This is a genomic window from Cyclobacterium sp. L-R (assembly GCF_056859355.1).
Map to the genome: position 1 here is coordinate 115,343 of NZ_JBSXOH010000097.1, position 115,343 is coordinate 230,685.

Annotated in this window: 88 protein-coding genes, 2 tRNA genes and 1 pseudogene (2 of these 91 running past the window's edge); 53 read left to right on the plus strand and 38 right to left on the minus strand. The window is 37.0% G+C overall.

Going from position 1 to position 115,343, the window contains the following annotated elements; translation table 11 throughout:
• On the plus strand, positions 1-45 hold the 3' portion of the coding sequence (locus tag AC13EX_RS22140) for a type 2 periplasmic-binding domain-containing protein (RefSeq protein WP_482894384.1). Its footprint begins 813 nt before the window's first position; only the last 45 of its 858 coding nucleotides appear in the window; the start codon falls outside the window, past its left edge; it ends in the stop codon at positions 43-45.
• Positions 46-129: 84 nt separating this feature from the next.
• Here AC13EX_RS22140 and AC13EX_RS22145 read toward each other — a convergent pair whose 3' ends face one another.
• Positions 130-921 carry an NIPSNAP family protein gene (locus tag AC13EX_RS22145; RefSeq protein ID WP_482894385.1) on the minus strand — a complete coding sequence of 264 codons (792 nt, stop codon included), beginning with the start codon at positions 919-921 and terminating at the stop codon, positions 130-132.
• Between the two features lie 176 nt (positions 922-1,097).
• Between AC13EX_RS22145 and AC13EX_RS22150 the strand changes: the two genes are divergently transcribed.
• The 3 genes from AC13EX_RS22150 (at position 1,098) to AC13EX_RS22160 (ending at position 3,903) form a co-directional block, all read left to right on the plus strand.
• A complete protein-coding gene (locus AC13EX_RS22150) occupies positions 1,098-2,045 on the plus strand; it encodes a UDP-glucuronic acid decarboxylase family protein (RefSeq protein ID WP_048644221.1) in 948 nt (315 codons plus the stop codon).
• A gap of 261 nt (positions 2,046-2,306) precedes the next feature.
• Complete coding sequence (locus AC13EX_RS22155) at positions 2,307-2,714, plus strand: response regulator transcription factor (protein WP_048644220.1); 408 nt, start codon at positions 2,307-2,309, stop codon at positions 2,712-2,714.
• Positions 2,707-3,903: a sugar transferase gene (locus tag AC13EX_RS22160; protein ID WP_339711606.1), complete on the plus strand. Its 1,197-nt coding sequence runs from the start codon at positions 2,707-2,709 to the stop codon at positions 3,901-3,903. Before AC13EX_RS22155 ends, AC13EX_RS22160 begins: the two co-directional genes overlap by 8 nt.
• On the opposite strand, the gene AC13EX_RS22165 is transcribed toward AC13EX_RS22160, so the two are convergent.
• Positions 3,900-5,126, minus strand: coding sequence for a glycosyltransferase (locus tag AC13EX_RS22165; RefSeq protein WP_482894386.1), 1,227 nt, complete (start codon positions 5,124-5,126; stop codon positions 3,900-3,902). The genes AC13EX_RS22160 and AC13EX_RS22165 overlap by 4 nt on opposite strands.
• A 200-nt stretch (positions 5,127-5,326) precedes the next feature.
• Here AC13EX_RS22165 and AC13EX_RS22170 point away from each other — a divergent pair, with 200 nt between their 5' ends.
• Positions 5,327-6,442 (plus strand): glycosyltransferase, encoded by a 1,116-nt coding sequence (locus AC13EX_RS22170; protein ID WP_482894387.1) that lies wholly within the window; start codon positions 5,327-5,329, stop codon positions 6,440-6,442.
• 23 nt (positions 6,443-6,465) lie between these two features.
• On the opposite strand, the gene AC13EX_RS22175 is transcribed toward AC13EX_RS22170, so the two are convergent.
• The 6 genes from AC13EX_RS22175 to AC13EX_RS22200 are packed head-to-tail and all read right to left on the minus strand — an operon-like array spanning position 6,466 to position 14,184.
• Positions 6,466-7,794 carry an oligosaccharide flippase family protein gene (locus AC13EX_RS22175; protein ID WP_482894388.1) on the minus strand — a complete coding sequence of 443 codons (1,329 nt, stop codon included), beginning with the start codon at positions 7,792-7,794 and terminating at the stop codon, positions 6,466-6,468.
• Positions 7,791-8,924 (minus strand): glycosyltransferase family 4 protein, encoded by a 1,134-nt coding sequence (locus AC13EX_RS22180; RefSeq protein ID WP_048644216.1) that lies wholly within the window; start codon positions 8,922-8,924, stop codon positions 7,791-7,793. Before AC13EX_RS22180 ends, AC13EX_RS22175 begins: the two co-directional genes overlap by 4 nt.
• A gap of 11 nt (positions 8,925-8,935) precedes the next feature.
• Positions 8,936-9,844, minus strand: a complete 909-nt coding sequence (locus AC13EX_RS22185; RefSeq protein ID WP_048644215.1) for a glycosyltransferase family 2 protein — start codon at positions 9,842-9,844, stop codon at positions 8,936-8,938.
• Positions 9,837-11,264, minus strand: a complete 1,428-nt coding sequence (locus tag AC13EX_RS22190; RefSeq protein WP_482894389.1) for an O-antigen ligase family protein — start codon at positions 11,262-11,264, stop codon at positions 9,837-9,839. The genes AC13EX_RS22185 and AC13EX_RS22190 overlap by 8 nt, the downstream gene beginning before the upstream one ends.
• Positions 11,265-11,282: 18 nt before the next feature.
• Positions 11,283-13,424: a GumC family protein gene (locus tag AC13EX_RS22195; protein ID WP_482894390.1), complete on the minus strand. Its 2,142-nt coding sequence runs from the start codon at positions 13,422-13,424 to the stop codon at positions 11,283-11,285.
• A gap of 1 nt (position 13,425) precedes the next feature.
• Entirely contained in the window at positions 13,426-14,184 is a 759-nt protein-coding gene (locus AC13EX_RS22200; RefSeq protein WP_048644212.1) for a TolC family protein, read from the minus strand.
• A gap of 152 nt (positions 14,185-14,336) precedes the next feature.
• On the opposite strand from AC13EX_RS22200, the gene AC13EX_RS22205 reads away from it, so the two are divergent.
• Together AC13EX_RS22205 and AC13EX_RS22210 are read left to right on the plus strand one after the other, a co-directional pair.
• The gene (locus AC13EX_RS22205; RefSeq protein ID WP_048644211.1) at positions 14,337-14,975 is read left to right on the plus strand and encodes an acyltransferase; all 639 of its coding nucleotides are present in this window, start codon (positions 14,337-14,339) and stop codon (positions 14,973-14,975) included.
• A 73-nt stretch (positions 14,976-15,048) separates the two neighbouring features.
• On the plus strand, positions 15,049-15,747 hold the full coding sequence (locus AC13EX_RS22210; protein WP_048644210.1) for a LytR/AlgR family response regulator transcription factor: 699 nt from the start codon (positions 15,049-15,051) through the stop codon (positions 15,745-15,747).
• Positions 15,748-16,050: 303 nt separating this feature from the next.
• Here AC13EX_RS22210 and AC13EX_RS22215 read toward each other — a convergent pair whose 3' ends face one another.
• Positions 16,051-20,172 carry a response regulator gene (locus AC13EX_RS22215; protein ID WP_482894391.1) on the minus strand — a complete coding sequence of 1,374 codons (4,122 nt, stop codon included), beginning with the start codon at positions 20,170-20,172 and terminating at the stop codon, positions 16,051-16,053.
• A 212-nt stretch (positions 20,173-20,384) separates the two neighbouring features.
• Between AC13EX_RS22215 and AC13EX_RS22220 the strand changes: the two genes are divergently transcribed.
• The 14 genes from AC13EX_RS22220 (at position 20,385) to AC13EX_RS22285 (ending at position 42,990) form a co-directional block, all read left to right on the plus strand.
• A complete protein-coding gene (locus tag AC13EX_RS22220) occupies positions 20,385-21,551 on the plus strand; it encodes a glycosyltransferase family 2 protein (protein ID WP_482894392.1) in 1,167 nt (388 codons plus the stop codon).
• A 217-nt stretch (positions 21,552-21,768) separates the two neighbouring features.
• A complete protein-coding gene (locus tag AC13EX_RS22225) occupies positions 21,769-22,545 on the plus strand; it encodes a cupin domain-containing protein (RefSeq protein WP_482894393.1) in 777 nt (258 codons plus the stop codon).
• A gap of 159 nt (positions 22,546-22,704) precedes the next feature.
• On the plus strand, positions 22,705-23,286 hold the full coding sequence (locus AC13EX_RS22230) for an RNA polymerase sigma factor (RefSeq protein ID WP_482894394.1): 582 nt from the start codon (positions 22,705-22,707) through the stop codon (positions 23,284-23,286).
• Positions 23,287-23,425: 139 nt separating this feature from the next.
• Positions 23,426-24,421 carry a FecR family protein gene (locus AC13EX_RS22235; RefSeq protein WP_482894395.1) on the plus strand — a complete coding sequence of 332 codons (996 nt, stop codon included), beginning with the start codon at positions 23,426-23,428 and terminating at the stop codon, positions 24,419-24,421.
• Between the two features lie 93 nt (positions 24,422-24,514).
• Positions 24,515-27,841: a SusC/RagA family TonB-linked outer membrane protein gene (locus tag AC13EX_RS22240; protein WP_482894396.1), complete on the plus strand. Its 3,327-nt coding sequence runs from the start codon at positions 24,515-24,517 to the stop codon at positions 27,839-27,841.
• A gap of 13 nt (positions 27,842-27,854) precedes the next feature.
• The gene (locus AC13EX_RS22245) at positions 27,855-29,534 is read left to right on the plus strand and encodes a RagB/SusD family nutrient uptake outer membrane protein (RefSeq protein WP_482894397.1); all 1,680 of its coding nucleotides are present in this window, start codon (positions 27,855-27,857) and stop codon (positions 29,532-29,534) included.
• A gap of 381 nt (positions 29,535-29,915) precedes the next feature.
• Complete coding sequence (locus AC13EX_RS22250; RefSeq protein WP_482894398.1) at positions 29,916-31,421, plus strand: sulfatase family protein; 1,506 nt, start codon at positions 29,916-29,918, stop codon at positions 31,419-31,421.
• Between the two features lie 125 nt (positions 31,422-31,546).
• The gene (locus AC13EX_RS22255) at positions 31,547-33,259 is read left to right on the plus strand and encodes an FAD-dependent oxidoreductase (protein ID WP_482894399.1); all 1,713 of its coding nucleotides are present in this window, start codon (positions 31,547-31,549) and stop codon (positions 33,257-33,259) included.
• A gap of 118 nt (positions 33,260-33,377) precedes the next feature.
• Positions 33,378-34,775 (plus strand): Gfo/Idh/MocA family protein, encoded by a 1,398-nt coding sequence (locus AC13EX_RS22260; RefSeq protein WP_482894400.1) that lies wholly within the window; start codon positions 33,378-33,380, stop codon positions 34,773-34,775.
• A 148-nt stretch (positions 34,776-34,923) separates the two neighbouring features.
• Positions 34,924-36,606, plus strand: coding sequence for an FAD-dependent oxidoreductase (locus AC13EX_RS22265; RefSeq protein ID WP_482894401.1), 1,683 nt, complete (start codon positions 34,924-34,926; stop codon positions 36,604-36,606).
• A gap of 164 nt (positions 36,607-36,770) precedes the next feature.
• The gene (locus tag AC13EX_RS22270; protein ID WP_482894402.1) at positions 36,771-38,531 is read left to right on the plus strand and encodes an arylsulfatase; all 1,761 of its coding nucleotides are present in this window, start codon (positions 36,771-36,773) and stop codon (positions 38,529-38,531) included.
• A 9-nt stretch (positions 38,532-38,540) separates the two neighbouring features.
• Positions 38,541-40,565 (plus strand): FAD-dependent oxidoreductase, encoded by a 2,025-nt coding sequence (locus AC13EX_RS22275; RefSeq protein WP_482894403.1) that lies wholly within the window; start codon positions 38,541-38,543, stop codon positions 40,563-40,565.
• Between the two features lie 491 nt (positions 40,566-41,056).
• Entirely contained in the window at positions 41,057-41,863 is an 807-nt protein-coding gene (locus tag AC13EX_RS22280; RefSeq protein ID WP_482894404.1) for an alpha/beta fold hydrolase, read from the plus strand.
• On the plus strand, positions 41,860-42,990 hold the full coding sequence (locus AC13EX_RS22285) for a sensor histidine kinase (protein WP_482894405.1): 1,131 nt from the start codon (positions 41,860-41,862) through the stop codon (positions 42,988-42,990). Before AC13EX_RS22280 ends, AC13EX_RS22285 begins: the two co-directional genes overlap by 4 nt.
• 92 nt (positions 42,991-43,082) lie before the next feature.
• Here the strand turns inward: AC13EX_RS22285 and AC13EX_RS22290 are convergent, their stop codons facing one another.
• The 8 genes from AC13EX_RS22290 to AC13EX_RS22325 all read right to left on the minus strand — a co-directional run bounded on the left by AC13EX_RS22290 (position 43,083) and on the right by AC13EX_RS22325 (position 49,212).
• A complete protein-coding gene (locus AC13EX_RS22290) occupies positions 43,083-43,409 on the minus strand; it encodes a DMT family transporter (RefSeq protein ID WP_048644196.1) in 327 nt (108 codons plus the stop codon).
• 27 nt (positions 43,410-43,436) lie between these two features.
• Entirely contained in the window at positions 43,437-43,850 is a 414-nt protein-coding gene (locus AC13EX_RS22295) for a PH domain-containing protein (RefSeq protein WP_482894406.1), read from the minus strand.
• Positions 43,851-43,879: 29 nt separating this feature from the next.
• Positions 43,880-44,488 carry an alpha-ketoglutarate-dependent dioxygenase AlkB family protein gene (locus tag AC13EX_RS22300; protein ID WP_482894407.1) on the minus strand — a complete coding sequence of 203 codons (609 nt, stop codon included), beginning with the start codon at positions 44,486-44,488 and terminating at the stop codon, positions 43,880-43,882.
• 176 nt (positions 44,489-44,664) lie between these two features.
• On the minus strand, positions 44,665-45,609 hold the full coding sequence (locus AC13EX_RS22305) for an NAD-dependent epimerase/dehydratase family protein (protein ID WP_482894408.1): 945 nt from the start codon (positions 45,607-45,609) through the stop codon (positions 44,665-44,667).
• A gap of 154 nt (positions 45,610-45,763) precedes the next feature.
• Positions 45,764-47,329, minus strand: coding sequence for an FMN-binding glutamate synthase family protein (locus AC13EX_RS22310; RefSeq protein WP_482894409.1), 1,566 nt, complete (start codon positions 47,327-47,329; stop codon positions 45,764-45,766).
• Between the two features lie 411 nt (positions 47,330-47,740).
• Positions 47,741-48,247: a TonB-dependent receptor gene (locus tag AC13EX_RS22315; protein WP_482894410.1), complete on the minus strand. Its 507-nt coding sequence runs from the start codon at positions 48,245-48,247 to the stop codon at positions 47,741-47,743.
• Between the two features lie 34 nt (positions 48,248-48,281).
• Positions 48,282-48,716, minus strand: a complete 435-nt coding sequence (locus AC13EX_RS22320) for a hypothetical protein (protein WP_339711663.1) — start codon at positions 48,714-48,716, stop codon at positions 48,282-48,284.
• Positions 48,697-49,212, minus strand: coding sequence for an RNA polymerase sigma factor (locus AC13EX_RS22325; protein WP_482894411.1), 516 nt, complete (start codon positions 49,210-49,212; stop codon positions 48,697-48,699). The genes AC13EX_RS22320 and AC13EX_RS22325 overlap by 20 nt, the downstream gene beginning before the upstream one ends.
• A 617-nt stretch (positions 49,213-49,829) precedes the next feature.
• Here AC13EX_RS22325 and AC13EX_RS22330 point away from each other — a divergent pair.
• The 4 genes from AC13EX_RS22330 to AC13EX_RS22345 all read left to right on the plus strand — a co-directional run bounded on the left by AC13EX_RS22330 (position 49,830) and on the right by AC13EX_RS22345 (position 56,998).
• Positions 49,830-50,483, plus strand: coding sequence for a sigma-70 family RNA polymerase sigma factor (locus tag AC13EX_RS22330; protein WP_482894412.1), 654 nt, complete (start codon positions 49,830-49,832; stop codon positions 50,481-50,483).
• Between the two features lie 61 nt (positions 50,484-50,544).
• Positions 50,545-51,540, plus strand: coding sequence for a FecR family protein (locus AC13EX_RS22335; RefSeq protein ID WP_048644187.1), 996 nt, complete (start codon positions 50,545-50,547; stop codon positions 51,538-51,540).
• Between the two features lie 96 nt (positions 51,541-51,636).
• Positions 51,637-55,308, plus strand: coding sequence for a SusC/RagA family TonB-linked outer membrane protein (locus AC13EX_RS22340; protein ID WP_482894413.1), 3,672 nt, complete (start codon positions 51,637-51,639; stop codon positions 55,306-55,308).
• Positions 55,309-55,321: 13 nt separating this feature from the next.
• The gene (locus tag AC13EX_RS22345) at positions 55,322-56,998 is read left to right on the plus strand and encodes a SusD/RagB family nutrient-binding outer membrane lipoprotein (RefSeq protein WP_482894414.1); all 1,677 of its coding nucleotides are present in this window, start codon (positions 55,322-55,324) and stop codon (positions 56,996-56,998) included.
• Positions 56,999-57,425: 427 nt separating this feature from the next.
• Here AC13EX_RS22345 and AC13EX_RS22350 read toward each other — a convergent pair whose 3' ends face one another.
• From AC13EX_RS22350 to AC13EX_RS22385, 8 genes are all read right to left on the minus strand, one after another.
• Positions 57,426-58,856: a TolC family protein gene (locus AC13EX_RS22350; protein ID WP_482894415.1), complete on the minus strand. Its 1,431-nt coding sequence runs from the start codon at positions 58,854-58,856 to the stop codon at positions 57,426-57,428.
• Positions 58,846-62,073 (minus strand): efflux RND transporter permease subunit, encoded by a 3,228-nt coding sequence (locus AC13EX_RS22355; protein WP_482894416.1) that lies wholly within the window; start codon positions 62,071-62,073, stop codon positions 58,846-58,848. Before AC13EX_RS22355 ends, AC13EX_RS22350 begins: the two co-directional genes overlap by 11 nt.
• A 25-nt stretch (positions 62,074-62,098) precedes the next feature.
• The gene (locus tag AC13EX_RS22360) at positions 62,099-63,184 is read right to left on the minus strand and encodes an efflux RND transporter periplasmic adaptor subunit (RefSeq protein WP_048644182.1); all 1,086 of its coding nucleotides are present in this window, start codon (positions 63,182-63,184) and stop codon (positions 62,099-62,101) included.
• Between the two features lie 133 nt (positions 63,185-63,317).
• Entirely contained in the window at positions 63,318-63,755 is a 438-nt protein-coding gene (locus AC13EX_RS22365) for a hypothetical protein (RefSeq protein WP_482894417.1), read from the minus strand.
• Positions 63,756-64,403: 648 nt separating this feature from the next.
• Positions 64,404-65,300 carry a diacylglycerol/lipid kinase family protein gene (locus AC13EX_RS22370; RefSeq protein ID WP_482894418.1) on the minus strand — a complete coding sequence of 299 codons (897 nt, stop codon included), beginning with the start codon at positions 65,298-65,300 and terminating at the stop codon, positions 64,404-64,406.
• 642 nt (positions 65,301-65,942) lie between these two features.
• Positions 65,943-66,209, minus strand: coding sequence for a hypothetical protein (locus AC13EX_RS22375; protein WP_482894419.1), 267 nt, complete (start codon positions 66,207-66,209; stop codon positions 65,943-65,945).
• A 160-nt stretch (positions 66,210-66,369) separates the two neighbouring features.
• On the minus strand, positions 66,370-68,346 hold the full coding sequence (locus AC13EX_RS22380) for an SGNH/GDSL hydrolase family protein (RefSeq protein WP_482894420.1): 1,977 nt from the start codon (positions 68,344-68,346) through the stop codon (positions 66,370-66,372).
• 101 nt (positions 68,347-68,447) lie between these two features.
• Positions 68,448-70,289, minus strand: coding sequence for an FAD-dependent oxidoreductase (locus tag AC13EX_RS22385; protein WP_482894421.1), 1,842 nt, complete (start codon positions 70,287-70,289; stop codon positions 68,448-68,450).
• A 723-nt stretch (positions 70,290-71,012) separates the two neighbouring features.
• On the opposite strand from AC13EX_RS22385, the gene AC13EX_RS22390 reads away from it, so the two are divergent.
• The 6 genes from AC13EX_RS22390 to AC13EX_RS22415 all read left to right on the plus strand — a co-directional run bounded on the left by AC13EX_RS22390 (position 71,013) and on the right by AC13EX_RS22415 (position 75,403).
• Positions 71,013-71,174: a DUF1328 domain-containing protein gene (locus tag AC13EX_RS22390; RefSeq protein WP_048644176.1), complete on the plus strand. Its 162-nt coding sequence runs from the start codon at positions 71,013-71,015 to the stop codon at positions 71,172-71,174.
• A gap of 50 nt (positions 71,175-71,224) precedes the next feature.
• Positions 71,225-71,416 carry a hypothetical protein gene (locus AC13EX_RS22395; protein WP_048644175.1) on the plus strand — a complete coding sequence of 64 codons (192 nt, stop codon included), beginning with the start codon at positions 71,225-71,227 and terminating at the stop codon, positions 71,414-71,416.
• Between the two features lie 338 nt (positions 71,417-71,754).
• A complete protein-coding gene (locus AC13EX_RS22400) occupies positions 71,755-72,273 on the plus strand; it encodes a helix-turn-helix domain-containing protein (RefSeq protein WP_240477885.1) in 519 nt (172 codons plus the stop codon).
• A 9-nt stretch (positions 72,274-72,282) separates the two neighbouring features.
• Positions 72,283-72,729, plus strand: coding sequence for a response regulator (locus AC13EX_RS22405; protein WP_048644173.1), 447 nt, complete (start codon positions 72,283-72,285; stop codon positions 72,727-72,729).
• 869 nt (positions 72,730-73,598) lie between these two features.
• A complete protein-coding gene (locus tag AC13EX_RS22410) occupies positions 73,599-74,627 on the plus strand; it encodes a helix-turn-helix domain-containing protein (RefSeq protein ID WP_482894422.1) in 1,029 nt (342 codons plus the stop codon).
• A 284-nt stretch (positions 74,628-74,911) separates the two neighbouring features.
• Positions 74,912-75,403, plus strand: coding sequence for a hypothetical protein (locus tag AC13EX_RS22415; RefSeq protein ID WP_482894423.1), 492 nt, complete (start codon positions 74,912-74,914; stop codon positions 75,401-75,403).
• A gap of 39 nt (positions 75,404-75,442) precedes the next feature.
• Here AC13EX_RS22415 and AC13EX_RS22420 read toward each other — a convergent pair.
• Positions 75,443-76,129, minus strand: a pseudogene (locus tag AC13EX_RS22420) (DUF3891 family protein); the annotation flags it as partial.
• A 306-nt stretch (positions 76,130-76,435) separates the two neighbouring features.
• Here AC13EX_RS22420 and AC13EX_RS22425 point away from each other — a divergent pair.
• On the plus strand, positions 76,436-76,885 hold the full coding sequence (locus AC13EX_RS22425) for a response regulator (RefSeq protein ID WP_048644170.1): 450 nt from the start codon (positions 76,436-76,438) through the stop codon (positions 76,883-76,885).
• A 186-nt stretch (positions 76,886-77,071) separates the two neighbouring features.
• Here the strand turns inward: AC13EX_RS22425 and AC13EX_RS22430 are convergent, their stop codons facing one another.
• Positions 77,072-78,904: an alpha-amylase family glycosyl hydrolase gene (locus AC13EX_RS22430; protein WP_482894424.1), complete on the minus strand. Its 1,833-nt coding sequence runs from the start codon at positions 78,902-78,904 to the stop codon at positions 77,072-77,074.
• Between the two features lie 630 nt (positions 78,905-79,534).
• Between AC13EX_RS22430 and AC13EX_RS22435 the strand changes: the two genes are divergently transcribed.
• The 5 genes from AC13EX_RS22435 (at position 79,535) to AC13EX_RS22455 (ending at position 84,365) form a co-directional block, all read left to right on the plus strand.
• Positions 79,535-80,050, plus strand: a complete 516-nt coding sequence (locus AC13EX_RS22435) for a pyridoxamine 5'-phosphate oxidase family protein (RefSeq protein ID WP_482894425.1) — start codon at positions 79,535-79,537, stop codon at positions 80,048-80,050.
• A gap of 24 nt (positions 80,051-80,074) precedes the next feature.
• Complete coding sequence (locus AC13EX_RS22440) at positions 80,075-80,512, plus strand: response regulator (RefSeq protein ID WP_048644167.1); 438 nt, start codon at positions 80,075-80,077, stop codon at positions 80,510-80,512.
• A 264-nt stretch (positions 80,513-80,776) separates the two neighbouring features.
• Positions 80,777-83,311 (plus strand): ATP-binding protein, encoded by a 2,535-nt coding sequence (locus AC13EX_RS22445; protein ID WP_482894426.1) that lies wholly within the window; start codon positions 80,777-80,779, stop codon positions 83,309-83,311.
• 282 nt (positions 83,312-83,593) lie between these two features.
• Positions 83,594-84,046 (plus strand): ferritin-like domain-containing protein, encoded by a 453-nt coding sequence (locus tag AC13EX_RS22450; protein WP_048644165.1) that lies wholly within the window; start codon positions 83,594-83,596, stop codon positions 84,044-84,046.
• Between the two features lie 175 nt (positions 84,047-84,221).
• Positions 84,222-84,365: a hypothetical protein gene (locus AC13EX_RS22455; RefSeq protein WP_157470585.1), complete on the plus strand. Its 144-nt coding sequence runs from the start codon at positions 84,222-84,224 to the stop codon at positions 84,363-84,365.
• A 12-nt stretch (positions 84,366-84,377) separates the two neighbouring features.
• On the opposite strand, the gene AC13EX_RS22460 is transcribed toward AC13EX_RS22455, so the two are convergent.
• Together AC13EX_RS22460 and AC13EX_RS22465 are read right to left on the minus strand one after the other, a co-directional pair.
• The gene (locus AC13EX_RS22460; RefSeq protein WP_339717188.1) at positions 84,378-84,899 is read right to left on the minus strand and encodes a DUF421 domain-containing protein; all 522 of its coding nucleotides are present in this window, start codon (positions 84,897-84,899) and stop codon (positions 84,378-84,380) included.
• 489 nt (positions 84,900-85,388) lie between these two features.
• A complete protein-coding gene (locus tag AC13EX_RS22465; protein ID WP_048644163.1) occupies positions 85,389-85,550 on the minus strand; it encodes a DUF1328 domain-containing protein in 162 nt (53 codons plus the stop codon).
• Between the two features lie 226 nt (positions 85,551-85,776).
• Here AC13EX_RS22465 and AC13EX_RS22470 point away from each other — a divergent pair, with 226 nt between their 5' ends.
• Positions 85,777-86,652 carry a DUF808 domain-containing protein gene (locus AC13EX_RS22470; RefSeq protein ID WP_482894427.1) on the plus strand — a complete coding sequence of 292 codons (876 nt, stop codon included), beginning with the start codon at positions 85,777-85,779 and terminating at the stop codon, positions 86,650-86,652.
• A 71-nt stretch (positions 86,653-86,723) separates the two neighbouring features.
• Here the strand turns inward: AC13EX_RS22470 and AC13EX_RS22475 are convergent, their stop codons facing one another.
• On the minus strand, positions 86,724-87,734 hold the full coding sequence (locus AC13EX_RS22475) for a DNA topoisomerase IB (RefSeq protein ID WP_482894428.1): 1,011 nt from the start codon (positions 87,732-87,734) through the stop codon (positions 86,724-86,726).
• 573 nt (positions 87,735-88,307) lie between these two features.
• Here AC13EX_RS22475 and AC13EX_RS22480 point away from each other — a divergent pair.
• From AC13EX_RS22480 to AC13EX_RS22500, 5 genes are all read left to right on the plus strand, one after another.
• Positions 88,308-90,437, plus strand: a complete 2,130-nt coding sequence (locus AC13EX_RS22480; protein WP_482894429.1) for a catalase — start codon at positions 88,308-88,310, stop codon at positions 90,435-90,437.
• Between the two features lie 299 nt (positions 90,438-90,736).
• Positions 90,737-90,925 carry a hypervirulence associated TUDOR domain-containing protein gene (locus tag AC13EX_RS22485; protein ID WP_482894430.1) on the plus strand — a complete coding sequence of 63 codons (189 nt, stop codon included), beginning with the start codon at positions 90,737-90,739 and terminating at the stop codon, positions 90,923-90,925.
• Positions 90,876-90,992 carry an HVA1 family protein gene (locus AC13EX_RS22490; RefSeq protein WP_482894431.1) on the plus strand — a complete coding sequence of 39 codons (117 nt, stop codon included), beginning with the start codon at positions 90,876-90,878 and terminating at the stop codon, positions 90,990-90,992. Before AC13EX_RS22485 ends, AC13EX_RS22490 begins: the two co-directional genes overlap by 50 nt.
• Before the next feature lie 174 nt (positions 90,993-91,166).
• Entirely contained in the window at positions 91,167-92,528 is a 1,362-nt protein-coding gene (locus tag AC13EX_RS22495; protein ID WP_482894432.1) for a hypothetical protein, read from the plus strand.
• Between the two features lie 135 nt (positions 92,529-92,663).
• Positions 92,664-93,908 (plus strand): dipeptidase, encoded by a 1,245-nt coding sequence (locus AC13EX_RS22500; protein ID WP_482894433.1) that lies wholly within the window; start codon positions 92,664-92,666, stop codon positions 93,906-93,908.
• A 178-nt stretch (positions 93,909-94,086) separates the two neighbouring features.
• On the opposite strand, the gene AC13EX_RS22505 is transcribed toward AC13EX_RS22500, so the two are convergent.
• Both AC13EX_RS22505 and AC13EX_RS22510 read right to left on the minus strand, forming a co-directional pair.
• Positions 94,087-94,160 (minus strand) — tRNA-Asp (locus tag AC13EX_RS22505).
• A gap of 417 nt (positions 94,161-94,577) precedes the next feature.
• Positions 94,578-94,651: transfer RNA gene (locus tag AC13EX_RS22510), tRNA-Asp, on the minus strand.
• A 676-nt stretch (positions 94,652-95,327) separates the two neighbouring features.
• On the opposite strand from AC13EX_RS22510, the gene AC13EX_RS22515 reads away from it, so the two are divergent.
• On the plus strand, positions 95,328-96,053 hold the full coding sequence (locus tag AC13EX_RS22515; protein ID WP_048644157.1) for a VIT1/CCC1 transporter family protein: 726 nt from the start codon (positions 95,328-95,330) through the stop codon (positions 96,051-96,053).
• 677 nt (positions 96,054-96,730) lie between these two features.
• Here AC13EX_RS22515 and AC13EX_RS22520 read toward each other — a convergent pair.
• From AC13EX_RS22520 to AC13EX_RS22535, 4 genes are all read right to left on the minus strand, one after another.
• Positions 96,731-97,576 (minus strand): alpha/beta hydrolase, encoded by an 846-nt coding sequence (locus tag AC13EX_RS22520; RefSeq protein ID WP_482894434.1) that lies wholly within the window; start codon positions 97,574-97,576, stop codon positions 96,731-96,733.
• A 161-nt stretch (positions 97,577-97,737) separates the two neighbouring features.
• Positions 97,738-98,913: a 6-bladed beta-propeller gene (locus AC13EX_RS22525; protein ID WP_482894435.1), complete on the minus strand. Its 1,176-nt coding sequence runs from the start codon at positions 98,911-98,913 to the stop codon at positions 97,738-97,740.
• Between the two features lie 7 nt (positions 98,914-98,920).
• A complete protein-coding gene (pckA, locus tag AC13EX_RS22530; RefSeq protein WP_482894436.1) occupies positions 98,921-100,498 on the minus strand; it encodes a phosphoenolpyruvate carboxykinase (ATP) in 1,578 nt (525 codons plus the stop codon).
• Positions 100,499-100,852: 354 nt separating this feature from the next.
• Positions 100,853-101,689, minus strand: coding sequence for a 1,4-dihydroxy-2-naphthoyl-CoA synthase (locus AC13EX_RS22535; RefSeq protein WP_205749790.1), 837 nt, complete (start codon positions 101,687-101,689; stop codon positions 100,853-100,855).
• Positions 101,690-101,802: 113 nt separating this feature from the next.
• On the opposite strand from AC13EX_RS22535, the gene AC13EX_RS22540 reads away from it, so the two are divergent.
• Complete coding sequence (locus AC13EX_RS22540; protein WP_339716161.1) at positions 101,803-102,864, plus strand: AMP-binding protein; 1,062 nt, start codon at positions 101,803-101,805, stop codon at positions 102,862-102,864.
• The gene (locus tag AC13EX_RS22545) at positions 102,861-103,289 is read left to right on the plus strand and encodes a DUF2141 domain-containing protein (RefSeq protein WP_482894437.1); all 429 of its coding nucleotides are present in this window, start codon (positions 102,861-102,863) and stop codon (positions 103,287-103,289) included. The genes AC13EX_RS22540 and AC13EX_RS22545 overlap by 4 nt, the downstream gene beginning before the upstream one ends.
• Before the next feature lie 320 nt (positions 103,290-103,609).
• Here the strand turns inward: AC13EX_RS22545 and AC13EX_RS22550 are convergent, their stop codons facing one another.
• Complete coding sequence (locus AC13EX_RS22550; protein ID WP_482894438.1) at positions 103,610-105,337, minus strand: phospho-sugar mutase; 1,728 nt, start codon at positions 105,335-105,337, stop codon at positions 103,610-103,612.
• Between the two features lie 199 nt (positions 105,338-105,536).
• Here AC13EX_RS22550 and AC13EX_RS22555 point away from each other — a divergent pair, with 199 nt between their 5' ends.
• Entirely contained in the window at positions 105,537-105,959 is a 423-nt protein-coding gene (locus AC13EX_RS22555; RefSeq protein WP_482894439.1) for a hypothetical protein, read from the plus strand.
• A gap of 194 nt (positions 105,960-106,153) precedes the next feature.
• Here the strand turns inward: AC13EX_RS22555 and trpS are convergent, their stop codons facing one another.
• Positions 106,154-107,128 carry a tryptophan--tRNA ligase gene (trpS, locus tag AC13EX_RS22560; RefSeq protein WP_482894440.1) on the minus strand — a complete coding sequence of 325 codons (975 nt, stop codon included), beginning with the start codon at positions 107,126-107,128 and terminating at the stop codon, positions 106,154-106,156.
• 71 nt (positions 107,129-107,199) lie between these two features.
• On the opposite strand from trpS, the gene AC13EX_RS22565 reads away from it, so the two are divergent.
• The 6 genes from AC13EX_RS22565 to ppk1 all read left to right on the plus strand — a co-directional run.
• Positions 107,200-108,297 (plus strand): DUF1573 domain-containing protein, encoded by a 1,098-nt coding sequence (locus AC13EX_RS22565; RefSeq protein WP_482894441.1) that lies wholly within the window; start codon positions 107,200-107,202, stop codon positions 108,295-108,297.
• Positions 108,298-108,474: 177 nt separating this feature from the next.
• Positions 108,475-109,446, plus strand: coding sequence for a tryptophan 2,3-dioxygenase family protein (locus AC13EX_RS22570; protein WP_482894442.1), 972 nt, complete (start codon positions 108,475-108,477; stop codon positions 109,444-109,446).
• 3 nt (positions 109,447-109,449) lie between these two features.
• Positions 109,450-111,042 carry an NAD(P)/FAD-dependent oxidoreductase gene (locus AC13EX_RS22575; RefSeq protein WP_482894443.1) on the plus strand — a complete coding sequence of 531 codons (1,593 nt, stop codon included), beginning with the start codon at positions 109,450-109,452 and terminating at the stop codon, positions 111,040-111,042.
• 20 nt (positions 111,043-111,062) lie between these two features.
• Positions 111,063-111,437, plus strand: a complete 375-nt coding sequence (locus tag AC13EX_RS22580) for a CoA-binding protein (protein ID WP_482894444.1) — start codon at positions 111,063-111,065, stop codon at positions 111,435-111,437.
• Between the two features lie 314 nt (positions 111,438-111,751).
• Positions 111,752-113,713 (plus strand): DNA topoisomerase (ATP-hydrolyzing) subunit B, encoded by a 1,962-nt coding sequence (gyrB, locus tag AC13EX_RS22585; protein WP_048644144.1) that lies wholly within the window; start codon positions 111,752-111,754, stop codon positions 113,711-113,713.
• Between the two features lie 113 nt (positions 113,714-113,826).
• Positions 113,827-115,343: the 5' portion of a polyphosphate kinase 1 gene (ppk1, locus tag AC13EX_RS22590; RefSeq protein ID WP_048644143.1), read on the plus strand. It continues 607 nt past the right edge of the window; 1,517 of the gene's 2,124 nt are visible here — the first part of the coding sequence; it begins with the start codon at positions 113,827-113,829; its stop codon lies off the right edge, out of view.

Below are 115,343 nucleotides of genomic sequence, written 5' to 3' on the forward strand. Positions count from 1 at the left end.
ATTTATAATAAGTTGGCTACCGAAGAAATAGTTGAAAAATTGTAAACCGTAAGTAGGGTTACTTGGTAATACCTATAAAAAAAACCGATCATTTTTATTAATGATCGGTTTCTTTATGAATGGTTAAATTCAAAAATCTGAGTAAGAAGTAGGTCTTAAAAGTCTTTTGTCATTTTTCGACACTGTATTGTCATATTCGCTATTGGCTTTTAAGGCTAACCAAGCTGGATAATCACTAAATGCAGCCCAATGTGCATCTCTATCTTCCATGTTTTCAAAGGCAGTCATGTAAACCAAGTTAGGCATGTTTGCTCCTGCAAGAGGCTCACCATAAAATACCCCATTGAAATTCATCTCATCAAAAATATCAATTTCACCTTCATTAAACATTTTTACCTTTTGGTGGTAAAGACGTTCAGTGGCTGATTCATAACTCCTTAGCTCATATACTCTTTCGCTTTTAGGAGAACTTAGCTTAGGTAAAGCCATTCTGGATCTTGTTTCAAATGCTTGCATTAAAGATGTTTCTATTCTATTGAAAGAAGGATTGTCAAATGCTGCTTGAATATAAGCTTTGCCATCCTCTTGGTGCTTGGCATCTGTTTTTAATTTTCTTTGGAACCTGAAATAATCCTTTGAATTAGTAAATGGAAGGAAAACGTAGATTTTTTTTCCTGCATCTGGTTCAGAAGCTAAAGGTTTGAAAACACCAACATGCTTTACACCTGCACGGTGGGCTGCTGGAATAAATGCCTTTTCTAGGTAGTTCTCGACTACTTCTATTTGTTTTAAATTGTCGATGTGATATACTCTCAGTTCATATAAATCTTTTTTTCCATCTTGTGCTTTGAGAGGAGCGTAGGAAGCGATTAAGATTAAAACTAAGGTGAATACTTTTAATAATCGTAAGTAGTTGTTCATTGGTAATTTAGGTTTTTATTGATTTTTTTGTTCAAATATTTAAAATGACCACTAAAATTAAGTAAATTATACATAACATTATAAAAAAGTTATTTCGGTGGAGAATATATTATTATTTTTGAAAAATACACTGCAGCAATAGTTGATTTTAAGTTTTTAACTAATTATTTAATAAAATGAAGAGGATTTTAGTAACCGGTGGAGCCGGATTTTTAGGTAGCCATCTTTGTGATAAACTTTTGGGAGAGGGCCATGAAGTAATATGCGCCGACAATCTTTTTACTGGTAGAAGGAGAAATATTCATCACCTATTAGAAAACAAAAATTTTGAATTTCTTAGACATGATGTTACGCTTCCCTTGTATGTAGAAGTAGATGAAATTTACAATTTGGCCTGTCCAGCTAGTCCAGTACATTACCAATTTGACCCGGTTCAAACGACCAAGACAAGTGTTATAGGAGCGATTAATATGTTGGGTCTTGCTAAGAGGTTAAAAATTAAAATCTTACAAGCAAGTACCAGTGAGGTATATGGTGATCCGGAAATTCATCCCCAACCAGAATCATATAAGGGTAGTGTAAGCACAATCGGACCACGTGCATGTTACGATGAGGGGAAAAGATGTGCAGAAACCTTGTTTTTTGATTATCATAGACAACATGGGCTTGATATTAAGGTCATGCGTATTTTCAATACTTATGGGCCAAGGATGCATCCCAATGATGGTCGTGTAGTTAGTAATTTTATTGTCCAGGCATTGAAAGGGGATGATATCACGATTTTTGGGGATGGAATGCAAACACGTAGTTTCGGTTATGTGAGCGACCTGATTTCAGGAATGCATAAATTGATGAACAGTCCCAATGGAGTGATTGGACCCATCAATATCGGTAATCCAGTTGAATTTACTATGCTGGAATTGGCAGAGAATGTTTTGGAGCTTACTGGATCAAAAAGCAAACTAAAATACATGCCTTTGCCACAGGATGATCCAATGCAAAGGAAACCTACCATTGATTTGGCACGAAAGGAGTTAGATTGGGAACCAAAAGTTCAGTTAAAAGAAGGTTTAGTAGAAACCATAAAATATTTCGACATGGTATTAAAAGAAGATAATATCTAGCATTTAAAATTTTTATATAAGCATTGTTCTTTTTTTAAGAGCAATGCTTACTCATTTTGCCACGTTTATTTTTTAAAATACATATTTTAGTTATTTGTATAGTATATTTTGTATTTTAATATCTTTTTAATAAAAATGCATGCTATTTGAATTAAATCGGTTAATTTAATAAGGAAATTAAATATTAAAACCTTTTTTTATATGCAGGTTCATTTTTACCTTTATTAGCAATTTAATTGGTGAAATTTCTATTTTGTGAATATGAAAAACAAGTATAAAATTTTTGGTATAGATGATGAGCCTTCAGTTTTACTGATTATACAACATTACTTTAAAAGTAAATTTGATGTTAAGGTGTTTAATAAGCCTGCAGATGCTCTGGCGAATATGCAAGATGGAGATTTGCCTGATATAATTATATGCGATTTGAATATGCCTGAAATTAGCGGGGCCGAATTTGTAGGTCTAGTGCGGTCAAGTGGATTTTTCTCATCTATTCCTTTAATCGTTCTCTCGGCTACAGACTCTTCTGAAAAGAAAATTGATATTTTGAACTTGGGGGCAGATGATTTTATGGTTAAACCTTTTAACCCCAAAGAACTTGAAGCCCGAATTAATTCAATTTTAAGAAGAACTGGGAAATTTGCAATCGAATCTATAAATGAATAAAGAAAACAAAAAAATCGCATTGATTTCTAAAGACCCTAAAGTCATTGATGCTATTGAAAAGGCTGTAGGAGACACATTTGAGATTAATGCTTTTACAAACGGAATTATTTTTTACAATCAACTTTCTACTTCATCTGATGAGTTTTGCATGATTCTTAGTGACTCGTCCTTACTAGATGTGCATGGAGTTGCCTTAAAGAATACCATTGAGAAATTAGGATTTGGGCATCTTCCATTTTTTATGGTTGTAGATAAAGCTACTCCAACAGATATTATTAATGCGATTTCTTCTGGGGTCACTGATTTTATCCTTAAACCGATCAATGGGAAACAATTAAAAACGAGACTGGACTTCCAAATGAAGCATCCATCTCCAAAAAAGAAAAACCTTGAATACACTGCCTTAAAAGAATCTAAAACCCCGTTTATTAAAAGGTTATTTGATATAGTGGTGTGTAGTTTTATCCTTTTGGCTTTGCTTCCACTATTCTTGATTGTAGCAATTTTAATTAAATTAGAGTCAAGAGGACCTGTCTTTTATTATTCCTACAGGGTAGGAACGGGATACAATATTTTTAAATTTTATAAGTTCAGGTCCATGGATCCTGATGCCGATGCCAAATTGCAACAATTGAAGCATTTGAATCAATACAATGATCCTGAAGAAGAGGAAGAAGAAAAACAATCTGAAGTAGTCAATGAAGTTAAAGAACTCTGCGAATTTTGTGAACAAGCAGGGGGAGGGTGTCTACAGCCATTATACGACGATAATAAAATGGTTTGTGAGAAAATCCTTATGGCTAAAAAAGACAGTAATAAGGATGCCGCTTTTATTAAGATCAAAGACGACCCCAGAGTAACTCGTATAGGTAAGTTTATTAGAAATACCAGTATTGATGAACTGCCTCAGCTTTGGAACGTACTTAGAGGAGATATGTCACTTGTGGGCAATCGACCTTTACCACTCTATGAGGCAGAGAAAATCACTACTGATAAATACTCCCTTAGATTTCTTGGTCCAGCTGGGATAACCGGTCTATGGCAAGTAGAAAAACGAGGAAGAGGAGCAATGTCTGAAGAAGAACGATTAAGCCTTGACAATGACTATGTCAAAAATTTCAGCATTTGGTTTGATATCAAAATTCTTCTAAGAACTATCCCCGCTTTGTTTCAAAGTGAAAATGTTTAGTCCATTAATAATTCCCAAAATAACTTAACCCTTCCTTTCCACGTATTTTTAGAGGCTTCAGTATACCTGGATTTGGCTTTCTCCTCCGTGTTTGTAGTTAATTCCATTTCTATTGCTTTATTGAAGTCCTGAGGTGATTTCTCTAAGCTTATTAGCGGATGGAACAATTGAATGTCTTCCGAGAATGGAGTCGCTACTATGGGTTTCCCAGAAGCAAGGTATTCATTGATTTTAAGAGGATAGATACTTTTTGTCACTTCATTACATAGAAATGGAAGTATCAAAAGTTGGAAATGTGCCAGGTATTGTGGCAGTTGCTCTATTTTTTTTGGGCCTGTAAAATATAAATTGGGAATTTCATCCAAATTGATGTCGGTATGCCCTTGATGGTTTCGAGGGCCCACCATTACCATGCTTTTGTCTGGGTTTGCTTCACATACAGTCTTTATCAAATCATAATCCAATCGATGACAAATATTTCCTGTATAACCGATTATTGGTTTGGGAATGTTTTTTAGATCCTTAGGTACATTCAATTCTAATTCATAAGCTGACTTAAACAATTCGAAATCGGCTGCATTTGGAAAATAAGCCACTTTTTTTCCTGAAAGAGCTTCAAGATCCTTCTGAAGCATACGTGATGTGACTAGGCTTAGGTCTGCACTTTGTACGGCTTCTATTTCTTTCCTTGCACCATGTTTTCTCAAATAGGGTTCTAAAGCCCTAATATTGTCTCTCGATTGATAAACAAATGCATTAGGTTTAAAACTATTCGGTAGTTTGGTGAGGTATAAAGGGTTGAAGGAGTTAAAGTAAATAAATGCTTCTTCATGCAATTCTTTTAATGCTTTGCATATGGACTTGGCCAATCGCCGATCATTCCAGTTTGAAAAGAAATTGTACAGTGAGCCCTGAGGAAGCCAATTTATTGGAAGCATTAGCGGTGGGCTGAGGGCATATAGTTTAGGGCTAAATTGAGACAGTTGTTTAATACTATTATTTCCCCAGATTAAAGCTGATTTTCGGGCTTTTACAGATGGTTTTTTCCGTTCTTTCAAATAGTCCAAGAAAGTAAATGGGTAGTCTACATAAATAACTTTTTGGGTTTGAGCAAAAGTTTTCGCCAATGACCAAGAAGCTGATGAAAATTCCCCGTCCCATCTGGACATGCTGGTCATTACTATGGTAACCTTATCAAAAGTTAGGTTAGAAAAATCCTTCATAAAAAGCTGTTTTTTTTCTAAAATAATGAATGTTTTCCGCATTGGAAAGCTTAAATTTAGGTTTATGTTAACCATTAATTTTTAAAGCTTTGATCCTATTTATTATTATTTCGGGTATATGCTGTTTTTATCTCTTGTTTCCACTCACAAGTGCTTTTTTCTCACTTTTTAGTCGAAAGATCAAACTTAAAAAATCTGAAATGATTGCAGATTTTGCTTGTGTGATCACAGTTTATAAAGAAAAAGACATAGCGTGGCCCCTAGTAAGTGCGCTTTTGGCTCAGGATTATCCCCATTTTCATATTTATTTGGTGGCTGATGGAATTACCGAAAAATTGGACGTGAAGGAGAATGAAAAACTGACGGTTTACCAGCCTAGTACTTTTTTAAACAGTAAGGTCGCCTCTTTAGGGCTTGTTCTTGATAATATGAAGGAAAGTCATAGTCATGTGGTGGTGTTTGATCCTGATAATCTAGTACCCTCGCATTTTTTAAGGACAATTAGTAAGTTTCATGACCAAGGATATATGGCAGTTCAAGGTAAAAGAATTGCGAAAAATATTGCTGGTACCTACGCGGCATTGGATGCTTTAGGAGAGTACTATTATGACTTTGCTGTAAGAAATGTTCCTTTTCGTTTGGGATCATCTTCCACCATTGCAGGTTCGGGAATGTCAATAGAAAAAAACTTATATAGCAAAAATATTGCGAAGGAATTATTGGTGTTAGCAGAACAAGGGGTGGTTGTGGCAGAGGACAAATCTTTGCAGTCCGAACTGGTAGATCAAGGACATACCATTGCCTATGCGGCTGCAGCGATTATCTTTGATGAAAAGATTACCGCATCCGAACAAATAGGGAGACAAAGAGGAAGGTGGCTGAATAGTTATTTTGGTCAGTTGCCGGAAAACGTAAAGTTATTTGGAAAAGGAATTTTAAAATTTGATTGGAACCGTATTTATTTTTCTTTAATGACAGCAATGCCACCAATGGTGATTTTGGTCGGTTTGAGCGGGCTTTTAGCATTTGTTGCATTGTTTATCCACTTGGCTTATTTTTTCCTTATAGCTGGGAGTATGGTGCTCTTTGCGTTAGGATTCCTATTGTTACTATTGCTGAATAAAACACCTCAAAAAGTCTTAAATGCCATCCCCAAAATACCTTTGTTTGTGTTAGGTCAAATTTCTGGGATTTTGAATATAAGAAAGGCCAATAAAGATTTTATGGCGACAACTCATAATGAAATTTCGGAAATAAGTAAGCTATGGAAGGAGAGGAAGCATGAATTTAAACACCTAAAAAAAGATTGGGAATAAACTCATAGAAGTTTATTTCAAGTTTATTTTTTGATTTTATTTCTAAGCGTTTTCAGCATAATGGGGTAATTTTGGATGGCTTTGATCCAGCATTTCCCAAGGCTGACGTCAATAAACTTGTTTAAAATTACATGTTTGACGATTGCGGTAATTAAAAGGGCTAGTACCAGCCCGTAAGCAGCCCCTAAAAGACCAAACCATTTGATAAAAAACCAGCTAAAAGCAGCACCGTATACGAAAGTGCCAAATACCATGATCATATTAATGAATGGTTTACCTATGGCATCTAGAAAAACCCCAGACTGCCTGTCAAAAGGCTTAATCAGAGCTAAAAATGCCATGATTCTCAAAAAAGGAACCGCTTCTAAATAGGCTTCCCCTGCGATTAATAAGACAATATAATGTGCGAATATTATACAAAATAGCCAAAATGGTGCCGTAAGACTAAGCATCATTCCCAAGGTTTTCTCATATATCTCACCCACAAGTACAGGTTGTTTTTTGTCGTGGGCCTCCGCGGCCTTTGGATAACTGATCGAAGCGATAGAATTGACTGGTATTTCCACCATATTCATTACTCTTCCAGCCGTATTGGCCATGGCAACTTGAACTGGGGACAATAAAGCTCCGAGTAAAAATTTGTCTAAACTATTGGTCAGCATTGATACAAGGTTGGTACCAAAAACAAATTTCCCAAAATGAAAAATTATTCCCAGCCAATATTTCTCCACTTTTATACGGAGTTTAAAGTAATTCCTAACCTGATACATTGACATAAATGTGGCCAGAAGAAAAGCCAAATTTTGGTACCAGACCAATTCTATGAGGCTTAGTTTTGAGTCAATTAGGTATGCAAATAAAATAACCAGAAAGAAAGGAAGGCTTTTACTGATTCCTGCAAGAAAATAGGCTTGAAAATCATACTTAGCCTGCATAAGCACCATATTATGGGTATGAAAAATAAGTACAGGTAGGATTAAAGAGTGGATTTTGACCAAATCAGCCAAACCTTCAGCATTAAGTAATTGCTCTAGTGGTCGGGCCAGTATCCATAGTAATAGCACCATCAATAAAGTTAAAGCGGTATTTAACCAAATGGAAGCGGTTTGAATTTTCGCTTGAATAGCATCTTCCTTACCTACAAGAAATTTAATCATGCCATTTTGAATAAAGCCATTTCTAGCCATGTCGATGATAGAGACAATGGTGATAAGCAATACCCAAATACCAAATTCTTCAGGACTAAAGACCCTTACCAACAACATGAACCCAATAAAACCCAGAAGAAAATCCACTCCACGGTGCATCATGGTAAAAAAACCTCCGGTAAGCCAATATTTCTTATCTGTCATTTCTTCGCATAGGTTTTCTGATAGGCCGAAAGTGTATCCAATGCTCCTTTTTTATAATCAAATAGTGGGGGCCTTTTGAAACCCTTGTTTATAAGTTTATTTCTAGTGTCTTCTTCAGACAATAACTTTTCAATGGCCCCGCTGATCGCTGAGGGGTCAAATGGGTCAATGATGATTGCTGCATCTCCTGCAACTTCGGGCATGGAGGAGGTGTCAGAAGTGATTACAGGGCATCCACAAGCCATGGCCTCTAAGATGGGTAGACCGAAACTTTCTCTTAGGGATGGGTATAGAAATATTTTTGCTTGGCTGTAAATAGCTGGTAAATCTTCGTTTGGTATATACCCCGTTAAGTGGATTTTTGAAATTAATTGTGGCGCCATAATCTCATTTAGCATTGTTTCTAGCACTTCTTTGCCAAAGTCCGGCATAACAATGTCTGGGTATTCAACCTTGTTCTTTTCTAATATTGCAAGACTTTTCAGAACACCTTTAAGGTTTTTCTTTGGATCAGTATTACCGAGGAAAAGTATAAATGATTGGGGTAAGTTGTATTTCAAACGAATTGCCTCTTGTTTATTTGGCTCCTCTACTTTGAAATGACCTGCTACACCATTGTAGATTACCTGAACATCATTATCGTTCATGCCAAAATGTTGGACAATTCTTTTTTGCTCATAATTGGAAACAGTGAAAATCATGGCCGCCTTATTCACTACCTTAGGTACATTCCACCTTCTGTAAATATTACCTAATCGTTGGTACCAGGTACCTTCTTTTAGGTTTATCTTTTCAAGATAAATAATATCATGTAAGGTGATGAGCAGGGGGATAGAGCACGAAACGGGAGCGGTATTGCTAGTGCAATGAAGTAAATCCAATTGATAGGTTTTTACTGCTTTTGCAAGGTTACGCTGTTCCCATATAGGGTAGAGAGCAGGGGCCAACGGGATGATTTTGAAATTGTCAGTTTCCTGAATTGCGGAGGTGTCCTCAGTATCATTCACAAAAATAAAATACTCATTTTCCGTATCCAATTGCTGCAGGTTTCTGATCAGGGCAAGGGCTACCATGTCCATGCCATGTTTTTTTTTCCTAAAAATCCGCTGTGCTTCTATTCCTATCCTCATCTTCTTTTCGTTTAATTAATTAAGGTAGGGTTCTCCTTAATGTCTTTTAAAAAAAGTCCGTCAATAAATCCTTTAAAATATTTTCTAGCATGGTCCATTTCTCCTTGAAAAAGATGGACCAACAGGTTTTTGGGTAGTGCTATAAAAAGATAGTAGCCCGCAGTGAAGATAAATAATGGATAGTCAACATTTCTCCTAAGGTATAACCACCTGTTACGGCTCATATAATAGGTCTTCAGTAAAGAATTTTTACCTACACTCATGGATTCCTTGTGTAGAATAAAGCTTTTTGGCTCGTACCAAATTTCATATCCAGCTTGTTTGATACGCTCGCAATAATCCATCTCTTCATAATATAGGAAATATAGCTCAGCCATTAAACCTATTTCATCTACTACTTTTTTTGGAATAAACATGGCTGCCCCATGGGCCAACTGAGTGATTTCTGCCACCTGATGCTGGCCTTGATCTTTTTCTAAATAACCTTTCCCTTTCCCTCTCCCTGTTATAGGGTTTATCGCTGAAAATCCGGCATACTGAATAATGTCTGGTTTTTCATGATACAAGATTTTAGGGCAAACAAGACCTACTTTTTCCGAATTTTCCGCACGTTCCAATAGGGCTTCCAATATATCAGGGGCCACCTCCGTATCGTTATTGATTAGAAAGAAATAGTCGCCTTTGGCAATTTCCATTCCTCTATTGTTTCCGCCGGCAAAACCTTCATTTACAGGGTTTTTGACTAAAATAGTGTCTGGATACTTTTCTAGGAGATTATCCGGAGACTCTTTTGAGGCATTGTCCACCACGATCACTTCCACGTTAGGGTAGGTGATTTTTTGAAAAGAAGCTAAAAAATCCATTGTATGGATTAGGCCATTATAATTAATAGTAATGACGGAGATTAATGGTTTATTCATTTTCAGAAGGTTTATTTAAACTTTTATCCATGTCTTCGGCAAGGAAAAAATAGGCCCAAGACATATAAAGAATGATTCCTGTTGGCATTTGGCCTAATAGAGGATTACCATAAGAGGCAGCAGCTATACCTACATATCCGCCAAATAGAGCGAAGAGTTTTTGCCGTAACCTCGGGTCCTTAACTTTCCATATTTTTAGTAGCCCCATTCCAGCAATAAATGCCAAAATGCCTATATGCAGGTATAAACCTACAATGCCCATCTCTGCCCATATTTTCACAAACCAACTGTCATTAGGGGTTTCAGCTAAAAAGGTGCCCGGACTAAACCTTTGACCCCATGATCCCGAAGTGCCAATACCTCCCCCGAAAGGTCTGCTTTTTAAGTATTCTGCAAACTTCCTTTGGTTTAAATACCTAACATTTAATGATGGGTCTGAAGGATCTAATGCAGACCTCATTCTCCGGACTTGGTAATTGTTGTTAGCAATGGTCGTAAATTTCAAAAACGAAAACACCAGCAACAACCCTAGTAGTCCCATTACCATTAATTTAAAATTTTTGGAGGCAAAAAGATAAGCCATTGTGCCTGCTACAGGTACCATCAATGCTCCCCTTGTGCCACTCATTATCATAAGGTAAAAGAACAACAAAGCCATAACTGCAAAAATTATCCTTTTCTTGAGTGAAAAAGGACCTAAGGCCAAGACCATTGCCATTACCCCTGAATGGGCTATTCCAGCACCAAATTGACCTGCGTCTGAGAAAAAACTAAAAACACGAAGGTTTCCAAACAAAACATGAGTTGATCTGGAACCAGCATCTAACCATCGGTTTTCTGCTGCATCCAAGCCTATATAAAATTGTCTTAAACCCCAAAAAGAAGCGAGTACACTTAAAGCAAAAACAATTATAAATAGTCTATTTATATCAGATGGTTTATTGGCATACAAAAGTGTAAGTGGAACCGTAAGAAACATATACAAAGCCGTGCCTCTTACTGCATAAAACCAAGCCGTAACGCTTCTCGCTTCAGGATTAAAGATTTCTGCTACATTATATCCCATCCAAATTAGGGTTACTAAAATGAGACTATTATGTAGTTTTGAAAAATCAGTCTCCACTTTATTATGAAAAAGAGCACTGACAATTAGCATGGCCAATGCAAAATCTACAGTAAGCCCTAAGGGTAAATTGGGGACGTATCTGATGGCACCTATGGATAAAAATGCAAAAATTAGTCCGGCTGCAAGTGACTTGTTGGGATGACTCATCATAAATATCCCACCTGCCAATACAAAAGGAAGAACAAGCATTAAACCTACGCCCATCACCCCTGTTTTGACCACAAATAAACTCAATAGCCCTGCCACGAGCAGGGCAAATATTTTATTTGAGATATCAGCTTTGGTGATTTGCATATTAGTTAGAATTATCCCTTAGGAAAGTAACTGCTTTAATTTGGTTCGAATCTTTGACCTTTTTCTCGGTATTTCACCATTAATGTCCTCCAATTCATCCCCCTCCATTTTATTAAGCCAGATTAAATGCGGAATTTTTATCATTTCATTTAGACTATCGTTGAAATAGGCATCTGAAGATTTCCATTTTCGGCCAGCATCTGTAACCTTCACCAATGCATTTGCTTTGTTAATCAGTGGATAATTGACTGGCTTCACATTGGTATTTGGTAATTCAATAAGGATGAACTCATGTGGTAAGTTGGTCAATCGATCCTCCCAGAATTGGGTTTCTTTTTCAGGATTTGATATAGAATTTATATCCATTACTAAAGTTTCACAAGGCATTTTTTCTACGTCTTCTTTATTGCCACAGTAGATTACACTTCTGTTTTGTTGTAAAAGTTCTTTTGCAAAAAATTGCAATAAAAATGTTTTCCCCTCACCATTTTGATGGCTATAGAAAAGCAGGGTTTTTTGTCCTGAATTGGAGAAGTGCTTGCTTAAATTATTATAAAACTGTTTGATTAGGTTGTTTTGTAATATATCCAAATAAACGTTCTTTGGAATATCTTTTTCCATTATCCATCCGCCTGCTACCGGAAGAGATGTAAGTTCGGTTGCACGTTTGCCAGATTTGATTGATGAATCGAGAAAGAAGGAAAGTAGCACCACAGTTAACACCAATCCCCCTGTACCAAGCATTCCTCCTATCACCATTAACATTCTCTTTGAAGCCTGAGGTGTTTTAGGATAAAAAGGTTCGTCAATTAGTTTTTGGGTAGCAGACATTTCAAGATCATATTTCTGAAGGTAAGCCATATTAAGACCATGTAGAATAGAAAGGTATTGTTCTTCATTTACACTTACCTCTCTTTCAAGCTTCTTTAGCTCTGCACCTAAAGGAGCAAACTCATCTATTTTATCTAATAGATATGATTTTCTGGTTTTCATTACATCCAAAGCTTGTTTTTGCTCTTCGTAGGATATTTTTAATGTTAACCACTGATCTAAAATGGTTTCCCTTTGAACACCTTGTATGGAATTGCTATTCTTGAACAATAGGTCCGAAAGTTCTTTTATTTCTTTCTCCAATCCGTCAATCTCTTTTTGTATATTTTCAATTTGTAGATTTTGGTTCTCCAAGACTGATAGGCCTTGAATTTTTAAATTTCTGGTAACAATTTGATCCTGAAGTTTTGAAATGTTTTCAATGATTACCTGTCTTTCGTCAAAATTTTCAAACATTTCTTCGATCTGCTCTAGATTATAGCCGGTACCTGAAAGCAGTCTTCTGGAACGTTCTTCATCTTGGTCATGTTCAAGCTTGGCGATGTCCAGGTATTTACCCTGTTCGTAGTAATTTAGAATACGGTTGTCCGTCATAAACCCTTTGAGGTTTTCTTCAGCTTTTCTTAACTTATTTTGGGCAATGTTGAGTTGATTTTGAAAATAGGCAATGGTATTGGTGTTTTCCAATTCTTTCATATTGGAATACCCACTCATAAATGACTCTGCTAAGATTTTAAGTGTGTAATAGCAAATTCCGGCATCATTTGTACTGTATTTTATTTCCATCATATCACTGGAGAATTTCCTAGAAACTGATAGGCGTTCTATTATTTTGTTTACTGAATAATATTCGTGTTCTCTAAGTAAATATTCTATGGGAGAGTTATCGTTCTCTTCGATATTTTGTAAAATATTTTGCAGGGTTTTCTCCTCATCATTTGTAACTGCCAATTTTTCCCAGATTGGGGAAGGGATGTGTGATTTAAGATCTTGGTAGGCTTCAATACACAAAACTTCGTCTTTTTGTTCAGGTAGAGCTAAGTGTTTTGCCAGAAGTTTCAATGAAGCTTCGGTTACGGTTTTCCTGGATTTTACTATAAGGGTTAGGTTGTCAAAAAGGTTGTTGGAGGTATAAAAATCCATTCTTACAACCCCGCCGTCAGTGGCACCTCTATCAGAGGTAGGATTTGTAAATACCAACGTTGAGGATTCGTATACTCTAGGAAGATCTTGAGTTAGGAAAAAGACGCCTATAGCTACAAAAATTGGGGTTAAAAAAATCCAAAATTTGTTTTTCCAAAGGAGCCGTATTATTTGTTTTATCGTCATTTTACTTAATAATATTGACAAGGGGTTCCCCTAATAGTATTTCTAATTTCTGAATAGCCACAAAAAAGTTTTTTCTCGCATTTTCATATTCTGAACGCGCAATGGTATAAATTTCCTGATTACGTAAAAAGGAAGTTGGGTCAAGATTACCTAAGTTAAACTCCATCTCCATTTGTTGTAAATTGGTTCGGGCTTTCTCTTGCATTTCTAACCTTATGAGCATTAGCTTCTGCCCAAGTAAGGCACTATTGTACTCTTCAATCACCTGATTGGAAATGGTTAATTCCATTTCCTTTGTTTTATAAAATGTCGCCTCAAGTTCTTGTTTTTGGAGCTTGACCCTGTCTTTTTTCAAAAAGACTTCAGATAGCGGAATACTTAAATTTGCCCCTGTCCTATAACCGTTCGCGATATTAGATAAGTCGGACCCAGACGCATATAAAATGGCTTGGTTACCGTAAGAGTAATCAACATAAACCCGTACTAAATTTGACCATGATTTTTTGGCTAAATTAATTCTAGCCTCTGCTGATCCTACTAGAGCTTGATTGACTTTTACCGTTGGGTGATTACCTATTGCGATTTCAATCAGGCTGTCCAATTTTGGAAGTTGATCTGCAAGGGGCATATTTAGGTTAATGTACTTTTCAATATCTCCCTGCTCTTGCGCACTGAGTTTTTTACCGGAAATAAAAAAAATAAAAAACGAAATCGTATAAACAATATATTTGAGCAGCTGCTTTTTAAATATGAATTTCATTTATTTATATATCAAAGACATTAAATGTTTTACGTAAAATTGATTATTGTTTATTTCTTATTTTTAAAATAAATGTACTAAAAATTTTAGTTTATCCTTTTTTTTGAATTTAAAATTTTCACTTCTATATTCATTAAATATTTAATAATCGAATGGTTCAGGGTAAGATTTCTGCTAAAATAACACAACTAAGTAAGGAGATTTACGGAAGGGAAACAAGGAGTTTTGCTGAGAGATTAAAAATATATGTTTGCCTTTTTAATGACATCTCGAAAGGAATTCTGCGTGTACTTAATGGGAAATTTCGCTTAAGGAATTGTAAAAGTACTGGCAAATTGATAACTGTTCGAGGGCCTTTGCGTGTAGAAGGTTCAGGAGATATAAAGATAGGTGATCATTGTAAAATTTGGTCCCATATGGGAGTCACTCAGCTGTTTGCTGATAGAGGAGCTGAACTAATTATAGGGGAAGGTACTTTTATCAATACAGCATGTATTGTTTCAGCAAGTAACCGAATTGTCATAGGGAAAAATTGCCAAATAGCAAACCAAGTGATCATTATGGATGGTGATTTTCATGGGGTAGATGACCGAGCTGAGCCGGGGAAATCAGATGCCATCATCATAGGTGACAATGCATGGTTGGCTACGCGGTCAATGGTCTTAAAAGGAGTGAAAATAGGAGAGGGGGCAACTGTCGCAGCTGGAGCTGTAGTGACCAAAGATGTCGCTCCTTACACTTTAGTAGGAGGAGTTCCTGCCAAGCTTATCCGTAAGCTTCAAGCGCCATAATTTAAAAATAATATAGCTGGTTAAGCAATCTCAGCTGTATTTTAACTTTAACTGAATACTATATTTTTAAGTGATGGATAATTGCGTGATTTTAGATGATGATACTTCAAGTATAAAAGTACTGTCACATTATATTGAAAAGACTAAATCGCTTAAGTTAGTAGCGAGTTTTTCTGACGCAATTGATGGGTTGAATTATTTAGTGGACAATAGAGGAAAGATTGACCTTTTATTTCTTGACATAGAAATGCCGGAAATGAATGGCTTTGAAATTCTTAAGCATAGCCAATATGATGGAGCATTGATCATTATATCTACGAATAATGAAAATGCAATTGCAGCGTTTGAAACCAATGCTTGTTTTTATTTACCTAAACCATTTAGTTATACTCAATTTTTAAAAGGTATAGAAAAACGAAAAGATAAAGAAACAAATATTGACCCCAACTCTTATTCAAAAGATTTTATTTTCGTGAAGGACGATAGATTGTATAAAAAAATTCTATTTTCAGACATAAGCTATTGCGAAGGTAAAGGGGATTATATTAGTCTAAAGTGCAAAAATAAAACCTACACTATAAAATCAACTATTTCCAATTTTATTGATAAACTATCTGGAAATCCAGAATTTGTTCAGGTTCACAGGTCTTATGTTATAAACCTTCATTACCTCACTGATTTTGATAGTGATACTTCTGTAGTTGATGGGAAGATCATACCTATTGGAGCCAAATACAAGGAACAATTAAAAAGTAGTGTGAATTTTTTGTAAAAGGGTTTCAATATTTTCTTTTCAGCTTTCATTCTATATATTCGAGAGCTTGCTTAAAAAACTTTTCAAAAATAGCTGTATGGATTTCTCATTTCCATAGGCCCTATTATTATCAAATATTTCAGGCTAAGTTTAGTAAGAAATACAAAGCTTCAAAGAAGTAGCTGAAATTAGGCAATAGGCTTTTCCCTAATCAAATAAAAAGGGCTACAATCCCAATAAAATCAAATTATCTTGAGGCCAAAGCAAGCCCATATAGTTCATAATAATCCTGTTTATTAGAACTAGAGGACAATCGGTTGTTCAATTGCCATTAGCAATGTAATCGTCAATTAGGGTTCTGACTATTTCATTTTCATCAATGAACATGTCAATTAGCTTTTTTGATTTCACTAAATCCAGTGTAGTCATTTCCTCCAAAGTTATCGCGATTTCATAAACTTTCCCTAGTCCAGCTGTAAGGGCTGAACCTTTTAGCTTATGGCCCTCAGAACTCAATCCTTCCAAGTTTTTGTCATTATAATGATTTGAAAGCACTCTTTTTGATTGTTCTAATTCATGAATGGTGAGTTTTAATACTTCCTTAATGATCTCAGGTTCATTCCCCAAATACTCCTTTACTTTATTAACATCAAAATGTGATTTTTCCTCAATTTTCTCTTGAACTGTTGAGGTATCGTTTGCCTCTGAAGATTCTTTTTTATCAGTATCGTCTTTTTCAGGGGCTTTTAGCCATTTGTCAAAAATATAAGTTATGTTTTTTTCAACAATAGGTTTTGGTACAAAATCAGACATGCCTGATTCCATGCATTTTTCTTTTTCGCCTTTAATATTCCCTGCAGTGATAGCAACAATTGGAATGTTTCTGGTGCTTTGGTTTTCTTTTATTTTTCGTGTGGCTTCATGTCCACTCATTATGGGCATCTGAATGTCCATAAGTATAATATCTGGTAAATGTTCTATAGCCAATTCATAAGCATCTAGCCCATTGGTTGCTTCAATGATTTTAACATTTGGGGAAACTTTCAAAACAATTGTCTTAGCAAGGAACATATTAATGGAATTGTCCTCAGCGATAAGTACCTTTATTTCAGATAGATTCTTATTCTCATTAATTTCTTCAGGAGCAATTGTTTTACTCGTAGCTGAAGGAGCTAGTTTTGATAAAGCCTCAAATAATTCATTGTTTTTGATCGGTTTTGGCAATCTTTTATTTATTAAAAGCTCTTTACATTGCTTCAAAATATATTCATCCTCAGCGGAACTATGTAACAGTAAAACGGGTATTTGGGCTCTCTCTCCAGTAAAGTTCTCTCTTATTTTTTTAGTGGTTTCTAGACCATCCATATAAGGCATATTCAGGTCCATTAATACCACATCATATTCATTGTTTTCGATTTGCTGCAAGGCATCAAATCCATTCTGGGCTTCATCCATTTTAATATTATTCATGGAAAAGATTTCTTTAAGGATAAGGCGATTGTTTGCATTGTCGTCTACTACAAGAACATTTTTTATAGTGAGATTATCAGGTGCTTTAATGATATCTCCAATTTCAGTAGAAAGGACTAGATCGAAATAAAAGGTGCTACCTACATTAAGCTCACTATTTAATTGTAATTTAGAGCCCATCATAGACAGTAATTTGTTGGAAATGGTAAGTCCCAAACCTGTTCCTCCATACTTTTTGGTCGTAGAACCATCCTCCTGCATAAAAGCATCAAAAATTCGCGACTGAAACTCTTTTGTTATCCCAACACCTGTATCCCGAACCTCGAATCTTATTATTCTTTTGTTTTCTTCAATTTTCTCTATTGTATGGATCTTAAGTTCGATTTCACCCTTGTCAGTGAACTTAACAGCGTTGCCTAAAAGGTTGATTAATATCTGTTTTAACCGGATATCATCAACTAAAATAAACCTAGGTAGGTCTTTTTCTATGTTTAGCAACATTTCTATCCCTTTTTTTTGGGCTTGGTAGGATACCACATCAGTTGCTTGACCTGTCAGTTCAAAAATATCTGCTTTAGAAATATCCAATTCAAGTTTTCCTGCTTCAATTTTTGAGAAATCTAGGATGTCATTTATAATATTTAACAGGGCAACTGCAGATTGATTGACAATTCCTATGTACTGATTTTGGGTTTCATTGAGTTCTGTTTTCACGAGAAGGTCCGTAAAACCAATTATGCCATTTAGTGGTGTTCGAATTTCGTGACTCATGTTGGCCAAAAATTCAGACTTTGCTAAACTTGCTTTCTCAGCAATTTCCTTCGATTCGATAAGATTACTTTCTAAAGTATTTCTATCAATGGCGTTCGATATGCTATTGGCAAAGCTTTTTAATAATGAAAGTTCAGCTTTGGACCATTCCCTTTCATTGGTGCAGTCGTCATAACCAATAAAACCCCAGAACCCATTGTCGGTACAAATAGGTGTTGTCAATATTGATTTTATATTTTGTGCATCTAGCAATTTCCTAAGATCAGATTCTTCGGGTAGGTTTGAAATGATTGCCTGAAAAATTTCATTGTTCTCCATAGGGAGCATAAAGTCCCCAAATGCTTCAAAAGGTACATTTTGAAGATCAGGGTTGTTGATCTGAGGCTCTACATTGGCTGCACTCCATTCAAATCTTTGGGAAGAAATTTTCTCATCGTTTTCATCTAAACTATTTTCAAAGTAATATATTCTGTCTACTCCTACAGATTTACCAATTATTTCAAGGCTATTTTGAATGGCCTCATACACTTTGTTGTTCGAAAGGAGCTCATCTGTAGCTTTAGAAATTGCCAAAAGCATTTGCTCTTTTTGAATAAGCAGATTTTCTCTTCTAACTTCTTCGTCTATGTCTTGTATGGTTCCTGACAAGTAAAGGCATTTTCCATCTTCTATAAAGGCTTCACCTAATGTCCTTACCCAGATTTCCTTTCCTGATTCAGTGATTATTCTAAGCTTTTCATCCCAAGATTTACCGTAATTAATGGCTAAATCAATAACCTCTTTCACCTTATCTCTATCGTATCCCTGCTTATAAAAGTTTATTCCATTGGTTAAGTCTGGAATAAAGTCATCAGAAACCTCAAAAATAGACCTAGTGATATCAGTCCAATTTACACTGTTCTTTTCTAAATCTACCTTCCATCCGCCTATTTTAGCCATGGTATTGGTTTGGTTTAAAAATTCTTTGGCATTTTGAACTCTTTTCTCTAATCGTAATCTTTCAGTAATGTCAATGGAGTTGCCAATTACATAACTTTTTCCAAAATGGTCTTTTTCCATTTTATTACTGTATAACCAAACCTTCAGTTGCCCATTCGCTTGGGAAGTAGTCATCAAGCCTTGGGCCTTGCCAGTTTCCTTAATTTCCTTGAGGTAATCATCTACCTCAAATCGAAATTTCAATGGTATGATGTCCCAAAGGGTTTTGTTAAGCATCTCTTCGACCGTATAGCCCAAGAGTCTTGCCCCGTAGTTATTAAAGCTTAAAAAATTTCCATCTAGGTCATGGGTTAACATTAAGCCTTGACTATTCTCAAAAAAGGAGCGAAATTTTTCTTCACTTGCTAGCAGTCTTTCTTCATTTTCCTTTTCTTCACTGATATCTCTACCAATTGCAAAAATCCATTTGTTTGCTAGATCACCAGTAGCTCGCCAAGCAAAAGTTTTATACTCTCCACTACTGCATTTTAACCGATGGGAAAAACTAGAGGTAGACTCTCCATCCATTAGTAAATTAATTTGCTTAATTGTGTTTTTTACATCGTTAGGATGGATATAATCCACAATTGGTTTATTTGAAAGCTCACCTTCATTATAACCTAATAAAGTTTTAAATGCTTTATTTACTTTAATAAATTGCCCATCAAATTTTAATACTGTAATTAAATCTTGCGACAAAGCCATGGCTTGACTGAGTACTTGATCTTCCAAATCCCCACAAGATGAATGCAATAATTGTAAAGCCTGTGGTAATAATAGCTCTAAGTTTTCGGCTATAGGTGATGTTTCAACAGGTGTCTCCTGATTTAAAATGATTAAAAAACCATTGTACGTCTCCGATGGGTCTTTGAAGGGGAGTATTGAAAGGTGTTTTACCCCATTTAAATGATTGATAAACTCGCTGTCATTAAGTTCTTTATGTTCTGATAAGTCTTTTATTTCTGTAAAACCTTTTGCATTTTTTAATATATCAAATAAGGAGTCTGTGTTTTTTATTTCTTTTGAAGATATCTGATCAGAGGAGGTCAGGACATTTATTGTATCATTCTTTAATGCACCTAAAAAAAAGTGATCACAAGAAGTTAATTTTTGAGCTAAAACTACCATTTTTGTAGATATTTCAAGCTTGTAATTACTTTCTTGATTCATTCTTTTAATTTGTCCGGGATTCTCCGTATTATTATCTGAAATATTTTTTTTCATGCTCTGAATTATACTTTCTTGAGATGGATGCATTATCTCAAATTAATTATTAAAACTAGTTTAATCCTTTGTTATAAGTTGTTTGAGTAGTTCTTTTTTTACAAAAAATAAAGTGTCCGTAAAAAATCAAATTTCGTTTCAAACGGACTTTAAATTTTTACAAAATCGAAATTTTAAAGTTAAAATCAAATTCATTATTTAAATTAATTCTTATGATGCAAATAGTTTTTTGGATAGCGATAGGAATAGTTGCCTATACTTTTTTAGGTTATGGCATTGTGATAGCCATACTAGTAAGATTGAAAGGATTTTTTGTCAAAAAATTAAATCCCAATGACAATGAATTTTGGCCTAATGTTACCCTTGTAGTTCCTTGTTATAATGAGGCAGATATAATAAAAGACAAGGTGCTTAATTCTTTGGGACTGGAATACCCAAAGGAGCGGTTAGAAATTGTTTTTATTACTGACGGTTCCAATGATCATTTTAGAGAAGTATTGCAGGAATTTCCGCAAGTCAAATTGCTTCATGATGATAGGAGAGCAGGTAAAACAGCCGCTGAAAACAGGGCTATGAAGTTTATTAATAGTCCAATCGTGGTTTTTACTGATGCGAATACAATACTTAATAAATCTGCCATTAAAAACATTGTCAGACACTTTAGCAATGAAAAAGTAGGTTGTGTTTCCGGTGAAAAAAGAGTGTTGGTAGAACAAGAAGATTCTGCCAGTTCCGCCGGAGAAGGTATGTATTGGAAATATGAATCCTTTCTAAAGAAAATGGATTCAAATCTTTATTCAGCAGTGGGGGCAGCAGGAGAGTTGGTTGCTTTCAAAACATCCCTTTACCAGGACTTGCCAGAGGATACTATTTTGGATGACTTTATGCAATCTCTTTTGATTGCTTCAAAGGGTTATAGGATTGTTTATGAACCTGATGCTTATGCTATGGAAACTGGTTCAGACTCTACTGGAGAAGAGCTTAAACGTAAGGTTAGAATCAGCGCTGGAGGTTGGCAGTCCATGAAAAGATTGTTTTTTAAAATTACTCCTTTTAATCATCCAGTATTGTTTTTTCAATACCTCTCTCATAGGGTTCTTAGGTGGACAATAACCCCTTTCTTGTTGGTGTTTATATTTGTAGCCAATTTTTTTCTATTAAACCATGGTCTTATTTATCAACTGCTAATGGTCAGTCAACTGTTCTTTTACGCAGCAGCACTGCTTGGATATTTTTTGGAAAGTCGAAAACTTAGGATTAAGGTATTATTTGTTCCCTTTTACTTTTGCATGATGAACTATGCGGTGGTTGCAGGTTTGCTCCGCTTTTTAAAAGGAAGTCAAAAAAGCACTTGGGAAAAAGCCAAACGGAAAAGTTGAGTTTAACCTTTTGACATTGAGTTAGATAGGTGGGGTAGGGGGTTTTTAAGTGCTTCGATGAGCGATTTTATAAACTAAGGAATTAACCCTGCCTATTCCATTTAAACCCAGAGGTAAATTAAGTCTTCTGGGGAGCGTATTTTTCTGGATTTATTTGGAGCCCAAAAAAAAATGTTGTTTTATTGTTTGATTAAGCAAACATACAATACCCAAAACCATGAAAAAACTGCTCTTTCTTTTGTTAATAACCTTACCCTCCTTTTTAAATGCTCAACAATTGCCAATTCCATCCGCTGTTTTTGAGTGGAAAATGTTACCAGCTTATGCAGAAGCAGGGAGGGAAATAAGACCAATCGTCGATGGGCCCACTGAAACTTTGGATAATTTCCGAGTCAATCACTATAAACTTAGCCAAGGGAAAAGTATTTCCATTAAGAAAGGGGATGAAAAATTGATTTTAATAGGTTCTGGCAAACTTCAGATCAATCAGGGTGGAAACATTAATCAACTAGAAAGTAGGAGTGTGGCTTGGGTACCAAATGACAAGACGGTTAAAATCCAGCATTTGGGAGATGAAACCACTTCATTTTTTGTAATAGAATTGGAGGCCGATAAGGTAGGAGAGGATTTTAAGCCCGATGTGAATTCCCTGACAAGCTATGATTATCAAAAGTTACCAATTAAGAAAAGTGCTAAAGGAGGAAGAAGAGATGTTGCTAGAGGACCTACACCTACTTTGCAAGAGTTGGAAATGCACATTACCACTTTAAACGAAGGAGAAAAAAGTCACGACCCTCATCAACATGCTGATGAAGAAATAATTGTGGTGCTCCAAGGAGAAGTAGAAGAGATGGTTAATGGCGTTCCGTATCTGCTTGGTCCGGGCTCTCTTATCTATTTGCATGCCATGGATTCGCACGGCATACGAAATGCAGGAAAAGGAGCTTGTGAATATTATGCTATTCGTTGGATTACAAAAAATACTGGAAAGTAACTATCTGTGTAGTAGGATTAAGGAATAGCACATTTTTTTATTTAAATCTTATTAGACTATATTGTCTTTCTAAATCTATATTAAATATAATAAATTACTCCCTTCACTTTTCATTACTAATGGAGGATACTAGTACCAACAAGCAATAATCCCATGGGTATGCTGAGGAATCATACAGACTTTAATTTGCTAATTTCCCTTAAACAAGGGGACATGGCTGCATTTAATGAATTGTATTTTCGGTATTCCAAGAGGTTAATGGCTTTTTCATTCACTTTTTTTGCAGATCAACAATTGGCTGAGGAGGCGGTACAGGAGATTTTTGTAAGGGTTTGGGAACGCAGGAAAAAACTAGATGAAACAAAATCATTTAAAAGCTATCTTTTTCAAGCTGTAAAATTCTATATGTATAATTATATACGAGATAGAAAAAAGGATTGTAGCCTGGATGTTTTATCTGATGATAATGTGATAGGTGCAAGAAATCAAGAAGATGACTTTACCTATAATGAAATGGAAGGTATGGTGATGGAGCTAATAGAAAAGCTTCCTAAAGTGCAGAAAGAAGTATTTAAGTTGAATAAATTGAAAGGGATGAACAGTGAGCAAATCGCTCACCATATGAAGTTGTCAAAAAGGACCATTGAGCATCATATTTATCTGGCTTCAAAATCATTGAAAAAAAACCTTCTCGAGAACCCCACCCTAAGTTTATTGATTTTCGCCAATATTTCCTTTTGATAGGCTTGTTTCTTTTTGTAGGATTCAAGTGTGTTTTTCACAAGCTTATAGCTGTATCGTTTTTTTTTAAGTTTTTTTTGGTTCCGGTTAAGTAAATGCCAGGGTTGATGGTTTATATATCAAATTACAATAAACCCAATTGGAACGAGATATTATTATAAAATTTTTAAATCGAAAAGCCAACGCTGAGGAAAAGAGACAAGTGTTGGAATGGTTAGAACAACCTGGTGCCAAAAAGGCCTTTGATGAGCTATTAAAATCAGAGTGGGAGATAAGCCTTACCCGAGAGAAGGATGAAACAGACTACAAAAAACTCCTTCATCAAATACATATTAGAACATTAGGAACCAAAGAGAAAAAACAAGCAAACACAATTTTTCCTTGGTCAAAGATTTTTAGAATAGCGGCAAGCTTTGCCCTATTGGTAGGGTGTATTTTTTTTATTAAGAACGGGTTCGAGTATGGAAAGGAAACCAACGGTTTAGCGGAAAATAGAATTCAAAGAAGCACCGGTGTTGGAGAAAAACTGACACTTAAACTTCCTGATGGTTCCACAATCGTATTGAACGGTAATTCCAGCATAAGTTTTTCATCCACATTTGGGAGAGTAAATCGCCATGTTCAATTGGATGGAGAAGCCTACTTTCAGATAGCCAAAGATAGTTTAAAGCCTTTTCAAGTCCTGACCGAAGGCATGGTTACAACAGCTTTAGGCACAGCGTTTAATGCCTTTGCCAGAGATGGATTGTATTCAGTGGCACTTACTGAAGGACGAGTGGCAATAGAAGCCACCGACAAAACAGTTGAGTTGAGCCCAGGCCAAATTGTCATTTTAGACAAGCGAGAAAATTTGCCAGCATTCAATATAAGCACCTTCAATTATATAGAAATAATGGGATGGAAGGAAGGGATTTTAGACTTTGATAGAGTTCCATTAGGTTCCATTCTAGATGACCTGGCCAACTGGTATGATGTTAAAATTAAAATTGAAGATGGAATCGACGTGAATAGGAGAGTCATTGGAACTTTTCGCAATAAAAACCTTAGCGATGTACTTACTGGGCTTGGGTTTTCTATGGGATTTGAATTTACTATAGACAAAAATCAAGTTGGGATAAAAAAAAATAGCCTATGAAATAAAATAAAATGCAGGGCAAATCTCGCATCGCCAAATGAAAAGATTTACCCTGCTGATCTTAAATCTTAAACTTTAAAATCATTTAAAATTATGAAAAGAAAACTACTGTACCTAATAAAAATGGTATCTAAAAACCTATTGTATGGCCTGCTGATGCAGTGTTTGTTTATGACAACATTAGCTGCTCATGAGATCAATGCACAGATCAGGCCCATAGATAAATCCTATGTAAGACTAAACAAAGTCCAATGGGATTTGGCGGAGATATTCCAAAAAGTGGAAAATTCTACCGATTATCAATTTGTGCTTCCTGAAGAAATTCTAGACAAAAACCCAAAATTAGACTTAAAAAATAAGAGACAATCGGTCAATGATCTTTTGATGGACATTGCAGTCTCTGCAAAGCTCAAATTTAAGCAGGTTGATAATTCCATATATGTGGCAAGTGTTACAGATGATGTTAGCGCTAGGAAAATTGAAATTTCGATTGAAGAAAGGCCTATTAAAGGAAAGGTGGTTGACAGTAAAGGAATAGGAATCCCAGGAGCCACTGTATTGATACAAGGAACCAATATGGGGACAGCCACTGACATTGATGGTAACTTTTCTTTAGAAGTTCCGGACAATGCGGTGTTGATTTTTTCTTTTATTGGCTATGAGCAACAAATTGTTTCTGTAGGAAACCAAAGCGAGGTCAATATTACGATGACCGAAGACCTATCTTCCTTAGATGAAATAGTCGTTGTCGGTTACGGAACGCAGAAAAAAGTGAACCTAACAGGAGCGGTTAGCTCTATTACCTCCAAAGAGATTGTCAATCAACCCGTTGGACAAACTTCAATGGCTTTGCAAGGGATTGCTCCTGGAGTTACAGTGACACAGCGAAGTGGTCAGCCAGGTAGTGATGGAGGTTCCATCCGGATTAGAGGTATAGGTACATTGGGTGACTCCAACCCACTAGTGATGGTAGATGGGATAGAGACAAGCCTTAATAATGTAGACCCAAATGAAATTGAAAGCATTTCTATATTAAAGGATGCTTCTTCGGCTGCCATTTACGGTGCCCGTGCGGCCAATGGTGTAGTCTTAATTACAACCAAAAGAGGTGTAGAAGGAGTGAGGGTAAACTACAATATGTATGCTGGTTTCCAGGTGCCTACCCAGCTCCCAAATATCGTAGGGGCAATAGATCATATGGAAATGGCCAATGAGGCTTTTACCAATATAGGCAATGATCCACAATATACAGATGAGTTTATTGCGGCTTACAAAGCAGGAATGCCTTCTGATCAGTATCCTAACACAGATTGGCAAAGCATCACCATGAGTAATTCTGCCTTTATGCAAAATCACAACATGAGCATTAATGCCGGAAGTGAAAAGGCCAAACTATTTGCCTCTGTTAGTTACCTGGATCAGCAAGGAATAATCCCAAACACGAGCTTTAACAGGTTCAATTTGAGGCTAAATTCAGATATCAAAGTGTCTGATCGTTTAACACTTTCTACAGATATATTTCTACGACGAGCTTACCAAACAGAACCATCCAGTGGCACAGGTTATGTTTTTCACTGGATGAGAAGAATTCCTTCAAACGAAGTAGGTATATTGTCCAATGGGAGATATGGTGAAGGATGGAATGGGGATCATCCACTGGCAAGAGCTAAAGATGGTGGACTAAAAACAGTGGAAAGCTTAGATGCCATTCTAAACTTCCGCTTGAATTATAAAATTACAGACTGGCTCAATGCAGAAGTAATGTATGCACCAAAGTTCTGGAACCCTCATACCAAATCTTTCTCCAATATCACGCAAACCTATGCCAGAGATGGTGAAACGCCAACTCATTTTGTTCCCCAAAGAAATTCTTTGTCGGAGAGTTATACTAGAGAATGGTACAATAATATTCGTGCAATTGTAACTTTTGACCGTACTTTCAATGAATTGCATACCCTTGGGGTGACAGCAGGGTATCAGCAGGAAGACCAAACCAATAAGTGGATTTCTGCTTATAGGGAAGTTTTTCCTTTGCCTCAATATGAGCAAATCAACGCTGGAAACAGGGCCAATGAAAGAACCGGAGGAGCAGCCTCCCATTGGGCTTTACAGTCTGTATTTGGTAGGGTAACTTATAATTTTGACGAAAGGTATTTGTTAGAAGGAAATGTCAGAAGAGACGCCTCCTCGAGATTCGCTGAAGGAAACAGGTCAGGTATTTTCCCTTCCTTTTCTGCTGGTTGGAGAATTTCTGAAGAAAGTTTCATGCAGGATTATTCAGGTACTATTGATCAATTGAAACTTCGTGCTTCATGGGGTCAACTTGGAAACCAAAATATAGGTCTTTATCCTTTTGCTGCTTTTATGTCATTGGGTGGAAGTGCTCAGGATTATGTCTTTGGCGGGGCAAATGCACCTGGTGCAGCGCTGAACAGTATGGCCAATTCCACAATTAAATGGGAGACCACAGAAACAACAGATTTAGGACTTGAGTTTAACCTCTGGGGTAAATTAGATGTGTCTGCTGATTACTATGTAAGAAGAACGAAGGACATACTTTTGGCTTTAAATATACCTCAGACCATAGGTCTCAGTGCACCTTTCCAAAATGCTGGTGAAGTTGTAAATAAAGGCTTTGAATTGATGGTTAATTATCGTAATAAGATAGGCGACCTTAACTACAGTGTTATGCTAAATTATTCTGATGTTCGCAATGAAATTGTGGACATGAGAGGAATCGAAAACACAGGACTGACAGTAAATAGAGAAGGTTATCCTATTGGTTCTTTCTTCGGTTATATAGATGAAGGCTTGTTTCAGTCTCAGGAAGAAGTAGACAATCATGCGGATCAGTTTGGCAATATTGCCCCAGGTGATATCAAGTATAAAGATGTTGATGGTGATGGAATGATCAATGACCGTGACCTTGCTGTGATAGGAAGTCCTATTCCCAGACATACCTTTGGAGCACGTTTCAATGCTGATTATAAAGGATTTGATCTATCCATCTTTTTACAAGGAGTAGGCAAAGCCGATGGGTATTTGTTTGGTCAGGGTATAATGCCTTTTTACGAAGGGGGTACTGTACAGGAACAGCACAAGGACCATTGGTCGCCTACTAATACAGACGCGGCCTATCCTAGGTTGGCCTGGAATCAAACCAATAATGAGCAAAATTCAAGTTTTTGGATGAGAAATGCAGCTTATTTAAGAGGTCAAAACATTCAGTTAGGATATTCATTTTCTGAAGCTGCTTTAGCACCACTCAATATTCAGGGAATAAGGATCTACCTAAGTGGTAGAAATCTTTTTACCATTCATAATTTTTATGAAGGTTACGATCCTGAAGCACCTGTGAGCAATGGTGGTTGGTATCCGCAAATGGCTACTTACACTATGGGTTTGAATGTTAATTTCTAAACACTGAGAACTGATGAAAAAGATAATTATATATACAATATTGATACCCGCTTTACTATTTTCTTCAGCATGTAATGAAGAATTTCTAGAGCGCTTGCCACTGGATTCTCCTTCTAGTGAGACTTATTTTGCCAACGAAACTGAATTGGAGATGGCAGTTACCGGAGTTTATAACAGACTATGGTATTTCCCTGTAGGTATAGCCTGGTTTTTATCCTTCGATTTTGCCTCAGATGATGGCTGGGATCGAAATGGAAGTGATTTGCAAGCCCTTGGTAGAGGTGAACAAAATGCGGACAACGGATTTACCAATGGGTTTTGGTCACACTTTTACAGAGGAATTAACAGAGTGAATTTCATAACCTCAAAAGGAGACCATTTGAGGCAAGAAATGGATCCGGCAAAATACGACAGACTAGTAGGAGAAGCGAGGTTTCTCAGGGCGTATTTTTATGCTTACCTGACAGAGCTCTATGGGGATGTGCCTTTGGTGACAACTAATCTATCACTAGAGGAATCGCAGACCCCAAGGTCTTCGAAAGAAGTAGTGATTGATTTTGTTCTTTCAGAGTTAAATGAAATTAAGGATCAACTTCCAATGAATGCTACTGAGAAAGGAAGGGTCACCAAAGGTGTGGCACTTGCTCTGATATCCAGAGTGGCCTTGTGGAATGAAAGATGGCAAGAATCAGCAGCAGCGGCTAAAGAACTGATGGATGCTAATGCCTATCAAATTGATCCTGACTATGAGGGGATGTTTACCTTTGCAGGAGACAATTCTAGTGAAGTAATCATGCGAATTCAATACTTAAGAGGAGTTGCAACGCACAATATGCCAAGAAATTTTTGGTCTAGAATGGCCCTTGGGCATTCCAATAAAAAACCTCCTCAGGACATGGTAGATACCTATGATTGTATAGATGGATTGCCCATTGATGAATCTCCACTATTCAATCCTCAAAGTCCTTTTGAAAATAGAGACCCTAGATTGAACTATACCTTAGTAGTACCGGGCTCGCGATTGGTAAACTGGATTTATGAAACCCATAGGGACAGCACCATGACTTGGGAATTCAGAGGAGATGAGAAGATTAGAGTGCCTAATATAGAAGCTGCACACGCTTATGCATCCTTTACAGGCTATTTATACAGAAAACACATAGACGTAGCCAATTATCCTACAGATGTGGGGTCGACGGATCAAAACCTTACCATTTTCAGGCTTGGAGAGGTGTTGCTGAATTATGCAGAGGCAAAAGTAGAGTTAAATCAACTTGATGAAACTGTTTATAATGCTCTAAATGCAATCCGTGGAAGAGAATCTGTACAAATGCCAGCTATTGAAGGTGGTAAAACTCAGGAAGAATTGAGAAACATTGTACGTAAAGAAAGGAGGCATGAACTGGGAATGGAAGGTTTTAGGTATTTTGATATAAGAAGGTGGAGAATTGCAGAAGACATCATGCCTGGTCCATATAGAGGAAGAGTCAATAGATACGGTGAAGGCGGATGGTTAAGTGAAGCCCCTATGATCGACGAAATGGGTACTCCTAACTATGACAATATCAGCAATGCTGATGAAATGGTTGTTGTGGAAACCAGAGCATTTAATCCTGAAAGAGATTATTTGTGGCCTATTCCTAGAATAGAACTAGAAACCAATACTGCACTGACTCAAAATCCAAATTACTAATTAGGATTTGAAAGGGTAAATTGGTGATAATCCATACATTATGAATTGCCTGCTCCATTTATAATTAAGGTGGAGCAGGACAATTTACTTTTTTATAACTTGCTAAGGGTATACGAATGCCAAAATCCTAGTAATTATTGAAATTCAAACCTATTGTATTTTATTCCATTTCATATTGGAGTTAATATCACCAATGGAATGGAAGTTCTATGTAAGTAAAATCTTAAAAAAATAATTATTCACTATTTTAGGCTTGAGGGTAAGTTTTTTTTCAATTGCAAGGAAGGATTTCGAAGAGATTGACATTGAGAAGGAATTGTAGCAATATCAATTAATGGTAAGTAAAATTATTTTAAAAAGTAATAATAATTGATTGGCAGAATGAGAATTATACAGATTGTTACGTTGGTTTTTGCCTACATGCTTATGTCCTGCAGTGCTGGGGAGAAAGAGGAATTAACAGAACCTTTACCTAATATACTGTTTATTTTTGCGGACGATCTGGGCTATGGTGATCTGGGCGTATACAATCCGAACTCAAAAACGCTAAGTCCTAACCTCGATCAATTGGCAATGGATGGGATTCGGTTTTCTGAAGCTTACTGTCCTGTATCAGTTTGTTCTCCTAGTCGCTATGCGCTGATGACAGGAGAGTACCCTTGGAGAAGTTGGAAAAAGTCTGGAGTAATGGCAAATTATGAACCTTCTATGATTGAAGAAGGGATGCTAACCTTACCTCAGATGCTTCAGAATGCGGGCTATCAAACAGCCGGATTTGGAAAATGGCATTTAGGCACTACTTTCCCCACAAATGATGGAGAGCCTCCAGTTGGATATGGGAAATTTCAAGATGACCACAATGGTGCTAATATTGATTTTACCAAGCCATTGAGTGATGGGCCTTTGGATAGAGGGTTTCAGCATTGGTTAGGTTTCAGTTGTGCCAGTGAATGTTGGATATTTGAAGACAAACAGATAGTAGGGGCACTTTTACACGATTTGTACACGATTGAAGCTGCGACAGGAATCGAAAACCTCAATAAAATTCCCTTGCAGGGATTTTTGCCTTATATCACAAAAGAAAGCATTAATTACCTAAAAGAATTCAAAAAAAGCGGTAGCGAAGAACCATTTTTTCTTTACTATTCGCCTTATGTTCCACATATTCCTTTGGCCGTGGATCAGGAGTTTATAGGTAAAACAGATGCTGGACTTTATGGGGATTATGTGTTTGAGTTGGATTACTATGTTGGTCAAATATTAAATGAACTAGACCTTCTCGGATTAAGGGAGAATACACTTATAATTTTCGCCAGTGACAATGGATCGCAGTTTATTGCCACAAGTCCGGAAGGTGACAAAGAGCAAGTAACAAATAGTCCAAAGGATGTGAAGAAGGAAATAAATCCAGATTCACACCGACCCAACTTCCCTTTCAGGGGAACCAAATGGTCTGTTTATGAAGGAGGAGTACGTACGCCTTTGATAGCAAGTTGGGCAGGTAAAATCCCAAAAGGACAGGTGAGCAATGAACTTATTGGGCTTAATGATATTTTGCCAACTTTAGCGGCCCTGGTGGGGGAGACATTGTCTGAAGATTCGGCTATAGATGGGCATAACCTATTGTCAGCTTTTTATGGCAGTAAGGTGACTTCAGGAAATAGGGAATCAATAGTGGTCCGGGGCAGTGGGAATGCATATGGTTTGCGTGAAGGGAAATGGAAAGTGCTTGGGAAATATCCGTTTGTTTCACCCGTGGAATTGTACAACCTAGAAAAAGATCCTGGTGAATCCAATGATCTTGCTATGGAAAATCCTGAAATAGCGGAAAAATTATTAAATCAATTGAACGACCATTTAAACTCAGCCATTATTGCAGATAATTAACAGGTCTAATTTTGCTTTTGTCCTTTGGGTCTTCCCATTTTACAACTTTAAAAAAAGAATTAATAACTTATAACCAAAGACTGGAATAGTAACCAAAAAGGATACATTCCTTAAATCTAAACATTATGAAGCAACTGTTTACAGCATTACTACTGCTTTTTAACTCCTGGATTGCTTATCCATCGCAGGCGCAAAATACCTCTTATGATCTGGTCGTTTATGGAGGTACTTCTGGAGGTGTCGCTGCAGCCATTCAAATGGCTAGAATGGGGAAATCTGTAATTCTTATTGAACCTTCAAATCATTTAGGGGGCTTAACCACTGGAGGTTTAGGGGCTACAGATATTGGGAATAAAGATGTAATAGGTGGTATTTCCTTGGAATTCTACCAAAATATTAAGGCTTACTATGACAATCCGGAGGCTTGGAAATATGAGGATAGGCTAGATTATTTAAGGAGGCCGGATCAAACAAGATCCAACGAAGGAGAAGAGGCCATGTGGACTTTTGAACCTTCAGTAGCAATGAAAGTCTATAAAAAGATGTTGGCGGAGGAAAATATAGTGGTCCTTATGAATAAACGCCTCAATAGAGCAACTGGAGTCAAGACCAACAACAATAGAATTACCTCCATTACAATGGAAAGTGGAGAGACTTATTCAGGTAAAATGTTTATGGATGCTACTTATGAGGGAGATTTGATGGCAGCTTCAGGTGTGAGCTATACTACCGGTAGAGAAGCCAATAGTCAGTATGGAGAAACCCTTAATGGTGTGCAAGCCAATTTTTATAACCTTACCCTTAAAGGGAATGTTTCCAGAAATGCCATCCACCATAATTTCGTGCCAGGTGTTGACCCTTATGTGGTAAAAGGTGACCCATCTAGTGGGTTATTACCATTTATAATTGAAGGAGGACCTGGATTAGATGGCACTGCAGACAAAGGGATTCAGGCTTACTGTTATCGTATGACCTTAACCAACCATCCTGAGAACAGGATTCCATTCGAGAAACCTGCAAATTACAATGAACTTGAATATGAGTTATTGTTTAGGAATTATGAAGCAGCCAATGGACCAATAGAAAAAATGTACCATTATGGGGATCCATTGGTGCCTTGGATCAATACACCTATGCCCAACAAAAAGACGGATACAAACAATCAAAAGGGGTTTTCAACGGACTTCATAGGTCAAAATTTCGATTATCCTGAAGCAAGTTATGCGGATAGGGAAGCGTATAGTCAAAGGCAATTGGAGTACCAACAAGGGCTAATGTGGTCATTGGCTTACCATCCAAGAATTCCCAAAAAAGTGAGAGATGTAGTGGCAAAATGGGGGACGACAAAGGATGAGTTTAAAGATAGAAATGGATGGACACCTCAACTGTATGTAAGAGAAGCAAGGAGAATGGTAAGTGATTATGTCGTTACCCAGGCTGATTGTGAAGGGTTGGTTCCGCAGGTAAAAGATGGAGTAGGTATGGGCTCTTATGGGATGGATTCTCATATGGTACAACGTTATGTAGACCATAATGGCTATGTACAAAACGAGGGTAACTTTGAAGCCAGAGGTTTGACGGCCTACCCAATTTCTTACAGGTCAATTGTACCTAAAAAAGGAGAAAAAGAAAACCTGTTGGTGCCGGTTTGTATTAGTGCCACGCATGTTGCTTTTGGATCGGCTAGAATGGAACCTGTATTTATGGTTTTGGGCCAATCAGCAGCCACTGCTGCTGCCTTAGCCATCGATCATCAGGTTGCAGTTCAGGACCTTGATTATAATTTATTGGTAGAAATTCTACGTAAAGACAAGCAGATTTTAGAATATCAGAAATAAGTATAAGTAGAATTCCCTTTGTTGAAGCAAGCCTTAGCTTGACTTAATTGTATTCTGCATTACTGTAAATTGTATTGTTATATTGCATTTAAACTAATAAAAGCAAATAGTTATGCCAATGGAACCCAAAAACCACAGAAGATCTTTTTTGAAAAAGTTATCTACATCCACTGCCTTGGCAGTGGGTGCACCGATAGCCATTGCGAATGCCTCTAAGGGATTTGAATCATCAACCTACCTTGACTTAGTAAAGAGAAAAGCGGTGTCTGCCAATGACAAAATCCGAGTAGCTGTCATAGGTACTGGAGGCATGGGTATAGGTGATGCCAATACAGCTTTGATGGTGGATGGAGTTGAAATTGTGGCAGCTTGTGACTTGTACGATGGAAGACTTGTTCGCGCTAAAGAACTTTGGGGGGCTGATTTATTTACCACCAAAGACTATAGAGAGATTTTAGAAAGAAGTGATGTGGATGCTGTCATCAATGCGACCACTGATCATTGGCACCAAAAAATAGGTTTGGATGCCATGCAAAAAGGCAAACATGTCTATTGTGAAAAACCAATGGTACAACGATCCGAAGATGGTCATAGCATCATCGACATGCAGAAAAAAACCGGAATGGTATTTCAAGTAGGTAGCCAATATGTGAGTTCCATCATTCATGCAAAGGCAAAGGAACTTATAGCGGCAGGAGAAATTGGAGAAATAAACTTTGCTGAAGCACAAATTGACCGACACAGTGCAAGAGGAGCTTGGCAGTATACAGTGCCATTGGATGCTTCAGAGGAAACAGTGGATTGGGATACTTATTTAGCTAATGCACCGAAAAGAGATTGGGACCCGCTTCGCTTTTTTAGGTGGAGAAACTACCAGGATTATGGAACAGGAGTAGCGGGTGATTTATATGTGCACATGCTTTCCATGCTGCATTTTGTCACAGGATCTAAGGGGCCTGAAAGGGTTCAGGCTACTGGAGGTTTGAGGTACTGGAAAGATGGAAGAGATGTGCCTGATATACATTTGGGATTATTTGATTATCCTAAGTCAGATGCCCATCCTGCATTTAACTTATCATTGAGAACCAATCTTGTAAGTGGTGGAGGGAATAATTTTCTGTTTAGAATAGTGGGTTCGGAAGGAGACATTACGATTGATTTTAATGGCTTAAAATTACGCAAAACACCTTTCCCTAAAGATCCTGGAATGTCCTTAAACAGCTTTCCGGAAGCCATGCAAGAGGCACTCAAAGCTGCTCACAGTAAAAAATATCGGCAAAAAGCTGAAATGGTAGGACCTTCTGAATTTGAATTTAAGGTGCCTTCTAACTATAAGGGAGACAGGTATGAGCATTTTGTCAATTTCTTTGAATCCATCCGTCATGGGAAGCCTGTTGTGGAGGATGCTGTTTTTGGACTTCGGGCTTCAGGCCCGACTGAAGCAGGAAATATCAGTTATTTCCAAAAGAAAATAGTCAGATGGGACCCTGAAAAAATGAAGTTAAAAGACACTTAAAGGAAATTGAGAATAACCCTAGGGCTTAAGTAGGAATCCATGCTTCAACTGAAAGTAAGATGGTTCTATAGATTATTAAACAAGCTCAAGATTTTAGAAAAAATAATACGTAAAAATTTAATAATTAAGCATTTAACTAAATCAAACAATGAAAAAAACAGGGATTTTAAAGACTGTGTTGTTAAACCTTTCTTTGCTTTTCGTTTTTATGGCCTGTGGCCCAGCAACTGAGCAGGAAGAAACAACAGATGTAATTGTATATGGCGGTACATCTGGAGCCGTAACAGCTGCTATCCAAGCAAAGAAAATGGGTAAATCTGTAATAATGGTTTCCCCGGACAAGCACTTAGGAGGTTTGACATCCGGAGGTTTAGGTTGGACAGATACAGGAAAAAAAGAAGTAATTGGTGGCCTATCCCGGGAATTTTACCAACGCGTATATGAAAAATATACGGAAGATGATGCCTGGAAATGGGAAGCCCAATCTGATTTTGGAAACAAAGGTCAGGGTACTCCTGCCATAGATGGCGAATTCAGAACCATGTGGATTTTTGAACCTCATGTGGCTGAAGAAGTTTATGATGAATGGGTTGAGGAATTAGGCATTGAAGTCCTTCGAGATGAATGGTTGGATAGAGAAAGTGGTGTTACCGTAGAAAACGGTAAAATTACAGCTATTCGTACATTGAGTGGCAAGGAGTTTAAGGGTAAAATGTTTGTAGATGCCACTTACGAAGGTGATTTGATGGCAGCTGCCGGGGTGAGTTACCATGTAGGAAGAGAAGGAAAAGATGTGTATGGAGAAGACTGGAATGGAGTTCAAACGGGAGTTTTCCACCACCGTCATCATTTCAAGGTTTTAGATCAGCCAATAGATCCATATATAATCCCAGGAGATCCTTCTTCGGGATTACTTCCTAGAATCAGTGGTGAAGACCCAGGTGTAAAAGGCGAAGGGGACAGTAAGGTACAAGCCTATTGCTTTAGAACTTGTATGTCAGTGAATCCTGATAACCAAGTTCCTTTTCCAAAACCTGACAATTATGATCCGAAGGAATATGAACTGCTAGGTCGAATTTTTGATGCAGGATGGGATGAGTGGTTTGGTAAATTTGATATGATACCCAATAAGAAAACCGATACCAATAACCATGGACCATTTAGTTCCGACAATATAGGTATGAATTATGATTACCCGGAAGCCAGTTATGAAAGAAGGAGAGAAATCATAAAGGAACATGAGGACTACCAAAAAGGACTTTTATACTATGTAGCCAACGACCCAAGGGTACCGAAAAAAACGCAGGATGAATTTAAAAAATGGGGATTGGCAAAGGATGAATTTACGGACAATGGAAACTGGCCCCATCAGATTTATGTAAGAGAAGCCAGAAGAATGGTTGGTAAATATGTGATGACGGAAAATGAGTTGCTGCAGAAAAGACCAACTCCTGAGTCAGTAGGGATGGGTTCCTATACCATCGATTCTCACAATATCCAACGATATGTTGACGAGAATGGACATGTACACAATGAGGGTGATGTAGGTGTTCCATTGCCACAACCTTATGAAATTTCTTATGGTTCTTTGGTACCTAAAGCCGACGAAATTCAAAATCTAGTGGTTCCTGTAGCAGTTTCTGCAAGTCATATTGCTTTTGGATCCATTCGTATGGAACCGGTATTTATGATTTTAGGACAATCTGCGGCCACAGCAGCTGTTATGGCTATGGAAGAAGGCATCAGTGTGCAAGATCTTCCTTATTCTTCTTTAAGAACGAAACTTCTTGAAGATGGTCAAGTATTGACTTTAGCTGATAAAATTAATTAAGCATATAGTTTTGTGTTAGGTCAAGTATTGACTTAATGAATTTGAGTGTTTCAAAAGTAGGCAATAAGGTACCGATAACTTTATAATGTTTGCAGTACCTATTGCTTACTTTTGTCTACTTTAGACTGCTATGTAATTGTTGAAGTTAAATAAATTCTACGGTTATGAAACTTTCTAAAACCTTATTGTTCCTGTGTATATATATTTTTATGGCTTGCAAGTCAGAAGAAAAAGAACTAGCCAGGCCTAATATTCTGATCATTTTATCTGATGACCAGGGATGGGGTGATTTAAGTTTCACTGGGAATCCAAATTTACAGACACCAAATATTGATAGGTTGGGTGTTGAGGGGGTCAGTTTTAATCGTTTTTATGTGTCCCCGGTCTGTTCTCCTACCAGGGCAGAAATGCTTACTGGAAGGTACCATTTGCGTGGAGGAGTTAGTGGGACTTCGGCCGGGCAAGAACGATTGGACCTAGATGAAGTAACCTTTGCCGAAGTGCTTAAAAAATCAGGCTACGTAACAGGTGCTTTTGGTAAGTGGCACAACGGCATGCAACACCCTTACCATCCCAATGCCAGGGGGTTTGATGAGTTTTATGGCTTTTGTTCCGGACATTGGGGGGATTATTTTAGTCCACCGCTGGAACACAATGGTAAACCTGTTCAAGGTGAAGGCTATCTTGCCAATGACCTGACAGCAAAAGCCATGCAGTTTATTGAGGAAAATCAAGCGCATCCTTTTCTAGTTTACCTGCCCTTAAACACACCACATTCACCCATGCAAGTTCCCGATCGTTGGTACGATTCATTTGCTAAGAAGGAGCTTGATAACCTAGTGCAGAACGAAGACCAGGAGTTTACCAAGGCAGCACTTGCCATGTGTGAAAACATCGATTGGAATGTGGGAAGAATAATGGACAAGTTGAAATCCCTTGATTTGGAGGAAAATACCATTGTAATTTATTTTAGTGACAATGGTCCGAATAGTTTTAGGTGGAATGGTGGAATGAAAGGCAGAAAGGGTTCTACAGATGAAGGAGGAGTTAGAAGTCCATTATTCATGCAATGGAAAGGCACCATTCCAGGAGGTGGAGTGGTCGAAGAAATATCAAGTGCGATTGACCTATTCCCAACTTTTATGGAGCTGCTAGGAATAGAACACAAGGCGGTTAAACCCTTCGACGGTAAAAGTTTAAAGCCACTTATATTCAATGAAGCTAGCGAGTGGGAGGATAGAATAATCTACCGCCACTGGAAGAACAGAACGAGTTTAAGAACCCAGAATTTTCTTCTGGATCATGAAGGAGCCTTGTTTGACATGGGAAAAGACCCATTTCAACAAAATCCCATTCAAGATCAAATGCAGGAATTAACTGTGGAATTAACAGCAGCAAAAGCATCTTGGGAAAGAGAAATGGCTGAAGAAATGGACAAAAGTCCTAAGATCAGATCATTTACCCTGGGAGCACCTGGAGCAAAGTACACCCAAATGCCCGCCCGTGATGGTGAGGCTCACGGACAGATTCAACGATCCAACCGTTTCCCCAATGACTCTTTTTTTACAAATTGGGTAAGTTTGGAAGACAGTATCACTTGGGATGTGGAGGTATTGGAATCAGGAAAATACCAAGTAGATTTATATTATACATGCCCTAAAATAGACATTGGCGCCACCTTTAGACTTCAGCTAGGAGAGAATTACCTAGATGGAAAAGTGGATATAGCCCATGATCCACCTCTCAAGGGAATGGAAAATGACAGGGTAGAGCGCATGGAATCCTATGTTAAAGATTTCAAACCCATGTCATTGGGTGAAATAAACCTAGAAAGTGGAGAAGCCACTTTATCCATGAAAGCGCTTGAGATTCCTGGTAATCAGGTAATGGATTTAAGATTGATTGTATTCACCAAAACCAATTGAAAATAAGTAATGATAAGACAATTAAGTTATTTAGTAATAGGCTGTTTGATTTTATCAAGCCTGATGTTTTCTTGCTCAGGGCCTGAAGAAGCCAAAGAAAAAACCTATGATGTAGTCGTATATGGAGCTACATCTTCGGGGGTAATAGCAGCTTATACAGCGAAGAGTATGGGGAAATCAGCACTTCTGATTGAGCCTAGCATGCACCTTGGTGGTTTGACCACCGGAGGATTAGGGTACACAGATATAGGAAATAAATTTGCCGTAACTGGCTTATCAAGAGATTTCTATCGAAAACTAGGAGATCATTATGGGAAATTTGAACAATGGATATTCGAACCAAGTGTGGCCAAAGCTACCTTTCAAGAGTATTTGGACCGGGCAGGAATCACTGTTCAGTATGGATTTAGAATCCAAAGTGCTGAGAATAAAGATGGATGGATAACCAAGATTTCTATTGAGAATGCCAATAACCCTTCAGAACCGTTGAGGGAAGTGTCAGGTAAAATGTTTATCGACGCTACCTATGAAGGTGACCTGATGGCAAAGTCTGGGGTAAGTTATGATATCGGTAGGGAATCCAATGAAAAATATGAGGAAACCTATAATGGCGTTCAATTAATGAATGGGCATCAGTTTCCTGATGGTGTTGATCCGTATAAAACCCCTGGTGACCCTTCAAGTGGACTTCTTTGGGGAATTAGTGATGGAAGCTTAGCTGAAGATGGTACAGAGGATGATAAAATTCAAGCTTATAATTATCGTATTTGCTTGACCAATGATCCTGACAATCGGATTGAAATAACGAAGCCGGAAGGTTACGACCCAGCCATGTTTGATTTATTGGTCAGACTTTTTGAAGCACAACCAGAAAAAAGAAGCCTTGGGCAATATTTTATCTGGAGTAAAATGCCAAATAACAAAACAGACATAAACAATAGGGGAGGTTTCTCTACAGATATGATTGGAATGAACCATGAATATCCAGAGGGAAGTTATGAAAAGCGGAAAGAAATCATAGATGCACACACGCTTTACACTAAATCTCTGCTTTACTTTTACAAAACTGACCCAAGGGTGCCAAAAGAACTTCAAGAGGCGATTCAGGAATGGGGTTATCCAAAAGATGAATATGTAGAAAATGGAAATTGGACTCCGCAATTGTATGTGAGAGAAGTACGGAGAATGATAGGAGAATATGTAATGACTCAAGCCAATTGTGTAGGAGAGGAAGTAGTAGAGGATGGTGTTGGAATGGCTGCCTACACCATGGATTCTCACAATATTCAGCGTGTGGTTGTAGAGAAGGATGGTAAGAAAATGGTGAAGAATGAAGGGAATGTTGAAATAGGTGGTTTTGGCCCATATCCTATTGCTTACAGGTCAATTATACCTAAGGCAAATGAAGCAAAGAACCTATTGGTACCGGTGGCACTTTCTGCAAGTCATATTGCTTATGGCTCTATACGAATGGAGCCGGTATTTATGGTTTTAGGACAATCTGCTGCAGTGGCTGCAAGTCTGGCCTTGGATGAGGGGCAAGCTGTTCAGGAGGTATCCATTAAGAAGCTACAAGGAGAGCTTCGCTCAAATCCATTGGCAGATGGAAGCACTGCTGAGTTACTGGTGGACAATGATGATGAAGGTGTAGTTGTTACCGGAGATTGGGAGGTTCAAAATAGGCATGGATATGGTCCAACACTTTTGAAAAACGCAGGCAAAGACAATTCAATTAATACTGTACGTTTTAGTCCAAAGGTGGTAGAAAGCGGAAAATATAACATTTATGTTTATTTCTCACGAACTGAGGATGCAACTAGTCAGACGAAAATTATTGTTTCTGACGGGAAAGCAGAAAATGAAGTTCTTGTAAAAGAATCGGACATTAGAGTTGAAGGCCAAACAAGAGGAGAGTGGGTAAATGTAGGTGCTTATACCTTAGAAGCAGGTACGAATCCCTTTGTTACTGTTAGTACAGAAGGTGCAGATGGCACAGTTGTAGCTGATGCGGTACTATGGGTGCCTGAAAAATAGTATTTTCACCCCTTCTTTAAAATCAAATTTAGTCAACCAGTTTCACAAAGGTAAAACTTTATGAAACTGGTTTTTTTTTGGATTCTATTTGCAGTGTAGAGATCAGAGCTGTACATATGACCAGTATAGTTGATTTTGAGGTGTTTCCCATTAGGTAATATTAGTTTGTGAATTATTTAGGACTAAATGGGTCTCCAACTTGAATGGAGTTTGGTTTCAAAAGCTGGCAAGGAAATGGAAAAATGGTTTGATTTTTGCTATCAAACTTCTTAATTTATCACCTTAAATTTTTGTGAAGTTTCAGAATTGTAAGCTGAAAGGATATTTGAGTAAATGCTTCAGGTAAGAATCTTTCAAAACAATACTAATGAGAAACTTAAATTGTGACTTATTACCCGAACAAAAAGTAGATCTGTTTTAACAAAAATCACCTAATAAAATTCATCTATAATCAGGTGCCAAATGAAATGATTTCATTGATGCTATATACTATGAATGAAGATAAGATAGTAAAAAACAACGTAAAAATTATTGGTAACGGTAAGCAGCCTATTGTTTTTGGTCATGGATATGGTTGTGATCAGAATATGTGGCGCTTTATAACACCTGCTTTCGAAAAGGATTATCAGGTTATTTTATTTGACCTTGTAGGTTCAGGCAATTCAGATCAAAGCGCCTATGATTTTGAGAAATACAGTTCTCTAAAGGGGTATGCTCAGGATCTAATTGAAATGATCGTTGAACTTAATCTTTCAAGGGTTATTTTTGTAGGTCATTCTGTAAATTGTATTATCGGAATACTGGCTGCCACTGCAAGGCCTGATTTATTTGATGATTTGGTTTTGATTGGTCCTTCACCCTGCTACACCAATGATGATGATTATTTTGGAGGCTTTACCAAAGCGGATATTGATGAATTAATTGAAACTTTGGATAGTAATTATTTAGGTTGGTCTAGTTTTATTACGCCAATAATTATAGGCAATCCTGAATTGCCTGAATATGCCGAAGAATTAAAGAATAGTTTCTGCTCGATGAATCCTAATATAGCCAAGCATTTTGCCAAGGTAACTTTTATGGGGGACAATAGAGCGGATTTAGAAAATGTGTCTATACCCACTTTAATTCTTCAAAGCCATCCCGATGTAATTGCCCCAGTTAGAGTAGGGGAGTTTGTAAATCAACAGATTAAAGAAAGTCATTATGTGCTATTGAACGCTTCAGGGCATTGTCCTCACCTGACTGCCCCTGATCAAGTTGTTTCAAGTATTGAATCCTATTTAGCCAACAGAAATTGATAGAACAAGCATTTACAGAAGATTCTGAAGACCTTTACCAAAATGCTCCTTTTGGTTATATGACCACTGGTGCTGACGGAAAAATTGTCAACATAAATGGTACATTGCTAAAGTGGCTGGGTTATGAAAGAAATGAAATTGTACTTCAAAAATCTTTTCAGGATTTGTTGGGTATGGGAGAGAAAATTTACTTCGAAACGCACATATTGCCCATGCTACATATTCAGAGAGAAATTTCTGAAATCAACATTGAACTTAAGGGAAAGAACTCAAGGAAATTGCCCGTTTTGCTAAACGGGATGCAAATTTTGAATAGCTCAGGCGTAGCGACTTTTTTCAGGTTCTCAGTGCTGGATATTACCCAAAGAAAACAGTATGAGGTGGAGTTATTAAAAGCGAGAAAACTGGCGGAACAAAATGTCGAACGGCTCAGACAGGTCAATGAAGGGCTGGAACATTTCGCCTATACAGCTTCCCATGATTTGCAAGCTCCTTTAAATACGATTTCCAGTTTGGTGGGATTATTAGAAAAAGAAGGTCATCTGCCCCCTGATACCGACGGCAAGATGTATTACTCCCTTATTTTAGAAAATACCCAAAGGATGAAACTTATGATCAAAGATTTGCTCGATTATTCCAAAATAGATAGAAACGAGAATGAATTTGAAGAGGTTTCGTTAAATGAGGTTTGTGGTTTAGCTCTGGAAATGATTAAAGCTGAGGTGAAAGAAAACAATGTAACCTTCAATATACCAGCATTACCCGTAATAGTGGCTGACAATATTCAGATGACACGATTATTTCAAAACCTGTTTAGTAATGCTATAAAATACCGTTCTGAAGCAGACCCGGTAATCTCGGTAGATTATGAAGAAAAAGGAGATGAAATAACGGTTTATGTCAAAGACAATGGGATGGGATTCAAGCAATCAGCAACGGATGAAATATTTGCTTTTATGAAAAGGTTGAACCCACATGGTAGTATTCCCGGAACAGGAATAGGACTTGCATCCTGCAAGAGGATTCTAGAAATTCATTGCGGAACGATCAGTGCAAAATCAACTCCTGGAAAAGGAAGTACTTTCTTTTTCACCCTTCCTAAAAGGGGGAAAAAACCAGAATATTGAAGCCAGTTTAGTTTTAACTTATTGGATGGCCCTTACTTATAAAGTCGGAAGCTTATCCCAGTTGGCAAAGAGCTTAAATCTTCAATTAATGTTTAATGCGAAACAGCCTTTAAACCAATTATGGAGCCTATCAGCATGAAAATGAAAAACAATCGCCAGAAATGAGCCGGTTCTTTAAAGAAAAATATCCCAACCAAAACCGTCCCTACAGCCCCAATACCTGTCCAAACTGCATAAGCTGTTCCGATCGGTAAACTTTGTGTAGCGCGGATCAGTAAGGCCATACTTATGGTCAGGCAAATAAGAAAGGCTCCGTACCAGCCGTACATTTCCTTACCGGTTGAAGCTTTTGCCATACTCAAACAAGAAGCGAAAGCAACCTCAAAAAGACCTGCAATGATTAAAAGGATCCAATTCATTCGATTTTTATAATGAGTATTTGTTAATTATTTTTTCTTGTAAATAATATTAATTTTAGCATTTTGCTTTAGCAACCTGGTAAGAAATCCTTTTTTGTCTTTAGGAGAGACAAGTACACTATCGTACTTGTTATAATATATTTCCAATCGATCCATGGATGCCGCTGCTGAACTTATGGGATTATAGGATTCAGAAACTTTTTTAATGTCTTTGATAGGGATTTTTTTATGGGTACCAAAACATCCATAAACATGTAGGTCGCTTGTATCAATACCATATTTCATGGAAGTAAATAGATAACCTAAGAAGATGCTGGTCAAAAACATGACAACTAAACCCAACCAAATTTCGTCAAGATACATTTTATAAGAAATCCCGAGGAATAAAAGACCAATGGGGATGACCAATTCAAGACCTATTTTTGAGGGGAAAATCTTCATGGTGGCTTATTGATTTTGATTACCGGGTTTTATTTTACTATTGTTCTAAAAGTCAGGTTAATTCTTGGATTTATTATTCTTTTTGATGGGGGTAAGCGATGAAGCCAGTTGCTTTGTGTTTTTCCCTTCATTAATAGCAAGCTTCCATTTTCTAAAATCAACTCTTTTTTAATTTTAGTCTCCTTGTGTTTAAAAGAAAACTTTCTTTCTTCTCCAAAGCTCAGAGAAGCAATTGTCCCATTTTTTTTCAAGTCTTTTTCTCCATCACTGTGCCAGGCCATTCCTTCACTTCCATTGTGGTAGAGGTTTAGAAGACATGAATTGAAGGTTTCTCCTGCAATTTTTTCTATATTACTTTTTAATTCAAGTAATGCTGGTGTCCAAAGCAAGGCGGATTTTGTGGTTTTGGAATAGGTGTAATTAAAGGCTTCTTCCGCATACCAGGCCACTTTTCTTTTAGTGATGATCTTTTTGCCAAATATAATCGCTTCATCGTTTTTCCATTCAATGGATTGCATCAAAATAGACATAAAATTATTGGCCTGTTCTTGTCCGAAAATTTTCCCATAATAATTTACTATTCCATCGAACGGAAGTAGGTTTTTTTCAGGTTCAATTTCTCTTTCAAATAATTCCATTGCATAGTTTACGGTAGGAATTATTTGTAGGTTTTGATTATGTTGTAACTGGAAAATACTAGACAGTTAATAAAGCTATGTTGTAATGGCAAAAAGCTAAAACTCCTATTTGGAAGTCATTACTTAATAAGTCCATTTTATATATTAGGGACGTTGATTGTAAGGCTTGTAACTGGTTATTTGTCTTTAATTTGCTTGTAATCAGTTTCGATTATTTTTTTTATGCCCAATTCATAGGGTGTAGGCGTATAATCAAATGCTTTTTCAAACTTACTACTGTCAAATACGTAATCCCTGTCATATTGATAAAGCATTTCTACAGATTCACGCATTATGGGGTTAAATATCCCCATAATCTTGATGAGGAATTTTGGTGCCAGTTGGATTTTTGGTATTGCGCCTAATCCTTTTGAAATATGTTCTATCCACTGTTTGCCTGTATAAGGAGCTGAAGCAGTTGGCAAATGCCAAACCTGACCATACGCTGTATCTGTATTACCCAATAAAGCAGTAGCAACCGCTGCGTCTATAGTATAGGTGAAAGAGTGTACATATCGATCACTTACCAGCCAATTTGCTTTTTTACCTTGGCTCAATGGTTTGAATACCATTTCGGTAAGAAGGCTATTGTTTGAAATGGAGGGACCATAGAAATCAGCAGATCTGGCTATAAGGGCCTGAATCTTATTTGAAGCAATGGCATCTAGAATCATTCGAGCAACCTTGGCTCTAACGGCTCCTTTTTTACTTGGTGGATTTACAGGGGTTTCTTCGGTCATACCATTGAGGAAACTGGGATCGTACATATAAATATTGTCAAAAAACACCAATTTACAGTTCTCCTCTGAACAAAAAGTAATGACGTTTTCAATAAAAGGCACCCATTTTTCGGCCCATTCTTTATGACTATAGGTAAAACCCACCGTAACGTATACAATAGAAGAACCATGTATGGCTTTTTTTAAAGCTTTGGTGTCTAAAATGTCTGCGGCAAATAATGCATCAGAATCGTTGACTTTTTTAGGGCTTCTACTTACTAACCTGATATCCGAGGTATATGCTTTTAGGGCCTTTGCCAATTCGGTACCTATGGCACCGCCTGAACCTAATATTGTCTGCATAGTATAAAAATTTATTTTAGCCTCTAAAATCCCACTATAATGCTACCTAATTTTCAATAGTAATGTTTTAAATGAAATTAATACTTTATTTCTACTTCCCAAGCTTGGGACCAATAATATATGGTAGGAGAAATGTTTGATAGGTGTAAGTTTTTTACCCGACTCCGTTCTCTTCAGTTACCTTTTCCACTTGTTTTAAATACACCCCTTCTGGTACCTCAGGATAAATTTCACTGTATTTTAAAACCTGATTCATTCCAATTCTCCGATTAATATGATGCCTGGTTAATTTTTCAGTTTTTCGAATACCTGATGCTGCTACCAATTCAATAAAACTTTTTACCGTTTCCTCATGAAAATTGGCAACCCTTTGGGCTTTGTCTTTTACAACCAGTCCTTCCATTAAGCTTTTGTTTTGGGTAGCCACACCTGTTGGACAAGTGTTGACATTGCATTGTAAGGCTTGAATACAACCTGTGGCAATCATCATGGCCCTAGCACTATTGACCATGTCGGCTCCCATGGCTATAACTCTGGCAATATCAAAACCACTTAAAACCTTACCTGAGGCAATTACTTTGATGTCTTTTTTTAGGTCGTATCCTCTTAAGGTGTCGATAGCAAAAGAAAGTCCATCTTTTAAAGGCATTCCTAGTGAATTGGAAAACTCAATCGGTGCAGCTCCAGTGCCACCTTCACCTCCATCGATAGAGATAAAGTCAGGTTTGATTCCCAGTTTAACCATTGCTTCACATAAGTCTTTAAATTCGTCTTTTTTACCAATACAAATCTTAAAACCTACTGGTTTTCCTCCTGACAAATCTCTCAATTTTTGAATAAAGTGCATCAATCCTTCTGCATCTTCAAAAGCAGTGTGTTTTGGTGGAGAATGAACGTCAGTATGCGACTTTACATGGCGAATGGCTGCTATTTCTTTGGTGTTTTTGGAAGCGGGAAGAATTCCACCATGTCCAGGTTTGGCGCCTTGAGAGATTTTAATCTCAATCATTTTCACATTGTCCAAGGTAGCATTCTTTTGAAAATTCTCTTCACAAAAATTACCTGCCTCTGTTCTACATCCGAAGTATCCTGTGCCAATTTGCCAAATTAAATCCCCACCAGGTTCCAAGTGATATGGGCTTATTCCTCCTTCTCCAGTATTATGTGCAAAGCCACCAATTTTGGCACCTGTATTCATAGCTAAAACAGCATTTTTACTAAGTGCCCCAAAGCTCATTGCTGAAATATTCAAAATACTTGCGGAGTAGGGTTGTAAACATGCATCACCACCCACCAATATTCTTGACTCATGTTGGATATCTGCATGGTTATTGGCATAAATCGAGTGGTCCATCCATTCATACCCCGTTTCATAAACATCCATTTGAGTTCCAAATGGTGTTGTTGCATTTACTTTTTTAGCTCTCTGGTAAATCAGTGAGCGGTATATTCTATTAATGGGCCTACCTTCTGTATCCGTTTCCACAAAATACTGCATGATTTCGGGTCTGATCTCTTCAAGTAGGTACCTGAAATTACCTATTACGGGAAAATTTCTCCTAATGGTATGTTTGGTCTGGATGATGTCCACCAAGCCTATAACAATAATGGGTACGACCAACCACAAAATCCAGACAATGGATGGCATATAGAGATAGATAGCGGGAATACAAATAATGGCGACTAATGAGGAGGCGATAAAAATGTGCTTTGGCTTCATTTAATGATATTATTAGAATTCAGTCAATTATAATTGCTAATACAATTATGGAGTATAAGGAGACAACGAATCACCTATTAAAGGAGTTCAAATGACTAATAAAGTAATCGGGATTGATAAGGTTCTCGGCTTTTCCACATGTATTAATTTCTAATTTACTCTTTTTTTTCAATTCAATGACTTTTTAGAGTAGGGATACGCTTGGACATTTTTTGCTTATCAGGTAATCCCAGAATCTTTTGGGACAAAAAATACCTAAACACAAAAACCAAAATTCATTCTTGTTAATATAAGTTGGATGAAGTCCTTATTAGAAAAAAAAGCAGGCCATTGCTGACCTGCTTTGAATTGTTCAATAAATCATGGATAAAAAAGGGAGCCCAAATAATCAACTCATCCAAAGGCCTTGATTTACTCTTTTTTCTTTGATTTTACAGCTCCTTTTGTGATGATTAAAACCACCCCATTTGGGGCATTGTGCTTTTTCATTGCATTTTCTCCTTTCAATACTTCTACAGACTCTATGTCTATAGGATCAAGCTTTTCAAGATCCCCTTTTTCCGCAGTAACGCCATCAATGATGATTAAAGGTTGGTCCTCATCTAAATTCCCGTTACTGTTTCTGATTCTTACTTGGTTGGCTTTTGCTTTTGTTTTTATTATTATAACTCCATTTGGAGCATTGTATTCACTTATTGCTCGCTCACCTTTTATTACATCTACGGATGCAATTTTGTCTGTGTCCAATAAGTCTATGATGGAATGGTCGTATTTTTTACCATCAATGTACACATCTGGATTGTCACTTTCTTTAATTGTGATTTCAAGCTTTTCTTTTGCACCTTTACTTGTTTCTTGTGCTAAAATGCTAGAAAATGGTACAAGTGCTAGGCCGACTACTAAAAGGAAGGATTTCATTGTGATTAATTTTTTAAGTTAAAGTTTGTCTTAATTATTCTGAAGTCGCATAAATGATGATAATTTCATCTTCATAAAGCACTTTTTTATTCTTTTTATTTATGCTGTTATTATCAAACATAGCCAAAGCCTCTTTTAGTAAGGCCTGTTTTTCTGCAAGGCTTTTAGTTTCTGGAATAGGTTCAGGTCTAAAATAAATCAACAAGAGTAGAAGGGATGCAGCGATGGTCATAAACCCAACTACAAGCTTTCGGTTTTGGCTCTTTTTTTCTTTTTTATTAATGGCTTCCAAAACTTTAGCATTTAGATCTGCTGCTGGAATTTTCTTTTTCCCATTTACATACCTTAGCCATTGTGTTTCTAATGACTTTTTATCAGTTGAATTTTTGATTAAAAACGCTTCTTCTTCAAGTGTACTGTGTCCAGCAGCAAACTTTTTCATCAAATCTTTAAATATCCCCTTTTCCATAGCTGTATGTTTTTTGGAGTCCTATCGCCACTTGTTGCCTCGCCCTGGACAAAAGAACCCTAATATGGTCCACTCTTAATTTTGTCAATTCCGCAATTTCAATAAATTCCATGCCATCTAAATCTCTCATGATCATGACTTCCTTTTGTTGTTCAGGAAGTCCTTCCAATACCACCTCTATATTGCGCTTAAGTTCCTGCCATTCATAGGTGTCATGTTCAGGTTCAGAAGCCAGTAACTGGGTTTTAGTATCATATTGATCTTCTGGAGGTTTTTTCTTTTTGATCAAGTCCAAGCAATAATTCCTTGCCGTCAAGAAAATAAATGCTGAAAGATTGGGATGGTTTTTAATTTGACCTCGACGCTCCCATAACTTGATCATTATCTCTTGTATAGCATCCTCTGCATTGGTAGTATTACCTAACATTCGTGAGACCATCGGGTACAAACGCTCAGACATTGAAATTACCCTTTCTTGAAATTCTTTTGTTTTCATCTTGTACTTTAATGACGATAAACTAGGCGATGTATAACAACTAAGTGAGTGATTTTTTGAATTATTATATTGAGAGATGGCTTAGTGAAGAAAGGATGGGATATCTTTTAAAGGATTTTATTATTAGATAATACAGCTTTAAATTTTTATAAGATGTTATTAAATAGTGAGTTGTCTGTTTTTTTCGATAGATACAATCTATATTCGCTGTCTTTACCTCAAAGTCTTTATTTAGCTTGCTTATTTTGTAAATAAAGTAATTCCTCATCAAGTGCAATAGGTGAAATTTTATGGACCAAGATTTCCAAATCTTGGAATAATTTAAAGGATCACTAAATAATGTCGAATATCCTGCGAAAATATAGTGGCAATCGTGACAGAATCTAAGATGTTAAGGTTTTTGGTTTTGTGATCAAAGAAAATTAGTTCACTACATAAAGGTATAATATTACGATAATTTTTAATTGATCAAATGTTAATAATAGCATAGACGGAATGTTAATATTTATCTGAGGGTAAAATTTCTAAATAAACGAATAATCTTTTTTGAATTTTGTAAGTAGTACAAGGGTATTTAATTGTCTTAATATAGTCCGGCAATAAAAACCCAAATACCAATGCCACAATCGAAATCTAAAGAGTCCCCTATTTTATCGCCATTAAGGCAAAGTGAGGAGCAAAAGCCTACTCAAGAGGCACAAACTGACGAACAGTTAATATGGCATGCATTAAAAAAGGACCCTCCCAAAGGTATGGATTTGGTGTTTAGAAAGTATTATCAGCCGCTATGTTCACATGCAGTGCGTTTTGTGGGTTCTAAAGAAGTAGCACAGGATATTGTATCAGACTTACTTGCCCAATTCTATGATCAAAAATTATTCCTAACCATTACTACCTCTATTCGATCTTATTTGTTTAAGGCTGTGAGAAACAGGGGTTTCAATTACCTTAAATTGGATTTGGCAAGAAAAGGAAATATGACATGTTCTCCCGAACCTAGAATTGCTGAAATCTATCAACCTGATAGCATTACTCAATATGAAGAGTTGTATCAGGATTTTGAAAAAGCCATAGAAACACTACCTAGCCAAAGGAGAAAAATTTATCTCCTGTTCCAGTTCGAAGGTAAATCTATGAAATCAATCGCACTGGACTTGGGGCTTTCAATCCGGACGGTAGAAACCCAGCTATACAGGTCGAAAATTGCCATTCGCCATTTATTAAAAGACAAATGGTTGATTTTAACACTAATATTTTCTCACCTGATTTAGTAGCTTTTCATTTTAATGGGGGGCAACAGCTCTTAGCAGCAAACAATAAACAAGCTAAAGAATGCAAGATAAAGATACTATAAAGGAATTATTGCTCAATTATTTTAAGGGTTCCGTCTCTGTGATCCAAAAGAAATGGATAGACGATTGGGTGAATGAATCCCCAGAAAATGAGGAGCTGTTTTATGTTTACTTAGAAGAATGGGAAAGAAAAAACCCACAATACCTTACCGATACAGAACAGGCCATTTTAAATTTTAAGAATAAAAGTGAAAGCTCTTTTGTATTAAATGATAAAATTATTTCCAAGCAGAAAAGCTCCGGACGGTCTAATTTGAAATTGTTTTTAGTGGCCTCAGTGACGCTGTTTGGCTTACTCTTTTTGGGCACCTTTGAAAGAATTACAGTTAAAACCTACCGAACTGGATATGGGGAATTGGCCACAGTTATCCTTAATGATGGGACTGAAGTCTTTTTAAATGCCAATAGCCAACTGAAAACCCCTCGATTTGCTTTTTTGGGGAATCCCAGAGAGGTGCAGTTGTCAGGTGAAGCTTCTTTTAATGTGACGCACGATGCGGTTAACAAATTTATTGTCCAAACCATGAATGGCTTGGACGTGGTGGTTCACGGAACTGAATTCACCGTCTATAATCGTCGACACAATACGGAGGTACATTTAAAATCGGGAAAGGTTGAATTGATCAAACACAGTCCCTCAGGATCAGAATCAGTGCTGATGCAACCCGGTGAAAAAATGCGCATGGAGAATGATGGCCAACTAAAAAAGGAAATGGTTCAAAAACCTGAAGAGTTTGCCTCTTGGAAGGAACATCGGTATGTTTTTGATAAAACCAGTCTTAGTGAAATCGCCAGTTTAATGAATGATAATTATGGGGTGGAGGTAGAAATATTAGGTGATTCAATTAATGACCTCACCCTATCAGGTTCCTTTCGCTCAGAGGATGCCAAAGAATTTGCTAATGCTGTAGCCCAGGTATTGGGTATTTCCATGGAAATTAATGACAAACGCTTTCGCTTTTTTGAAAATGAATAGAAAAATTCAAACGCCATAGTATGCTACTTAATTCTAAATATTGCCTATTTCCGGTTAAATAAAACAATAAGTCAATCAATTAAACCCTAAATCTATATGAAAAAGATTTTACCCTTTTCACTAATGGTTTGGACAATATGCGTCTTTTTGCATACTGGACCACTCACACAGGCTGAAGCAATTGGCTTAAAGCCCAAGCAATTGACTCATCTTCCTATGGCTAATCATCAGTACGATATAGCTTTGGCTGACGCACTTGATAAGCTTAAGGCTTATTATAAAGCGGATATTTTATTCGCCGATGGAATGATTCAAAACCTTAGGGTTGACAGTGCGCTCATCGATTGGGAGAAAGGGCTGGAGAAGAATCTACTGAAACTTCTAAGTCCCTATCAACTTTCATTTATCAAACAAAAAGGAGGGTCCTATGTGATCGTTCCTAAAAATAAACAATCAGGCAATAATATGGCTGAATTGGCCAGGCTTGTTGCCGAAAACAGTGAGCACATTCAAATTCGAAACTTTGATGATTATGATGTTCAGCAAAACTTAAATCAAGCACTTGCTATTCAAAAGGTAGAAGGAACGGTTGTCTCTGAAATTGATGGCTTGGGACTTCCTGGAGTGACAGTCCTTTTAAAAGGTACTTCTACGGGAACTATTACGGATCAAGATGGAAAGTATAACCTGGAATTTGACCGAGAAAATGCAGTTTTGGTGTTTTCTTTTATTGGGTTTGAGACGCAGGAAATTGCTGTAGGAAACCGTGAGATAATTGATGTTACTTTACTTGAAGACATGAAATCCCTTCAAGAAGCAGTGGTGACCGCCTTGGGCGTGAAAAGAGAAAAACAATCCCTAGGCTATTCTGTAGGAAATGTAGATGGAAGAGACCTTACTGAAACTCCTCAGAACAATGTCTTGAATGCCATGGCTGGAAAAGTGGCAGGAGTCCAGATTTCTCAAATGGATGGAGCAGCAGGATCTTCTGTTAATATCATTATTCGTGGAGCCAATTCCCTCAACAATGACAACCAGCCATTGTTTGTTATTGACGGTGTACCGGTTGCTAATAAATTGAACAATGAATTTGGAGGTGCTGATATGGGTAATCCTATTTCTGACATCAATCCAAACGATATCGAAAATGTTTCAATTCTTAAAGGCCCTAGTGCAGCTGCTTTATATGGTTCTAGGGCTGGTAATGGTGTGGTACTCATTACAACCAAGTCTGGGTCTGGAAGGAAAGGAATTGGAGTAGCTGTTAATTCCTCAGTGGTAATGGATTTTCCATTTCGGTACTTACCTATACAAAATGAATTTGCCTCTGGCAAAAGTGGTGCTCATGTGTTTGAAGAAAGTGAAAATGAGAGTTGGGGCCCAGAGCTCGATGTAGGGGAGGAGTGGGTTCAGTGGAATTCAGACGGAGAGCCTGCACCACTTGTATCTTATCCTGATCGGTTTAAGGACTTTTTTCAGTCAGGATATACCAATACCAACAATATTGCGGTCAATGGAGATTATGATGAAGGAAGTTTTAGGCTTTCCGTAGGGAATATGGAAAATAAAGGTATTATCCCAAATACTGATTTTTCCAGACTGACTATTGGCCTCAACACCAATTATAATATTACAAATAAATTAAGGGCTACAGCTACTTTTAATATCACAGAATCCGGATCAGATAACCGGCCTATTATTGACGGTGGTAGAACCTCACCTGTAAGGAGTCTCTTTGAAACTGGACCTCAAGTGAATATTTTGGACTTGGAACAATATTGGGTGCCAGGGTCTGAAGGAATACTACAGCGAAAATACAAACAAAAGCAAAACAATCCTTATTTCGTTGTAAATGAAAATCCTACTGGTTTTAAAAGAAACAGAACGGTAAGTAAGCTACAACTTGATTATGATGTGACCAATAATTTAAGCATGATGCTTCGCTATGCGAGGGATTCATATGATGAGCAGCAAGAAGCCATAATTGCCTATAATAATTATGATCAGATCAATGGGGGGTATCATATAAGGAATAATTTCAGTAAAGAAAACAACTTGGATTTCATGCTGAATTACCAGAAAGTCTTTAATAATAACTGGAACATAACAGCATTGGCTGGGGCCAATAGGATGGAACAAAAGTACAGCCATGTCGACAATAATGCAGGTCAATTGGTTATCCCTATGCTTTATACCATAGCGAATGGGGCACCAGGCACAGTGGCTTATGATAGTCAGCAATTCTGGAAAGTGATTTATGGTATTTATGGTTCTGTATCTACTGGATACCAAAATAAATTATACCTCGATATCACTGCTAGAAACGATTGGTCAAGTACGCTACCGGTTGAAAATAGATCCTACTTTTATCCATCGGTTTCTTTGAGTGCAATTGTATCAGAAATGGTTGACATGCCGTCATTTGTTGATCTTTTTAAATTCCGAGCAGGCATAGCTCAGGTGGGTAATGACGTTGCTCCTTATAGCCTAATCCCTACTTTCGGTACAGCCTTAGATTGGGGAACGGCCAAAAGCATGTACATGGGAGGTCTTTTAAGAAATGCTTCTTTGAAACCAGAAATATCTACTTCATCTGAAGCAGGTGTTGATATCTCTCTTTTTAACAACCGAATAGGTATAGACGCGACCTATTATGTTAGAGGAAATAAAAACCAAGTGCTGCCCATTGATTTACCTATAGAGTCAGGAGCAAGTAGTAAGTTGATCAATGCTGGTTTGGTAGAAAGTCGCGGTTTCGAACTTGGACTTAGCACTACGCCAGTTATCTCTGGAGATTTCAGATGGGACATGAATATCAATCTTTCTAGAAATCGAACAAGCATCAAAGAATTGGCAGATGGTATTACCTATTATAATTTTACCTCTTATAGTGGAGCTGAGTTAAGGACCTATGTTGGTGGAGATATCGGCGATATCTATATGAGACCAGTTCTTACGGTGAAAGATCCAGAATCAGCTTATTTTGGGTATCCGGTACTAACTGGAAGTGGATTGTATCAGGCCGATCAGGATGTGAATAATTTGAAGAAGATTGGGAACTTTAACCACGACCTCATGCTGTCCTTTCAACCAACCTTTAGGTACAAAAAATTTAGTTTATATGCAAATATTGATTGGAGGCAAGGAGGGCAGTTTTATTCCAATACAATGATGTTCCTAGGCAATAATGGGATGCTAGCCGAAACCCTTTCAGGCGTACCTTATGATGCCGGAAGACCAATTGAGGATCAGGTAAAGGAAAATCCGGAAGCGTATTTCGGTAAATGGATAGGAGGTAGAAATGCAGCCTATGGAGGACTTCCATGGTCCGGGGATGAAGCCAATTTCAGAGAACAAGATGCGAGCTTTAATGTGGGGGTAAGAGAAAGCAGAGATGCAGAAGGTAATATTGTCTATATAGAAAATCTGGGTGGAGAAACAACCCAATGGTTGAACCCATTTCAGGCTTATAGGTATGCACACAGGCCTTTTCCAGACAGAAACCTTTATAGTGCTACTTATGTCAAGCTAAGAGAAGTAGCCGTCACTTACCAACTTCCATCCAGATGGCTAGATAAAATTAGCCTACGAAATGCATCACTTTCAGTTGTTGGAAACAATCTCTTCGTATGGACTGAAGCAGGTAATGGAGTTGATCCTGAAAGAGCTTTTAGACAAACGGGCAATGGATGGATCCAAGGTGTTGAATATTACAATGTAATGCCGTGGACAGGTTCTCTGGGACTGAAATTAAATGCTGAATTTTAACTGAAGAATAGCCATGAAAAAATTAATAAAAAATATACTTTGTATTGGATTGATTGCCTCCTTTTGGGCTTGTGAAGACCTTTCTGAGGTCAACATCAACCCAAATAGTCCTGAGCAGGTGTCCTCCAATTATATCCTTACCTATGTATTGACCAATACAGCCAAAACCTACCACAATCTAGGGTATGAAAATTCCAAAATAGCAGGAGCAATGCAATATGTACAAAGAGGTACCAATGAGGGGGCGGTAGTTGTCAATTTTTACGGCTGGGGTCACGAATCCTGGAACAGCTATTTCGACATACTTAGGAATAACCAGGTTATTTATGAAAATGCAATAGAGGAAAACAATGATTTCTTTAAGGGAATAGCATTAATTGTTCGGTCCTTCCACTTTGGACTAATGAGCGATCTTTATGGAGATATACCTTATTCAGCTTCTTTACAAGCCAATAATGATGTCTTTTTTCCAAAATATGATCGTCAAATAAATGTTTATAATGGCGTTTTGGTTGACTTAAAGGAGGCTGATGCACTGCTTCAAAACCTGGATCCTTCTAAAGATGTGGTAAATGCCACTTCCGATATAATGTATGGAGGTGATGCTCAAAAGTGGAGGAGGTTTGCCAATGCCTTGCGTATGCGATACAGCATGCGGTTGATAAACAAGAAATCAGATATGGGCGCATTAGGAATTGATGTGGAGCAAGAGTTCAACTTGGCCTCTCAATTTACATTTAGGGACAATGCAGATGACGCAATAGTAGATTTTCTTGGTACCGATGAAAATAATGCAGCCCCAGGAGGACCATTAAACAGCCCTAACCCTAATTTATTGTTAAAGCCAGGGCAACCCTTGGTAGATAAGCTTTTAGGACTCAACGATCCTCGACTTTACCGTTGGGTATTGCCGGTTCAATACAAATGGGATGATCAGGTGACCATAGAGAAGGATTCAGTGATTACCAATGTTCTCGGTGAAACGGCTACGGTTAAATTCAAACCAGCTCCTGAAGGAGTAGATGTGAATACCAATTTGTATGTAGGCTTACCAGTAGGCTTGCCTATTGTAGAGGCCATGTCTTACAATAAGGGAAATGATGAGGAAGGTTATCATCCGGAGCGGAGTCCTTATATTTCCTATCTGCATGATAGGTATAGAAAAAATCATGACGATTACGTTGGAATGAATTTGATGACTTATAGTGAAGTCAAGTTTCTTATGGCTGAAGCGGCGCTTATAGGTGGACTTGGTGCCAGTGATCCTGAAGGACACTATAGAGAAGCGATAAGGGCTTCTATGGAGAAATATGGCATCCTTTCCAATCCTGGGAACTTCAATTTTGAAAATTACTATGTTCAGGAAACTGTGTCCTATGCTTTAAGCACCAATAAAGAAGAACGAATCATGGAACAAAAATGGATAGCCAACTGGCAAAACCCTCAAGCATGGTTTGATTGGAGGAGAACTGGCTACCCTATTCTTGAAGCAGGTCCTGTCACCCAGTTTGGTGCAGCTATTCCTGTGCGTTATATGTATCCATCTCCTAATTTGGATCCTAATTATCTGGTTAATTATGAGGAGGCAATTTCTTCACTAGAGGGTACCCAATACATCCCTGCAGGTCAAAGCAAGGATCATCCTTATGCCAAAATGTGGTTGTTGCAGAACTCAGGGAAACCTTGGTAAAATGAATTTGATATCAACAATGCAGTGGCTGATTTAAAAGCCATTTCATTGCTTAATAGATTGCCTATGTCGGGTTTAAAAATTACCTGAGATAATTAAATAGGAAAGCTAATGGATTAAAATCTGATTTTGAAAAACAAAAAGGCCACTTGAGCATTCAAGTGGCCTTTTTGCAAAAAACATTTAACCCGGATTATGTAATAGGATTTCTCCGTCCTGACAATAGTCAGGGGTGAAGCCTGTCCCGTGTTTACGGGAAGTGTTGCAATCGCAAGAAAATCAGGCTGTTTGGAGATTTTAGCATAGCATCGCTATAGTGAAATTGAAAACAGCAACGAAGTGGCTGATTTTAAAGCGATTTCAGCACGAAATAGATTGTCTATTGCATATTTCGGGTTGAATTATAATTAGGAAATAATGATTTTATTTAATTCCAACCACCACCTAATGCTTTGTAAATGTTCACTTTGGCATTCATCTGGCTCATTTTTATTTCTATAAGCTCCATTCTGGATTCTAGAGCTTCCCTTTGGGTAAGCAAAACTTCCATATAATCGGCTCTAGCTGATCGGAACAAACTATTTGAAATTGTAATGGATTGATTGAGCAAATCCACTTCTTTGGCTTTGGTTTCATAGCTTTTACTTGTGTTGGCTATTTGAGAAAGCTGGTTTGCTACTTCTATATAAGCCTGTAATATGGTTTGCTCATAACCATATACAGCCTGTAACTGCTTCGCATTGGCACTATTATAAGTGGCTTTGATGGCGTTTTTATTTACTAATGGCGCCATTAACTCTCCCCCTAAATTGTATAATATGGATTGAGGGTTGACGAGGTATTTGGGGTTGAATGACCCAAACCCTACACCAGCTTCAATACTGAATGAAGGATAAAAATTGGCACGAGCAATAGCCACATCAAGTTTGGCTGCAGCTAAAGTAAGCTCAGCTTGTTTTATATCCGGTCTGTTTTTCAACAATTGAGATGGAATTCCAGAATGAATTTCATTGACTGTAATTTCATTGAAACCTGATGAGCTTCTTTTAATGGGCTGAGGAAAACGACCAACTAGGAAGTTTATCCTGTTCTCAGTTTCTACAATCTGCTGTTTTATATTGTACTGTAAATTCTCTGTGTTGAGGACCTGAGCAGCAAAACGATTTACTGCCAATTGCGTTTCCTGAGCAGCCTGCTTTTGTTGCTCTATTATGTGCAAGGCATTCTTCTGAATGGCTATGTTTTTTTGAACAATCTCCAATAGGTTGTCCAGTGCCATGAGTTCATAATAAGAACTTGAAATTTCAGCAATCAAGTTAGTAACCATGAAATTTTTGCCTTCAATACTTGACAAATACCTTGTTACAGCGGCCTTCTTTCCATTGCGAAGTTTTTTCCAAACATCCAGTTCCCAGGAAGCAAATGCTCCAAACATAAAATCAGGTAAGGGTTCAGGAATGGCCTTTCCTTCTCTGATGTTTAAGCTTTCATCCACAGCCCCATGTCGGGTGTATTTTCCGTCCTTCTCCAGACCAGCACCAGCACCAAGATTTACAAAAGGGAGGTATTCCCCTTTCCTGGCCAAGATCTCATTGTTGTCTACAGCGATCTCTTGAAGCAGAATGTTCAGCTCTTGGTTGTTGGCCAGAGCTGTATCTATTAAATGTATTAAATGTGGGTCAGAAAAGAAGGTTTTCCAATTCGTGGAAGCACTATTGGTAGTGTCATTGGAATCGTTGAAACTAACTGGAACTGACTTATTTTCATTGATCGTAGTCACCTGCGGTGTTTTACATCCCCATATAAGGAGCATGGAAAATAACAGGCTTGTCGTATTTATTATGAATTTATTTGCCATCTTTCAGTTCTTTTTTCGACAATAATTTCTTTAGTTTCTTAAGTAAGCTCGCATCGGATTGACCTCTAACATAGTCTTCACTTAGCGGAGTTTCGTCTTCGTCTTTAATGAGTTTTCTACCATCTGCCATACTACCGAATATATAGTAGAGTCCTGGTACGATTATCACACCAAACAAAGTTCCGAATAACATTCCTCCCATGGCTGAAGAGCCTATGGTTCTGTTACCTATCGCGCCAGCTCCTGTAGCTATCACCAAAGGAATAAGTCCTGCAATAAAAGCAAATGAAGTCATCAAAATAGGACGGAACCTAACCTTTGCACCTATGATTGCAGCTTCGAGAATAGTTGATCCCTGCTGGTGTTTCTGAATGGCAAATTCCACAATCAACACTGCATTTTTTCCCAAAAGTCCAACCAACATGATCAAACCAATCTGCGCATAAATATCATTGGCAAGCCCCATGAATTTTAACATCAGAAAAGATCCGAATACACCTATTGGTAAGGAAAGGATAACTGCTAGAGGAATTATAAAACTTTCATATTGAGCAGCCAATACCAAATAAACGAAAATCAATACCACAATAAAGATGTAAATGGCCTCATTTCCTCGTCTTGATTCATCGTAGGAAAGTCCTTCCCAAGCAATGTCATAACCATTAGGAAGGGTTGCAGCTGCTACCTCCTGTATGGCATTAATGGCATCACCACTGGTATAGCCTGGAGCAGGTACCCCTTTTATAGAGGAGGAAGTGTAAAGGTTGAACCTTGTGATTTCATTTGGTCCTTGTTTTTTCTCCATTTTCATAAAAGCAGAGTAAGGGACCATTTCTCCTTCTTCGTTTTTGATAAATAGGTTCATTATGTCTGAAGGAAGTTTTCGGTATTCCGGAGCAGCCTGTGTATAGACTTTAAAGAAATTCCCAAATCTAATGAAGCCTTGCTCATAGGTACTACCGATCAGTACATCGAGGTTTTCCATGGCTTTGCCTATGGATACCCCCTTTTGCATAGCAAGTTTATTGTCAATGGTCAACTCAAATTGTGGGTAGTTGGCAGCAAAGAAAGTAAACAAGCCACTTAATTCTGGTCGCTTATTCAGCGCTTCCATAAAATCACGATTTACCTGATCAAATTCCTGATAATCTACTGTACTGTTTTTGTCCAACATTCTAAGAGAAAAACCATCTGATGCGCCATAACCCGGTACTGCTGGTGGTTCGAAGTATTCGATTACAGCTCCCAAATCTTTGGTTTCTTCTTCTAGCTCCTCAATGATTTCTTTAACAGAATGATGTCGATCTTGCCAGTTTTTGAGGTTAATAAGGCAAGTACCTGCATTTGAACCCCTACCTTCCGTAAGAATTTCATACCCTGCCAGAGAAGAAACAGATTGGATACCATCGATTTCTTCAGCAATTTCCTGAAGTTTTCTTGATACCTCATTGGTTAACTCCAAAGTGGATCCTGGAGGAGTTTGGATAATCGCATAGATCATTCCCTGATCTTCATTAGGGATAAATCCTGTAGGTAGTTTTTCGTTGACGGCAAAAATACCAAAACCAAAAGCGATTAGAATACCATAAGTGATCACCTTTCTGTTTACAATAAGCTTAAGCAGTCCTTCATATTTGTCAGTGATTTTCTCAAATTTTCTATTGAACCAATCCAGGAAAAGATCAATTGGAGATTTTCTTTTAGGTTTTCCATGATTGTTTTTGAGGATCATCGCACACAATACCGGGGTAAGTGTAAGTGCTACTAAACCTGATAGGACAATGGCACTGGCCATTGTAATGGAAAATTGACGATAAAAAACACCAACCGGACCTGTCATAAAAGCTACTGGTATAAATACCGCAGTCATAACCAAGGTAATTGCTATAATGGCACCACTAATTTCACCAAGTACTTTCTTTACAGCCTTAAATGGGCTTAGGTTTTCTTCTTCCATTTTGGCATGGACAGCTTCCACAACCACAATTGCATCATCCACCACAATACCAATTGCCAGAACCAGTGCAAATAGTGTGATCATATTGATCGTTAAACCAAACATCTGCATAAACACAAAGGCACCTATCAAAGAAACAGGGACAGCAATGGCTGGAATAATAGTGGATCTTAAATCACCAAGGAAAAGAAATACCACTAAAGCAACGAGAATAAACGCCTCAACTAAGGTATGCAATACCTTGTCAATAGAAGCATCAACAAAAGTAGAAACATCGTAATTTATCTCATACGACATGCCCGGAGGAAAGTCCTTCTCAAGTTCTTTTAGTTTTAATTTTACCTCATCTATAACTTTACTGGCATTGCTACCAAAGTTTTGCTTCAATACCATTGAGGCGGCAGGATAGCCATCTTTATTGGAATAAATATCAAAAAATTCACTACCAAGTTCTACCTCAGCAATATCCTTAAGCATCAATATTTCACCTTCAGGGTTAGCCTTTATAATAATGTCTTCGTACTCTTCGGGGAGATTAAACCTACCCTTATAAGTCAATACATATTCAATAGATTGGGCCGATTTTCCTGAACTTTGTCCTAGTCTACCTGGTCTTCCGATTACACTTTGCTCATCAATGGCTTCTAGGACTTCCTCTGTGGAAATATTATAGGCCCTCATTCTATCTGGTTTTAACCAAACCCGCATTGCGTATTGGCGGCTACCAAGTATGATGGCCCTACCCATTCCGTTTATCCTTTGAAGCTCCGGTAGAATGTTGACATTGGCATAGTTGTATAGAAACTTCTCATCAGCTTTTTTATCTGTACTGAAAAGGTTAACGTACATCAACATACTGGGTTGGATAGGTGTAATGATTACACCCTCCCTTTGCACCAGAGGCGGGAGGTTGTTCATGACCTGATCCACCCGGGTCTTTACGTTGACTACTGCCGCATTGGGGTCTGTGCCAGGTTCAAATATTATCTGGATAGTGGCCTCTCCAGCACTTGTCGCATCAGAGATGATATACTGCATCCCTTTCACACCATTAATGGCTCTTTCTAGTGGGATCAATGTAGACTTAACCAATACATCTGCACTAGATCCTGGATAGGCTATAAATATATTTACTCGTGGAGGGGCTATTTCTGGAAATTGAGAAATAGGTCTTGTCGCTATAGCTAATATTCCGAGGAATATGATGGCCAGGGAGATAGCTATCGCTAACACCGGCCGTTGTATAAACTTGCTAAACATGTATAAAGTAATTTATAGGTTAAATTTACTCTGCATGAAGCAGGTTTAAATCTGATAAAATTGCTCTTTGGTCAAGAAATTCATATTTGATCTCTTGGTTATTTTTAACCTTTCTCAAACCTTCAATAAGAATTTTATCATCTGGATTCAGACCTTCACTTACCATAAATAAATGAGGGATTTCGTGCGCAATGGTTATTTCTTTTGATCGCAAAGTGTTGCTATCATCGACTATATAGACAAACTTTTTATCTAGAATTTCAAAAGTGGCTTTTTGAGGAATGATCAAGACGTCTTTAAAAGAAATCGGCATCATAATATTACCTGTTTCACCATGTCTTAACAATCCATCCTCATTAGGGAAAGTTGCTCTAAATGCAATATTTCCTGTTTCATTGTTGAAATCTGCCTCAATGGTCTCAATAATTCCCTTATTGTTAAAGTTCTTGTTATTGGCCATTTTGAATTGCACTTCAGGCATGTTTTCTAAACCTGTTGTAGACGCATAATCTAAATATTGAGATTCAGGAACATTGAAATAAATCCACATCTTACTGTTGTCAGAAAGTGTAGCCAATAACTCACCTTCGTCCAAGAGACTTCCTAACCTAACATGGAATCGTCCCATGATACCATCAAATGGAGCTCGGATTTCCGTAAATCCCAAGTGTGCCTTGGCAAGATTTAACTCGGCCGTTGCTTTGGCCAATTTGGCTCGAGACATGGCCAATTCGTTTGAAGAAACGATATTGCTGTCTGCTAGGCTTTGTGTATTGTTGAATTCAATTTCAGCAAAATCTGCTTCAGCTTCTGCTCTTTGTTTTTCGGCTTCATAAATAAGTGGCATTATTTGAAACATAAGCTGCCCTTTTTTAATAAACTGACCCTCATCTACAAATACTTTCTGTAAATATCCCCTTTCAAGCGCCCTGAGTTCAATGTGTTGGATGGAGTGAACCTGGCTTACGTATTCCTGAAATACTACAGTATCCATTTTTATTGGACTCGTGGCACGAAAGGTAGACTCAAAATGCTCCGCTTTTTCTTTATGCTGACACGCTGTATTGCCTAGTATTCCTACCAAACAGATGAGAATTAATATCCTCTTCATAATGATTCTGATTTTTTTATTATAAAAATTGAATTAAATGACCCATTAGTAGATGAAAACCTACTTCAAATCATGGGAATTGATTAAATCATTGGAGTGCATCCAACGATGTTTTGGGATGTAAAAAAAAAAATTATACGAGAAAACTCTTCCAGGAGTGGTGGAGAATAACGAGTGAAATCCTAGTTCTATTATAAATTGAAAGGTTTAATTGAGAAAACAAAGATTTTCCTAAATTGTAACCCGCTTTTATAAAAAAGGCAGTATTTACATAAAAATTCTCGCTGTCTTCATCTAATGTTTTATTGGATTCATTTTCACTTTCATTTTCCTGTTCTTCTGGAGAATCACCCTCAGATGGTAAATGTAAAAAGTAGTGAATATCACTTAAAATGTCATTGGCAGAAAGAAAAGAAGCTTGTTGATTATGGCTTTCTAAAGGTTTGTCTGATTCATGAGATCCCAAGAGGATAGGGCCAAGAAATAGCATCAAAAAGCATGACGCTAAGGATGCCCCAACCAAAATTGGGTGCGGCATAGAATCCTTTATAAAATGTCTCTTCCTTTTCATTTAGATCAACAAACCTATAAAAATATTTTAATTGTTTTAATGTTTTAACATTTTTTTTATGAATTAGATATTTAATAGTTAGGAGATAATGGTCAATAACACTGTCTTTTTTAAGATAGTATAAAATAAAACATTCATCTAACAATAGGTGTTTTTAGCAAGTTGAATTATTGGGAAAATGACATTTCATCATTTTTAAAATGCTAATAATCAGTATTTTAGTTTTATTTTTTTTAGGCCCGTAGCGGAAAGAGCTTAGGGCTTTAAGGAATATTAAACCATATCGGATGGGATAAATATTTTGAATAAATCGAGTTGAAATTTAATCGAAAAAAAAACATGCTTATTTACCATACTTTTAAATATTTTGTCTTTTACTGAATAATCAGCAGGCCAATGTCAGTATAATTGTATATTGATGAAGTGATTCGGTTAATTGGTAATTAAGTTAAAAACTATAAAAAATGAAAATTAATGAGCTATCTCTGGAATTGAATAGGTATACAAAAAAACATTCAATCTACCCAAGCGGCATAGGAGTGGAATTGAAAGAGCTCAATAATACCATAAGTTGAAACCACAGCTGTAAAGGGTGCAATTGGTCTTTTGTGAATTATTCAATAATGCCCTGCCCCTGAATTGGCAGGTTCAATCTATATATTGATTGTCCTTAGATGTAATTAACATGGTAGCTCCCTTAACAATTTCTACTACTAATCGATCAAATTTACCAATTACTTCTCCGTCTAATTGTAATAATCTAGGGTGGTCAAATTTTAAAATTGCCTTTTCTGTGCTTATTGCAGTGATGTTTTCTTTCATATAAAAGACATCATTAAACTTGGAAAGTCCTGCATTAATTAAAAATTGAGTGTTTAAATTCTTGACTAAGACTATCTCAAATTTTCCATCCATAGGATTACCATTAATATTTAAGGGTATACCTGTTCCATATTTTCTGGAATTACATATACCTACCATCACGGCCTTTTCAATTGTATTTTCATTGTTTGCCTCTACTTGAATTTCGAAAGGATCGATTTTCATCAACTCATCTAAAAAGTATTTGGCATAGGTGGTCATCCCTCTATTGGAATCCTTTTCATAAGAGGCTACGATCTCAGCATTAATCCCTACATCCCCAATGTGGAGAGAATAATACTTGTTATTAATCTTCAACATATCCAGACTTTTGATCATAGAGGACATGATCAGGTCCTTTAAAGCCTCAACTGGATTCGAATTGACACCTAATTCTACTGCCATACCGTTAGCTGAACCTAGGGGGATGATGCCCATTGGGATTTTTTCTTGCATCAAAGCAATAGCGGAAAACAAGGTTGTACCATCCCCCCCAACAGAGGCGACTCGGTCAGGCACAAATTTCTGAATAATATCATTTACTTTTTCTTCATCATCCTTTCCTGTCGTTTTAAAAAAACGGTTCTCTATTCCATATTTTAGACATAGTTCTTTTGCGTTTTTTATAAATGGCTCTTTGTCTACGTCGCCAGAGATTGGGTTTACGATAAAAAGTAATTTCATGTGCTTTTTATTTTACTTTTTGGAAGGTTGAAATTCAATTTTGTTATTTTTCAGTACTCTTCAACGTCAAACAATCTATTTCATTATTGGTTTAACCCGAAATATGCAATAGACATTCTATTACGTGCTGAAATCGCTTTAAAATCAGCCACTTCGTTGCTGTTTTCAATTTCACCATAGCGGAGCTATGCTAAAATCTCCAAACAGTCTGATTTTCTTGCGATTGCAACACTCATTACGAATCCTATTACATAATCCGGGTTTAAAAATATATTGATAATATGCTTTATAGACATTTGGACTTAGATTGAATGAAATATAGAACGGCTTGAATTTTAGCGAAAATTACGAAAGGTGAGGGGTTTATGTTATTTCAATTGACAATTTTTTTACCTTTAAAAATACTACTCCATTAACCAATTTTTTTCTGCTATTGCGATGGAAGGGGCTAAGTCTGATGGTCTTGTGCTACAATTCCAGAGTATGGGAAGAGGAATAGTTATAGGATGATCTGGTAGTCGTTTATTATTATAAAAAAGAAAGAATCTACACTTTCGGATCCTTTGAGGGAGTTTAAGCAGAAAATACTATTGGGATCCTTAGGGCTGAAATTTGTCAGGAACAGGCCATTATATATCAGCCTTACTTTCGCGGGGCTATTTCACAGCTGTCAACCCTAAAGCCATTGACGCTTATGAGGTGATCAAGCCGAAAATTTTCACCGCTTTCAAGTACAATAAATTCTTCACTGTTTTTTGTGAAAAGGTCTATAATTCGAGAAGACTTAGCGACTATTTTAAGGTCTTTATTGAAGAATGTTAAGGCCACAATTTCCTTCCTCGTGGACCAATCTTGCAAACGATCAAAAGACAGGCAACTAATTGGAACATATTTTTGATTTCCTTTCATATACTTTTCAACAAGAAGAAGGGAGATTTAATTCATAAGATTGAAGGGATTATAATAATCATAGAGATCAGCACTTATTTAAACATACTTACAATAGTTTTTCCTGCTTTTTCATCTTCTTGGTTTATTTTATACCTATCCTTTTGTAAGGGAAAACATTTTAATTCACATAAAAGTACCGAATCCTACATGCTTTACCATTTTGATCTTCATTTATACTTTTGGGGACTTTAATTTCTAGTAAGTGGGAGGTACTTTGCAATTCACTGTCTAAGGTATAATACCAGGGCAGATGGAGTTGATCACTCCATTTGGTTTTTAAATCCAATTGGCGCCATTCTCCTTTGTCGATTCTAAAGCTAATATTTGCTGCATCATGGCCGGCTGCAACAGCGATACCTACAGCATTACCTTTGAATTTAAAATTTAGGGATTTGGCTCCTGCTTTTCCAATTAGCATAGGTTTATTGACAAAATCAGGCCTTGTTTTTTTATTGTCCACAGGCTTCCAATTTGGATCAATATGCCAACCTTTTGCAAGTTTTGCTTCTTCTATACTTATGAGTGAACCTTTATCATAGGAGTAAATATCCATTCTGTTTACCTCCGGATAACTGGTAACCTTGTTTGAAGAACCCTCCCTATTGTCATAGCTCTTTTTAAGAAAGGAAATGATTGATAGGGAATAAATTCCCTGCCCAAATGGAGAAGGATGGAGGTTTTTGAAATCATCTTCCCAAGTAAATTCTTCTGCATTGATTCTATCTGTGACTTCCTTTGCAAGGTTGATTGTAGGAATACCATAATGGTCTGCTACAGCCTGGTGATTCTTGATTACATCAGGTACAATCCCTTGATTGTAGGAAACCATTTTTCCAGGGTCTACAAAATGCATGATGACGATATCCATTTCCGGGTTTACTTTCCTTGCATGCCTGATGATGCCCTCCATTGCTCGGACTTGTTCAATGGAAGACCTTCCATTACCTGAGTCGTTGACAGCAGCCTCTAGAAATAAAAGATCAATATTGCCTTTATCCAATACATCTTTCTCTAACCTGAAGGCGGATGGAGTACTTCCCATAGAGGGAATGCCAGCATTGATAAAGTCAATTTCAGTATTTACAAAGCTATGCTGCAAGTAATTGCTGACACTGTCTCTCCAGCCAGGGTTGTGCGTAATTGATCCACCTAAAAAAGCCACCCTGCCAGTTTTATTATGGGAAAATTTTATCAAAGAATTTTTTATGCCCCCATTATTCTGATGATATTTTTCTGAAGCTAATCGTTGTGCTTGTATGGAATGGTATTTTATAAAATCGGCTACCAATCGAGGTGTCTGAATAGGGAAGTGGTGGCCTTTTAGGCTTTGTTCTCCATCTACTGAAGTCACTACCGTGGCAATTCCTCCTGATTTAATGTAATTTTGAATCATAGGAAGGGTGTTTTCATCAACAGGTACTACCTGATCATTCAGCCCTATCATGTGCAATATGGGTACCCTATGTGTTGGTAGGTCTTTCAGGTTATCTATAGGGTTGTCTTTATATGCCTTCGCCTCTTCATCAGATGAAAAATGGTAGACTTCTTTTAATTTTTCCCAATCTTTTGGTGAACCCTCACTATCTCCAAAGCCACCTGGCCAGCTTTTAAAATCCAGTACGGGTGCTTCAGCATAAATACATGCAACCTTATCAGGATGTTCTTTTGCCCAATTGTAAATAAAAAGACCTCCTCTACTAACCCCCATTAATGACACTTTGTATTGAAGCTCTATTTCTTCAATCAAGTACTGGTGAAAATCATCCCAGATCTTTACGGCAGTAGGACTGCCAAATAAATTGTCGGTGTTGATATAAGCCAGGTGAAATCCTTCGGCCACCAAAATACTATCTGCTTCAGTGTGCCAGCCGGGGAATCTTGCCCGCCATATCCATGGGTTTCCTTGAATGGCCTCCTTGGGCAGGATCAGTCTGGCTTGCCTCCCTTGAAAGCTGAAATCATATCGTTCAAAACCTTTCCATTCAGATTGCTCAGCGTTGGCAATAAAGTTGTCGGAAAGCTGCGATTGAGGATAAGCCTGTAAGATGAGGAAATAGAAGGCAAGGAGGGTGAGTGAAAAGTAAACTTTCAACATTTATATAAGGGTTATCATTAAAGTATTATTTGGTTATCAATAAAACGGGCCTTTGGTAAGCCAACTTAAGCATGGTATTTTTTTGTTAAAGAGTATATGCATCATTCATAAGCCCTGATTTCGAAAATCCTGGCGTGATCTAAACCTTGAGTGGCCAATACGGTGATCTTTATACTATCTATCGCTTTTCCATTTAAGGTATGTCGGCGAAGCCTATGATAGTTATTTACTTCTGATAAAGATTCCTTTAGCTGTTCGTTTAAATAAGTGTCAATTTTATAATCTTTTACTGTTTCTGGTTGAGGGCTGCCCCAGTGCATTTTTTTGGTGTATTCATCCGCCAGGCTGAAAGTGAGCACCCTATGTGCACCGGTGTCAAAGATGATCTGCAATTGTCGAATGTTTTTTGGGCTATCCCAGTGTAGTTCTATGGTAGCCGGGAGTCCAGCCACGGGATCACTCATCCATCGGTGGGTACCTGGTTTTGTCAACTCGGACCGTACCCCCTTTTCTCCATGGACACTTCTGTTCTGTCCACTTATTATATTTACAGCCAGTCCTTCTTTCTGCTCTGAATTGGCTTTAATCCCTGCTGTTTTGACCAAGTCACTTTTTTCTTGATTTATAATGCCTGGAACAAATGCATCATCTTTTAAAAGCTGTTGTTGAATTCTATTAAGTAATTCTTTATTAGGCACAATGTCCATTGGAACTACGTCCTGCTTTACGGCCAAAGCCGCAGCAGTACCAACAGCTTGTCCCACAACGGCACAAGTAGCCATGACCCGAGTCGAAGCGAAGGCCACATGGCTTGCTGAAATGTTTCTTCCCGCAAACATAAGATTGGAAATGGTGTTGCTAATGGTAGTTCTAAGCGGTATTTGGTAAAGTTTTGGGACCTGATGGTGGATGCAGGGTGATTCGTTGATGGCATCCACACCTTGGGGGGGATGAATGTCGATGTGCCAGCCCCCATAGGCGATAGCATCATCAAAAGTTTTGGCCTCTTGTATATCTTTTTGGGTTAAGGTGTATTGTCCTATAAATCTTCTACTTTCTCTTTTTCCAGGTAAGAAACCACACCATTCTAAAGCCCAATTGTCTGCACCGTGGTCACCTCCATTTTTCACATGATCCCAGACTCCAAGTAAAATAGCTAGCAATTCATCTCTGATGAGCTCATTGTCTTTAATGGTGTCCAATGTTCCGCCCCATTCCAGCCACCAATAGCCATATTCTAATCCCAGATCCATGTCCATGGCTGGTGTGGCATGTGGCCTGAGTACAAGGTCTTCTTCAGAAACTTTTCTAGCCCATGAAGGTGGAGTGAAAGGCATTGGTTGATCGTGCCTTTTGGCTTGAAACATCAGTGAGGAACCCAACCTTAATTTATCGCTTTTATCTTGAGCAAGGCTTTCTCCAAAGGTAGATTTTGCTTCTCTGCCCTCAAAATACGGTGCAGCAGAGGTAGCCCCGATTGTGCCATCTCCTGTACAATCAACAAATACTTTTGCTTCAATTTCGAATTCATCCTCAGTAGACTCCCTTCTTGCAAAAGCCTTTTTAATGGTTTGGTCTTGCACCTCAGTTGAATATACCCTAGTGTTGAGCATCAATTCAATATTAGGTTCATTTCGGCATTTGTCATATAATATTAAGTCAAATACAGAGGGAGACCTTTGGGGGTTATTCACACAGGCCTCAAGTCGAATTTCTTCAATAATCCCAGACTCTCTTGCTTCAACGGATAGATTTTCTCCACGTTTTCCACTACAATCAGCGCCTACAATGTGCATGCGTACTTCACTGGATGCGTTGCCGCCTAATACAGATCTGTCCTGACAGAGAATAACTTTTGCCCCATTTCTAGCAGCGGCTAAAGCCGCAGGAATTCCTCCAGGACCTCCACCTGCTATTAAAATATCGCATTTAAGTAGTTTCATATTTTTAGTTTACTTCATTATTCATTTCAAAGATAGTTTATATGGGGCATATAGGGAGGTTCTATTTAAAAATACTAAGGCAATTAATGGATTAAGTTTTTTTGGCTTTCTAGACAAATAATACTGCATAAATTCTTAAAAACCAATAAAAAAAATCAGTAAAGCGAGTTTATGGACTTGCTCATTAATTAAATCCAGATTATGAAATAGGGGGTCTCCGCCTTGACAGAAGTCAGGGGTAAAGCCAGTATCGTATATACGGGGAGTGTTGCAATCACAAGAAAATCAGGCTGTTTGAAGATTTGGTATTTTGTAGTGATTTCAGCACGTAATAGATTGTCTATTGTGGGTTAAAGGTATAACATAGGGATGGTTCTCCGTAAATCAAGAGCGATTTCATTTTTAATAATAAACTGTGGTACATGGTTTGTGGTATACTAACCTGTAGCAATGGAGATTATTTGCGAAACCATAATAAAGTCCCTTTAAGCTGATTTAATGGGTAAAGAGCTACATTTTACAATATTGATTGAAACCTTTGCAAGGTAACCTATGGAGTAATCTAGGGTTGGTTTCCCATTTTATTTAAAAGATAGGGAGTGGTTTTGGATTGAAGCAATATTAGAATTTATTGAGTCCATTAACCAGGGTTTTATTTGATAATTTTAACTTTTATATCAATTCATATACTTAATAGTTTGTAAATAACTTAAAATCAACACTATGCTACGATGGACAATCATTTTCATTATTATCGCAGTTATTGCTGCTATTTTCGGGTTTGGTGGAGTTGCTGAAGGAGCAGCTTCTATCGCTAAGGTGATCTTCTTTATTTTCGTTGTATTGTTCCTTATTTCCTTGATTTTCGGCAGAAAGGGGATTTAGTATTTTAAGATCAAATTTGAATTTAAATCAATTAAACTAAAACAGAAATTATGAAACGTTATATTAATATTTTCCTAATCGCATTAATGACAACCTCATTCCTATCACTTACAAGTTGTAGAGACAAAAATGAAAGTGCAAGTGATAAAGTTGAAGAAGCAGTTGAAGATACAGGTGATGCTATCGAAGAGGGTGTGGAAGAGGTTGAAGATGAGATCGATGATGCTACCGATGACAATTAATTTTAAAACTAATTAATTCTATTTTAGAAAGCGGATTTTCTTACACAGAAAATCCGCTTTCTTATGCTTCGATTTTTTACTGATTAATGAAATATATTGGAGGTTTATGCCTTCATGATCAGCTATTTTGATTGAAACCCTTGGTAAGTAATAGGTATTAAAGTTTTTACCTTAAGGTTACCCAAAATGAATATCACACGGGAATATTAAAAATTCACACTCTTATTATAGAATTTGTGATTATCTTGCTTTAAATTCTGAGGAAAATCTTTAATTGGCCCCTTTTTTTAGTGAAAATTTACCTGAGATATAATTATAAAGTTATCTGCGAAACTGTCGTGAAAGAACAACTGGAAAAACTTCAAATCCCATTCTCTTTAAAGGATTTGGGAGAAATAGATGTTTTGGAGAAGTTGCCGGTTGAGACGAGAGAGGCACTGTATATTGCCTTAAAACAATATGGTGTTACAATTTTGAACGATGAAAAGGAAACACTTGTAGATCGGATTAAAAATACTATTGATGAAATGTTGAATGATGAGAATGCCCGAATTTTGAAGGTGTCAAGTTATTTGTCAGATAAGCTTAACTATACTTATTCTTATCTGTCCTCTGTTTTTTCAGAGAATACCTATTCATCCATAGAAAATTTTGTGATCTTAAGAAAAGTGGATATTGTGAAGGAGTTGCTGTGTGATGAGGAATTGACCCTAACTGAAATTGCTTATCGTTTAAATTACAGTAGTGTATCTCATTTGTCAGGGCAATTTAAAAAAACAACAGGGCTTACACCCAGCAGTTTTCAACGGATAATGAAACGAAAAAAAGCGAATTCACAACAAAGTGTTAATTTTTAATCCCTTTAAATGGAAACCAATTTTCTGAATGTTGCTCTTGCTGATGACGATGAAGATGATAGAATGCTTTTTGAAGAAGCAATCAAACAACTTGCTATTAAAACCCAACTTGCCATATTTAAGGATGGTCAGGAATTAATGGACTTTCTCTTTCATCCAGGCATAGTGCAACCTAATTTGATCTTTTTGGATCTAAATATGCCAATTAAGAACGGGATGCAGTGTTTGCAGGAAATTCGTCAAAATAACGTTTTAAAAGATCTCATCATTGCAATTTATTCTACTTCTTCATCTGAACAGGATATTGAGGAAACTTTTGTTAATGGTGCTAATATTTATATAAATAAACCAGCAAGCTTTGGTAAGCTTAAAGAGGTGATTGAGAAAGTGTTGCAAATAAACTGGCAATACCACACTTCAAACATGAATAGAAACACTTTTATGTTCCGGTTTTAACCTGAGTGAAATACTTTTAAAATATAAAGTTTAGCGAAAATCTTTTGAAAAATTAAGGATGGGCTGTTATAGGAGCAAAGACCATCATTCAATAAATGTCCTCAATTTATTTTTTTTTCAAGCTCTCAAAATAAGATTTTTTAACATTTTACAGATGTTACTTTTCCCTCTTTCCAAAAGTAGGTTTGTTAATTCTTTTAGGATTGTAGTTAAAATCTTTCTTTAACCCGAAATATGCAATAGACATTCTATTACGTGCTGAAATCGCTTTAAAATCAGCCACTTCGTTGCTGTTTTCAATTTCACTATAGCGGTGCTATGCTAAAATCTCCAAACAACCTGATTGTCTTGCGATTGCAACACTTCCCGTAATCACGGGACAGGCTTCACCCCTGACTATTGTCAGGACGGAGAAATCCTATTACATAATCCGGGTTAAATCTTTAGCCAATAAAATCCATTTAACCGTGAATTATCCTTAATTAATCGGGTCAAGCAAGGCCAAACTATTTATAAAACCTGGTATGTATTGTATAATAAGTTGTGCTTTAGCTGTTTATGTAAATTGTTTTAGAAGAATATTGAATAACAATTGTAAATATTTCGCAATTTTTAAGATGAAACGTAAAATTTTGTAACGTAAACCCAAAGTTCTGTAACTTAAGTTGAGTGCCTATAGGTGATATTTGTAAAAGATCTAAGATGATATTTTTTATCTGCGGTCTAATTTGTTTTAAAAGATGGATATTTCAATTACTGCAAGTTTTGATTTTCAGTTTTTTAGAAATGTCAATATTTTATTTTGAATTGGTGCATTGCTTTTTGAAATGAGGATCAATTTATTAATGTTTAACCTTATTTGTAACAACATGACTACGATATCACTTACATCCACGACCATTAAAAACATGTTTGATGAGTTAAATCAAAATTTCAATGGAAATCTTAGCATTGGGGTAAAAGAGCATGTTTTAGATATTGACAATGAATTTGGCAAGGGGCGAATCAGAGGTATTACCTTCAAGAGTGGTATATCGCTACTGGAATTTGATGTAAAATTTTTGCAAGATTTTACCCTACTTGCAGGAACATCAAAAAATCCACCAATTTGTTTTGCCTATTGTTTGAAAGGGAAAGTTTCTCATAGTTTTGGTAGCCAACAAGCCAAAAACACATTGGAAAATTTCCAGACGGGTATTTTAACAAATAGGGCATTTGAAGAAAATCGCCTGAATTTTGAGAAAGATGAACACGTTAAGATCTCTCTTATTGTGGTGAAAACTTCATCAAATCAAAACATCCTGAAGCAACATAATCTAAATTACAGAATTCAGAAATCATTCATAAATGGTGATCGACCAAAAAATTCCATTTATGTGGGTTCGTACAATTTAAAAATAGCCGATAAGATTCAACAGCTAGAGGCAATTCAGCAAAGAGGCATTGTTAGGAGTCTTATGATCGAAGGATTGGTACACATGATTCTTGCTCATGAAATCCAACAACATTCAGATGACCTTAAGAACAGATCTTTTAACAGGGGCAATTTGAACTCAAAAGAAATGGATATTATCCGTAAAATTTCAATAGATATTCAAAATTCTCCTGAGGCACAGCATTGTATTTCAACACTAAGCCGTCTTTCTGGATTAGCACCGGGTAAGTTACAAGAAGGTTTCAAATTAATGCATGGAACTACTGTAAGTGATTATATCCGCGCAGTAAGGGTAGAGAAGGCTGAAGAACTAATAAAGACTTCAGATTTAAATATTTCTGAAGTGGTATACAGTGTTGGTTTTACTAGCAGAAGCTATTTTTCAAAGATATTCAGGCAAAAGTACAACTGTAGTCCAAAAGAATATAAAGTTCATCAACAATTGATGAGTTTATCAGCATAGAAGATTAACCTTAATTGTGTAATTGGCATCGATGTTTGTTTTCAAGAAAATTTTGGATATGACTTTATAAGCAAGCAATTTTTCTATTGCAATTATAGGATATGGCATAAATAAACCAACTATTTTAATTACCACAACCAACCTAAAGCCGTCTATTGAATAGGCGGCTTTTTATAGCTAATTATATGGTGATTAGTTCAAGCGTTGGTGATTGATTAAGCTGACCTGGAAGAAAATAGGAGGAGTGATTCGATTGTGGTGTCTATTTAATATTGAGAATGAATTTGAAAGAGAAAGATATCGCGCTAACTGATTCGAGTGAGAAAATTAACTTAAAAATTTTTCACCAGCTATTGACAGATAAGCTTGTTTTATACGCTAAAGCCAAAGAGGCTGCTCCTAAGCTATTATCCAAAGATGATGGAGACCACTGTTTTTTCAAGCAATATTTTTCATTATTAAATGATGTTTTGACCATTGTAAATGGTCAAATAAGAAAGATCAACTTTAACTATCAAGGGAGTCTTACACAGGGGCTTAAAAGCTCAATTTTAAATGTATTTGATTCTAGCATTAATAGATCAGAATGTTTAATTAGAGGCTTGTTACGAGATCATAACATGATAATTAAATTCATCCGAAAAAACTTAAAACACAATTCTTTCCACCTTAATTCTAATGATTCTTTGGACGCATTAGCTGAAATTCTACAGTTACATATTGAAATGACTTGGATGTTAAGGGATCAGTTAATAAAAATCATCTATTTTAAATAAAATTTAAATTGGCATTTTTGAAATTAAAGTGATTAGGTCTTATTGCTTTTCAATATTCCAGGAGATTTTGCTTTTATTAGCAGCTTCTAAAGCTTCTTTAAGTTCATTTTGGTCATTAAATTTTGTTTGTTTTAAAATAATCTCTTCAATTGAAATTTCAAATTTGTTTTGTTCAAAACACCATGGTTCGACAGTTACAATACCATTGTCTTTTTGATGAAGGAAATAGGTCTTATTATCTATTGACGTATTAATTTCAATTTTTCTTCCGGCATCTGGAATTTCATTTTTGCACAATATCAAAGACAAGCGATCACAGAAAAGTAAAACCTGATAGATTGAGTAAGCTTCGGTCTTAGAGGTGTTATGTTCCTTTAAAATTTTATTTCGAAGTTGCTCCTGATTTTTTAAAAAGTCTTTTAGGCCTTTGCTCTGATCTTTCACACTTCTATACAAATATTCAATGTGGAAAGACACGAGTAAAGTCGTCCATGATGATTTGCTGTTTGCATGGCTCATTATCCGTTTCAACCTTTTTAATATCATTGACGAATTTTGCTTGTCTTCAGTAAAGTCCTTGGGCATACCAATGTCAGACAAGTAATTGTTGTCCTTAAAGTTAAGTTGTAAATCATCGTGTTCTACGATAGCTATTAAAGTTTCAAGCCAAAGTTTTGGTCTGTATTTCCTTTTTAATTGCTGAGCAATTTTACCGGCCAACAAGCCATGGGCTGCTTGTTATATGATGTGATGTCCTTGTGGTGATTTTTTGACTATCATATTTTTTGATTTTTTTCCTAGACTTTCAATTTTCTAACTGCTAGGTTATGACTGGTTTGAATAGGCAAGTGCTGTGCCAAATGCTTAAATAAATCCATAAAAATAGGGCTTAACTGTCCTATTTGGTCTTATTTTTGAAGATTAGCTTTTTATCTAGATTTTGCAAAGGAATTTTCTTTACAACTTTATTCCACTTTGAAAAAGATCTTCGAAGTAAAAGGTTACTTTGTAATGCCAAATTTAAGATAAGACATGAAGACAATAAATAATAGTTTACTTGTTTTGGCTGATGATGATCCAGACGATTGTGAGCTCTTTCAGGAATCAATAACAGCGCTAAATGTTAATGTTAAGACAATTATTTTCGAGGGAGGAGTCCAATTAATGGATTACCTTAAGGATGAAAATGCAGAATTGCCAGACATTCTGTTTTTGGATCTCAATATGCCTTTAAAGAATGGGTTTGAGTGTTTGAAAGAAATCCGAACTAATGTTCGGTTGAAGGATATTTGTGTAATTATTTTTTCAACCTCTTTCAATCCTGCAGATGTAAATAAATCCTATCAACTTGGTGCAAATGCCTATATTCAAAAGCCATTTAGTCACGAAGAAATGAAAAAGATTCTTAAAAATACATTGGATACTGACTGGAATGATCCCTGTTCAGCCCTTGATAGCCATAATTTTGTGATTCAGGCATAATCTTAGTTTGGATCTAACATTAATGATTATTTAGTAGTACTGACCATAGGCAAATGTGATTTAGTTGATAAAAGTGATCTCGTTTGCTTTAATTTCACTTTGAATAAAAGCCTTTTCACAGCTTTTATTCAAAGTGAAATTTATTTTATCTGAATTGATGTTTTTGTGATAGGATATTAAAAATCATCACTGATTTCTAGTAATTATTAATGCACCATATTCAGCAATAGAAAAGGTTAAGGTATGTGCTTGGTTGTCATAATTACAATTTTCTAAAACCTTTAAGGCAGTAATCTCGGTATTAAAGTCATATTCATCGTACCCCGAAAAGCTACTGTTAAAATTGGTCTCCCAGTTAGTTCCCATAGGAACACCTATTTCATATTCATTAAACCTTCTATTCGAAAAATTTAAAATAACTAAAACAGGATTTTCAGGATAAAGGTCATGGGTTCTTAGAAAGGCGAGCATTTTATTTTCCTGATTAAAATGAATGATTTCCAAGCCTTGACCTTGCAATCCTTGCAGGTGATCGTCTTGGCTTAATCGCCTTTTGATTAAGTCTTGGTATAATTTACCAATGCCCTCAAAATGGGAAGCTTTCTCCCAGTCCAAGCCTTGATTGTCATCGAAATACCCATCTTCTAAAAATTCTTGACCTTGAAATAGCATTGGAATTCCAGGAGATGTAAAAATTAATGTTGCACCAAGAATCGAGCGTTTTTTCGCGAATTCTCCATTAGCTGCTCCTAGTTGAATTTCTTCTGGAACTCTTGAATTCCCATTGGCCACTTCGTCATGTGATTCTGTATAAATGATTCTTTCAAAAACATCATCGTTGTATTTAAAAGTCAAAGCATTGACCACCTCTTGCAAATTGCGGTGGTTATCTTCCCCTATAATTAAAATGTTCCTTACTTTATGAACGAAATGAGAATCCCATTGAGCATGGAAATTTAGACCGCCGTAAATTGAATCTTGTGTAACTATGGTATCGGCATTCAAATCTTCAGCGATTAATATTTTTTCTGGGTATTTTGTGCGAATCTCACCGTTAATATCCTGAATCATCTTTTTGGCTTCCAGAATTTCATTCCTTTCATAACCAGTACCTCCTTCGACAAAACGTAGGTAGGAAGTAGCATCCCATCGCAAGCCATCGCAACGATAATCCTCTAACCACATCAGAGCATTGTCTCTAATATACTGTCGAACTTCTGCACGTCCAAAATCTGGTCTTGTATGTCCCCAAGGGGTTTCTGCCCGATAGTCATTATAGAAGTAGATGCCCCCATTTTCATTTTCACCCCATCCATCAAATTGCCATAAATCTGATTCAGTTGATCCAAAGTGGTTATAAACCACATCCATAATTACGGCCATTCCGTATTTGTGGGCAGCATCTACGAAAGAAGCGAAATCCTCTGGAGATCCGTAATCTGTTTCTATAGCAAAAGGAGCTGAAGGGTTATAACCCCAAGATATTCCACCGGCAAACTCTGCTATGGGCATGATTTCAATGGCATTGATTCCCAATTTTTTTAGATAAGGTAGTTTTTCAATAGCACTGATAAATGTTCCCATTCCTTGTTCTCCTGAATTGGTTTTCGGATGGAAAGTACCAATATGCATTTCATAAATAACCAACTGATTGAGGCTTGGTACCTTAAAATTGTCATTGTTCCAATCAAATGCTCTCTTTGCAATCACGGAGTTGCCACTGCTATGTGTCATTTGCCTTGCATAAGGATCATTTTTCAGCATATTATTTCCGTTTGACTGAAGTGAAAATTTATATTCCGCCCCGATTTTAGCGAAAGGAATATGCAAAGACCAATATCCGTTATTTTCTGAGTTCATACGGTCCTTACTTTCATCCCAATTATTAAAATCACCTACCACAGCGACATTTTCAACATTTGGAGCCCAAACACGGAATGTGGTTCCTTTGCTTTGAGATGGTATTGCACCCATCCCATCAAGCAATATTTCATCTTTTTTTATAGTAGCTACTTCCATTGTTTTCAATGTTTTTTGCGTAAAATAAATGCTAATTTTATTTAGGAATAGCTTCAAAAAAATATATTATTAGCTCTAAAATTTATTTTTTATTGCAATTGCCGGTGTCTATTTTTTTTCATTTTAATACTGATAAATTCTTGGCTGTTAAGGTCAATGGCATTTTAAAATCATTCAATTAAGTTCTCTTTCATATCAAGGTAAAATTTTTAAACCCGGATTATGTAATAGGATTTTTTCGCCTGTCCCGTGTTTATGGGAAGGGTTGCAATCGTAAGAAAATCAGTCTGTTTGGAGATTTTAGCATAGCACCGCTATGGTGAAATTGAAAACAGCAACGATGGGGTGTTTTGAAGCTATTTCAGCAAGTAATAGATTGTCTTTTGCCTATTTCGGGTTAAATCAATCAAATGTAATTTACCTCACAAGTGCTTAAATAGGGGGCTTTATTCAAATGCACTGGGAACTTATGTAACCGGCATTGTAACCATCTATTAATGAAGTTGGTCAAACGCTGGAATAGATCGCACTTATGTAAATTTTTACTTTTTTGAGTTAATTTCTGATTCAATATTTGCAAGCTATCGGAGTTATGAGCTTTATCTTTAGATCAAAATAAAAATGATATTTATGAGTAAAGAAAACTTATTTAATAGAGAAGCCATAGACAAGTTAAAAGAATTGGCTGAAGGTATTCAGATAGCCATAATGGAGACAAGCCTTAAGTCTTTACCTTCGCACGCTATACCAATGAGCACTAAGGAAGTTGATGATGAAGGTTGTATCTGGTTTTTAAGCAGTGAAAAAAGTGTACACAATCAAAATATTGATACAGACAATAGTGTTCAATTGATTTATTCCAATCCGAAAGAAATGAAGTTTTTGACCATATTTGGCCAGGCTATTGTTTATAAGGGAAGAGTGATTTTGGAACGTTACTATGAAAAAGCTGACAATGCATGGTTTGATGGAGTAAGTGACCCTGATTTGACAGCAATTAAAGTTATACCAAAAGAAGCACATTATTGGGATACAGAAAATGGTAAGTTTATTAATTTATTGAAGATGGGGATTAGTGCAGTTACAGGAAATAGCCAAGATTTAGGAACTCAGGGCGATTTGAAAATTTCAATTGAAGAGCATTAGCGATAATAATAACACAATATTGATATGGACGAACTTCGGCTGTTTATTGCTGATGATGATAGAGATGATAGGGAAATGTTTATTGAGGGGTTAGCCAAATTCCCTTATGATCATTTTATAAGCCAGTTTGGGAATGGAGTTGAACTAATGAAAAGTCTTAAATCTGATAGCCCTTTACCTGACGCTATTTTTCTTGACTTATATATGCCTTTGCTGAATGGGTTTGATTGTCTAACCGATATTCGAAATATTCCTGAATTTTCTGAAATTGGAATTATAATTTTTTCTACCATCAATGATCAGAATGTAATAGATTTATTGAAGAATAACGGAGCCAATCAATACATCCAAAAGCCCGCTTCTTATACGGATTTAAAAACCTTGTTATTTAAATCTTTGAATTATGTTTTGGATACCAAAACTGATCCAAGTATTAAAAATCAATTTATTATATTGTCCTAAGAATTGTAAAGTGAAAAAACAGCAAAGAGCGAAAAGATGATTGTTTGGTTCTATAAACGTCTTTAAGTATTTCTCTATTTGCCAATACTTTTTTCTCTGTTTTAAAACCCTAAATCAATATGTATTAGTGGGGATCAGGGCTTTTCAAATTCTAAAGAATTCAATTTCCCTACCTGAAAATCTATTATGAAATGATTGTTTTTGTATCCTATTTTAATCATTAAATGTTAAAAGATAATGCGAAATAATTAGTGCCTGGCTTTTATGAATGTAAACAACAGAGATATTGAATCAATCCCTAAATTTCTGCATAATGGCGGAGAGATGGGGTGGATGATAGGCAATAAAGACTGGAAGGATCATCCTTTAGGAATTCCCGAAAATTGGCCCTTGTCATTAAGATTGGCTGTAAGCAGTATGCTGAAAACAGCATTTCCTAATTTTATTCTTTGGGGTGAAGAGCATTATTGTTTTTACAATGATGCTTATCGCCCTAGTTTGGGAAAGGATGGAAAACATCCAATTATCTTAGGTCAGCGATTTGAAGAGGCCTTCCCTGAATTGGTGCATACTTTATTAAAAGAAATCAAGAACGTCTGGCACACAGGTGATCCAACTTGGCATGAAAATCAGCTTGTTTCCATTTTCAGAAATGGAAGGATGGAAGATGTTTATTGGACTTTTAGTTATAGTGTGCTTATAGGAGATAATGAAGAGACGGAGGGGATTTTAATTACATGCATAGAAACAACCGATGCTGTGAATAATTTAAAACAGCTCCAAGAAAGTGAAAGTCAACTTGCATTTGCTATTGATGCTGCGGAATTAGGCGCCTGGGATTTTAATCCATTAATGGATACATTTAAAGGGAATGACCGATTAATGGAGTGGCTGGGGATTCCAAAGGTTAAGGCCGTTAATTTGGAAAATGCACTAAAGGCAATTGTTCCAGAGGATATCGATAGGGTTTTAGGTTCCATAAAAAAAGCCTTGATAGGTCTAAATAATGGTAAATTTTCAGATACTTTTTCCATAAGGAATGATATGACTAATAAAGTTAGAATTGTTCGTGCAAAAGGGAGAGTCCGATTTAATAATGCTCAGGAGCCTGTACACTTTAATGGTACTTTGCAGGATGTGTCTGAGCAAGTTCGCTATGAAAAAAAGTTAAAGCTCGCCAATGCCCAAATAAAAAAACAAGAGCAGCATTTTAGAGATATTGTTTTCAAAGCACCTGTGGGAATAGCCATTTTTAAAGGGCGGGATTTGGTTAATATAATGGCAAACAATGCAATGTTAAAATTTGTAGATAGGGATGCCAATAATTTTGTAGGTAAAAAACTTTTTGAAGCAATGCCCGAAGTTAGAGGCACTGTCTCTCATTTGTTTGAAGAGGTTTTCAATAAACAAAAACCTACCCGTGGTACTGAATTTCAGGTATCTATAAAAAGAGATGGAGAAATTGAAAATACTTATTTCAATTTTATTATTCAGCCGATTACATTTTTTGCTGGAGAAGTTGTCGAAGTAATGTTAGTAACCAATGAGGTTACTGATTTTGTTGAAGCAAAAAATGCATTGGCTGAAAATGAAAGTCAGTTTAGAAAACACATGCAGCATTCCCCAATTGCCATGGCCATTTTAAGGGGGAAAGAATTGAAAATTGAAATGGCGAATAATCGGATGCTAAGCCATCTGTGGAATAGAGAGTGGGAGGAGGTCGAAGGAAAGCGATTGGTGGAAGTTTTTCCAGAATTAACATATCAGAAGTATTTGGATGAGCTTCAATATGTGTTGAGTACAGGAAATGGGGTGAAAAGCAATGCCTCTAAAGCTGTCATTAACTCAGGTGGTATAGAGAAAGAATTCTTTTTGGATTACCATTACCTACCCTTGTCTGAAATTGATGGAACTATTTCAGGAGTGATTGTTACAGCTACTGATGTTACAGATCAAGTCTTGTCCAGAAAAAGGCTTGAAAACTTCACAAAGGAATTGGAAAGTCAGGTAGATTTAAGAACAAAACTCCTGCTTGAGTCAAATGACAAATTGCAGGATTCTGTTGCTAAACTTGAAATTGCAAATGAAGAGCTACAATCGTTTGCTTATGTGTCGAGTCATGATCTTCAGGAACCATTGCGGAAAATACAAATGTATACTTCTGTAATCATGGAAAATGAGGTGGAGAGGCTTACTGATAAAGGGAAAAATCATTTTGATAAAATTTCATTTGCTGCCAGTAGAATGCGGATCCTTATTGATGATTTGCTAACCTTTTCTCGTTCTAATGATGATATTACTAAATATGAATCCATTGATTTAAATGATGTTTTAGCACAAGTCCTTGAAGAATCCAATAGTATAATTGAGCAATCTAATGCTAAGGTAACTGTTGAAAGGCTTCCTGAAATTGAAGCCATTTTGTTTCAGATGCGTCAAGTTTTTTCAAACCTATTAAATAATGCCATTAAATTCTCAAGGAAAAATGTGGCTCCTGAAATTAGAATTAGGGCGTCGGAAGTTGTCTCAAATCAATTGTCCAAATTAAATTTAAATCAGAATAAAAAATACTTTGCCATTCAGGTCGAAGATAATGGGATTGGCTTACCCAAAGGTACAGAAGGAAAAATATTTGAAGTTTTTCAAAGGTTACACGGTAAACACGAATATGAGGGCACAGGCATTGGCTTGGCTATTGTGAAAAAGATTATCAGTAATCATAAGGGAATGGTTACAACTAAAAGTGAGGAAGGGATAGGAACTACCTTTACTGTTATCCTGCCAGAAAAACATTCCTAACCATTTGCGCACTTTCAAAATCAGATTGTATTTTTTTAATTGGTTTAATAGCAAACATTTCCTTCTTTCTTTCTTGCCAGTTCTCTTAACCCTTATAATTAAAAATAACTTGATTGGTTCTAAATGAGCTGTGTTGGTTCAAGTTTGTTGTTTGTTATGGATTTTATTTTAAATTAACTATAAAGCATTTTTTTATAAGTCAATAAAGTATTTTTTGAAGTTAATAGTTAAGGGTTTTTACGTTTAAATTTAAGCCTTTATTAATTTCAAAAACAAAACAAGATGGATAGGGAAAATAATAAACTGAACATTCAACTTTCTGAGATTTTAGAAAAAAATAAGGATGCGGAGAAAGGATATGCAACGGCTGCCGCAAATACAAAAAACCCTGAACTAAGAAGCTTTTTCCTAAAAAGGTCAAATGAACGCAGGGATTTTAATTTAAGATTGAAAAGGGAATTGGCAGCCAATTTTGATGAAATGAATACAGAAGGTAGTTTTACTGGTTCCATTCATCGTGCATGGATGGATGCGAAATCATTTATAGCAGGAAACAATGATGCTGAAATGCTTGAGGAGGCTATCCGAGGGGATAAGGCTGCTTTAGAAGAATATGAAGAATTATTGGAAGTCCAACATTTACCAATAATGTTAGATCAAATAATTCAGAATCATGCCATTAAAATCAGAACGGATCTGGAACAAATAAAATCACTGAAAGATATAGTGGAATAATTTGGGAAATATACGGGAACATAAAAAAACAGGCACATTCAGAACTAAGGGTATGTCTGTTTTTTTATGTTATACTCCGACTATTGAGCTCGAAAATCTAAAGCAGATCAAAGTAGTGAAACTCCAAGGCCATTTGTTCAAGTTAGCTCGCTTTATATAATAGTGACCAATTGGCATGGTTGATTACAACGGTGAGAAAGTAGATTTAGCAATAGGGAGTTTTGATTATGCGATGGTTTATTTTTGGTTTACCGTAGGTACTGAAGTATTGGGCTATTTCAAGTTGGGGGAAATTAGTTTTTTCTTACTTGATCAATGAGGCGAATAAAACTTAGACCCTATCCACATCTTTCATTAGCCATAAATCAATTGGTTGATCCTCCTGAGAATGAAGAACTGAGATATCACCCGTAGTTTCGAAAATAACCGCCCTTACTTGAGATAATTGTGTTACGTTTGCTTCACGAAGTTTTGAGCGAAGATCACTTTCAGAGACCCTCGCTTTTCTTAAATTATAGTCCAATATTTTTTCACCATCCATTAACAATAGCGGCGTGTTGTCTACAATGTTTTCTATAAACTTATTTCTTCTAGCCAGGGCTATTGAAATTTGTAAAAAATAGACAATCACTAAACCGAATACCCCTTCAGTTAAATTAACTGTTGAAGAAAGGATGGTTGTGGCTATAATGGAGCCCACAGCTACTGTCATTGCAAAATCAAAACTCGACATTTTTGAAAAGCTTCGCTTACCGCTAATTCTAGTAAGTAATATAACAGAAATATAGATGCCTAAAGCAGTTATTGCCATTAAGGCAATTGAGGTCCAGGTGGTTGTAAACAAGCTTTCCATTTTTTGTTTGGTTAGAATATTATAATTTATATAACCCAAGTCCTACTTTAAGGTTGGTGTCTGGTATCGTAATAATATCAAATAAGCATTTAAAATCTTATTGCTTAGTGCTTTTGACCCTTTCTAAAAATAACTTTAAAAGCACTACATATGGGGCTAACTTACTGAAAAGGGAATGTACCGCCATTGGCTTTTTGAGGTATTGATACCTCTAATCTGCATGAATCTTAAATACACCAGGACCTTAGTAGGACCGTATACTCCAATTTTACCACGCCTAAGAAGTAGGCTCAATTGGATTTTTAAAACTTTAGACTAATTGAGATTACTTCCCATCAGTTTCAATGCAAAATATACGATTTGGGCTTAACTAATTGAAAAAGAAAAGTATGCCATTACATAAATTGGTTATAAGGCAATGGTAGCAGGAAAGTTAAGTTTTTTATTGCCCTGTTGATTCTCTTAGGCCTAATAGTTTTCCAAATCGCTTCAAATTCTTTTAAAATTTGAAAATAGTGACCCAAAAACCATACCAGTAAAGATAAAACACATTACTTTAGCCACATCTTCTGCACCTTCGGCTAAACCTCCAAAACCATACATTGCTGCAAGAATTGCCGATAGAAAGAATATGATTGTCCATTTAAGCATATCTAAATTGTTTGTTTTAAATCTGGTACAAGATACCTAGTTCTTAATTTTTGAATGAACTCAAAAAATTAATTGTTTGTCTTATTCAAGTAAATTGGAACCGAGGTATAAAATTGGTGGTTGGAAATAATATTATTTATTTCCTTTAGCCCTTAGGTTTAAGGAAGATAGTGAGGATTAAAAAAATACATTTTACATTAATTAAATCATTTTAAACATATACTACATGGCTTCAGGTTTTTTTGCATTATTGGATGACATAGCTATGCTTATGGATGATGTGGCTACAATGAGTAAAGTGGCAGCTAAAAAAACGGCGGGTATATTAGGAGATGACCTAGCCGTAAATGCTGAGAAATCATCAGGTTTTATCGCATCTCGTGAAATTCCAGTATTATGGGCCATTACAAAAGGTTCTTTTGTTAATAAATTAATCATTTTGCCGGCTGCATTTTTGCTAAGTGCATTCTTACCTAAGGTAATTACCATTGTATTACTATTGGGCGGTCTTTATTTGGCCTACGAAGGAGCTGAGAAAGTATATGAATTCTTCGCTGGACATAAGCACCATAAACCTGAACTATTGAGTCAAAAATTAACTGAAGAAGAAATTTTAGCCTCAGAAAATGATAAAATAAAATCTGCCATTTTCACGGACTTTATTTTATCGGTGGAGATTGTAATTATTGCTTTAGGGACAGTAATTCAAGAAGTAATTTGGGTTCAGATTTTGGTGGTTTCTTTTATTGCAGTATTAGCTACTGCAGGTGTTTATGGAATTGTAGCAGTAATAATTAGGATGGATGACTTCGGTTACAAATTGATCTCCTACAATGAGGAGGAGAAAAGCCTTTCTGATTTTTTCGGAAAGCTATTGGTGAAAGCATTACCTCTTGTAATAAAAAGTTTGTCAGTGATAGGTACCATTGCCTTGCTTTTGGTAGCCGGAGGTATTTTTGTACACAATATTGATTTCTTTCACCATTTGATACCTGCGCTACCCTCTATACTTCAGGAGTTTATTATAGGATTGATTGTAGGAGCAGTAATTCTCCCTTTTGTGGTTTTATTAAAGTGGTTATGGAATCGTTTTTTTAAATGATATAATACGGTTTGTTCATGGTTTTGGCTTAATAAGATTTTATAATTTCAGAAGAGTAATATTTACTAAAATCACTTTTCGGAGGAGGCTTTTTCAATAATCTTTAGGGCGAGTTTTTCGCTATTAGATAAGTTATAGAGGCTCTTTGTTGGTTTGAAGGGATTAGGATTAGGCAGGGTTTGTTGATCAATTTCATTAAAAATAGCCGGGTGTACGTAATAGTTTTTACAAACCGTAGGAGTGTTGCCCAATTCTGAAGCCACCATTTTTATAAGGATATTGCTAAATTTTTTGCGCTTTGATTTTTTAAGTTCTTTCCATGCTTTAGGGTAATATTCTACAGCTAACCTGCAGGCTGCCCAAGTACGAAAGTATTTACTAGAATACTCTTCGCCCATATTTTCATTAATAAACTGATTTACTTCATCACTGTCTACAGCTTGGAAATTTCCGGATTCATCCTGGTAACGAAATATTTCATACCCAGGAAGCTCTGCTGAATCCTTTATTAATTTAATTAGTTCAGCATCGTCTATCAACACTTTACGTTCAATTTTACTTTTTCCAGTATAATGAAATACAAGCCCATCACCTTCGATTTTCATGTGCTTTCTTCGCAAGGTCGTCAACCCAATGGTTTCATTACTGGCTTGATAGTATTTATTTCCAATTCGGATTCCATATTCATCCAGGATCAATACCATCAGTCCAAGTACTTTTGTTTTATTCCATTCCTTTGCTTTTAAAGCTTTATAGGCCTTTTTACGGATTCTAGGTAATGCCATTGCAAAACTGGACATTTTATTGAATTTCTCTTCTTGGCATTTTTGTTCATAGATAGAATGGTAGATGTATTGCTTTCTGCCTTTTTTGTCTCTTCCAGTAGCTTGTATGTGCCCATCCTCAAAGCGACAAATCCTTACTTCTTCCCACATGGGAGGGATAACAAGGTTTTTTAGCCGTTTTAATTTCTTTTTATCCTTAATAACTTTCCCATTTTCATCAATGAATCTGAATCCCCGAGCCCATTTCTTTCTAAAAATGCAGAGCGCTGAATCATCTATTTCTCTGATTGTATCCATTGTACTTATAATTTCGCCTTTTGGAACTGTTTTTAACCCGGATTTTGTAATAGGAGTCGTGATGAGTGTTGCAATCGCAAGAAAATCAGGCTGTTTGGAGATTTTAGCATAGCACCGCTATGGTGAAATTGAAAACAGCAACGAAGTGGCTGAATTTGAAGCGATTTCAGCACCTAATAGATTGTCTATTGCATATTTCGGGTTTAATTGACCAATAAGAATTTTTTGTATTCTTAAATAGAAACTTGCTATTCAAGATTATGTTTATAGATAAAACTCATTTTTAACTCACCAAACCCTTGTTATTTCTTTTCAGTAAAATAGAAAGGAGAGTAAAATATTAATTTTAAATTAAATAAAGCTGGTGAAATTGACTTTGTTAAACACTATGAAATTCAAAATTAATAGTAAGCTTTTAAAGTTTAAATGCTGTGTTTTTTAGAATAATTAAAGGCTTATATTATTTAAAACCAATCTTGTAATTTGATTGAGGTAATATATAAATCTTTTGAGCTATATTTTTTCTTATTGTCCTATTAGATTTGATTTCTTTAACCCTTTAAAAATCTTATCATGAAAAATAAGGAACATAAAACAGCAAAAGAAGACCAACTAGAAAAGTTTACAATAGACCCTAAAGACCAAGCGCTTACTACCAGGCAAGGTGTAAAGGTCAATGATACCAATAACTCACTAAAAGCCGGCGTCAGGGGGTCGACACTTTTGGAGGATTTTATCATTAGAGAAAAGATTACCAGTTTTGACCACGAAAGGATTCCAGAACGAATTGTACATGCCAGAGGGAGTGGGGCGCATGGGTATTTTGAGTTGTATGACAGCATTAGCCAATATTCCAAAGCAGGAATATTTACAGATACAAATAGAAAAACGCCTGTTTTTGTAAGGTTTTCAACTGTTGCCGGTTCCAAAGGATCAACTGATCTTGCAAGAGATGTTCGTGGTTTTGCCGTGAAATTTTATACAGAAGAGGGAACATGGGATTTGGTGGGCAATAACATGCCGATCTTCTTTATTCAGGACGCCATGAAATTTCCTGATCTTATTCACGCAGTGAAGCCAGAGCCCAACAAAGAAATACCTCAAGCGGCTTCGGCCCATGATACTTTTTATGACTTCATATCGCTTACGCCGGAAACCTTACACAATCAGATTTGGGTAATGAGTGATAGGGCCATTCCTAGAAGTCTAAGGATGATGGAAGGGTTTGGAATTCATACTTACCGCCTTGTCAATGAAAAAGGAGAAGCACATTTCGTGAAATTTCACTGGAAACCATTATTAGGAGTGCACTCGGTTACCTGGGATGAGGCAACAAAGATAAGTGGAGCAGATTCTGATTTTCACAGAAGAGACCTTTGGGACGCAATCGAATCCGGCCAATTTCCAGAATGGGAGCTTGGGGTTCAAATCGTACCAGAGGCAGACGAACATAAATATGACTTCGACCTATTAGATGCTACCAAATTGATTCCCGAAGAGATGGTTCCTGTAAAGATTATCGGCAAGATGACTTTGAATAGGAACCCGGAGAATTTTTTCGCAGAAACAGAACAGGTGGCATTCTTGCCTGGAAATATTGTGCCTGGAATTGATTTTACCAATGACCCTTTACTTCAGGGTCGATTGTTTTCTTATCGTGATACACAGCTTTCCAGATTAGGAAGCCCAAATTTCCATCAAATACCCATCAATCAGCCTTTAGCCAAGTCGCACCATAACCAACGTGATGGACACATGCAGACCGAAATACCTAAAGGCCAAACTGCTTACTTTCCTAATACACTTGGAGGAGGATGCCCTCATCTTTCTAAAATAGCAGAAGGAGCTTTTTCTTCTTATGAGGAAAGAATTGATGGAAAAAAAATAAGAGCGAGAAGTGAAAGTTTCAATGATTTCTTTTCTCAGCCAGCTCTCTTTTACAGAAGTTTAGCAGATTGGGAAAAAAAGCATGTGGCCAATGCATATTCCTTTGAATTAGGGAAATGTAACCACAAACACATTCAAGAAAGGATGCTATGGATGATTGCACAAATTGATAATGGATTGGCAGAGGAAGTGGCAGGTAATTTAGGATTAAGTGTTCCTGAAAAAATAGATCAACCCATTAATCAAGCCATAGGTGCAGATGCAAACGTGGTCGATTACCAGCCTGGTCCTAAAAAGAATTACCTTGATAAATCTGCTGCATTAAGCCAATCAAATACCAAATTTGACAGCATAGCAACACGCAAAGTAGCTTTGTTGGCTGGAGATGGGTTCAATATGGAGGATTTTAAAGCAATGAAAACGGCATTGGAAGCTGAAAATGCTATACTGAGTATAGTTGCTCCACATGGTGGTACTATTAAGTGTGATTCTGATATGGATCATCCTGTAGATGCAAGCATCAACACCACTGAAAGTGTTTTGTATGATGCACTGTACATACCCGGAGGACAGTCGTCTGTAGCTTCATTGTTGAAAAATGCCAAGTTCAAAAAGTTTATTAATGAAGCTTTAAAACATTGCAAAGCCATTGCTGCGGACAATGAAGGAGAACATCTTCTGGACGAAACATATGTGAAGGATTTTAAAGAAGATAAAGCAATATTGATTAATGCTGAACCTGAAGCTTTTATTAAAGCGATTGCTCAGCATAGAAATTGGGACCGAATGAAAAAAACGGAAGGAATTCCTGTTTAGTTTGTTTGAAATTTAGGTTGTTATAATGGCAAAGTTTCCTAATAAGGATTTGCAATTGAATTTAAATTGTTGATGCTTATTTAGGAAATTTTGCCCTTCCTAATGGTTTGTATGGTTTTGAATTAATTTAAAAATGAAGCATAGGTTCAACCCGGATTATGTAATAGGATTTCTCTGTCCTGATTGTCAGGGGTGAAGCCTGTCCCGTGTTTACGGGAAGTGTTGCAATCGCAAGAAAATCAGGTTGTTTGGATTTTTTAGCATAGCCCCACTATGGTGAAATTAAAAACAGCAACGAAATGGCTGATTTTGAAGCGATTTCAGCACGTAATAGATTGTCTATTGCATATTTCGAGTTCAAAGTAGGAGACGAAGTTACTTGGAACTCAGAAGTTGGGCATGTGTCAGGAACAATCATTAAGGTGCATACCGCTGATTTTGATTACAAAGGGTATACATCATGCCAGCGAGGAAGAACCTCAGTATGAAATAAAAAGCAGCAAGACAAATCACATAGCAGCCCATAAAGGCAAAACACTAAAAAAGAAATCTTAAACCCTTCAAATATCGGATGTTGGGACCAAAGCGTAAAGGAGAATCGAAGCTTAAAGCAAGGGGTTCTTTATCTGAGGAGATTGAAAAATAAAACCAATATAAAATTAATTGTTTAGATTTATAGTAAATGATAAGGAAACCACTTCAACCTTAATTACTGAAATCTTAAACATTATGTCAAAGAAACAAATTGCTGATAGAGCAACTGATTCACTTTCTATTACAAAAATTTTAAACACTAATCCCCTGCTTTCCCGACGCGAAATGCTTGGGATAACTGGTGTTGCAGGAATTACAGCCTTGTCGGGTATACCCACCAATGTTTTCGCAAAAACTACAGCAAACAAGCCTCGTATAGCAGTATTAGCTAGTTATTGGGGTGAGACTAGATCCCATGCAGACTGGATTGTGACCAAACTATTAGATGGTTATTGGTGGAAAGGGGAGTATATACCCTCCAGGGTTGAAGTTGTAGCCATTTATTTGGATCAGTACGAGACAAGCGTTTTGGGTCAGAAAGTAGCCAAATCGAAAGGTATTCCGGTGTTTAAGACTGTTGGCGAAGCAGTAACACTAGGAGGTGAAGAACTGGCAGTGGATGGCGTTGTAATTGTCGCCGAACACGGCGATTATCCCAAAGACCTTAAAGGACGCTGGCTTTTACCTCGCTGGAGGATTTACCAACAGGTTGTAAAGGTTTTTGAACAGAGTAAGCGTGCTGTTCCGGTTTTTAATGACAAGCACCTCTCTTACGATTGGGACGAAGCAAAGTGGATGTTTGACAAATCCCGAGAGCTAAACTTCCCTTTAAATGGAGGGTCCTCTATACCAGTTTACTATCGTAAACCAGAGAAAGAACTTGATATAGACACGCCTTTAAAACATTCGATCGTAGTTGGAGGTGCTTCCGATGAGGGTGGCATTTTCCATTGTATAGATGTGCTTCAAGCTTTTGTAGAGCGGCGAAAGGGAGGCGAAACAGGTGTTAAGTCAGTACAATCCATTCGAGGGAAAGAAACATGGGAATGGGTCGAGCGCAATTCTTGGGCCAGTAAGCTGCTTGAGGCTGTGGCCGAAGATTTTGACCTTAATCCAGGACACTTTCAAGAGAACAATCGAGCTAATGTTTGTATCGTAGAATACAATGATGGAACCAAAGGAGCAGTGATTTCTGGAAAAGGTGTAGGTTGGACCTTTGCTGGAGAGATTGAAGGGCGGAATGAACCTACGATCGTCTCTATGCTAGGTTGGGCTGGTCCATTTGACCAGTATCATGCCTCCAATGCCCAGCCACATTGGATCACAGAGATGATGGTGACCAAAAAGGAACCGTTCAATGCAGAACGTTTACTTCTGTCAACAGGGATAACAAACCACTATGTAGAATCCAACTGGGAGAATGGTCGCTATTCTGCTGTCGGTCGTCGTATCGAAACGCCGTATATGAACATGACTTATCGAACTACCCGTGGCGCACAATTCAATACTGGAGAGCGACCACCTGCTCGTCCTTATATTCGTGGGTTTGATCAATAGGTCCGCGCTAAGCGCATTCAAAGAACCATAATATTTAAATGGGTTTTTTATTGAGGCAATAGCTTTGCCTGTCTACCAAAAATCCATTTTAATTATTCGCATAAATAAATTAAAAAATAATAAAAGCATATATAAATGAAACGCCGAAATCTTATTAAGGGCTTAACCTTATTACCAATAGCAGGAAGTGTATTGCCACTTCATTCTTTATTGGCAGGAGCTAATGGAAGTAAAAAACTTCCAGTGATGCCTCAGGATAAAATAATGCCGAAGTTGCATCGTGAAGCATTTGTGATGGATGGACATGTACATGTAATGACCCGTGAGTTGCTGATGAATACAGACATTGGTCAAAGATATTCCGACGGAACCGTTGATTTACCAAGGGCAAAAGAAGGTGGCTTAGATGCCATGTTTTTCACGGTTTATACTCCTGAGCATTATTACCCTGGAAGGTTTGAGGTAAAGAACACGTTTCGTGTTATAAATCTTGCTTTAGATCAGATAAAAAAGAATAACTCAGTCATTGAATTGGCGCTTAATGCTAAAGATATTAAACGAATCAATAAGAAAGGTAAAATGGCTGCTTTTCTTGACTTAGAAGGAGGCTTTGACTTAGATGGAGATATTAATTTACTTAGGGCACTTTATCGCTTAGGTTTAAGGTCGATACAGCTTACTGCACACAATACCACAAATGCCTTTATAGATACTTGCAATGATGTAAGTCGTTGGGGTGGGATAAATGATTTGGGGAGAGAAATTATCGCTGAAATGAATAACCTTGGGATGGTTATTAACATTGCCCATGCATCCAATGATGCCATATTACAAGCAGCGGAGGCAAGTAAACACCCAATAACCTACAGTCATGGGGGTTTTTACAGTATTGTGGCACATCCACGTTGTATTACAGATGAGGCAGCAAAGGCCGTGGCAGCAAAAGGAGGGGTGATAGGTATTCACTTTGGCAGTCTATTTAACAATCCTAAATACTGGGCTTGGCAAACAGCCCCTAAAGAAACTACACCCGAGTCAGTGAAGGAATCAACCTCCATGAATACAATTGAAGAGGTTGATGATGCAGTGAGAAAAGAAGTTCCTCTGGTCTTCAATGGCACCATTCCTGACGAATATTGGATGCATGTGGATCAGCTAGCCAAAGTGATCGATTATGGGGTAAATTTAGTTGGTGAGGATCATATGGCCTTAGGTTGTGATTTGGATGGAGGACCTGAATTGCCACGAGAAATTAAAGACATTAGCGATTATCCTCAGATTACAATGGCAATGCAAAGATTGGGGTATAGTGACAAACGAATTAAAAAAATTCTTGGTTTGAACTGGCTACGTGTAATTGAAGAAGTGACGGGGAGCTAAAATGAGTATATCATTTGATGGGCCCTAGGCCTATCAAATGCATTCCGAGGATTATTGCTCTGGTGAAGGAAGTGATTTAGGTGTTTCTTGTGGATTTTTTGAAGTCTAATCTCATGACCCCTAAAGTAAAACACCAACCCATAAAAGCTAAATGATTAGCTAATTTGGGTTGGTTTTGCGGAATGGACGGGACTCGAACCCGCGACCTCCTGCGTGACAGGCAGGCATTCTAACCAGCTGAACTACCACTCCTTTTTATTTCTATCTTAAGTTTCATACCAACGGCCTTCCCGAAACATCGGGACATTCTAACCAGCTGAACTACCACTCTTTTTTATTTCTATCTTAAGTTTCGAACCAACGGCCTTCCCGAAACATCGGGACATTCTAACCAGCTGAACTACCACTCCTTTTTTTTCTATCTTAAGTTTCGAACCAGCGGCCTTCCCGAAACATCGGGACATTCTAACCAGCTGAACTACCACTCCTTTATATTTCTATCTTAAGTTTCGAACCAACGGCCTTCCCGAAACATCGGGACATTCTAACCAGTTGAACTACCACTCCTTTTTGGTTGTTCATTTCTTCTATATTCAATTAATTCAAATATAGAAAAACAATTGTTTACTATGAAGGCAAAAAAAAGCCTTGGAATTCCAAGGCTATAAGCGGAATGGACGGGACTCGAACCCGCGACCTCCTGCGTGACAGGCAGGCATTCTAACCAGCTGAACTACCACTCCTTTTTTTGTTTGTTTATTACTCCTCGTTTGAAGTGATACAAAGGTAGAAGAATGTTTGTTTTTTTACAATAGTAGGGCAAAAAAAAAGAGTTGATTTGCTTTATCACTTTCATATTCAAGGAGATTAATTTCAATTATTATTTTTCAATCTGGTAATTCATTAGTTTTTTTAAAAAATGAAGCCATTTATTATCAATTTCTAATTTCTCCGGAAGTCAAATTGATTGATGGATTCCATTCTTTTAACTCTGATCTGTTAGTTCTGGCTTAAATTTATGGAAATCAATTGGCTTAAGTAAGGAGCGATTTGTAAAAGGTTTTGTACTTGGTGGTGGAATCAATAGTACCTTTCAGGAATATAATATGGCCCAACTTCTTTTTATTTTCCAGACTAATTGATTTTTTGTAAATTCAAAAGGCATCGTGAAAACTGTACTTTGCAGGGTCATTAAACCCGGATTAATAGAATTCGTGATAGCCTGTCCCGTGTTTACGGGAAGTGTTGCAATCGCAAGAAAATCAGGCTGTTTGGAGATTTTAGCATAGCACCGCTTTGGTGAAATTGAAAATAGCAACGAAGTGGCTGATTTTAAAGCGATTTCAGCACGTAATAGAATGTCTATTGCATATTTCGGGTTAAATAATTATTCAATTGTAGACTTTAAATAGACAAGATTTGGAAGAGTCAGAATTACATCAGGAATTACCTTTTTTTAAAAACCTTCAGGAATACTTAAGAGAATTTGTATATGGCGGTATAGATGGAGCTGTTACAACCTTTGCGGTTGTTGCAGGGGCAGTAGGTGCTAATCTAGATCCTATGGTGATAATTATTTTGGGCTTTGCTAATTTATTTGCAGATGGATTGTCCATGTCCATTGGTGCCTACCTTTCTTCCAAATCAGAGAAGGAGAATTATCAGAAACACAAAAACATTGAATATTGGGAGGTAGATAATATTCCTAAGAAAGAACGGGAAGAAATTGTTGCCATTTATAGGGAGAAAGGATTTAAAGGAGAGCTTTTGCAAGAAGTGGTGAATGTCATTGTTTCTGATAGAGACAGGTGGGTAAATGAAATGATGAAGGACGAACTAAATATGATTGAAGAAGTCAAGAGTCCTTTCAAAATAGGCCTTGCTACGCTTATTTCCTTTATTGCTGTTGGATTTATTCCACTTACAGTTTACATGTGGGATTACTTTTATGAAGCGAACTTTGACGTGTTTTTATGGACTTGCTTGCTTACCGGAGTTGCATTTATCTTTGTGGGTGCTTTAAAAAGCTGGGTAAATCAAACAGGCATTTGGCAAAGTGTAATCGAGACACTTGCACTAGGGGTCATAGCAGCAATGGTTGCCTATTTTGTAGGAGATATTTTAGAAGCATTACTGCTAAAATAAAAAAAAAGCCTTTGGGTTACAAAGGCTTCTAGGTGGGTTTATTTTAACCGACTACAGCTATATTTTTGGCGCAATGCCTTACTGAGTAAGTATTTAAATTGTTATGATTTTTTAAACTTAATAAAAACAAATGGAATCGCAAGCATCATTTTAGCTTATCTTTCGATTAAGTTAAAAAAAAATTAATAATTCTATATTTTCTATTTTTACCAAATAATATTTTATGAAATTTTCTTCAAAATCCATAATAAAGTGTTTTAATTACACTTTTTAAGCTTAAAAAAGGATTTTGGTACAGGATAATAACAATCTTGAATTGTATTTTATTCTGCCATGTTTTCGCTTCTATTTTTTTTAGCAAGCTAATGCATGGTAATATATTTTCTAGGTATTTGTTTTCAGTCCTAGCCGATGCTATCCAAAAGTTTGAGCTTGTCCCCTTGTAAGTGCTAGGAGTTTGGCTTAAATCTGAACTCGGAGAGTTTGGGAAAGGAACAGGGTAGGAAAGTTTGAAAAAAAAGGCTGCAAAATTGAATAATATTTGTTGAATTCAGGCTCAACAAAGCAGAATAAATTAATAAGCCAATCCTTACAATTATAACTGTCAGGATTGGCTTTAGTCTGTTATTCAATAAAATAACTAAAATACAATATTGCTTTACCTGCTACTGATAGGTTCATTCAGTTTCAGAATTGGGAAGTAGACCTATTTTCTTTAAAAATGCCTCAGTTTCAATTATTGTTTGTTCGTAAATCTCACGGTTTTTATAATTAAAAAAGCCATGGGGTTGTCCTTCATATAAGATTAATTCGCAATAACTTCCTAGTTTTTCCATGGCCGTTTTATAGTACCTCGCAGTTTCTACCGGAATCAATTGATCTTTGGTTCCTAGAAAAAAAAGTGTCGGTGGAACACCCGTATTCAAGTTATGGAGAGGGGAGACATCTTTGTACCTTTCAGCTACTCGGTCATACCCATATCCGGCTGGTCCATTGTCTATTACAGGGTTAAATAAAAGTAAGGCAACAGGCTTGGTGCTAATTATTCCGTTATCCTGACCCTCAAAGCCTGGAACAGTTGCAGTAGCAGCGGCCAAGTGTCCACCAGCAGAACCTCCGGAGGCAATGACCTTGGCACTATCCAAGCCAAACCGTTCAGCATTCTTTTTAACGTATTTCATAGCGGATTTTGCATCCTCAATCGCATCAAAAGGACTGGTCTTTTGTCGTGAAGCAACCCTATAGTCTACCAATATGGTTACAAAACCTTTTTTAGAAAAGTGAAGGGCATGTGGTCGGAATTGATCCCAACTACCAGAAACCCATCCACCGCCAAAGAAAAACACCATTGCAGGTTTGTCTTTCTTTTGTTCGTCTGAAAGGTAAATGTCCATTTTTAAAGAATCGTTACCAACTATTTTATAGGTCTCCACTACATGGTTTTGAGCTTTACTAGAAGAGGGATTCAATAGCAAGGTGGATAAAATTACAAGACCTAAAAGGGTGTGAATTCTGCTTTTCATTTAATTGATGGTTTATAATGGGCTTAATTACTGAATAGTGAAAAATGATGTCCAATTCTTTTGAAATTGAATGAATGCTTTAAATTGAAACACATGAATTGATCTTCCTACACGAAGAATCAATGCTTATTTCTTTAAATTATAATTTGAACAGATATCCGCTAAAATGCAACTTTAAATTTCAGAATTATAGGATCTTCCTCATCAGATAATTTCTCAATACTTTGTAGGAGTTTTTCTTCATATTTGCCAAAATACCCTAAGTCTAAAGCCCTTTGCCAATCTGTTTGTTGCATGGCTTGGTAAAAATAACCTTCCGCTGAACAACTGTTGTTTCTAATATTTAATAGCGCCTTTGTCATTTTGAGTCCTCCGGTATTTCGGGAGATAAACACATCATAAAAAGGAAAGGTAGAAAGGTCTGCTTGGTCGAAAAGAGGGTTTTTTTCAATACCATAGGCCATAAATTTAAGTATACCTTCACTGTAATCAATTTGCCCTGTATTAAAGGCATAATTTTGAGAAAGTAATATTTTTTCTACAAAGGCTTCTCCTTCTAATTCAAAATCATCCGGGCTGATACTTTTGTCTCCAAAATTTAAGATGACGAAAGGTTTGATCGCATCATGCTGATAACTGTATATGGTATCTGAAAGGCCAAAACTTAACAGTTTACCCTCTTCCATGTTAGCAAACATTCCAGGGTTTAATTCGCCACTATAGGGCAGGGATAAAATAGGGAGGGTATTCACCTTCCCGGATTCTGTATTTACTACATGAAAAATTTCTTGCCGCTCGTTGCCTGGAGGTTCAGAAGAAATCAACCAGTTATATGCTGAAATAAACGACACCGTAGGAACGAAATTATAATCTCCTAATTGAATTTCTTCCTTAAATTCAAATGCAGGTAAGCCATATTTTAATATTGATCCTCTTCCTGTGCTTATGTATAGTTCATTGTTATCAACAATCAAGCCGTGTAATGACGGATATTCACCTGGGCCTTCTCCTTTTTTATTCCAGCTCTGAAGGTGGTTTCCTTCCAGATCAAATGTATGAATAGAAAGGTCTTTATAGCACCTGCTGGCATAGAAAATCTTATCATTAACGACCAATTCGCTTACATTGCAAGAAAGGTTTATCAAGGTGTCCTTTGGCGCCATCAATGGGATAAATTCAACTTCAGAGACAATTTCTTCGAATGCCAGGAGGGAAAAGTTGTCAATTAAAAAAGAAGGGGTGCTTTTAGTTTCCCCTTCTTTTTCTTTTGTTTGGCATTGTAACAGAAGCATTCCTAGTAAACCAATGATAACACTGTAAAATCTGATTTTTCCCATTTGCTATTTACTTGGGACCTGCTTTGGAAATGTTTTCATCCACTTGATCTTCAAATTGTTTGAAATTTCCCTTAAAGAGGTTGACCAATTTATTTTTTACTTCACTAAACTTAACTTTGTCTTCCCAGGTGTTTTCTGGGATTAATATTTCACTAGGCACACCTTTGCAGCTTGTCGGGATTTGAAGATTAAAATCCCCTTCATTGGCAAATGTAGCATTGTCGAAATCTCCATTATGAATTGCATCCAAAATGGCACGTGTGTACTTTAATTTAATTCTTGATCCTACTCCGTAGGAGCCTCCGCTCCAGCCTGTATTTATCAGCCAAGCGTTTACATTGTGTTTTTTAATTTTGTCAGCCAGTAAGTTAGCATATTTATTTGGGTGCCACATCATAAATGCAGCGCCAAAACAAGCACTAAAAGTTGCTTGTGGATCCTTTACTCCCATTTCTGTTCCGGCTACTTTGGCAGTATATCCTGAAATAAAATGGTAACTGGCCTGCTCGGGACTCAACTTGCTAACAGGAGGCAGTACACCAAAAGCATCACAAGTCAGAAATATTATGTTTTTAGGATGGCCTGCTGTACAAGGTATTTTTGTGTTTTCAATGAAATCAATTGGATAGGCAGCCCTGGTATTTTGGGTTATAGAAGTATCAGAATAATCCACTACTCTGGTAATTGGGTCATAAATGACGTTTTCTAAAACTGTTCCATATCGAATGGCTCCAAATATATCAGGCTCGGCTTCCTCGCTTAAATCTATGGCTTTGGCATAACAACCTCCTTCTATATTGAAAACGCCGTCTTGATGCCAGCAGTGTTCATCATCTCCTATTAGCTTTCTCTTGGGGTCAGCACTTAGTGTTGTTTTTCCAGTACCTGAAAGGCCAAATAGTAAAGAGACATCCCCACTTTCTCCAACATTAGCAGAGCAATGCATGGACAGAACACCTTCTTCAGGCATTAAATAATTCATGATAGAAAAAATACCTTTTTTCATTTCTCCGGCATATTCAGTACCCAAGATCACAACCTCTTTGTTTTCCAGGCTGATCCCTATACTGGTTTTCGAAGTCATGTCAGTAGTGAAGTGGTTGGCAGGGAACTCTCCGGCATTAAAAATAACATAATCTGGTTCTCCGAAATTTTCCAATTCTTCAGCCGTAGGTAGGATAAGCATGTTTTGCATAAAAAGTGCATGGTATGCACGTGTACAAATGATTCTTACCTTTATTCTGAATTTCGGATCCCAACCGGCATATGCATCTACCACATAGAGGTGATCTTTAGTGTTGAAAAAATCTATGGACCGCTCCCTATTTACCATAAAGGTATGCTCATCCATCTCATAATTTACTGAACCCCAATCAATGTGCTTTTCGGATTCAGGGTGTCTAACGATTCTCTTGTCTTTTGGACTCCTTCCGGTTTTTTTTCCTGAAAAAACCATCAATGCCCCTGTACTGGATATGGCAGATCCTTTTTCTAATCTTAAGGCAGCCTCGTACAATAAAGCTGTTTCACCATTTCTTAAGATATCGGTTACTTCTATTTCGTACCTTTTTAAATCAAAATCCATAATGTTCTATATCTTTTAAGTTCCATTTGCTATTGCATAAAAATACTCAGAACTAGTTGATTAACCAATGTGTCAGATCAATCTAAACTATGACTAAAGTCATAAAAAGTCAATTCAGATATTATCACTGTGAGGGAGTTAAATTAAAAAGCCCAAGCTAACGAAATGTTGTCTTGGGCTTTTTTATGCTTATTAACAAGCCAACCCCTCTAAATCCTTTAAAAAGTAATGGACCTAAAACGAAAAACAAGGAAAGCCAATTCTCCGGTACTCTACCAAATTAGACTTTTTTCCATCTAAAATAAGAAATCCAAACTAGCATGTGAAATAAAGTATCGCCATTTTAATACCTGTTTAAGGGATCCATTTAATGTGTTTGAAATTTGGCTTGCGTTTTTGAAGAAACGCATCTCTTCCTTCTTTTGCCTCTTCAGTCATGTAGGCAAGTCGGGTGGCTTCTCCTGCAAATACCTGCTGCCCCACCATGCCATCATCCGTTAGGTTAAAGGCAAATTTTAGCATTTTTATAGATGTAGGTGATTTTTCTAATATCTCCTGTGCCCATTCGAAGGCAGTGTCTTCTAATTCATCATGGGGTACAACAGCATTGACCATTCCCATTTCAAAGGCTTCTTGAGCAGAATAATTTCGGCCTAGGAAGAAAATTTCCCTGGCTTTTTTCTGGCCAACCATTTTGGCGAGATAGGCAGAACCATAACCACCATCAAAACTTGTCACATCAGCATCAGTCTGTTTAAAAATGGCATGTTCCTTACTTGCTAAAGTAAGATCGCAAATGACATGTAGACTATGTCCACCACCTACAGCCCATCCGGGGACCACAGCAATGACCACCTTTGGCATAAACCGTATGAGTCGTTGTACTTCAAGGATATTTAGTCGGTGCATACCATCTTCACCAACATAACCTTGATGTCCTCTGGCTTTTTGATCCCCACCGCTACAAAAGGAATAAACCCCGTCTTTAGAGGAAGGGCCTTCAGCAGACAATAAGACCACTCCAATATTAACATCCTCACGAGCATCTAAAAATGCATCATAAAGTTCACTTGTAGTTTGAGGACGGAAGGCATTTCTTATATCTGGTCTGTTGAATGCAATCCTCGCTACACCATCACATTTCTTATAAGTAATGTCCTTGTATTCTTTAACTGTTTTCCAATTGATCATTTCCAGGCTAATTTTTTACTGCAAGATAACAGGCAATTTTAATTTTGTAAAATTAAGGCTTCCGATTATGCTTGACAGTGGATAATTTATTTATTTTGTATAGCAAAAGACCTATGATAACATTCGGAACTTCATCTTTCACCTTTAACCAAATTTTAAAGGGAGACAAAAGTCAACTTTCTCCGATTTATGTAGAAGCATTTGGTTTTTGTTTTGATTGGTTAAATGGTAAAAATGATTTTACATTACAAACATCAGGGTCTACCGGTCCTCCTAAGAATATAACGGTGTCTCGTACCCAGCTAATTGAAAGTGCAAAGGCGACCAAGCTGTTTTTTGATTTAAAAGAAGGATGTAGCATGCTTTGTTGTCTGGACACTTCCAAGGTAGCAGGTAAAATGATGCTTGTAAGAGCCATGGAGTGGGGGGCTTGTTTAAGAGTGATACCCCCAGAATCCAACCCTCTAAAGGATTTGAAAAACGAGGTTTTTGATTTTGTCGCTTTTGTGCCTTTGCAAGTAGAAAAAATGATGAGTTCTGCGAGTGGAAAAAGAGCTTTAGAACAGATTCATAATATTATCATTGGAGGGGCCTCCATTTCGCCTCAATTAAGGGAGAAAGTTGCTTGTTTGCCAGGGAAAGTTTTTCAAACCTACGGGATGACAGAGACTGTTTCTCATATTGCCCTTGCCAATCTAAAAGAAAAAGGAGACCTAAAGTACAAAGCACTACCAGGTGTTAAATTAAAAGTAGACGAGCAAAATAGATTGTCCATCCATGCAGCTATGGGAGGTTCTATCTGGTTGCAAACCAACGATGTTGTAAGTTTACAAAGTGACACAACTTTTATTTGGAAAGGAAGGTCGGACCATGTAGTGAATTCAGGTGGTGTAAAGCTTTATCCGGAAGAAATAGCACAAGAGATGAGTGAATTAATGTCTGTTTATTTTCCGGGAAAATTATTCTTCCTAACTGGAACCGCCGATGAAAGCTTGGGGCAGGCACTTATTTTGGTTGTTGAGGGGGTAGGAAATAATAGTAATGCGGTGACCTTTCTTAAGAAAGCCAGGTCAATCCTTCCCAAGTATCACAGTCCCAAACAAATCTTATTTATTCCTAAATTCAAGGTAACTCCTTCAGGAAAAATAGATCAATTGCGTACTTTAGCAAAATGATTAACCAAGCTGTAATAATTCTTGTATCTGTTTTGATGGCCTTGACAACCCAAGGTACAGGTTCACAAATTACCATTAAAATTGACCTGCAAAGTGAGGCTAAAGGTCTTGTTCAGCTTTTGCTTTTTAAAGGTGAGAAAGGTTTTCCAGATCAGTCTGATGAAGCGGTTTTAAGTGCTTCAGCAAGAGTTGAAAATGGGAAAGCAATATTCAAATTTAGTAACCTGGATAAAGGAACCTATGCAGTAGCCGCGTTTCATGATGGAAATGAAGATGGTGAAATGCGCAAAACCCTGCTGGGAATACCTAAAGATGCTTATGGCTTTTCTAATAATGCCAGAGGTACATTTTCTGCCCCCTCTTATGAAAGTGCATCATTCGAGCTGCCAGAAGGTAGCCATACCATAAGTTTTATATTAAAATAATTATGTTGAAGAACCTTCAGATAGCGATGTCTATTATAGGGCTTATAGCCGCTATAGTATACATACTTTATTTTTTTAGAGTCATTTACCACCCTTACATTCCTACTATATCAGGAGGGATTGTGATATTTTCCTACCTTTTCGGAGTTTATGCCAAAAAGAAACAAGAGTAGGATTTATCGCTTGAAGCAGAAGGGTTGTAGAGTTTAGCCTGTCAGTTTGATGGGTAAGTCTCTTTTCGATTGTATTCGGGGAAACTTATTTTGTAAGTAGAAGTAAAAAAAAATGCCGGCTTTTGAGCCGGCATATCTGTTGTTTTTCTATTCGAAGAATTTCTTCAAAGCATTAATTTTTGCATCCAAAGAAGCTTCAGTTGCCCGGTAAGCTTCTCTATTTGGCAGGTTTTCATTCACTGAAATATAATATTTGATTTTTGGCTCTGTGCCGGATGGTCTAGCGGAGATTTTACTTCCATCTTCGAGGTAAAATTGTATAACATTTGATTTTTCCAGATCCAGAACTGATGCTGTACCAGCCTTCATGTCATAAACTTTACTTTCCTGAACATCCACTATTTTACTAACCGCAATACCATTAATTGATGTAGGCTTATTGGTTCTAAAACCTTTCATCAATTGCTGAATTTGCTCAGCACCATCTTTACCTTTCTTGGTGATGGAGATTAGGGATTCTTTATAAAAACCGTAGGACATGTAAATCTCAGCCAGAACATCAATAATTGACATGCCTTTTTGCTTGTAATAGGCCATTATCTCAGCGACAATTGCACAGGCAGATACTCCATCCTTGTCTCTAACAAAATCACCAACCAAGAATCCGTAACTCTCTTCACCACCGGCTATAAATTCCTTTTTACCTTCGTTGGCAAGGATTACAGCAGCAATATTTTTAAAGCCTGTAAGTACATCATAATAGGGAACATCGAAACCTTTGCTGATCTCACCAAGAAGCCCCGTGGTTACAATAGTACTAACAGTGAATTGTTTTCCGGTAAGTCTGCCTTGCTCTCTGTACATGCTGAGCAAGTAATAAATAATAAGGGCCCCTGTTTGGTTACCATTAAGTAATTCGTATTCGTTTTTTTCGTTTTTGACGACTGCGGCATACCTGTCTCCATCAGGATCACACGCAAGAACAAGCTCTGCGTTTACTTCTTTTGCCAGCTTTATAGAAAGGTCAAGAGCCTCGGTCTCTTCAGGGTTAGGGTATTTGACTGTAGGGAAATTGCCGTCCGGCTCTATTTGCTCCTTTACAACATGGATGTTCTCAAAACCAAAGACGTTTAAAGCTGCAGGAACCATTTTTCCTGAAGCGCCATGGATTGGGGAGAATACAATTGTCATGTCTTTTTCCACCAAATTAGTTTGAGGTGACATACTTAATTTTTCTACCTCATTAAGGTAAATAAGATCAAAGTCCTCCTCAATATATTCTTTCAAGGCATCGTTTTTGTTCCAATTTACATCATCGATAGACTTAATTTTTAAAACCTCAGTGATGATGTTTTTGTCATGCGGAGCAACCACTTGTCCTCCATCGTCCCAATAGACTTTGTAGCCATTGTATTCTTTAGGGTTGTGTGAGGCGGTTACCATTACACCACTTTTACAACCATAATGCCTGATAGCGAAGGACAACATTGGAGTGGGACGCATTTCTTTAAAGTACTTCACCTTTATTCCATTGGCAGTAAGTACATTGGCAGTAGTCTCCGCAAATAAGGTGTTATTGATACGTGAATCGTGAGTGATAGCAAGGCTAATGTCTTCACCTGGAAAACTAAGTTTTAGGTAATTAGCTAAACCCTGCGTAGCCATACCTATAGTATATACGTTAATTCGGTTGGAACCTACGCCCATTAGGCCTCTCAGGCCACCTGTTCCAAATTCTAAGTCTTTATAAAAAGAATCGATAAGTTCAGTATCGTCTGGAGCGTCCAGCAAGGCCTTTATCTCTAGTTTACTCTTTTCGTCGATGTTACTACTAAGCCACGCTTGCGCCTTGTTGATTATGGATGCATCTGTCATTTTAAAAAAAAATTTTTATTGGTTTGAGAATTATGTCCAAAATATAAGCATTTATATGGATTTAGCCTTACTGAGTCTTTAGAATTTTAAATGGCTCAAAATTATAACAAGACCTAGGTACTTTTAATAATTCTAAGTTGGAATATGGATTCATATTATTTACCTTCATGTATAGAAAAAAATAATAGTAATAGCGTATATGGATTTTGAAAAATTAGATGTGGAGCTCTCCAAGATCGTGAAGTTGAGGATTAAGTTGAGCGAAATAACTTATGCAGACCCGAATTATGATGACATTGAAGAGGAATTGCATGACCTGGAGGATGATCTGAATGAGGAGTATGGTGATGTATTAGAAAGTAAGTTGGAAGATATTTATGCCACTTTAGTGTCAGACAATGATGTCCTACTTCCTTCTGCCTATTTAGCCAACAAGTACATTCCGATGCTTCCAGATTCCAGAGGTGTGGTGACTTATGATGTTCAGGGTAGGGAAGGGGTGCCTATTGAATCTGAGCAATTTGATGGTCAGGATGTTAGAATTGTTTTGGTGCCAAACCCAACCAGGTTTGTAATGGTGATTAACGGGAAGTCGTTGAAAGACCTTTGGAGATCGAGATAAAAAAGAAATTTAGAACGGTTAATTCCTGGTAGTTAGTTTTAAACTGACTACCTTTTTTTTATGCTTAAGATCAGACATTGAAATTGCTTACTTGAGGTTTCAAAACAAAAAAAAATCAGATGTATTCGCATCTGATTTTTTTTGCTTCAACTTCCAATAAAGCCGAGGGCTTTAAAAGAAATAATATTCTACAATTAACCGAAACCAAGTCGTTTTCTTAGGGTGGCTAAAAGTTTGTCTGCTTCCTCTCTCGCTTTCTCTTCGCCAGCCATTAACCTTGATTCCAGATCAGTGAGGTTATTCATATAGTAAGCATATTGCTCTCTTTCATTTTTATAGGTATCCAGAATTAACCCAAGTAACTCCTTTTTAGCGTGACCATAGCCAAAATTTCCCGCAAGGTATTTTTCTCTCAAAGCCAAAGTTTGGTCTTCATCTGCGATTAGTTTATACAGCTTGTAAACATTACAAACATCGGGATCCTTAGGCTCTTCTAATGGAGTGCTGTCGGTAATTATGGTGTTGACATTTTTCTTTAGTTGCTTTTCAGGTAAGAAGATGTCAATATAGTTATTGTAGGATTTGCTCATTTTTTGACCATCAGTGCCAGGGATAATCATTACATCATTACTGATTCTAGCCTCCGGTATTTTGAGCAACTCTTCTCCAATGCGATGGTTAAAGGTGCTGGCAATGTCCCTGGAAATCTCTAAATGTTGCAATTGATCTTTGCCAACAGGCACAATGTCCGCTCCATACAAAAGTATATCTGCAGCCATCAAAACAGGATAAGTAAATAGCCCTGCATTCACATCTGCTAATCGATCAGATTTGTCCTTAAAACTATGGGCATTGGCCAACATGGGATAAGGAGTAAAGCAACTCAGGTACCAGGTTAACTCCGTTACTTGGGGAATTCTTGACTGTCGGTAAAATACAGACCTATTAATATCAAGTCCAAAAGCGAGCCATGCTGCCGCCACGGCGTTGACATTGTTAATCCTTTCTACAGGATCTTTAATCGTTGTAAGGGAGTGGAAATCCGCAATAAAAATGAAAGACTCATTGTCTTCATTTTTAGTCAAGGTTATGGCTGGTTTTATTGCACCCAATATATTCCCTAAATGCGGTTTCCCTGAACTTTGTATACCTGTGAGTACTCTTGCCATTATTGTGTTTTTGACGCAAATTTAAGGAATTTAAACAATAATTTGTGGTTATTTTAACGTTATTTGCCAATATGAAGAACACAGTGTTTTTATTAATAGTTGGTATTTTATTGCTTTCCTCATTCATAGAGGTTCATAGTCAGGAAGTTGAGCTTAAAGGATTGGTATGGGAAAACAATTTGGTAAATATTGGTGCAGTTATGCCTGAGCGAGGAGAAGGAGTGGCAGATTTTTATTATTTGAATCAAACTGATTCCAATGCATATATAAAAGAGGTCATTACCGACTGTGGTTGTGCGGTGGTTGCTTATTCGGAGGATACTTTAGCCTCAGGAAAGGTAGGGCACCTTCAAGTTACATTTGATCCTGAATCTCGAGGAGGAAGTTTTTCGAAAATGATTGTGGTGAAAACAAATGTGAAACCATTGGGAGATTCTTTGTTTTTAGAAGGTGTAAATGTACACTATCCCAATAGTCCTGAATCCTATTATAAGGTCAAGAAAAATAACCTGGGCTTTGTTTTTGACCAAATTAATTTGGGTACCTTGTTTACAAACAAGCCGAAATTTAAAATCCTGGATTTTTATAATTTTAATGAATTTCCAGTGCAATTGAATTTAAAACAGGATAGCCTTCCTTCATATGTAAAAGTACGAATGGTGCCTTCAGTAGTAGAGAGCAATACTAGAGGTGTTTTAGAAATTGAATACGATCCTTCCCTAAGAAATGATTTGGGTTATATTCGGGATACACTTAAGTTATCTGTTTTGACTGGGGAGCGGTTTGAATTGCCGATTCATTTAATGGCTACCATTCACGAATATTTTGAGCCATTGCCAGTAAGTCAGGTGGATAAAGTTCCCAAACTCAAGATCAATGAAATGGAAATTGATTTAGGGAAGATTAGTGCTAGAAATGTGGTGTCCAGAATTTTGACCCTAGAAAATGAAGGACCGCTACCACTGAAAATAAGGAAAATAGTTACCAATTGCGATTGCTTGACTTATGAGCTTCCTGCAATGGACTTACAAAGTGGAGATAAAATGGATCTTGTATTTACCTTTGACCCTAAAGGTAGGAAAGGGATTGACCATAAAACAATCACCTTCTTTAGCAATGACCCTTTAACACCGACTAAGACAGTGGTCATTAAAAGTAGAATTAATTGAGATTAAAAATTTTCCCTATTCTATGATTAAGCTCATTGTTGACTAATTTTGGTTTAAAGGTGGGTTGATTACATTAAAAAACTTATTAATTTGCCTTTCCAAAAGAATTTTTGTGTGCTTTTACAGATAATTATTTCAATAAAAGCAACTTAGTGAACTAATGCTTCGGCACCTTGCATGGAAAAAAAATATCCCGAAAAGGAAATTGTAGATAAAATTAAACAACTGGAAGAAAAGTTTAGAGCCTCAGGCCAGGATTTATCTTCTTATTTGGAAGGCTTGTTGCATGCAGATTATCTTAATTATTGGGATTATATAAATCTTGACACCTTATTGACCCTGCAGCAACCACGAACTTCTTTTAAGGACGAAAAGATTTTCATCATCTATCATCAGATAACTGAACTTTACTTTAACCTCATCCTTTGGGAGTTGGAGCAAATGGCGGCTGTTGAAAATATTAGTGTGAAGTTTTTTAAAGATAGGCTTAAAAGGGTCATTATGTATTTTGACCTTTTGATCTCTTCTTTTGCGGTGATGTGGAAAGGGATGGAAAGAGAACAATTCATGAAGTTTAGGATGTCTTTACTTCCTGCGAGTGGTTTTCAAAGTGCTCAGTACAGAATGATCGAAATCATGTGCACAGATATTCAGAATCTTGTGTACCTAGAGGAAAGGGAAGATTACAAAGACATTAACCTTACTAGCATCGATAGTCTTTTTGATATTCTCTATTGGCAATATGGGGCCAAAGAGCTGGCTACGGGTGAAAAAACCTTGACACTCAAATCCTTTGAAGAGAAATACGGTACGGAGTTAAAGGAATTGATCTCAAAATTCAGAAAGAACAACTTGTGGAAAAAGTACATTTACCTTGAAGAAAAGGATGATGAACTGACTAAGTTGATGAAAGAGCTTGACGAGAAGGCCAATGTTTATTGGCCTCTTGCCCATTATAAATCTGCAGTCAAATACCTACATAAAAACCCTATGGATATTGCCGCTACTGGCGGTACCAATTGGCAAAAGTTTTTGCCTCCTAGATTTCAAAAAGTAATTTTTTATCCCGAATTGTGGACGGAATTAGAAATCAAGGAGTGGGGAAAGCGTTGGGTAGATACAGAAGTGCTAGATGCGGTTGAAAAATAGAATATGAAAAAAGAATTGCAGCTGGTTCTCAGTCCGGAAGAAGCTTATGATGAAGCATTGTTTCAAAAAACCGTAGCAGAAAAATCAGGACTTTCTAGCCACAAAAACTTAATAATAAGGACAACCAAAAGGTCCATTGATGCCAGAAGTAAAAAGGTTAAAATCAATGTAACGGTGGAGATCTTTAGTGGTCAGAACCCTGAACCATTGATCAATAGTGGCAAAGATTACCCTAATGTAAGAAATAGTGAGCCCATTATTATTGTAGGAGCAGGTCCTGCTGGGCTTTTTGCTGCGCTAAGAGCGATAGAACTTGGTGTAAAACCCATAGTTCTGGAGCGTGGAAAAGATGTTCGGGCCCGACGAAGAGACCTTGCAGCTTTGAACAAAGAGCATATCGTAAACCCTGATTCCAACTATTGTTTTGGAGAAGGGGGGGCTGGTACTTATTCTGATGGAAAACTATATACTAGATCCAAGAAAAGGGGGGATTTGAGGCGGATAATGGAAATTTTAGTAGCCCATGGTGCCAATGAGGATATTTTAGTGGATGCCCACCCTCATATTGGCACCAATAAATTACCAATACTTATTGCCGAATTACGAGAAAGTATTTTAGCAGCTGGGGGTGAAGTTTTGTTCAATACAAAAGTTACAGACTTCCTGATAGAAAAAGACAGTATTAAAGGTGTGGTCACGAGTGATGGGGAGAAAATTTCAGGTATTGGAGTGATTTTGGCCACTGGCCATTCTGCTAGAGATGTTTTTCACCTCCTCTCAAGAAAGAACATATTGATAGAGGCAAAGCCTTTTGCCTTGGGTGTTCGCATAGAGCATGATCAAAAATTAATTGACAGGATCCAATACCATTGCCAATCAGATAGAGGCCCTTATTTGCCCGCCTCTTCTTATAGTTTGGTACAACAAACGGTTTTGGATGGCAAGCAGCGAGGCGTTTTCTCATTCTGCATGTGTCCTGGTGGTTTTATTGTGCCTTCAGCTTCCTCTCCTGGAGAAATAGTAGTGAATGGAATGAGTCCAAGTAGAAGAGATGGTAAATTTGCCAATTCTGGTATGGTTGTGGCTGTAGAATTGGAAGATTTACCCAAATACCAAAAGTATGGCCCACTATCGGCTTTGGTCTTTCAACAGGAAGTAGAGCAGGCAGCCTGGGAAGTGGGTGGGAAATCACAGGTAGCTCCCGCCCAAAGGATGATGGATTTTGTGAATAATAAGCTAAGCAAGGACTTATTGGAGACTTCTTACCAGCCGGGGCTCAAAAGTGCTAATTTTAATGATTTCTTGCCTGAGTTTATAGCTAAGCGTTTGGCAATGGCTTTTCCGCTGATGGATAAAAAAATGAAAGGGTATTATACCAATGATGCCCAGATAGTAGGAGTGGAAAGCAGGACTTCTTCCCCTGTAAGAATTCCTAGAACGAAAGAAGGCTTTGAGCATCCACAAATCAGTAGGCTTTACCCATGTGGTGAAGGGGCCGGCTTTGCAGGAGGGATTGTTTCGGCTGCCATGGATGGGGAAAGGTGTGCGGAAAAATTGATTGAAAAGTATGCCAAAATGGATATTGGAAGTGCATAAGTTTTATTAAAAGGTGAATAATGGAAACAAGTAAGAAGACGGTGATCATAGGAGCAAGTCCTAATCCTTCGAGATATGCGCATACTGCAGCTATAATGTTGAAAGAAAGAGATGTCCCCTTCGTGCCTGTGGGCATTAAAACAGGAATAATCTCCGGTGAAAAAATCTTGAATTTAAGAGATAAGCCAAGTATTCCTGATGTTCATACAGTGACCCTTTATGTAGGACCTAAAAACCAAATAGAATGGTATGATTATATATTGTCACTAAAGCCCGATAGAATAATATATAATCCAGGTACTGAAAATCAAGAGTTTATGGAAATGGCGGAAAAGGAAGGTATTGATGTTTTAGAAGCTTGTACACTTGTCCTTCTAAGCACAAATCAGTACTAGTTTATTTAAAACAATTTTATCCCTTATCAGCTATATTAATTTAGTCAATCAGTAAGGATGAATTCTTATTTGATTTATTATAATAGATTTTTAATTTAGGAAAAAGATACACCCCCTTTATGATCATCTCGTTTAAGGCGCTTTTTGTTGTGCTATAATCGGCGCTATAGGCCTATAGGTACTGAAGGGTCATTATATAGTAACTATAGCCAATAAAAGGGTTATGGTCTCGTTTTTTTTGTGTATTTTTGTCTTTAGTTGAGTTTTAAATATTTGAATTTGAAATGGCACTTCTTTTGCCATAAAGTCTAACTATGAGTAAGGAAAAAGCGTCGTCGAATAAAAACGATTATTCAGCCCAGAATATTCAGGTGTTGGAAGGGTTGGAAGCGGTTAGGAAAAGACCCGCCATGTATATTGGTGATATAGGTTTTAAAGGTTTACATCATTTAATATGGGAGGTAGTAGATAACTCCATTGATGAAGCACTAGCCGGACATTGTGATACCATTTCAGTCACAGTTCATGAAGATAACTCTGTTTCAGTACAGGATAATGGTAGAGGTATTCCTACTGACTTCCATGAGAAGGAAAATAGATCGGCACTAGAAGTGGTAATGACTGTTTTGCATGCTGGAGGTAAATTTGATAAAGATACCTACAAAGTATCAGGTGGTCTTCATGGAGTAGGTGTTTCCTGTGTTAACGCACTTTCCTCTCTTATGAAGGTAACTGTCAAAAGAGGTGGGAAAGTACATGAACAAGAGTATGTAAGAGGTGTTCCTCAATATGAAGTTAGAGAAATAGGCACCACTGAATCTCGTGGAACCCATGTGCATTTTAAGCCTGATCATGAAATATTTCAGATCTTAGAATACAAATATGAAACCATAGCAACTCGTTTGCGTGAGATGGCCTTTTTGAATGCTGGAATAAGAATTAAACTTACCGACCAAAGAGAAAAGGACGATGAGGGTAATTTCAGGTCCGATGACTTCTATTCTGAAGGTGGGCTTGTTGAGTTTGTTGAGTATTTGGATGAAAACAAACAAAAAATCATTGAGACACCTATTTATATAGAGTCTGAGAAAAATGGTGTGCCTGTTCAGGTCGCCATGGGGTACAATAACTCCTATACAGAGAATGTGGTTTCTTATGTAAATACCATCAATACTTATGAGGGAGGGACCCATGTTTCGGGTTTTAGAAGAGCCCTTACAAGAACCCTTAAGAGCTATGCTGACAAGTCAGGAATGCTAGATAAGGTGAAATTAGAGATATCAGGTGATGATTTCCGGGAAGGCCTTACAGCTGTAATATCCGTGAAAGTAGCAGAGCCGCAGTTTGAAGGACAGACAAAAACCAAGTTGGGTAACTCAGATGTGACAGGTGCCGTAGATGCTTCTGTTTCTGAAACCTTACAATTTTGGTTGCTAGAACATCCAAAAGAGGCTAAAATAATTATTGGTAAAGTAGTGCTGGCCGCCCAAGCCAGACATGCTGCCAAAAAAGCCCGTGAGATGGTACAACGGAAGAATGTACTTGGCGGTGGTGGACTACCTGGTAAATTGGCTGATTGTGCTAATTCTGATCCGGCTGTATGTGAATTGTACCTTGTCGAAGGGGACTCGGCAGGTGGATCAGCGAAGCAAGGAAGAGATAGAGATTTCCAAGCGATTTTGCCGCTAAAAGGAAAGATATTGAACGTAGAAAAAGCGCATGAGCATAAAATCTACGACAATGATGAAATAAAAAATATTTTGACTGCTTTAGGGGTCAAATTTGGCACTGCAAATGATGAGAAGGAATTGGATTTGTCCAAACTCCGTTACCACAAAATTATCATCATGACGGATGCTGATATTGATGGTTCTCACATTAGAACATTGATTCTTACATTATTCTTCAGGTACATGAGAAGTTTGATAGAAAACGGATATGTGTACATAGCTTTACCACCATTCTACTTATTGAAGAGAGGAAAAGAGGAGAGGTACTGCTGGACAGAGGAAGATAGACAAAGGGTAATCAAAGAGTTAGCTCCTGATGGGAAAGAAGATAGTGTTGGAATACAAAGGTATAAAGGACTTGGAGAAATGAATCCTGAGCAACTTTGGACAACAACTATGGACCCTGATACGAGAACCTTGAAGAGAGTAACCATAGATTCTGCTGCGGAAGCTGATCATTTATTTAGTATGCTAATGGGTGATGAAGTAGCTCCTCGTAGAGAGTTTATTGAGAAAAATGCTAAATATGCCAAAATTGATACCTAATGGATCCCGAGTGATTTTCCGTTGAGAATAAAAAAAGGGCTAAATGCCCTTTTTTTATTCTCTGAATAATTTAGTATCATTGGTTTACTTTTTCCCATTTTAATGAAATTAACATGAAATTGATCCAACTCGATAAAATTGAAGAAACTATAAATAATAGTAAATTAATCAGCAGAGACCTTAGCTGGATAAAATTTAATGACCGGGTTTTTGATCAGATTAAAAAGAACAAACGTAATATTTTCGAGAAATTTAAATTTCTTGCAATTGCGGCTTCCAATCTTGATGAATTTTTTATGATCAGGGTAGGGTCTTTATACAATTATCTAGATTATGACAAGGTAAGGATTGACTATTCTGGATTGCGTGAGGATAGTTTTAAGAAAAAGCTAATGATCGAATCTCAGATTTTTCATAATAAACTTCAACGACAATTCGTCAATGAGTTGCTTACCACTACCAAAGAGTCAGGCTTTCAATTAAGCAATGTGCGTAATCTTTTGCCAGAGGAACAAAAGACAATTGAAGACTATTTTTTCAAGGCAGTATACCCAATGTTGACCCCAATGGTCTTTGATGGTTATCATACCTTCCCAATTTTGATGAACAAATTGTTGATTTTTGGGGTAGTCACCATTGGGCCTGGGGAGAAGAAAGACAATAAGAAGCTTTCCTTTGTACAAATTCCATCTAATATTCCACGTTTCTTTGAGTTGGAAAGAGAGGACATGATCATCTATGTGCCAATTGAAGAAATGATCAGGGAGCATATTGTGTCCTTGTTTAGGAATGTCACCATTGAATCCATCAACCTTTTCAGGATAACGAGAAATGGTGATTTTACCTTGGAGGAAAGTGAAGATATGGACTCCAATTTCCTTGAAGAAGTGAAGCGAAAGCTGAATGAAAGAAAAACAGGGAGGGTTGTTCGAATTGAGATCGAAGAAGGCTATAGCAAGTGGATGGTTAATTTGCTAAAACAGCGCTGGACACTAAATGATGATAGTATTTTTAAAATTGAGCGTAAAAGCTTAATGGATTTCACAGGGTTATGGCAGGTGATTGGTAACAAGCGTTTTAAAGATAGAATGCCAGCTATTCCTGATCCTATACCTCCATTGTCTTATCCTGAGGCAGCATCTGAGGATATTTTTCAGGTGCTCAAAAACAAAGATGTATTGCTTCATCACCCTTATAATGATATGGAGCCCATTTTGGAGCTTCTAGATAAGGCTGCAGATGACCCGCATGTGATGGCCATTAAAATGACCATTTATCGTCTGGCCAAAAATTCAAGGATTGTTGGTGCACTGCTTAAGGCAGTTGAAAATGGAAAGCACGTTTCTGTATTGTTTGAAGTTAAAGCACGATTTGACGAAGAGAACAATATCAGAGAAGCAAAGAAAATGCAGAAAGCAGGCTGTTTTGTAATTTATGGGGTGAGTAATTTTAAAACCCATACCAAACTGCTTCTGATCGTGAAGAAAGAGGAAAGCAGGGTAACCCGATATGTGCATTTGGGTTCAGGGAATTATAACGAAGAAACAAGCCGTATTTATACAGATATTGGCCTTTTGACTACAGATGAAACTCTGGCAAATGATGTTTCTGAGTTTTTCAATGTTATCAC

Coding starts and splice junctions, on each gene's coding strand:
- AC13EX_RS22145 (WP_482894385.1), bottom strand. CDS start 921: ATGAACAACTACTTACGATTATTAAAAGTATTCACCTTAGTTTTAATC.
- AC13EX_RS22150 (WP_048644221.1), top strand. CDS start 1,098: ATGAAGAGGATTTTAGTAACCGGTGGAGCCGGATTTTTAGGTAGCCAT.
- AC13EX_RS22155 (WP_048644220.1), top strand. CDS start 2,307: ATGAAAAACAAGTATAAAATTTTTGGTATAGATGATGAGCCTTCAGTT.
- AC13EX_RS22160 (WP_339711606.1), top strand. CDS start 2,707: ATGAATAAAGAAAACAAAAAAATCGCATTGATTTCTAAAGACCCTAAA.
- AC13EX_RS22165 (WP_482894386.1), bottom strand. CDS start 5,126: ATGAAGGATTTTTCTAACCTAACTTTTGATAAGGTTACCATAGTAATG.
- AC13EX_RS22170 (WP_482894387.1), top strand. CDS start 5,327: ATGATTGCAGATTTTGCTTGTGTGATCACAGTTTATAAAGAAAAAGAC.
- AC13EX_RS22175 (WP_482894388.1), bottom strand. CDS start 7,794: ATGACAGATAAGAAATATTGGCTTACCGGAGGTTTTTTTACCATGATG.
- AC13EX_RS22180 (WP_048644216.1), bottom strand. CDS start 8,924: ATGAGGATAGGAATAGAAGCACAGCGGATTTTTAGGAAAAAAAAACAT.
- AC13EX_RS22185 (WP_048644215.1), bottom strand. CDS start 9,844: ATGAATAAACCATTAATCTCCGTCATTACTATTAATTATAATGGCCTA.
- AC13EX_RS22190 (WP_482894389.1), bottom strand. CDS start 11,264: ATGCAAATCACCAAAGCTGATATCTCAAATAAAATATTTGCCCTGCTC.
- AC13EX_RS22195 (WP_482894390.1), bottom strand. CDS start 13,424: ATGACGATAAAACAAATAATACGGCTCCTTTGGAAAAACAAATTTTGG.
- AC13EX_RS22200 (WP_048644212.1), bottom strand. CDS start 14,184: ATGAAATTCATATTTAAAAAGCAGCTGCTCAAATATATTGTTTATACG.
- AC13EX_RS22205 (WP_048644211.1), top strand. CDS start 14,337: ATGGTTCAGGGTAAGATTTCTGCTAAAATAACACAACTAAGTAAGGAG.
- AC13EX_RS22210 (WP_048644210.1), top strand. CDS start 15,049: ATGGATAATTGCGTGATTTTAGATGATGATACTTCAAGTATAAAAGTA.
- AC13EX_RS22215 (WP_482894391.1), bottom strand. CDS start 20,172: ATGAAAAAAAATATTTCAGATAATAATACGGAGAATCCCGGACAAATT.
- AC13EX_RS22220 (WP_482894392.1), top strand. CDS start 20,385: ATGATGCAAATAGTTTTTTGGATAGCGATAGGAATAGTTGCCTATACT.
- AC13EX_RS22225 (WP_482894393.1), top strand. CDS start 21,769: ATGAAAAAACTGCTCTTTCTTTTGTTAATAACCTTACCCTCCTTTTTA.
- AC13EX_RS22230 (WP_482894394.1), top strand. CDS start 22,705: ATGCTGAGGAATCATACAGACTTTAATTTGCTAATTTCCCTTAAACAA.
- AC13EX_RS22240 (WP_482894396.1), top strand. CDS start 24,515: ATGAAAAGAAAACTACTGTACCTAATAAAAATGGTATCTAAAAACCTA.
- AC13EX_RS22245 (WP_482894397.1), top strand. CDS start 27,855: ATGAAAAAGATAATTATATATACAATATTGATACCCGCTTTACTATTT.
- AC13EX_RS22250 (WP_482894398.1), top strand. CDS start 29,916: ATGAGAATTATACAGATTGTTACGTTGGTTTTTGCCTACATGCTTATG.
- AC13EX_RS22255 (WP_482894399.1), top strand. CDS start 31,547: ATGAAGCAACTGTTTACAGCATTACTACTGCTTTTTAACTCCTGGATT.
- AC13EX_RS22260 (WP_482894400.1), top strand. CDS start 33,378: ATGGAACCCAAAAACCACAGAAGATCTTTTTTGAAAAAGTTATCTACA.
- AC13EX_RS22265 (WP_482894401.1), top strand. CDS start 34,924: ATGAAAAAAACAGGGATTTTAAAGACTGTGTTGTTAAACCTTTCTTTG.
- AC13EX_RS22270 (WP_482894402.1), top strand. CDS start 36,771: ATGAAACTTTCTAAAACCTTATTGTTCCTGTGTATATATATTTTTATG.
- AC13EX_RS22275 (WP_482894403.1), top strand. CDS start 38,541: ATGATAAGACAATTAAGTTATTTAGTAATAGGCTGTTTGATTTTATCA.
- AC13EX_RS22280 (WP_482894404.1), top strand. CDS start 41,057: ATGAATGAAGATAAGATAGTAAAAAACAACGTAAAAATTATTGGTAAC.
- AC13EX_RS22290 (WP_048644196.1), bottom strand. CDS start 43,409: ATGAATTGGATCCTTTTAATCATTGCAGGTCTTTTTGAGGTTGCTTTC.
- AC13EX_RS22295 (WP_482894406.1), bottom strand. CDS start 43,850: ATGAAGATTTTCCCCTCAAAAATAGGTCTTGAATTGGTCATCCCCATT.
- AC13EX_RS22300 (WP_482894407.1), bottom strand. CDS start 44,488: ATGGAATTATTTGAAAGAGAAATTGAACCTGAAAAAAACCTACTTCCG.
- AC13EX_RS22305 (WP_482894408.1), bottom strand. CDS start 45,609: ATGCAGACAATATTAGGTTCAGGCGGTGCCATAGGTACCGAATTGGCA.
- AC13EX_RS22310 (WP_482894409.1), bottom strand. CDS start 47,329: ATGAAGCCAAAGCACATTTTTATCGCCTCCTCATTAGTCGCCATTATT.
- AC13EX_RS22315 (WP_482894410.1), bottom strand. CDS start 48,247: ATGAAATCCTTCCTTTTAGTAGTCGGCCTAGCACTTGTACCATTTTCT.
- AC13EX_RS22320 (WP_339711663.1), bottom strand. CDS start 48,716: ATGGAAAAGGGGATATTTAAAGATTTGATGAAAAAGTTTGCTGCTGGA.
- AC13EX_RS22325 (WP_482894411.1), bottom strand. CDS start 49,212: ATGAAAACAAAAGAATTTCAAGAAAGGGTAATTTCAATGTCTGAGCGT.
- AC13EX_RS22330 (WP_482894412.1), top strand. CDS start 49,830: ATGCCACAATCGAAATCTAAAGAGTCCCCTATTTTATCGCCATTAAGG.
- AC13EX_RS22335 (WP_048644187.1), top strand. CDS start 50,545: ATGCAAGATAAAGATACTATAAAGGAATTATTGCTCAATTATTTTAAG.
- AC13EX_RS22340 (WP_482894413.1), top strand. CDS start 51,637: ATGAAAAAGATTTTACCCTTTTCACTAATGGTTTGGACAATATGCGTC.
- AC13EX_RS22345 (WP_482894414.1), top strand. CDS start 55,322: ATGAAAAAATTAATAAAAAATATACTTTGTATTGGATTGATTGCCTCC.
- AC13EX_RS22350 (WP_482894415.1), bottom strand. CDS start 58,856: ATGGCAAATAAATTCATAATAAATACGACAAGCCTGTTATTTTCCATG.
- AC13EX_RS22355 (WP_482894416.1), bottom strand. CDS start 62,073: ATGTTTAGCAAGTTTATACAACGGCCGGTGTTAGCGATAGCTATCTCC.
- AC13EX_RS22360 (WP_048644182.1), bottom strand. CDS start 63,184: ATGAAGAGGATATTAATTCTCATCTGTTTGGTAGGAATACTAGGCAAT.
- AC13EX_RS22365 (WP_482894417.1), bottom strand. CDS start 63,755: ATGAAAAGGAAGAGACATTTTATAAAGGATTCTATGCCGCACCCAATT.
- AC13EX_RS22370 (WP_482894418.1), bottom strand. CDS start 65,300: ATGAAATTACTTTTTATCGTAAACCCAATCTCTGGCGACGTAGACAAA.
- AC13EX_RS22375 (WP_482894419.1), bottom strand. CDS start 66,209: ATGAAAGGAAATCAAAAATATGTTCCAATTAGTTGCCTGTCTTTTGAT.
- AC13EX_RS22380 (WP_482894420.1), bottom strand. CDS start 68,346: ATGTTGAAAGTTTACTTTTCACTCACCCTCCTTGCCTTCTATTTCCTC.
- AC13EX_RS22385 (WP_482894421.1), bottom strand. CDS start 70,289: ATGAAACTACTTAAATGCGATATTTTAATAGCAGGTGGAGGTCCTGGA.
- AC13EX_RS22390 (WP_048644176.1), top strand. CDS start 71,013: ATGCTACGATGGACAATCATTTTCATTATTATCGCAGTTATTGCTGCT.
- AC13EX_RS22395 (WP_048644175.1), top strand. CDS start 71,225: ATGAAACGTTATATTAATATTTTCCTAATCGCATTAATGACAACCTCA.
- AC13EX_RS22405 (WP_048644173.1), top strand. CDS start 72,283: ATGGAAACCAATTTTCTGAATGTTGCTCTTGCTGATGACGATGAAGAT.
- AC13EX_RS22410 (WP_482894422.1), top strand. CDS start 73,599: ATGACTACGATATCACTTACATCCACGACCATTAAAAACATGTTTGAT.
- AC13EX_RS22425 (WP_048644170.1), top strand. CDS start 76,436: ATGAAGACAATAAATAATAGTTTACTTGTTTTGGCTGATGATGATCCA.
- AC13EX_RS22430 (WP_482894424.1), bottom strand. CDS start 78,904: ATGGAAGTAGCTACTATAAAAAAAGATGAAATATTGCTTGATGGGATG.
- AC13EX_RS22435 (WP_482894425.1), top strand. CDS start 79,535: ATGAGTAAAGAAAACTTATTTAATAGAGAAGCCATAGACAAGTTAAAA.
- AC13EX_RS22440 (WP_048644167.1), top strand. CDS start 80,075: ATGGACGAACTTCGGCTGTTTATTGCTGATGATGATAGAGATGATAGG.
- AC13EX_RS22445 (WP_482894426.1), top strand. CDS start 80,777: ATGAATGTAAACAACAGAGATATTGAATCAATCCCTAAATTTCTGCAT.
- AC13EX_RS22450 (WP_048644165.1), top strand. CDS start 83,594: ATGGATAGGGAAAATAATAAACTGAACATTCAACTTTCTGAGATTTTA.
- AC13EX_RS22455 (WP_157470585.1), top strand. CDS start 84,222: ATGGTTGATTACAACGGTGAGAAAGTAGATTTAGCAATAGGGAGTTTT.
- AC13EX_RS22460 (WP_339717188.1), bottom strand. CDS start 84,899: ATGGAAAGCTTGTTTACAACCACCTGGACCTCAATTGCCTTAATGGCA.
- AC13EX_RS22465 (WP_048644163.1), bottom strand. CDS start 85,550: ATGCTTAAATGGACAATCATATTCTTTCTATCGGCAATTCTTGCAGCA.
- AC13EX_RS22470 (WP_482894427.1), top strand. CDS start 85,777: ATGGCTTCAGGTTTTTTTGCATTATTGGATGACATAGCTATGCTTATG.
- AC13EX_RS22475 (WP_482894428.1), bottom strand. CDS start 87,734: ATGGATACAATCAGAGAAATAGATGATTCAGCGCTCTGCATTTTTAGA.
- AC13EX_RS22480 (WP_482894429.1), top strand. CDS start 88,308: ATGAAAAATAAGGAACATAAAACAGCAAAAGAAGACCAACTAGAAAAG.
- AC13EX_RS22485 (WP_482894430.1), top strand. CDS start 90,737: ATGGCTGATTTTGAAGCGATTTCAGCACGTAATAGATTGTCTATTGCA.
- AC13EX_RS22495 (WP_482894432.1), top strand. CDS start 91,167: ATGTCAAAGAAACAAATTGCTGATAGAGCAACTGATTCACTTTCTATT.
- AC13EX_RS22500 (WP_482894433.1), top strand. CDS start 92,664: ATGAAACGCCGAAATCTTATTAAGGGCTTAACCTTATTACCAATAGCA.
- AC13EX_RS22520 (WP_482894434.1), bottom strand. CDS start 97,576: ATGAAAAGCAGAATTCACACCCTTTTAGGTCTTGTAATTTTATCCACC.
- AC13EX_RS22525 (WP_482894435.1), bottom strand. CDS start 98,913: ATGGGAAAAATCAGATTTTACAGTGTTATCATTGGTTTACTAGGAATG.
- pckA (WP_482894436.1), bottom strand. CDS start 100,498: ATGGATTTTGATTTAAAAAGGTACGAAATAGAAGTAACCGATATCTTA.
- AC13EX_RS22535 (WP_205749790.1), bottom strand. CDS start 101,689: ATGATCAATTGGAAAACAGTTAAAGAATACAAGGACATTACTTATAAG.
- AC13EX_RS22540 (WP_339716161.1), top strand. CDS start 101,803: ATGATAACATTCGGAACTTCATCTTTCACCTTTAACCAAATTTTAAAG.
- AC13EX_RS22545 (WP_482894437.1), top strand. CDS start 102,861: ATGATTAACCAAGCTGTAATAATTCTTGTATCTGTTTTGATGGCCTTG.
- AC13EX_RS22550 (WP_482894438.1), bottom strand. CDS start 105,337: ATGACAGATGCATCCATAATCAACAAGGCGCAAGCGTGGCTTAGTAGT.
- AC13EX_RS22555 (WP_482894439.1), top strand. CDS start 105,537: ATGGATTTTGAAAAATTAGATGTGGAGCTCTCCAAGATCGTGAAGTTG.
- trpS (WP_482894440.1), bottom strand. CDS start 107,128: ATGGCAAGAGTACTCACAGGTATACAAAGTTCAGGGAAACCGCATTTA.
- AC13EX_RS22565 (WP_482894441.1), top strand. CDS start 107,200: ATGAAGAACACAGTGTTTTTATTAATAGTTGGTATTTTATTGCTTTCC.
- AC13EX_RS22570 (WP_482894442.1), top strand. CDS start 108,475: ATGGAAAAAAAATATCCCGAAAAGGAAATTGTAGATAAAATTAAACAA.
- AC13EX_RS22575 (WP_482894443.1), top strand. CDS start 109,450: ATGAAAAAAGAATTGCAGCTGGTTCTCAGTCCGGAAGAAGCTTATGAT.
- AC13EX_RS22580 (WP_482894444.1), top strand. CDS start 111,063: ATGGAAACAAGTAAGAAGACGGTGATCATAGGAGCAAGTCCTAATCCT.
- gyrB (WP_048644144.1), top strand. CDS start 111,752: ATGAGTAAGGAAAAAGCGTCGTCGAATAAAAACGATTATTCAGCCCAG.